Source organism: Amycolatopsis sp. NPDC049868 (genome assembly GCF_044461365.1).
In the GTDB taxonomy this organism is placed as follows: Bacteria; Actinomycetota; Actinomycetes; order Mycobacteriales; family Pseudonocardiaceae; genus Amycolatopsis.
The window spans coordinates 1,074,812-1,188,556 of record NZ_JBITKV010000001.1; the positions used below are offsets into that span (position 1 = coordinate 1,074,812).

Consider the following 113,745-nt stretch of genomic DNA (forward strand, 5'->3'; position numbering starts at 1 on the left):
TACGTGGGGCGGGGGGGGGGGGGGGGGGGGGGGGGGGGGTGTGGGGGCTGGGGGGGGGGGGGGGGGGGGGGCCCTATCCCCGTGTTTTTTCGCTGTTGGGGGGCGGGGGGGGGGGCCCCCCCCCCCACGCCACAACCGTTCAAGGAGAAGGTCAACCGCGGGTGATGAACGGAGGTTGCTGGGTTCGGAGCACGACCAGGATCGGATTCGACCCGGCCGTCCCGAATTTCACGCCACCCACCGAGGTCACGTTCACCGTGCGCGGGCCGACCAGGTCGTGGTGGAAGATCAAGAAGTACGCCTCGAATCTTCCGTCGGCGCCGACCCTGACCAGCCCCGGTGCGGAGATCCCGGCCGACCAGGCCAGCCGGACCATCGCACCCGGTGGGAAGTCCGTTCCCCGGACCCGCGGGACGAAGCCGAGGGTGCCGATCTTCGGATCCAGCTCGACCACCGGCTGCCGGACCACCACCCGCGCGTTCGCCGTGTTGTCCCCGGCGTTGTTGTCGGGACCGGTCGTGCTCACCGTGCCGGAAACCGGGCCCTCGAAGGCGGCCTTCGCGGCCAACGAGATCCGGACCGCCACAGTCTGCCCCGGCCCGAGCGTCCCGAGCGCGCAACTTCCGCCACCGGGCACACATCCGGGTGCGGCCGACGTCGCGGGGAGCCCGGGTGGCAGCTGGGTCACCAGCCGGACATCCGGCATCGCGGCCTGGGAACCGTTGTGCACCAAGTAGGTCAGCAGCACATCGTCGCCGCCGACGAACAACGGGACCGCCGAGACCGACATCCCGACCGACAAGGACCCGGGAGTCACCGGTGGCGCCGGCTTTTCGCCGACCGTCACGACCGCGGTCGCGGAGTCGTCCCGCGGGTCGGCGTCAGGGCCGGCCGTGGTGACCGTGCCGGTCGCCGCCTGCGCTCCGGCGATCAGGCCGGTCGCGCCGAACCGCACCCGTACCTCCTCGCCCGGCACCATCGTGCCGAACGCGCACACCAGCCCTGGGGTGCAGGTGCCCTTGGTGGGGAGGACCGCCCCCGGTCGCAGACCGGCGGTCAGCCGGACGAACAGCCCCACCGCGGGTGACGCGGTGACACCGCGGTTGGTGACGACGAACTCGAACGTGGTGAGTCCCTCGAACGGGATCGCGACGGGTACGGCGCTCGCGCTCACCGCGATGTCGGGAATCCGTTGGAACGTGGGCTGTGCCGCCCCGCCGGGGCTGTCGATCAGAACCCGGCCGTCGCCGCCGGTGAACGGCACGACCGCGACCCGTGGCGGGGACTCGCCGGGAGAGTTCGTGTAGGCGACGAGCCCGCCGTCCGGCGACCAGGCCGGATCGTCGACGAATCCCGCGCGCTGCACCAGGATCCGGGCCTGGCCACCGTCGGCGGGAGCCACGCAGATCAGCGCGTTGCCGCTCTGGAAGGCCAGGGTGGCCCCATCCGGCGCGACGTCCGCCGTTCCTTCCGCGCCGGCCCCGCACCCCGGCCCGAACAGCGACGAAAGGTCACGCTGGTCTCCCGGCACGACGGCGTCGGGCGAAGGCTGGGTCAGCGCTACCTGCCACAACTGCTTCCGCCGGTCTTCTCCCGGCGGTGCGACGGCCATGACCGCGGTCTCGACGGCGGTGCCGTTCTTCCCGGTCGCCGTGCACGTCACCGTGGTGGCACCGACCGGGAACAGGCTGCCGGACGACGGCGCGCAGCGCGGTTCGAGTGGGCTTCCGTCCACGTCCACCGCGGTCGCGGGGTACTCGATCACCGTGGGACCGGTCCCGGTCACCGTCCGGTCGTGCAGCGTGATCAACGGCAGAGCCGGATCCTTGACGCGCACGGTGACGTTTTCGGTGTAGCCCGGCCGCACGGTGGTTTCCCCGTTCAACCGGAACTCCACGCGGCAGCGCAGGAAAGAACCCGGTGCTGCCGTCGACGACACCGTCACCGTTTCGGTGAACCGCGCGTCCTTGCCGCCGGGAACCCGTTGCGGGCCCGCGGGATCGAACGTCATCGTGAGGCCCGGATCGCAGAAGCTCACCGGCTGGACGCTGACCGGGAGGTCGCCGATGCCCGCGATGATCGCGTCCGAGATCTGGCCGGCGTCGGTGCCGGGGGTGAGGACACCGTCGGTCGCCTTGGTGATCGCGGTCGCCTGTCCCCGCGCGTCGAGGCCGCGGTCGCGATCCGTGCTCGACCCGCCGGTGACCGCGGGCACGGCCACCACGCTGATCTTCGCCGCGTTCAGTGCGGCGATCACCGCGGCCCGGACCGCCGACCCCTTGTCCGGTGGGTCTTCATGGCTCGCCGCGTCGCCGACCAGGACGAGGATGCGGCTGCTGTCCGGGCGGAAGGTGATGGCACCGGTCGCGATCTTCTGCAAGGCAAGGAGCCAGTCCTCGGCGGTGTCTCCGCCCCAGTCCGCCCTGATCCGCGCGAACGCGTCGGACAGCAGCTTCCGCTCGGCGTCGGTGCCCGCCGGGGTCAGCGGCTGCTGCACGAAGAACGACCGCGGGATGGGTTTGCCGTCCGCGCCCACGTCGTCCGGGTCGCGCACGTCTCCGAACGCCGCGACGGCGAACCGTGCTTCCTTCTCCCGGTCGCGCACGCTGTCGATGACCTTGCCGAGGTTCGTCTTGACCTGTTCGAGCACCCCGTTCTCACCGCCCATGGAGCCGGTCTGGTCCATCAGCAGGACGACATCCGGCAGGGAGCGGATCCGGTCGGTCTGCACCGTCTTGCCGATCCGCGCCGAACCGCCGCGCCCGACCGGGACGTCCACCACCGGAGGGTCCACTCTGGACGGTCCCGGCGGCCCGATCCGGGTGGCGGCACGGGTGAGCGTGATCTTCGTCCCGTCCGCCGACCACACCGGCTGCGAGTCGTCGCCGCGCAGGTGCGCCGGGATCGGGATGTCGCCGAGCGGACGGCCGTCGGCGACACGCACGATCCGCACGAAGCTGTCGGAACCCTCGCCGCTCGACACGGTCCGGGTGAACGCGATCTTCGTCGCGTCCGGCGACCATGCCGGGTGGCGCTCCCGTTCGCCGGCCCCGCCGGTCAGCGATCGCGGCGCGCCGCCGTCGGAGTTCGCCACGACGACCTGGCTGTTCCGGCTCTCGCCGGTGCCGAATTCCGTGTAGGCCAGCGAAGTCCCGTCCGGGGAGAAGGCGGGATCGGCTTCGTCGGCGTCCGGCCGGTTCGTGAGGTCGCGGCGGTCGCCGCCACGCGCGTCCGCGCTCCAGATGTCGGTGGTGGCGCCACCGCGCAGCTGGGTGAACACCGGCTGCCCATCGGCGCGGAAGGTCGGCTCGGTCTCGCCGACCGCGGGCAGCGCGGAGATCACCGAGACCTGACCGCCGGGCAAGGCGACCTGTTTGACGTCACCGAGCGGATCCGGTTGCCGGGTGGTGAAGGCCAGCCGCGCGCCGTCCGGCGACCACGCGGGCTCGGACGAGTCACCGGGCTCCGGTACCGCTCTCGTGACCGCGCCGCCGGTGTCGGCCATGACCACGACATCCCCGGTGGGGTCGAATCTGGTGGTGGTGAACGCGATCCGCGAACCGGTGGGAGCCCAGGCGGGCTGGGTGTCGGCGCCGGGGTCGTTGGTCAGACGCGTCGGCGCTCCACCGCCCGACGGCACGGTGTAGAGGTCACCGGCCGGATCCTCGCCGGTACCGCTGAACACGAGACGGCCGCCGTCGGGCGACCAGCTCGGTGAATCGTCCGCCGCCGGTCCGGCGGTCACCTGGCGCAGCCCGCGGCCGTCGACGCCGATCACGAAGATGTCCTTGCTGCCCGTGCGTTCCGAGACGAACGCGACCGACGAACCGTCGGGCGACAACGCCGGATGCGTGTCGGCGGTCGCGTCGTCGGTCAGGCGCACCGGGACCCGGGTGCCGTCCCGCAGGTACCAGATCTCGCCGTCGCGCTCGGCACCGTCGCGGGCGGCCCGTTTGCTCACCCACACCAGGCCGCCTTTGCCCGCGGACGCGTCGGAATCGACGCTGCCGGCGCCCGGAGGCAGTGCCGCGCCGGAGGGCTGGAACAAGCCGGTGGTCGCGGCGCTGACATATCCGACGCGGTAGGGCGCGGCGGGAGGTGCGGGCTGCTGCGCCGCGGTCGGCGCGAGCATCCCGGTGATCGCCGCTCCGCCCAGCACCGCGACGAGCGCGATCGCCGCCACCGCTCGGTTCGGGCGCATGGTCATCCAGTCCTTCCTCGGTGGTCGCCGCCGGATCGTGTCCTTCGGAGGTATTCGGCGGACTTCCGGCGGTGGCCACTTGTTGCGGGGTAAGCCTCATTCGGTGCCCCCAATGCCACATTGGGGGCACCGAGCGCTCCGATGAGCAGCAGTGTCCCTTGTGGACAGTCGGTGTCGAATGCGCCAACAGCGTCGTGTGATGTCCCGAAAGTGGCTTTCGCGACACACGCCCAAGCCGTGGAGCACGTCGAAGATGTAGCGAAGGGCCCCTTCCCTACCTTCAGGGTAGGCAAGGAGACCTTCACCACCACGTGGGCCGACTGACGTTGCGAAAGCCACATTTGCCTTACCCCACTCAACCGGCCTCGAACAGCTCGATCTCGGAGATCGCGACGTCCATGCCGTCCAGCGAGCGATGCAGCCCGACCACATGCAGCTCGACACTGGTCGCACCGGCGCTGTTCTCGATCGGGACCTCCTGGAGGTCCGGGGTGTCGGCCAGCACCATGTCGTAGGTCTTGCCGGTGGAGAACACGAGATGCAGGGTCTTCGGCCGGTGCGCGGCCTGGAAGTTCGCGCCGTTACCGGAATGCACGATCGCCTTCCGCAGGTCCACCGGACGGTCGAAGGTGAACACCAGTACGGGCTCGCCCTGAGCGGACGCCGCCCAGAACGTGTTCTTGGCGTTGTCGCTGACCAGGTTCCCCGGATGGCTTGGCGACTGCGCGCTCGCGGTCACCTTGCTCGGGCGTACCGGATTCAGCTTCGTCTCGAAGATCCCCGTCACCTGACTCCACAGGCCGATCGCGGCGGTGTTGATCGCGCCGCGGAACGGCTGGTACAGCGCGTAGATCAGCGCCGAGAGCAACAGCATCACCGCGATCACCCGGCGGACGGCCTTGCCGACACGGCGGCGCGCGGCACCGGCGCGGCCGACGCGACGGCGGACACCGTCCTTACCCGGCCGCTCCCCCGCCTTGTGCTCGCGGGCGCCGCGGCGGAACAGCCGCCGCCACCATGAGGTCTTCACGACCTCCGACTCGGCAAGCGACGCGCCGCAGCGGCCGCAGAAGTTGCGGGTGGGCACATTGCCCTTGCCGCATCTGCCGCAGATCAGGTCGCCCGGATTGAGCACCTGCTCCTCGACCGTCCGCTGCTGCGGCTGCCGGACCGGAGCGAGCGGCTCGGCGGGCTGTACGACCTGATGCTGGGCGGCCGGTTGGCTCACCGCGACGGGTTCCTCGTCGTCCCATTTCAGATACCGCCCGCATTCGCCGCAGAACTCGACGTCGGCGGGACCCTGATGCCCGCATTCCCGGTAGATGACCATCGCTACCCCTCCACCACTTCCACCGTGACGCGCACGTGGGCGGGCACCGCGTCCACGACCGTCGCCGTCAGCCGCCGTTCGTCGATCCGGCCCCGATCGGGCACCCGCACGCGCACGTGGACCCACGGCGGCCCCGGATCCGGGAGCGGCGCTCCGGGCTCCGGCGACGCCACGACACCGCCGCTGTCGGTCACCTCGACCGCGCCACCGGTCAGCAGCCGCACATGCTCGGCGAGCCCGCGCTGCGTACCGCGCCACCGATGCAGCTCGACCGACCGGGTCACGAGTTCGCGCAGCCGGGCCGGGCTCCAGCCTTCGTCGACGCGCAACGCCACCCAATGCGCCAGCCAGCCGACGAAATCCTCCGGCGCCAGGTTCGGGTCGAGGTAACCCGAAAAGTTGTCCAGCGTGGCGAAGACCGGTGCGAGCACTTCGTCGAGCGCACCGGTGAAGCCCTGGACGAACCGGTCCTCGGCGTAGACCGAGGGCAGTTGCTCGCCGATCGGGTGCGGGCTCGGCAGCCCGGGCACGGCCGCTCTCATCGGTCACTCTCCCGGACCCGGACCTGGTGCCCGAAGGAGAACGCGAGCGCGTGGGGCGGCAGGTCGAGCCGGTCGACCTGCTCGCCGCGTTCCCGCGTGATCGGATTGGCCGCGAACAGGCGCACGTCCTCCACCATCTCGACGCCGGGAAGCCGTTGCAGCACCGCGAAGACCTCGCCCGACTGCACGGGCCGCCCGAACGGCCAGCCATCGCCGTCCGGCCCGCCGGTGAGCGGGTTGAAGTAGTCGTAGAGCGCCTGCGTCGCCCGCGGGCCGAGGATGCCGGGGCTGGTCCGGCGGCGCGACCTCAGCCGGGCGACGACCGTGACCCCGTGGTAGAACGGCGCTTCCACGGACACGAGGGCGCCGACACAACGGCGTTCGTCCAGGTACCGCTCGATCCGGGTCCGCATCCCGGGATCGAGCATCAGCGTCGCGAACTTCAGCTCGCCGGTGTCGGGGACGGCGGGCACGACGAGGACACGGATCGCACCGGTCTCGCGGCCGTCGGGGCCGTGCGCCGGTACACAGCGCACCCTCGCCGCCTCGGGCGCCGCTTCGCGCGCGAGCTGCTCGTAGTCCTCGGCGGTGACGGCGCGGTCGCGAGTGCGCAGCAGCAGCGGGCCGCGGACCGCCGCGTCCCGTACCGACTCGCCGTCCACCCCGCCGGTCGCCGGCCGCCGGTTCACCACGGTGCTGACGAACGGGATCGGATCCCGTTGTACTTCGAGTACTTCACGGGCGACGTTCCCGCGCCGCCCGCCACCGGCCCGGTAGACGGGCACCCGGATCGCGGCGGCCTTGGCCGGAACGGCGCCGTAGTACCGGATGCCGCCCTCGGGCTGGCGCACGGCCGGGCCGAACGCGATCTCCCCGGCGACCCGGTCGAGCTGGACGTGCCGGTCGTCCGGGCCCGACTCCGCGAACGAGGACACCTCGGTCCATTCCTGCCAGCCGTCCGGACCGGACACCTCCACGATCAGCTCCTCGCCGCCGGCGACCACCGGCCGCCTGCCGAGCGGGAACCGCTGTCCTGGCAACCCGTCCGAGGTGCCGACGACCTCGCCGCGCACGACCTCGGCGTGCACCGCGCCGACCGTGCCGCCGATGGTCGACGCCTCGACCGAGCGCAGCCGCGGCGACCGCTGGAAGAAGGGCTGGTTCCGCTTCGGTTCCGTCAACCGGCATCGGATCCAGCCCGCGTGCCGCCCGGCGAGCACCGACACCGTGTGCCCCGGCGGCACGTGCAGCACGACGTCCCCGGACCGGTTGAACGCGCCGGTGCTGTCCCGGTCGATCTCACCGACGGCCCAGCCGTGCCCGTCCCATGCCTCCCAGACCCACGGCGGGTCGTGCGGATCGACACCCTGCCCCTCGACCTCGCAGTCCATCCGCAGCAGTACCGCGCAGCCGGGCACGGCGTCCGACAGTCCGAAGTAGACGGCGTCGCCGGACGCGGGGCTTTCGGCGAAACACGCGGGTTCGCCGCCGACCAGCAGCTCGTCGGTACGGTCGACCGGCGGCACACCGGGGTCGGCGTCGCCGGTCGCCAGACCCGCGAGCGAACACGGCACGATCGTCAGCGTGCGCTCCACGGTGAACACGACGGGGTCCTCGACCTCGTCGCGCACACTCGCGACCTGTTTCCCCGCGGAGACGACCACCGGGACGTCACGCGCCGCCGAGAGCCAGAACGTCACGTCGGTGCGCGCCGCGGTCGGTGCGAACAACCGCACGCCGATGAGGTCGAGGAACCGCAGATAGTGCAGGTCCGGTACCCGGTTGAGCCGGTAGAGCACCTGGTCGACCATCTGCGCGAACGTCTCGATCAACGTCACGCCGGGGTCGGAGACGTTGTGGTCCGTCCATTCCGGACAGTTGCGCTGGACGAGGTACTTGGCTTCGTCGACCAGGTCCTGGAACCGGCGGTCGTCGAGGTTGGGCATGGGCAGCGACATCACGCACCGTCCTGAGTGGACTCGTGCGGCGGGATGACATAGAACGGGAAGACCAGGTTGCGCGGGTCGTTGGTCCCGCGCAGCTGGTACTTGATGTCGATCAGCAGCGTGCCACGCTCGGCCTCGGAGAACCCGACCACGACGTCGGTGAGCGTGATCCGCGGCTCCCACCGCTCCAGCGCGGTGCGCACCTCGTAGGCGATCTGCCCGGCGGTGGCCGAGTCGGCAGGCGCGAACACGAGATCGTGCACCGCGCAACCGAACTCCGGGCGCATCGGCCGTTCGCCGGGAGCGGTGGCCAGTATCAGCCGGATACTCTCGACGACCTCGCGTTCGCCGCCGACCAAGGCGATCGAACCCGTCGCGTCGGTGCGCACCGGGAACGCCAGTCCCCGACCGAGGAAGTCTTTCATCGGCACAGCCACGTCAGCCTCCGATCAGGACGGTCGGGCAGCCCATGACGATCGGCGCGCCGCAGGCGGCCAGGTCGCCCATACGCGCCGCGGGCAGGCCGCCGATCAGCACCGTCGGGCAGCCCGGCGGCGCTATCGGCGTCGGCGGATGCACCGCGGGCGGCGGGAACGAGCAGATGTGCATCGTGCCGACCGTGGCGGCGGGTTTCCCGCCGATGAGCACGGTCGGCACCCCGGGCACGGAGATGACGCCCGGATGCCCGGTCGGGTCGCCGACCCTCGCGGCTGGTGGCATGCCCACTCCTCGGTTCTGTGTCTGTCGGCGGTTCAAGACCGGGCGGGTCCCGGTTGCCGGTCTGGCTGGTGTGCGGAGCGGCCGGCGTGTCGCGAAAGCCACTTTCGGGACGTCAGATGTCGCGAAAGTGGCTTTCGCGACATGCCACAGCCGTTCACGCACATGGCCGGTTTCCGCATTCGTCCCCCTCCTCAGTTGATCTTGACCACGCTGCCGCGCACGGTCACGACACCGCTCGCGGTCAGCTCCGCCTGGCCCTGTCCCTTGACCGACACCGTCGCGCCTTCGACGTTCACGCCCGCCGTGCCCGACAGCTTCAGGCTGCTGCCCGCCTCGACGGTCGCCTCGGCCGCCGACTTCACGGAAACCTTCTGGCCCTTGAGCTCCAGCGAACCGCTGCCCGCGTCGATGCTCACGCCGTTCCGCGCCTTCACCGTGACGCCCTTGCCGCTGGTCACTTCGATCATCTGGTTCTTCTGGTCGAGTTTGACCACCAGCTTCCCGTCCCCGGAGGCGACGACGATGCCGTCCTGTTCGGCGAACTCGAGCTTGTGCCCCTTGCGGGAGACGAAACCCCGTACGGCGATCTCGCCGCTGTTGCCGTCGATCGGCGACGCGGTGAACTTCGGGACCGCGTCGGCGCCGTTGTAGAGCCCGCCGAGGACGTACGGGGCCTCGAAGTCGCCTTGCTCGAAGCCCACGAGCACCTCGTCGCCGACCTCGGACATGACCATCGCGCCCCGCCCGTTCCCGGCTCCGGGTTGCACCGTACGCGCCCAGTTGCTGGTGAAGTCCTGATCCAGCCACGGAAAGGTCAGCTTGACCCGGCCGAGCCCGGCGGGATCCTTCGCGTCACTGACCACCGCGGGCACCACCCCGGGCCACGCCGACGTTCTGGAGCCACCGGCGACCAGCCCGTAGAGCGAGCGTTCCTGCCTGCCGGAGACGGCGAACTCGGTGGTGTAGCCGACTTCCGCGTTGAACAGGTGCCGGGTACTGGTGAGCGTGTACTTGCCCGCGAACGGTTTGCCGACACCGGTCAGCGTCACCGCCGCGCCCGCCCGGAGCTTCGGGTTGCCCTTGGCCACCCCGTCGAGTTCGGTACACGCGCCGCCGAGCCGTTCGGACAGCGCGACCGCCGCCGCCTTGGTCTCGGCCTGGGTCCGCCGCGGCGTATCCGCCGAGACGTACTTGGGGCTGGAGAACTTCTTCGCGAGCGCGACCGGGTCGACGCCCTCGACCTCGGTTCCCGCGTTCTTCGGCTTTTCGACGGCCACCACGGGTTTCTTCGTCGTGATGTCCCAGCCACGGGCCTCGACCTCGGGCACCTGCTCGGCCGCGGTGACACTGGCGCGCAGGCTGACCAGCGTCCGGTGCGCCTCGAGCACCAGCGGGTCGGTGTTGGCCTTCGCGGTGGTGGCGGGTGCGGACGACGGCTTCTCCGCGAGGCGGAAGTTCAGGGCACCACCACGCACGGCGATCTGGGCGCCTACCGATTCCGCCAGCCGGGAGAGGAAATCCCAGTCGCTGACGTTGTCCTGGCTGAACTGCGTATGCGGACGGCCGCCGACACCGGGGACCGGATCGATCTTGCCGACCTTCAACCCGGCGCGCTGAGTCACCTTGGTGACGACGTCCGCGAGGCTCATCCCCGGGTAGACCGCGACCCGGCGGCCACGGAACAGCCGGTGCGCGTGGTCGTAGCCACGCACCTCGGTGAAGGTACCGATCCGGTCCAGGTCGATCGCGACCGCGGTGACCTCGCCGGAAAGCAGCTCCTGCGGTGCCTCGGGATCGGAGGTCTGCACCTTCAGCTTGATCTCCGCGCCGACCGTGAACTTCCCCTTGTCCAGCACCACGTGCCCGGAATCGCGGAACCGCAGGACGAACATGTCCGGGAGGTTCCGGCTGTCGTCGACGTAGGCGTAGGAGAGCAGCGTCTTCACGTCGTCGGGCAGCGGACCCCCGGCGACCTCGACGATGAGGTTGTTCGCGAAGCTCTCGTTAGCCATCGAGTTCCTCCAGCGCCGGCACGAGCAACCGGGTGCCGGGCCGCAGCCGCATCGGGTCGTCGATGTCGTTGGCGTCGGCGATCTCGCGCCACTTCCCCGCGTCGCCATAGGCACGGAACGCCACCGCCTGCAGGGAATCACCGGCGACGAACACATGGGTGTCCCGTGCCGCCAGCGCACCCGAGGTCGGGTTCTGCCCGCTCAGCTCGCCGGCGATCTCCTCCAGGTTCACCGTGCAGACCGCGCGCACCGGAGTGCCCGACGGGGTGAACAGCGTGTACTTCGCGGTCACATTGGCGACATACGCGGGGAAGCCGGTCATACCGCCCCATTTGAAGATCACCCACGGCGGCGAACCCTTGCCGTGCTGGCGGCTTTCCTCGGTGGCGACACAGCAGGTGAAGAGCTGCTCGACCTTCTTGACGACGGCGTCGTCCATCTTGTCGGTGGCATCGAGGAACATCTCCAGCGCGAGCTTGCACGGGTCCGAGCCCTTGAACTCGGGAGGTCCGCTCTTCTTCGCGTTGCGCTGCGGGTCACGTCCCCATTTGGCGTTCTTGGTGAGCGAGAGTTCCTTGGGGTTGAACTGGAACTTGATCTCGAACAGCTTGGCGCCGGGCTGCCCGGTGCCACCGGACTGCGGGGGTTTGCGGACCTCCAGCAGTGCGCGCTGGAGGTTGTTCGGCGCCGGTTCGCCGGAGCCGTACGCCGCGGGCGGCTGGGATCCGGCGGAGGTGAACGTGACGGGTGAGGACATGGCTAGCCCTTCTTCGCCGGGCTGAGAAAGCCGTGGTGGGCCAGTTCGAGGGTCTCGGTGGCGACCTTCGGCGAGTCGGGCGAAAGTTGCGGCCCGCTCCAGCGCACGGGCACGACCCCCTCCAGCGACCAGCTGGCGATCACGGTGCCTTCGAGGGTGCGCGCTTCGATGGTCGCGGTCTTGCGCTCGATGCCGCCCGCCATGCCGGCGAACCACTTCGTGATCTGCGAGCTGGCTTCGGTGACCGGGCGGGAGAGCTTGATGTTGGAGTACTTGATCCGCGTCGGGAGCTGCCAGACCATGCCGTTGTTGCCGCCCTCCTCCCGCTGCTCCATGACGAACTCGCACCCCAGCCCGTCGCAACTGCTGAATGCGCCGAGGTTGCCGAGGTTCTTGTCGTCGAGCTTGACGACGTAACAAACGGCGACGGCTTCTTCCGCGTCCGGCATCGGCTTCTCCTTCAGTGCGGGCGATCGGTGAGCGCGCCACGGCGCTCACGGTCGAGGCGGAGTTCGGTCTTCAGCCGCCGCAGCAGCGGATCGAAGAGCTTCTTGACGAGTTCCTCGGTCTCCGGCTGCGCGGCCGGTGCCGCCGGAGCCGCCGAACCGGCCGCCGCGGGCACCGGCACCTCGGCCGGCGGTGCGACGGGCGCCGGCGGTGGTGCTTCCGGATCGCGCTGGACGGCCGGGGTCTCCACCTGTCGCGACACGGCGACGGGTGGCAGGTTGAGCACGAGGCCCGTGCCGTGATCGACGGTCTCGCCCGGCACAGTGCGTCGCACGGTCCGCAGAACGTCCATTGTGGATCGTGGACTGTGCGCGGCTTCGGCGATCCTCGCCACCGGCAACGGCCCGGTTCGCTCACCGCTCGGCTCGACGTTTTCCGCCACTGGGAGAACCATCGTCGGCTGCTCGGAGGATCCGGTGTCTTTCCGTTGAACGACCGGCGTGACCGCGAGCGTCTGTGAGACGAGCGGGCTCGGCTCGTGGACGCGCTGGATCGTCGGTGGTGTCGAGCCGTGCACGACACGGGCGGACGGCAGGGGGTTCGTGATCCGCGGCGCCTCGATCACGCGGGACACGGGCAGTCCCGGTAGCGGTGTGGCGGCACCACCTTCGCTCATCAAAGCGGTGAGGGTCGGCAGCCGGGGAACCGCCGCCGGCGTGCCGTCGACGACTCGAGCCACCGGCAGTGGTGACGTCGAGATCGTCACTGCCGGTGGCGCGTTCACCGAGCCGCCCGGCGCTCCGGGCGGCTCTGGGATTTCCGGTGTCCCGGACCGGATCCGCGGTGGTTCGGGCGGGTGGAAAGTGGTGCCGGGCGAAGATCGCGACGAGGTGACCGCCGTCAGGCTCGGCGGTGGTTCGACCGCCCGGGAGACCAAGATCGGCGCGTTCTCGAGGGTGCTCGCCGGCTCCCCCGGCGATTCGTCGCGCAGGCGCTGCACCGGGCGCTCAACCGATACCGGCTCCTTCGGCGATTCGTCGCGCAAGCGCTGCACCGGCGGCTGAACCGCTGTCTGCTCCCCCGGCGAATCGTCACGCAACCGCTGCACCGGCCGCTGAACCGTTGTCTGCTCCCCTGGTGATTCGTCGCGCAGACGCTGCACCGGTCCCTGAACCGATGCCTGCTCCCCTGGCGATTCGTCACGCAAGCGCTGCACCGGCCGTCGAACCGACGCCCCGGACAGTGGCACGTCCCGGTGTTTCGGCGCTGGAAGATCCGGAGCCGGTTCGACGACCGAACGCTGAACGGCCGCCGGTATGGAGGTCCGAGACTCTGACGTCGGCGTCTCCACCGGCGTGGCCGGAGGGATCCGTTCCTCCCCCGCCACCATCCGGGCCACTGGCCGCGGCGTTTCGTCCACCACCGGCGCCGAGGTCTCGTCGGGCGGCGTCGTGGGAAGCACCGAGGTCTCCACGGCGCCCCCCAGCGGCGCGCCCACCTCGGCGATATCGTCTTCGCGCACTGGTACGGGAGCGTCGGCAACCGGTGCCTCGACAGGGCCCGAATCCGGCAAGATCGGCGCGCCGAGTCCCAGCCGCCGCGGGGCCGCCTCGACCTGTTCCGTCCGCTGGACGACCGGTAGCGCGGGCCGCGACGGCTCGACCGGCCGCGAGGTCACCACCTCCGAGGCGGGCGGCTCCACGGGGAGCGGGTCCGGCGCCTGGACCGGCACGGTCTCGAACGGCTCGGCATCAGCCGGTTCGGGCTCCGGCGCCATCGGGGTGGGTGCCGAAGCGATCGGGCCAGGGTCAGGCTGGGAGAGCTCGGGCGGCGGCGGAGTGGAGTCGACCGCGGGCTCCGGCGTGTGGAGCGGAGGGCTCGGGGTTTCCGACCGGATCGCCTGAACCGTCCTCACCGGCGGGCGCGCCGGGACCACCGACGGACCGGCGGACGTCAACGGCATCGATGGCCGGCCGGCTTCACGCGACGAGGCCGCGACGGCCGGTAGCACGAGCGCGGCCGTCGGCTCCAGCATGGCCATCGGCTCCAGCATGGCCGTCGGCGCGTAAGCCGGCCCCGGCTCGTCCGGCAACGGCTCCTCGTGCGGCAACGGCTCCTCGTCCGGCTGCGCCGTCGCCGCCGGGGGCACGGATTCCGGTTCGGGCGCAAGGCTTTCGGACACCGGAGCGTCCGGTTCCGCGGCGCGCTGCACCGACATTCCCCAAAGACGTGACAGCACACCGCGTTTGCGGACCGACCGCTGCACCACAGGCATGTCCGGCGGTGTCCTCGGTGCTCGCGCGAGACCATCGATGACACCCGAGGGCTCCGCCGGACCGACCCGATGGCCCAGTGGCTCCAGGTAGGCCGGGCTCTGCCAGGACGTCAGCGAGGAACTGAACCGCTGCACCGGGTTGATCAGCGGATGCTCGGTGACGACGCGCTGGATCGGCGGCAGGCTTCGCCATTCGGCACGGGTCACCGGCAGCGTGGCCGGCGCTTCCTGGGGCGAGCCCGGCTCCTTCCTGCGCCACGTCCACATCGAAGCGTCACCGCCCCTCGCTCATCCGAGTGTTGATCCGGGCGATCTCGGCGACGTAGGTCAACCGGTCGTGGTGTTCGAGGTCGAGGATGTCGTCGAGCGACCAGTGCAGGTGGTAGGCGACGTACGCGACTTCCTCGTGCAGCCGTCCGGCCGCGTACGTCACGATTCCCCCAGGCGGCCACTGGCGACGTCGACGACGAACTCGTGGCCGCACTCCGGGCAGCCGACACCCGCCCGTGTATGGCCTTCGCTGTTGATCCGCCGGTACATGTCCTGCAGGAACGCCAGATCCGAAGCGAACAGGTTCTCGATCACTCCGGCGTGCACGTCGGTGACATCGCCGATCCGGGTGATCACCCTGGCCAGCAGCACCACCGTGAGGAACGCCGAGTTCTCGCGGACCCGGTCGTCCCGCAGCGGGACGAGCTCGTCCCGAGCGGTCGCCAGCCGCATCACCCCGGAGTGATGCACCTTCCCCGCGTCGTCGACGTATCCGCGCGGCAGTTCGAACGCGAACTCGGTCCGCAGCTTCGGCCGGGCCCGCTCCTCCGGGACGACGGGGGCTTCTTCGGCCGGCGCCGACGTCATCACCCTGCGCATGGGCTCACTCGACTTCCATCTGCTCGTAAGTGATCACGAGCTTCTCGGTGAGCACACTGGTGTCGCCCGCCTTCAGCGCCCCGATCTCCAGGCTCTTCGGCCACGCGTTGGTGAGCTTGTAGCGCTTGAGCGCGGTGCCTTCGTAGTCGTAGACGATGATCGCGCCGCCTTTACGGGCGGAACCCATCTTGCCGAAGTGCGCGTCCTTGACCCACTTCTCGAAGCTGCTGTCGTCGGTCAGGCCACGGGTCAGCGTGACCTCGCCCGCCTTCGGGCGGCCGGGGAGCTTCTTGATGACGTACTTGCCGTCCACGGTGTTCTGCTTGAGCTCGATGACGTCCTGCTCCATCTTCAGCCCGGAGACCTCGGAGATCTGCTTGATCTGGACGCCATCGATCTCGAGCCCGAAGGAGTGGCCGACGGCCTTGTCAAGATCGGGAAGTGCCATTTCGGAGCCCTTTCACTATTCGTTGACCAGGCTGGTGCCGCCGGACATCTGGGCCAGCCGGAAGATCACGAACTCCGCCGGTTTCACCGGCGCGATGCCCACTTCGCAGATCACCTGGCCGAGATCGATCCCCTCGGCCGGGTTGGTCTCCCGGTCGCACTTCACGAAGAAGGCCTCGTCGGGAGTGAGTCCGAACAGCGCGCCCTTCCGCCACTCCATCACCAGGAATGCACTGATCGTGCGCCGGATGCGGGCCCACAGCGCGTCGTCGTTCGGCTCGAACACGACCCACTGGGTGCCGTTGAGGATCGATTCCTCCAGGTAGTTGAACAGCCGCCGGACGTTGAGGTAGCGCCACGCCGGGTCGCTCGACAACGTGCGCGCGCCCCAGATCCGGATCCCCTTGCCCGCGAAGGAGCGCACGCAGTTCACCCCGATCGGGTTGAGCAGCTCCTGCTCCGCCTTGGTCAGATGCGTCTCGAGCGCCAGCACGCCGCGGACGACCTCGTTCGCCGGTGCCTTGTGGACACCGCGGGTCGCGTCGGTGCGCGCCCACACCCCCGCCATGTATCCGCTCGGCGGCACGTAGGTGTTGGTCCCGCTGGCGGCGTCGAGCACCTGCACCCACGGGTAGTACAACGCCGCGTACTTCGAGTCGTACCCGGCCTGGTCCATGCGCCAGGAGCGGACCTCCTGCGGGTTGAGCCCCGGCGGCGGGTCGACGATCGCCATCCGGTCGCCCATCAGCTCGCAGTGCGCGATCATCGCCAGCTGCACGGCCTTGACCCCGTCGAGGTCGATCAGGTCGCGCTGGTGGGCGGCCATCAGATCCGGCACCGCGACCATGGTGATCTCGTCGATCGCCTCCAGGCCACCGAAACCGGTGCGATCGGCGACGTCACCGACGTAGTCGTCGGCCGCGATGCGACGCGGGACGGGCGGTGGCTGCGGCGGCTCGGTGAGCACCGCGGTGCCACGGTCCGGCTTCGCCACCGCGCCACCGGTCGCGAGCTCTTCGATCGTGATGAAGCTGGACTTCTCGCGCACCAGCGTGACGACGTTCTCCTTGGTGCGCTTGGTGGTCACGTTATGGGTCTCGACGACCTTGCCGTCCTTCTTGACGAGCACGGTGAACCGGTCGTCGCCGGGGTTCTCGCCTGCCGGTTCGGCGACCTCGACGGTGAGCTCTCCGGCCTGCCCGCCGCCCGTGAGCTCTTTCGCCACGAAACGGTAGCCACCGAGTACGGCCTGGCGCGTCGCCGCCTGGGGTGCCGCACCGTTCTCCTGTCCTCGCGGACCGCCGATGCGGACGATGTAGCAGTTGGCGCCGCCGTTGAGAAAGTAGCCGTAGACCGACTGGGCCAGGTAGCAGCCTTCGACGAAGTCGCCGAAGGTCTGCGTGAACTGGGTCCAGTTGGACACCAGGGTGGGTGTGTTGAAGGGGCCCTCCGCCGCGAAACCGACGAAGGCGGCGACGGCGGTGCCCACACCCTCGATCGGCCGGGCACCCGCCTCGATCTCCTCGACGTACACACCCGGCGTGAGATAGGTGGGCATGCGTGCCTCCCCTTTTCGGCGCACTCGCTGACATCGGCGATGCTCCTGCGTGAGCGTTCGCGATGGAACGACCGAGCGGATAGGTCGGCGGGAACCAATCTCTGCCCGAAAAGGCAACTGCCCGTTCGGGCAGCCTGGCCCGCCCCTCCGGCTGTTGGCAATCGGCCCGGCGAAGCCGAAAGTGAAGGCATGCCGGCGGGCCGGGACAAGGTGGCACAGGCCCCGGCCGCGCAACCCGCGCGGCCGGTCAAACCCGCGCGCCGTGCCACCCCGCCCACGCTGCTGCGGCTGCAGGCCGCCGCGGGCAACGCGGCGGTGACCCGCCTCGTCGGTTTGCAGCGCAGCTGCCCCGCTCCCCCGGTCGCGCCCACCGGCGTGACCCCCGCGTCGGACCCGAAGTTCGGGTCGCTCAAGAAGGACGTCAGCGGTCAGGCGAAGGCGGCCAAGGCGCATCCGCCCGCCGCCGCGGAGGTCAAGAAGGCGCAGGACGCCGCGGTCGCGCCCGCCGACGACAAGGAAGCCCAAGCGAAGGCGGCGCAGGCGGACAAGATGGCCGCCGCCAAACCGGCCGGGTTCGACAAGGCCGCCTTCGTCGCCGCGGTCAACGCCGCCGTCGCCAAGCAGGCGCCGAAGAATCTCGACGAAGCCGACAAGTTCGCCTCCTCCGGCAAGGCGGACCAGATCAAGTCCGAAGTGATGGGCAAGGTCACCAGCGGCAAGGACGCTTCCGCCAAGGACGTCACCGACCGCACCAAGGAAGCGCCGGACACCAGCAAGGCCACGGAAAAACCGGTGAAACCCCTGCCGGAAACCCCGCCGCCGCCCGCGTTGTCCCCGCCGGACGCCCGCAAGGCCACCCCGGACAAGGCCCCGCCCGGCCAAACCGACCTGCGCGCCGACCAGTGCGAAACCCACGGCAAAATGGCCGAGGCCGGAGTCACCGACCAGCAGCTCGCGCAGTCCAACGAGCCCGAGTTCACCGGCGCGCTCGCGGCCAAACAAGAAGGCGAACAGCACACGGCGTCGGCACCCGCGGCGGTTCGTGAGTCGGAGGCGGGCCGGCTGGCCGCCGTCACGGGCGCGGCGCAGGCGTCCGGACAGGCCGCGATGGCGGGTATGACCGGCGCGCGGACGTCGTCCGGGCAACGCGGGCAGGCGGCGAAGTCGGCCACGAAGGCCAAGGACGAGCAGGACCGGGCCCGCATCACCGCCGAGATCAAGGCGATCTTCGAGGAGACCAAGACGAAGGTCGAGGGGGTCCTCGGCGCGCTCGACGACGAGGTGGCCAAACGGTTCGAGACCGGCGAAGCGGCGGCGAAGGCCGCGTTCACCGCCGACCACCAGGCCCGGATGAAGAAGTACAAGGACGAACGCTACGACGGCGTCACCGGCGCGGCCCGCTGGACCTACGACCTGTTCGCCGGCCTGCCCGCCGAGGCGAACAACCTCTTCCTCGAAGCCAAGAAGGTCTACGAGTCGAAGATGCAGGGCGTCATCGGCGAGATCGCCGATTTCGTCGGCCGGCAGCTGACCGAAGCGAAACGGCTGATCGCCGAAGGCCGCGAGCGAGTGCGGCAGAAGGTCGACTCGCAATCCCCCGCCCTGCGCAAGATCGCGGGCGAGGCCGCCAAGGAACTCGGCAGCCAGTTCGACGAACTCGAGAACTCCGTCGACGAGAAACAGCAGTCGCTGGTCGAGGATCTGGCACAGAAGTACAGCGAAGCCCGCAACGCCGTCGACGAGGAGATCAAGGCGCTGCAGGCGGAGAACAAAGGCCTGTGGGACAAGGCGAAGGAGGCGATCGGCGGCGCGATCGACACGATCCTCAAGCTGAAGGACATGCTGCTGAGCGTGCTGTCGCGGGCGGCGAACGCGGTCGGCCTGATCATCGCCAAACCGATCGAGTTCCTCGGCAACCTGGTCAACGCGGTCAAGACCGGCGTCATGAACTTCGGCGCGAACATCGTGCAGCACCTCAAGGACGGCCTGAAGGCCTGGCTGCTCGGCAACCTGGCCAGCGCGGGCATCGAGATCCCGGAGACGCTGGACGCCAAGGGCATCCTGAAGATGATCATGTCGCTCCTCGGACTCACCTGGGCGAGTGTCCGCGCACGGATCCTCCGCTTCATCCCGGAACCCGTGCTCGCCAAGCTGGAGCAGACGTTCGAGGTGGTCAAGATCCTGATCACCGAAGGCGTACCGGGGCTCTGGCGCTGGGTGGTCGAGAAACTCGGCGACCTCAAGGAACTGGTGCTCGGCCAGATCAAGGAATTCGTGATCGAGAAGATCGTCAAGGCGGGGATCACCTGGATCATCTCGATGCTCAACCCGGCGGCCGCGTTCATCAAGGCCTGCAAGGCGATCTACGACATCGTCATGTTCTTCGTCGACAAGGCCGCCCAGATCAAGGAGTTCGTCTCGTCGGTGCTGGACTCGGTCGAGTCGATCGCCCGCGGCGGGGCGGGCGCGGTGGCCGGGCTGATCGAGCGCACGCTGGCGAAGGCGCTGCCGATGGTGCTCGGGTTCCTGGCGAGCCTGCTCGGGCTCGGCGGGATTTCGGAGAAGATCAAGTCGATCCTGGAGAAGGTCCAGGCCCCGGTCGGCAAGGTGATCGACACGGTGGTCGGGACGATCGTCAAGGCAGGCAAGAAGATCTTCAAGAAGCTCGTTCGCGCCGGGGGCGACCTGAAGGACAAGGTCGTCAAGCTGCTCAGGCCCGAGCAGGACAGCCTGAGCATGAACGGCGACGGACACACGCTGATCGCCACTCCGACGCCGGACGGTGGCGTCGTCGAGATGGCCAGTACGCGGGGCAAGGTCTCGACCAAGGCGAAGAACGCGATCGCGGATTTCACGAAGAAGAAAATCACGCCCAAGCCGGGGCAAATCGACGCGCTCAACGAAATCGCCGCCTCCGCCGAAGTCGTCGAGAACCTGCTCAAGAAGGCAGGCAAGGAGGGCAAGGCGAAGACTCTGCTCGAATACAACGGATTTCCCGGCGCGTTCCGCAGCTTGAAGAGTCTCATCGTCGCATACGCCAGGAAATACAAAGCCACAGATATCACGGTCGAGGTGCTGGAGGGCGAAAGACGCAAACTCGCCGCGGAGGTGGGAGTCGACCTGCAGACGATGGCGCACGCGGTGCGCGATCACCTCGTCGCCACTCCGGTCGACGTCGACGCCGTCCTGACCGCCGCGGAGAAGAAAATACTCGAGAGAAAGCCGTTCCTGTGGCGCGCGAACTTCGGCAAAGCCATGGAGCGCGTCATGGCCGCCCGGATCGTCGCCTCGCCGAAGCTGCGCAAGTACCTGACCCACGTCGGCACCTCGGGCACGCCGGACTGGACGGGCAAGGACATCATCAAGGGCGCGAAGTACGACGTCACCACCGACAATGAAGCAACGATCAAGAAACACGAGGGCCGCTGGTGGTGGGACAAGAAGGTTGACATACTGATCAAGTACACCGCGCCCCCGGAGCCGAAGTGACCACATTCAGCCGGCAGACGTTCGCCGACCTCTATGACGAGGACTCCGGCGAAACCTATGAGGATCTCGAGTTCGTGAGATGCAAGTTCCGGAGTTGCGCCCTGTCGATGGCGCACACCCCGGATACCAGGACCACCGTCCGCCGCACCACGCTCCGCGACTGCGAATCTTCATGGTGTTTCGTCATGAGCCCGATCCTCGAGGAGGTGACGATCGACGGCCTCAAGTCGGGATCGCAACCCCTGTTCACCCAAGGGGCACTGTTTCACCGGACGACGCTGACCGGAAAGTTCGACAGTGTCGTCATCTCGCCACGCGCCGACCCCGTGACCTACCCCGACGCGAACGGGTCCCTGTTCGACGAAGCACGCAAAGAGTTCTACTCGCGGATCGACTGGGCTCTCGACATCCGCCACGTCGAAGCCCGCAGCTTGGAGATCTACGACGTGCCTGCCGCCCTCGTGCGCCGTGATCCCGAGACCCAAGCGGTGGTCCTACGCGAATCAGCCGCGCGCGAAGATTCCTGGCGTGTACTGGATCTTGGAGAGACGTGGTGGCCTGAAGTTCTTGAGACCATGCTCGAACAGGATTATGAACAAGCGATTCTGGTGACCCCGCTGAGAAACCGTCACGCGGCCGCGTTCATCGAAGGAATCCGCAAACTCCGAGCGGCAGGCGTCGCAGAGCCCACCTGATGTGGGCCACGAACCTACGACGCCTCTTCCTCGGTCTCTTCCTCGCGCTGCACGTAGGTCTGGGCCATCTTCTCCTCTTCGCCTTCTTCGGCTTCAGGAGCTTCTTCGCGCTGAACGGCCGTCGAATCTTCCGAGGAGTGCCCACCGTCCTCACAACGCTGGACGGCGGAGGACGGCGCAGGAGCCGACATCAGCCGGTCGGCGTTCGCGACGGCCTCGCGCTCGAACCGATCCGAGGGATCCGAAACCTTCACCCCGCCACCGGCGTCGGTCCCGTCCACCGGCCCGCTGCGTTGCTGGACGACATGGGTCAGCTCGTGCGCGAGCATATGCTTGCCCGAATCCGAACCGGGGTCGTACTTGTCCCGCTGGAACACGATATTCGAACCCACCGTGTAGGCCTGCGCGTTCACGGATTTCGCCGAATCGTGCGCGGCGCCGTCGGTGTGCACCCGGACGTCGCCGAAGTCGTGCCCGAAGCGACCCTCCATGTCCGCACGCGTCGCGGCGTCCAACGGCGCGCCGCCGCCTGAGCCGACGACGTCGTGCACCGGCGACCGTTCTTCGTCGATCAGGGTGCTCACTCCGGCGTTTCCCACCGCACGCTGCAGGTCGAGCAGGCCGGCGGGGCCGAGGACGTCGGTGCGGCCAGCCGCGGCGGCGCGGCCCAGCAGACCGCCCTCGGCCCGGTCTACCCGGTCACCCTTCGGCCGCAGGCTCGGTTCAAGGTCGTTGTCGTGACTGTGCCCGCGCATGGTCCGCTCCCTCGGTCGCTACGCCGCCCGTCCAGCTTGCGCCGTCGCCGCGCCGCACGCCAGGCTGTGGTGCGCGGCCGGAAGGGCGGCATCGGCTGCCCGAACGGGCAGCTCAGCCATCGGTCACCATCGCCAGGTACGGGCCGAACTCGCGATCCAGGCAGAGTCTGCCCAGCTTGCGGTACTCCCGCGCGACCGCGCCGACCAGATCCGTCATCGCCACCGGGCGGCCTGCTTCCGCGGCCAGGTACGCGCCGGTCACCGCGGCCGAGCGGATATGCCCGCCCGCCAACTCGAAGGCCTCGGCGAGGAACCCGAGGTCCAGGTCGTCGGCGCGGGGCATTCGAGCGCCGAGGCAGCGATCCCACAGCTGACGCCGCAACTCGACGTCCGGCAACGGGAAGTCCACGATCACGTCCAGCCGCCGGGTGAACGCCTCGTCGAGGTTCGCCCGCAGGTTGGTGGCCAGCACGGCGATGCCGTCGAAGGTTTCCATCCGCTGCAACAGGTAGGCGCTTTCGATGTTCGCGTACCGGTCGTGTGCGTCGCGGACCTCGGACCGTTTGCCGAAGATCGCGTCCGCCTCGTCGAACAGCAGCACTCCGTTGACGCCGGCGGCCTCGGTGAAGATGCGTTCCAGGTTCTTCTCCGTCTCGCCGACGTACTTGTCGACCACCGTCGCCAGGTTCACGGTGTAGAGATCCAGCCCCAGCGAGGCGGCGATGACCTCGGCGGACATCGTCTTGCCCGTCCCCGAATCCCCGGCGAAGAGCCCCGTCACGCCCCGGCCGCGGCCGCCGCCCGGCCGCATCCGCCACTCGTCGAGCACCTGGTCCCGGTACCGTGCCCGCGCGGCCAGTTCGTCCAAAAGGGACAGTACGCCCGCGGGCAGCACGAGGTCGGTCCAGCCGACCGCGGGTTCGATCCGCCGGGCGAGCCGCTGCAGACCGGCCGCGTTCTGGCTCCGCGCGCCCGCGCGCAGGTGGGACGTCCGCACCAGCCCGCCGTCGGCGAGCGCCGTCACCGACGCCGCCTTCGCCGCACGGGCGATCTGCCCCGGCCCCAGCACGAAATGCGCGGTCGCCTCCCCCGGGTCGACATCCGGGGCGAGCCCACCGTCGAGATGGCCGCGCCAAAGATCCACCCTGCTCGCCACGGACAGCGGAAGAGCGTCGAGCTGCAACGGCGGGACGGCGCTCCACCGCGGGTCCCACACCCCGGTGCCGTGCACGACGAACGGGACCGCCGGATGCGCGAGCTTCTCCAGGCGCGGGGAGTCGTCGACCGGGCCCAGCACCAGCCCCGCACCGCGCAGCAACGCCTCCCGCACCAGTGAACCGGTGAGCTCGCCCTGCCGGGATTCCGCCTGCCATCGTGCCGCGTCGACCACCAGCGCGGGAAAGCCCGCATCGGTCAGCGCCGCGACACCGAGTTCTTCGGCGCCTCCGCCGGGATGCTCCCGCAGATAGACCAGCCCGACCTGGCCGCTGATCGCCCGGGCGAGCCGATCCGCACCGGCCACGTCGGTGAACTTCGTGCCGAGGTGTGCGCACCCGGCGAGTTCCGGGGCGAGCCGATCATCGCCCAGCAGGTGGTTCACCACCCGGTCGGGGACACGAAGCGTGCGTGACAGGAAGGGGCGCTCCTCCTCTTCCATGGTGAGCAGGCCACAGGTGATGAGGGGCGCGTCGGCGTCGAGCCGCGCCCGGCCGGCGGCCGAGGCTTCAGGGACGCCGCACAGGCGCAAGGCCAAGCCTGCCGTCGCCCGGCGGCGGGTCACGTCGTCGTTGAGGTAGCCGTAGAACTGCTCGAACCGGCTGTCGAGGTCGGGCGCGAGCGCGACGAGCAGCAGTTCGACGTCGACACCGGTGAGTCCCGCGCGCTCCGCCAACGGGTACAGGCGGCCGCCCGGCGCGGAGTCCGTGAACGGCGGGAACGGCTCACGGTGGCCCTCCAGCAGCGCGTCGATCGTCTCGTTCGACAGGTACAGCCCGCGGAAGGGGTCGTCGGGGTTCGGGTCGGCGGCCCGGCGGCTCTCGACCGCGTCGCGGATCCGCTGTTCGAGCCGGGCCAGCCGCTCGAACAGGTACTCCAGGCTCATCGGGACTTCCGGTGGGTGCGCGCCATCGCGACCCGGCGCTGACCATCGACCGCCCCGCTCTCCGCCACGTGGTGCCCGATCAGCTCACCATCGCCGGTGTCGAGCTTCAGGCCTTCCTTCGGCGGCTGTTCGGCCGGATACACCCGTCCGCTGTGGACCGGCGCGGAGATGACGACGTCCAGCGACGGTTTCAGTTCGCCGCCCAAAGCGGTCCAGACGTCGGCGAACGCGCGGTCCTCGGGCGGCGGCAACGCGACCGTCATCGGCACCGGCAGGCCCATCTCGGCCAGCGACCCGGTGAGCGCCGACTCCGGGACGGCGTCGTGGGCGAGCAGGCCGAGCAACAGGTCGGACAGCACACGGTGCTCGTCCTCCGGACGCTGCGTCCACGCGGTGACCAGATAGGACAGCTTGATGTGCCGGGGCGGAAGGTGCCGCGCCGAGACCTTGCCGAGCTGGTCGTACTCGTTGAGCAGGCCCCGCGAGCGGCGTCGCAGATCCTCACGTACGTCGTAGAGATAGACGTTCACCGTGGGGGCGTTGCGCCGCGCCGCCCATTCCTTGTTGGGCGCGTCGAACGCGACCTCGATCTCGCTGCCACGCCGGGTCTCGCCCCGCACGAGCCGCCGCAGCGCCTCGTCGACCTCATGGATCACTGCGGACCTCCTCGGACGGCGGTCTTCCCACGATGATCGTGGCGGCGCCGACCGGCCAGCCGCGCAGCGGCAGACCTTCGGGTACGCCGGGCTGCCCGTACGGGCAACAGAGCCACCGTCGGTTACGCTGCCGGTCGTGCCCCAACAGACATGGTCACCCACTCCAGGGACACCCGTGGTCGAGTACCGGTCCAGTCGATGGTTGTTCATCGGCGGACTGGCCATGCTGGTCTTCTTCGGGTTGGCGGCCCTCTTCCCGGAAGCCGGGGGCTCCTCGTCGTCGCGCAGAGTCAAGATGCCCGAGGAACCCGCGGCCTTCATCTTCGGCGCGCTCGCGGTGGGCGGTCTGCTGACGGCGATCGGCTCCGTCCCCCACATGATTCGCTTCGCGGCCGACGAACGTGGTCTGTGGTGGCGAGCCGGTCGCAAATCCGACCTGATCGAGTGGGACGAGGTGCGTGCGGTGCGCGCCCAGGAACCGCGCCCGCGGCCCCAGGGCGACCCGAACGCGAAGGTCATCGTGTCGGCCCTGGTGTTCACTACCAAGGACCCGTTCTTCGAAAGCCGCCACGCGAAGCTGTTCACGCGACCGTCCACTCCCGGTCCCGAAGTGGAGCTGAGACTGCCGAACAGCACCCTCGTCCGGCAGCTGACCCAGGAGATCGAGAGAGTCCGGCCGGACCTGGTCCCCTAGCGCCCCAAGTCCGGGCAGGGGGCGAGAATGCCGAATGGGGTCGTGCCCTAGCACCTTGAGTACCTGAAGGTCCCCTTCCTGGCGTCTGGGTCAGGGTCCCGGCAAAGTCGCCTGGCCACCGGTCAGCGTCGCTCTTGGCATTTCGTGCCGAGTATCGACGGGGCCTGGCTGACATGCCGCGAAAGCCACTTTCGGGACGCCAGGTGTCGCGAAAGTGGCTTTCGCGACACGTCACAACCCCCTCGACCTCGCGAAGGACGACTTTCGCCGAGACCTTGCGCCTGGCGCGAGGAAGGGGCCTTCATGTACTCGGCAAGGCGGCTGCTGGTGCTTGTGGGGCGCATGTGGCGATCATCCGGCCAGGGCTGAAGGCTCCTTTCGCCGCATCAGACTCGACGAAGGAAGCCTTCAGCCCACCACTGGCTCCCGCGTCACTGAGGCCCTGCGAACGTGACCGGACGGCCCGCGACCGGAGCCGGGTCGAGGGCGCCGGTGCGGGCGAAGGTCGCCCAGACCGCGCGGAGGGCCGTGCCGAAAGCGTCGACCTCGGCCCACGGAACCTTGCCGAGCATCGGGCTGTCCTGCCAGGCGTGCCGGGTGCCGAGCAGCAACGGCAGTTCCACGCAGTGGGTGGCGCCGAACTCGGCCCCGTCGGGCCGCCAGTCCAGGCGATACGACCAGACGCCGGCTCCCGCCGCGCACAGCCGGTCGCCGAACTCGGCCAGCGGGCCGGCGTAGACCTCGTCGGTCCCGGCGGCGCCGGGGAACGCGGTCATGTCGTCGGCGTTCCAGCCGTACAACACATCGAGGTCGCGCACGTTGTCCGCGAAGGACGTCCGGTCCGTGGTGTCCACCGGAACGAACGCGGGAGCCATCGGGTCGCCGCTGAGCCTCAGGTTCGTCAGCGCGGTTTCCCTTTGCGCGGCAAGGATTTCCGTGATCCCGGCGGTACGCGGGTCGGCGCCGAGCGCGTCGGCGAACACCTGGCCGAGCCTGGCCGCCTGTTCGGGTGGCCGGGTGGCGAGGCCGAGCGGCGCACTCTGCAGGATCGCCCGCCGGAACAGGCCGCGCGCCTCGGGAAGGTCCATCAGCAGCCGGATGGAGATACCGCCCGCCGACTGCCCGGCGACCGTCACGTTGGCCGGATCCCCGCCGTAGGCCGCGATGTTGGCCCGCACCCAGCGCAGCGCCTCCAGCTGGTCGGCCAGCCCGAGGTTGCCGGGGCTGACGCCGTCCAGGTACAGGTAGCCGAGCGCGCCGAGCCGGTAGTTGACGCTTACCACCACCAAGTCGCCCTCGGCGGCCAGCGCGCCGCCGTCGTACCAGTCCAGCAACCCGCCACCGCTGGAGAATCCGCCGCCGTGCAACCACACCAGCACGGGCCTGCGCCCGGCATCCAGGCCCGGGGTGCTGATCGTCAGGTTGAGACAGTCTTCGCCCTGTGGAAGCCGGTCGCGCGGTGGTCCCATCACGCGGTCCAGCCGGGACGGCGGTTGCGGGCTGATCTCCCCGCTCGACGGCCGCTGCCCCGAAACGGCGACCGGCGGCGCGAACCGGGCCGCCGTGGCGTAGCGAATCGGTCCGGTTCGGACAATCGTGGTCATACGCACCTCACGGGTAGGATCGGCCGGTGATCTTGCCTCGTCTGCTGGACGGCCGACTGAAGTTCCGCCATCTTGTCCTGCTCGACGCGCTGGCCAGGCAGGGCACCGTGGTCGGGGCCGCCGCCGAATTGCACGTGACGCAGCCGGTGGCGACCCGAAGTCTGCACGAACTCGAAGAGATCCTCGACGTGCGGTTGTTCGAACGCGGCCCGCGCGGCGTCACCCCGACCGTGTTCGGCGAGGCGTTCACCGGGCACGCCCGCGCGGTGCTCGCCCAGCTCGAGCAGGCCGGACGGCATGTCGCCGAGCTGGCCGACGCGGAGCGCGGCACGGTCGTGGTCGGCACCCATCTCGCGGGGTCGAACATGTTGCTGCCGCGCGCGATCGCGGCGATCAAGACCGAGCGGCCGTACCTGACCGTCGTGGTCCGGGAGGGTTCTCCGGAAGCGCTGCTCGTGGAGCTGGAGGCCGGCCGGGTCGACCTGATCATCGGCAGGCTGACGGCGCCGTCGGACGAGCGGATCGAGCGGCGCAAGCTGTACGACGAGTCGGTGGATCTGGTGATGCGCACCGCGCATCCGCTGGCGGGCGCGACCGATGTCGCCTTGGCCGACCTCGCGGAGTTCCCGTGGATCCTGCCCGGCGCGGAGACCGCGCTGCGCCGCGAGCTGGAACAGTTGTTCACCCGCAACGATTTCCCGCTGCCCGCGAACAGGGTGGAGACCACGTCGTTCCTCACCGTGCGGCAGCTGCTGCTGGAGACCGATGTCATCGCCGCGCTGCCGAGCCTGATCACCAAGGACGATCCGAGGATCACCAGGGTCGCGCTGGCGCTGGAACCCATCGGGCACAGCGTCGGGCTCACCCTGCCCGCCCAGCGCACGCTCAGCCCGTCGGTGGACGCGCTGATCCGCAGCCTGACCGATGTCGCCGCCGGAATGTCGCATTAGGACTGTCCGATCACGACAGTGAAAGGAAACGTTCGGCGTTCCCGCTGGTGATCAGCCGCCGCTCCGGCTCGGTCAGGAAACCGCTCTTGCGCACCACCTCGCCGACCGGGCGTTCGCCGAGCGGGTACGGGTAGTCACTGCCGACCATCACCCGCTCGGCGCCGAGGGTGTCCACGAGCAGCCGCAGCGCCCGCTCGTCGAAGACCACCGAATCGACGTGGAACCGGTCGAGGTAGTGCGACGGCGGGAACTCCGAGGTGCCGATAACGTCGTTCCGCCGATGCCAGGCGTTCTCCATCCGGCCCAGCCAGAACGCGAACGACCCGCCGCCGTGCGCGAAGCAGATCTTCAGGCTCGCGTCGATCCGGTCGAAGACCCCGCCGAGCACCAGCGCCAGAATCGACAGATGCGTTTCGGCGGGCATCGCGGTCAGCCATCGCGCCATCCACCGGTCCAGCCGCGGCGAATCGGCCATGTCCCACGGGTGCACGAACACCGGAACCCCGAGCGACGCGCAGTGCTGCAGGAAGGTCTCCACCCCGGCGCTGTCCAGATCGTGGTCGCCGACGTGGTTGCCGATCTCCACTCCTCGATGTCCCGCGGCCAGGCAACGTTCCAGCTCACGGCACGCCGCGTCGGTGTCCTGCAACGGAACCTGGCAGAACGGGATCAGCCGGTCCGGCGCCGGTGCGACGATCTCCAGCGCCAGGTCGTTGAAGATCCGGGCGATCCGGCCCGCCTGCTCGGCGGTGCGGCCGTAGTTGAAGAACGCGGGTGTCGGGGAGACCACCTGGGTGCGCACACCGTCGGCGTCCATGTCCAGCAGCCTGGTCTCCGCGTTCCAGCAGTCCGCGCCGATCCGGCGGAACTCCTTGTCCCCCATCATGATCATCGCCTCGCACTCGGTCTCCGCGCGCAACCACGGCGCGTCCGGCCCGGCGTCCGCGCGCAGATCCGGCCAGCCTTTCGGCACGTAATGCGTGTGGATGTCGATCAGGCCGGTCATCTCAGCCCTTCCCGGGGTGGAGCGCGCCACAGCCGCCGCAGGTGCGGGCCCGCTCGTCGCCGTAGAACGCGGTGAAGACCGGCGGCAGGTCCTCGACGATGTCGCGCACCTGGAGTTCCACCTCGTGCACCAGCGCGGCGCAGTCGAGGCAGTACCACTGGAACTTCTCCAGCGTGCCCTCCTCGCGGACGCGCTCGATGACCAGGCCGATCGAGTCCGCCTCCGGGCGCTGCGGCGAGTGCGGGATGTCGCCCGGCAGCAGCCAGGTGTCGCCTTCGGAGATGCGGACGGTCTTCTGGCCTTCGCCGGTCATGATGTTCACGTGCATGTCGCCCTTGAGCTGGTAGAACCATTCCTCGTAAGGGTCGACGTGGAAATCGGTGCGCTGGTTCGGCCCGCCGACGATCTGCACGATGAAATCGTTGCCGAGCGCCATGGTCCGGTTGTTCACCGGCGGCTTGAGCAGATGCTCGTGCTCGGCGATCCAGGCCTGGAAATTGACGACCTCGGGAATGCCGGTCATCGTGGGACCTCCGTGTCTTCCGGTAGATGAGCGATTGCCTGGATTTCGATCAGCAGATGCGGATGCGGCAGCTGATGCACCGCGACCGTGGTACGGGCCGGGCCGGTTTCGTCGAAGTATTCGCCGTAGATCTCGTTGTAGCCGCCGAAATCGTTCATCGAAACCAGGAAGGTGGTGATCTGCGTGATGTCGGCGAGGCCGGCGCCGACCTCGTGCAGGATGCCGCGGATGTTCTCGATCACCGCGCGGGTCTGCACCCGGATGTCCAGGTTCGTGGTGCCGAGTTCGTCCACCTCGACACCCTCGAACGTGTTGTCCGGGCGCCGGGAACTCGTCCCGGACACGAAGATCAGATCTCCCGCGACCTTCACGTGCGGGAACCGGCCCCTCGGCTTGGCCAGCCCGGAGATCACCCGCCCGTTCATGCCAGCCCCCGCACCGAAACCCGGCCGAGTCCGGCGATGTCCGCCTCGGCGACGCCGGGTGCGAACGGCACCGCTTCGGTCGCCGCCCCGGCCAGCACCACCTGACCGGCCCGCAACGGGATGTCCCGTTTCCGGCACAGCTCGACCAGCGCGTGCAGCGCGCGCACCGGATCGCCGAGGATCGCCGCCGTCGAGCCGACCACCTCCCGGTCACCGGAGCGCAGCCGCACCGCCCGGTTCGCGGCCTCGCCGAACGCGCTCCATGGGCCGAGCACGTACCCGGCGGCCGAGGTGTTGTCCGCGACCACATCGGTATGGGTGAACCGGAAATCCCGGTACCGGGAGTCGATGATCTCGATCGCCGGGGCCATCGCGTCCACGGCGGACTCCACGTCGAACGCGGGGTCGGCGAGGTCGACATCGCGGGCCAGCCGGTAAGCGACCTCCGGCTCCACCTTCGGATGGATGAAGCGCGCCAGCGAGACCTCGCCGCCGTCGGCGACCCGCATCGCGTCGGTGAGCCTGCCGGCGATCACCTCGGACACGCCCATCTGCGCCATCTTCGCCTTGCTGGTCAGCCCCAGCTTGACCCCGAGCACCCGCTCGCCACGAGTCTCCCGCCGGGCCACCAGCGCGGCCTGGATCGCGTACGCGTCGGCGATGTCCAGCTCGTGGTCGTCGGCGAGACTCGGCGTGTCCGCGCCTGTGGTCTGCGCGGTGTCCAGCCGATCGGCGAGCGCCGAAATCTCCGCGGTGGCCATCATGCGTTGCTCCGTCCCAGGTCGAGTGCGATGTCCGGCGCGGTCACAGCCGCACGCACACATTCGTCGGCTCGGTGTAGAAATGCAGCGAAGACGCGCCGCCCTCCCGGCCGATCCCGGAGAGCCCCATCCCGCCGAACGGCGAGCGCAGGTCGCGCAGGAACCAGGTGTTCACCCACGACATGCCGACGTGCATCGCCTGCGCGACCCGATGTCCCCGGCGGAGGTCTTCGGTCCACACCGAGGACGCCAGCCCGTATTCGGTGTCGTTGGCCAGCGCGATCGCCTCGTCCTCGGTGCCGAACGGGATCAGCGCGGCCACCGGGCCGAAGATCTCCTCCCGCACCGGCCGGTCCTTGTTGGTCAAACCGGTCCACAGGGTCGGCTCCAGCCACGAGCCGCCGTCGAGTTCCGGCCCGAGCTCGGGGATTCCGCCGCCGGTCAGGGTTTCGGCCCCGGCCCGCTCGGCCAGCGCGAGGTAGTCCAGCACCTTGCGCCGGTGCTCCGGCGAGATCAGCGGGCCGGTGGTGGTCCGCTCCGCCGCCGGGTCGCCGAGCCGCAGCCCGCGTGCCCGCTCCACGAGCCCGGCCGCCACGTCCTCGAACACCGAGCGCTGCACGTACACCCGCTCGGTGCACAGGCACACCTGCCCGGTGTTCGCGAACACCGACCGGGTCAGCCCGGCCAGCGTCTCGTCGAGATCGGCGTCCTCGAACACGATGGCGGCGTTCTTCCCGCCGAGTTCGAACGACACCGGCCGGACCCGGGGCGCGACCGTACGCATCACCTGGGTTCCGGTGGCCGACGAGCCGGTGAACGTCACCCCGTCGATACCGGGATGCTCGGTCAGATACTGCCCCGCCGAATCGCCGCCGAACCCGTGCACCACGTTGTAGGCGCCCGCGGGCAACCCAGCCTCGGCCAGCACCTCGGCCAGCAGGGTCGCGGTGGACGGGGTCTGGTCGCTCGGCTTGACCACGACCGCATTGCCGCAGCCGAGCGCGGGCGCGACCTTCCAGGTCAGCAACAGCAGCGGCAGGTTCCACGGCACGATCACCGCGACCACACCGAGCGGCTTGCGCACCGCGTAGTTCAGCGCCTGTGCCCCGCCCGGCAGATCGGTGACGAACGATTCCTGGCCGGCGGCCGCGATCACGTCGGCGAACGTGCGGAAGTTCGCCACCGCGCGGGCCACGTCCAGCTCGCGAGCCTGGGTGACCGGCTTTCCGGTGTCCGCGACCTCGGCCGCGACGAACTCCTCGAACCGGGCCTCGATCCGGTCGGCCGCCCGGCGCAGCAACGCCGTCCGCTCCCGCACCGGAATGTCCGCCCAGCCGTCGTGCAACGCCGCGCGGGCGCCGGTGACCGCGCGGTGCACCAGCTCACGGTCCGCCTCGTGCACCCGGGCGAACTCCGCGCCGGTCGCCGGATCGACCGCCGGGAACCATGGCCCGTCCGGCTCGGCGAACGCACCGTCCACGAAGTTACGGATCCACCGCACTGACTGCGTCATGCCGTCCACAGTGGCCCGCCTGGCCATGCGGAACAAATGCGTATCCGCTTCTCTGCTATACCGGAATCAACATATCGCAGGGTCAGGCATTCGCTCGCCGAAGACGTTCGGCCGCCTGCACGCGAAGTGCGTCATCAGCCTTCGGCGCCTTGCCGTGCAGGGCTTCCCAGCGGACGTCGTGCGCCGCCGTCCACAGGCTGGCCGCCCACGCGACCTCCTGCTCTTCCTCGGTGAACCGGCGCCCACGGTGCTCCTGATAGGCCGCCAGAAACGCGGCGGAACTCTCGATCGGCGGCAGCAGGGCAGGCCCGGTCTTGGGGAACACGCCGCTCGCCGTGCCCACCAGCGCCGCCTCCGGCTGCCACGCCAGGCTGTCCCAGTCGTGCACCGACCACACCTCCGTGCCCTGCCAGCAGAGGTTCTGCGCTTCGAAGTCGGCGTGACCCAGCACGCACGGCAGGTCCGCGGCGAGCAGCCGCTCGCGCACCCGGCGCGCCGTGTCGACGACATACGCGGGCACCGCGCTCTGATCCAGTTCGTCGAGAGACCCGATCGACGGCCACACCCCGGGATCCCGGTGGTCCCACCGCGACCAGCGCGGATTCGGCAACGGCGGCGGGACGGCCGAACCGGCCAGCCCGGCCGTCAGCCGGGCGAACACCTCCGCGTAACGCACGGCGATGTCCGGCGAGTCGCCGGGCAGCGGCTCACCGCCGGGCCGGAATTCCTCGGCGTGCACGGCCAGCACACCGACGCCTGCCACGGACGTGAGCGGCCGCGGACAAGGAAACCCCTTGTCCGCCAACCAGGTCTGCGCGGCGACGCAAGAGGCGGCCCGCCCGTCGTCCTCGCGCGCCTTCACCACGACGTCCTGTCCGTCCGCCAGCCGCAGCCCGAACACCGCCGACATCGACCGCAGCTCGAACCGGACGCCGATCGGCTCGGCTCCCAAGTGTTCCGCACACCAGACCGGCAGCCAGTCCGGCAGATCGTCCAACGCCACAGGGAAAACTGTGCCAGGTTCGCCCGCCTGCGGCGGCCCGATGTCCCCAGGGCGACCTCGAAGCACGCTCGCCGGCTATACCCGAATGGACATGGCAAGCCGACGATTCGGCATTTGTGGCCTATGCCTCACGATGTCAGGCTTCTGCCCAATCGTCCACAGCCGCGCTCGGCTGTCGCCCGACTCGATTGGGTTATCGCTGATGAACGCACCCGCGCCCCGCAAGATCGCCGCCGCCACCCTCGCCGGAACCACCCTGGAGTGGTACGACTTCTTCCTCTACGGCACCGCGTCCGCGCTGATCTTCAACAAGCAGTTCTTCCCCTCGCTCAGCCCCGCGGTCGGCACCCTCGCCGCCTTCAGCACCTTCGCCGTCGGCTTCATCGCCCGCCCGCTCGGCGGTCTGGTGTTCGGCCACTTCGGCGACCGGATCGGCCGCAAGTCCACGCTGGTGGTCTCGCTGATGCTGATGGGCGTCGGCTCCACGTTGATCGGGTTGATCCCGAACTACCAGGCGATCGGTATCTGGGCGCCGATCCTGCTGGTCGCGATGCGGATCGTGCAGGGCATCGGGCTCGGCGGCGAAGGCGCGGGAGCGACCCTGATGTCGATGGAGCACGCGCCCACCGGTCAGCGGAACCGGTACGCCGGGTTCCCGCAGATGGGCACGCCCGCCGGACTGGTGCTGGCGAATCTGCTGTTCCTCGGCAGCAGCGCGGTGATGCCCGCGAGCGCGTTCGCGACCTGGGGCTGGCGGATCCCGTTCCTCCTGAGCTTCGTACTGGTCGCGATCGGCCTGATGATCAGGCTGCGGATCACCGAATCACCGTCGTTCGCCCGGGTGGCACAGAACGACAAGGTGGTCCGGTTCCCGCTCGGCGCGGCGTTCAAGGTCGGCTTCGGCAGGCTCGCGCTGACCCTGCTGGTCGGTGTGGCGAACTCGGCGGTCGCCTATGTGTTCATGGTCTTCACCCTGTCCTACGGGACCCAGAGCCTCCACTACGACCGGCAGTTCCTGATCCTCTCCGTGACCGGGTCGGCGGCGCTGTGGTTCGCCACCATCCCGCTCTGGACGCGGATCGCCGACCGCCACGGCAGGCGCACCATGTTCGTCGCCGGGTCGGCCGCGCTCCTGCTGTGGTGCCTCGCCTTCTTCCCGTTGCTGAACACCGGGAACGCCGGGCTCGCGATGCTCGCGCTGGCCGGCATGGGCCTGGTCGTCCCGATCACCCACTGCGTACAGGGCGCGATCATCGCGGACACCTTCCCGGTCAACGTCCGGTTCTCCGGGATGTCGCTGCTGCTGCAGGGCGGCGCGATCCTCGGCGGCGGGCTCGCCCCGATGATCGCCACCGCGGTGCTCAACGCCACCGGCTCGACCATCGGCATCACCTGGTATCTGGCCGCGATCTGCGGCGTCAGCATGATCAGTGCGATGGCGCTGTTCCGCCTGATCCCGTCCCAAGCCGCGGAATCCACAATGGACGGACCGCGTGGCGGCGACGCTGTTCCGCTGTCCGTGAACACCGGCCCGGCCGGGCTCGGCGATCATTAGAGTCCGGTTCATGCCGGTCACGACACGCACGGTCGAATACCCCGCCGATGGACTGACGATGATCGGGCACCTCGCGCTCCCGGCCGGGACCGGCCGAAGGCCCGCGGTCCTGATCGGCCCCGAGGGGCCGGGGCTGAACGATTTCCAGCGTCGCCGGGCCGACGCCCTTGCCGAGCTGGGATACGTGGCGCTGGCCTTCGACATCAACGGCGGGCGCTGGTTCTCCGACCCCGAAGAGATGCTGGCGAACGTGATGCCCCTGCTCGCCGACCCCGGCCGGATGCGGGAGATCGGCCACGCGGCCCTCGACGTACTGCGCGCCGAGCCGCGGACCGACCCGGACCGGATCGGCGCCATCGGATACGGCACCGGAGGCGCGATCGCGCTGGAGCTCGGACGGGACGGCGTCGACCTGCGCGTGATCGGCACGATCAACGCGCTGACCACCGGCCGTCCGGGCGAAGCGGCGCACATCCGCTGCCCGGTCTGGGCCGGGGTCGGCTCGGAAGACCCGATCATGCCGCCCGCGCAACGAGAAGCGTTCACCGCCGAAATGCAGGCGGCGGGCGTCGACTGGCGCCTCGTCGTCTACGGCGGCGCGCAGCACGCCTTCCACCACCCGACGGTCGACCACACCGTGCTCCCCGGCGTCGCCTATCACGCGCGGCACGCGGAGCGGGCTTGGCACGACATCGTCGGCCTGCTCGCCGAATGCCTGCCCCTGCCGGAGTAGTCCGTCCCGCGGCGGGCACACGGATCAGCCGTCAGCCGAGCGGCACACGCCAGGCCACGATCGTGTCCCCGCCGGGTCCGCCGGTGCGTTCGATCGTCCCGCCACGGCGCTCGGCGGGTCCGGCCGGGGCACCGGTTCCGTTGCCGGCGACCGTGATGACGAGTTCGTCCGAATCGGCTTCGATGTCGACATCGATCCGGTCGGCTCCCGGAGATCCGACCGCGTCGCCCAGTATTTCCCGCAGCATCGCCTCGGCGTGCTCGTGCAACCGGCCGGGTACGAGGGTGTCCACCGGGCCGGCGATCCGTATCGACGGTGTCACGGCGGCTTCGACACCGATCTCGGCCACGGCGTCGAGCAGCCGTCGCCGCAGGCTGACCGCCGGATCCACGGAGGAGCCGTGCAGGTCGAAGATCGAGGTCCGGATTTCCCGCACCGTACGATCCAGCTGCTCCACCCCCGCGGCCACCTTGGCCTTGGCGTGCTCGTCTCCGACCTTGGACAGGAGGCTCTGGAGACTCATCCCGGTCGCGAACAGCCGCTGGATGACGTGGTCGTGCAGATCCCGCGCGATCCGGGCCCGGTCCGCGAGCACGTCGACCAGTCGCTGGTCGCGCTGTTTCTCGGCGAACTCCAGCGCCACCGCCGCCTGATCGGCGAAGGCGGCCAGCATCGGGACCTGTTCCGCCTTGAACGGCGGGGCACCTTTGTCCCGTAGCGCCATCAGGACACCGCCGACCCCGCCGGATCCGGTCAGCGGGACGACGATCGCCGGGCCGGAGCCGATGACCATCGACTCCGGTTCCGTGCGGGTCATCGCGGCGAAGTGCCCGCTGCGCAACGGCTCCGCCGAATCCAGCACCTCTCCGATCACCGTGTCGGCCACCGAGATCCTGGCGCCGAGCAGCGCCTCGGCCAGGTCACCGGACGCCGCGCTCACCGACATGGTCTCCCGTCCGCCGTCGTCGGCGAGCACGACCACCACCCGGTCCGCCGCCGCGAGTTCCCGGACCCGGTCGACGACCAGGTCCAGTGTGTCGGTCACCGTCGTCCCGCCCAGCAGTCCGCCGTTGATCTCGGCGACGGCTTCCAACCATCGCTCGCGGGCCTTCGCCCGCTTGAAGAGCCCGGCGTTCTCGACGGCCACCCCGGCCGCGGCCGCCAGCGCCCTCAGCACGATCTCGTCGTCGGCGGTGAATTCCGGTGCGCCCCGTTTCTCGGTGAGATACAGGTTGCCGAACACCTGGCCGCGCACCAGGATCGGCGCACCGAGGAAGCTGCGCATCGGTGGATGATTGGCCGGGAAACCCACCGAGGCCGGATGCCTGGTCAAATCGGGGATCCGCACTGGATGTGGCTGCTGGAGCAGCAGGCCGAGCAGCCCCTTCCCTCGCGGGTGCTCACCCATGGTCGCCCGGGTCTCTTCGTCGATCCCGACGGACACGAAGTCGCTGAGTCCCCCGTTTTCGCCGAGTACACCCAAGGCGCCGTAGCGGGCATCGACAAGATCCGCCGCGGCCTGCACGATCCGCTGGAGCGTCCAGTCCAGCTCCAACCCGGTCGCCACGGCGAGTACCGCGTCGAGCAGCCCCTGCAACCGGTCACGCGTTCCGATGATCTCGCCGAGCCGCTCCTGGACCTCACGCAGCAACTCGTCGAGCCGGAGACCGGTCAGCGCACCGCCGGTCGTGACCTCCGGCCGGACAGGCCCGGCCCATGACGAGGTCCCCGCAGGTCCATCGCCATCCACGACTTCGTCACTCATCACAGGCGATCTTCTGGACCGGCCGTCGACGCGGGTAGCGACGAAGGTCCCTCCCTGCGGCGTCCTTCGTCCCGGCCCATGACCCCTTCAGAGCCGAATAGTCTTTTTAGACTATACTGATCGGACTAGATCGGAGAAGTCGTCCATGCGAACCCTCACCATCCTCGGACTGGCCGTGCTGCGACTGCTCAGCCGGCAGCCCCAGCACCCCTACGAAGTCCGGCAGCGCCTGCGAGAACAAGGACTCGATCACTTGATCAAGGTCACCCACGGCGCGCTCTATCACACGTTCGACGTGCTCGCGAAGGCCGAGCTGATCGAAATGGTCGAGACCACCCGGGAAGGCAAGCGCCCGGAGCGGACGGTCTACGCGATCACGGACGAAGGGCGCGAAGTCGCCCTCGAACGGCTACGGGAACTGCTTTCCACGCTCCAGCCCGAGTACCCGACCTACTGCGCCGCGCTCGCTTTCATGTCGCTGCTCCCCAAGGAGGACGCGGTCGCGCAACTGGAGCGGCGGGCCGTGCTCCTGGAGGCGTCGCTGGCGTCGGCGACGGCGGGGAGCGACGCACTCGTCAAACGGGGCGTGGCGGCGATCGACATCGTCGAAATCCGGCACCTGCAAGCACATCTGCGCGCCGACCTGGACCTGACGCGCGCGATCGTCGAGGACATCCACGAGGGACGCCTCGACTGGCGAACCGGCGAACAAGCAACCGAAGAGAAAGCGGACGGATGAGTAAACTGCGGGGGAATCCCTGGGCCGTGCTGGTGGCCCTCTGTCTCGGGTTCTTCATGACCTTGCTCGACACGACGGTCGTCGGCGTCGCGATTCCGAACATCGTCGAACGGCTGGGCACCTCCTACAACGAGGTGCTCTGGGTCAGCAACTCCTATGTCCTGGTGCTGGCGGTCTTCCTGATCACCGGCGGCAGGCTCGGCGACCTGTTCGGGAAACGCGGCGTCTACCTCGCCGGGGTCGCGGTGTTCACGCTGGCGTCCCTGCTGTGCGCGCTGGCGCAGGACCCCGGCCAGCTCATCGCGGCCCGCACGCTGCAGGGTCTCGGCGCCGCTTTGCTGATCCCCCAGACGATGTCGATCATCATGGGTGTCTTCCCGCCGGAGCGGCGCGGAACCGCGCTGGGCGTCTGGGGCGCGGTGGCCGGCGTCGCCACCATCACCGGGCCGCCGCTGGGCGGCTTCCTCGTCGGCGCGCTCGACTGGCGCTGGATCTTCACCATCAACGTGCCGCTGGGGATCCTGATCCTCGTGTTCGCGCCGATGATCATCCCGGCGGGGGCCAAGCCGCCGAAGACCGGCCGCTTCGACGTGCCCGGCACGGTACTGGTGATTCTCGGCCTGTCCTGTCTGGCTTTCGGCCTGCAGGAGGGCCAGCGCTACCACTGGGGAACGATCTGGTCGTTCGTGAGTATCCCGCTGTTGCTGGTGCTGGGCGTGGTACTGCTGGTCGCCTTCGGCTTCAGCCAGCGCCGGCCCGGCAAACGCGCGCCCATGGTGCCGTTCGCGCTGCTGACCGACCGCAACTTCGGCTTGATGAACGCCAGTGCCATCGGATTGTCGGTCGGCATCATGAGCATGGCGATCGGCTTCCAGCTCTACGCGCAATCGGTGCTGGGGTTCTCGGCGCTGGCCGCGGGCATGATCAGCCTGCCGATGTCGGCGATCTCCGTGGTGCTCGGCCCGTACGCGGGCAGGCTCAGCGACAAGGTGGGCGGCAAGCCGATCGTCGTCACCGGCCTGCTGCTGTTCGGTCTCGGCCTGCTGATCTTCTCCGTGACCTCCACTGTGGACAGTACGGTGTGGACACTGCTGCCCGCGATGATCGTGATGGGACTGGGGCTCGGCGCGACATTCGCACCGCTGACCACCGTGGCCATGTACGACGTGCAGCCGATGATGGCGGGCTCGGCGGCCGGCGTGCTGAACGCGACGAGGCAGATCGGCGCGGTGCTCGGCACCGCCGGTTTCGGTGTGCTGCTGCAGAACCAGCTGGTCGGCAATCTGGTGACCCGCGCCGAGTCGGTCGCCGCGACGCTGCCCCTTGAAGTGCGCGGAGAATTCGTCGACGGAGTGCGGCGTGCCACCGGCAGCGGCCTGGACTTCGCCGATCTGCAGGCGGGCACCGCTGTTCCGGTCCCGAGCGGGACCTCCCCCGCCGTCGCCCAGCAGATCTCGGCGGCGGCGAACGAGGTGTTCTCCGGCGGCTACGTCGCGGCCATGCACGGCGCGATGGCCCTGCCGATCGCCGCCGTGCTCCTCGGCGCGGTCTGCGGACTGCTGGCCAAACGCAGGCGGCCACCGGTGACGGCCGCACCGGACAGCCCGGCGGAACAGCTCTCCGCCCCGGCGCGCTAGGGCAAAAAACCCCTCTTGACCAGGGGCGAGCGGCGAGACGATCCTGGGAGTCTTGTCTGCTTTCCGGAGGGGAACAATGCGACGACTCTTCGTACTTCTCTGCGCCCTTTTCCTGATCGCGACGGCCGTCCCCGCGGCGGCCGATACGCCGTCCGATCCGGTTCCCGGCGAAAGACCCCCGCTGGGAATCACCTGGGCGACTGGGGATCCCTACTGCGTCTACCAATACAGCGAGAACGCCGTGAAGGCCGCGGCGGACCAACTGGTCAGCACGGGGCTGCGTGACGCCGGGTACGAGTACGTCATGCTCGGCGACTGCTGGCAGGCGGCTCAGCGTGACGCCGATGGCAAGCTCACCGCCCGTGCCAGTTTCCCGTCGGGCATCCCGGCGCTGGTGGACTACGTGCACTCGCGCGGGCTCAAGATCGGTTTCTACAGCGGCACGGGCGCGACGACCTGCAGCCGCCAGGCGGCGGGCTCGCTCGACCACGAAGACCTCGACGCCCAGACCTTCGCCGGCTGGGGCGCGGATTACCTGCGCTACGACACCTGCCACAGCGTCAACGGCGACGCGCCCGCGCGGGTCAAGAAGATGGCGGACGCGATCAAGCGCACCGGCCGTCCGATCACGCTCGAAGTCGACGATTACGACCGCGACCAGAAGCCGTGGCTGTGGGCGCGGGCGGCAGGCGCGCAGGTCTGGCGTACCTACAAGAACGCGACCTTCACCTTCGGCTACTCGACGGGCAGCCTCGACAAGCAGTACGGGCTCGACGGCTACAAAGGCCCGGGTGGCTGGAACATGCCGGGCTCGTTCACCTTCAGCTACCTCGACACCGCGGAGCGCCAGGCGAAACTCGGGTTGTGGGCGGTGCTCAACGCGCCGCTGGTCGCCGACATGGCACTGACGGCCGACACCACGCTCCCGGCAGCCGAGATGAGCAACCGCGACATCATCGCCGTCCAGCAGGACTGGGCGGGCGTCGCCGGGCACAAGGTCCGCGACACGGGCTGGACCGAAGTGTGGACGAAACCGATGTCCGACGGCTCGGCCGTCCTGGTGCTGTTCAACCGCGGCGAGCTGGCCGCGCCGATCACCACCTCCGTGGCCGACGCCGGACTTCCCGCCGCGTCCGGATATCGCGTGCGCGATCTGTGGACGGGCGACGAGACCGTGACGACCGGCGCGCTCGGCGGCACCGTCGGGCGGCACGCCGCCACCGTGCTGCGGGTGTGGCCGTCGAACGCGACCGCCGCACCGCGGACGTCGCTGACCGTCGACCTGCCCGACTCCGTGCCGCCGTCCCAGCCGGTGACCACCACCGTCAAGTTCACCAACTCCGGCTCGACGCCGATCACCGGAGCCCACCTGCGCTTGACCGCGCCCGCGCAGTGGCAGTTCGACGGCCCCGCCGAAGCGGCCACCGATACCGTCGAACCGGGGGAAACCTGGGAGACCGCGGTGACACTGCGTCCGGTTTCGACCGCCACCGAGCCGTTCAAGATGCCGGCCACGGTGACGTACACGACCGCACAAGGCCCGCGGACCGCGACCGCGTCGGCCGAGTCGCCGCTCATGCTGGCACCGAATCCGCCGTACTCCAACGGATTGCTGAGTACCCAACCGTGGATCTCCACGGAGAACGGCCTCGGCCCGGTCGAGCGGGACAGCATCGACAACGGCCACCCGTTCACGATCAACGGCAAGGTCGAAACGCGCGGCGGCCTTGGCGCGCACGCGCCGTCGGTCGTGCGGTACTACCTCGGCGGCAAATGCAAGCAGTTCACCGCGACCGTGGGTGTCGACGATCGCGGGCCGAACGGGACGCTCGGGTTCCGGGTGCTCGGCGACGGCGTCGAGCTGGAGGCCACGGGGAACATGCGGCACGGGGATGCCGCGCAGCGTCTCGTCGTGCCGCTGACGGGCGTGCAGGTGCTCGCGCTCGCCGTCGACGACGCGAGCGACGGCTCCGCCGGGGACTGGGGAGACTGGGTGTCCCCGTACATCAGCTGCTGAAGCCTCGGGGCAGCTGAGGTACATGAAGGCCCCCTTCCTGTACTTAGGCGCAAGGATGGGGGCCTTCATGTACTGCACCTGGGGCAAGCGTGGCGATCATTGCGTCCCTCAAGGAAGCCTTCAGGCGCCAGGTGTTTGGCCCGGACGCAGGCTGTCGCCACAGGACCGCAGATGCGCGACCGAGTTGACCTCGACGACCTTCTCGGTCTCGGTGGTGACGTAGTTCCGCGCCTCGGCGAGAAGTGCGGGGTCCCGCACGAGATCCTTGCGCACCCAGACCCCGACGTCACCGAACGCCGCCGGGCTCCGCGGGCTCCGGTAGAGCACCTCGTACTCCTGCTCGAACCGCGGGTCCTGGGCGAAGCCGAGTGTGGTGTCCCAGGTGCCGACGAGCGAAATCAGCTCCGGCCGCGCCTCGTCGAAGACATAGCGGCGCTCTCCGGCGAAATCGGCGGTGCGGAGGAAGTCGGCGATCACCCGGTCGGCGAGACCGGCGAGGTCGATCACCTGGAGCCTGCTGACCAAGGCCATCCCGCCGAGGTCGATTACACCGATCTTCGCGGAATCGGGCAGCTTCAACAGATCCGCCACGCCATTGGTCACCCTGGCGTCGCGCTCGACGACGCTGCAGAACGGCGTTTTCGGTGTGTCGCGGTAGTTCTTGCCCTGCGTGTAGAAACCGGTGACCGACGACGTCGCCGCGACGACGAGCGTGATCGCCAGCAGGACACGGCCCCGGACACGTGCCCGGCGCAGGGTTTCGACGATCACGATCGTGCCGCCGAGCGTCCCGAGCGACCAGATCGGGGTGGCGAACCGAAGCTGCCCCATCCAGTCGGCCTGCAGGACGCAAAAGGCGATCACCGACAAGGCGAACGGGACCAGCAGTGCGACCATCGCCGCGCGGAGCTTGGACGGCTTCTGCATCACCAGCGCGAGGCAGACGACCGCCACCGCGACCAGCAACCAGCCCGCGTACTGGAGGACCGTTCCGGCCTTGGCGATGTCGTCGACGGTCGGGAGCGGCTGCGCCTTGGCGACCGCGGTGTTGGGCAGCAGGCGCCCGTACTCGATCCAGCGGAAGAGCAGGTAGCCGCCGAAGGGAACGACGAACCCTGCCGCGGACAGCAGCACCGCGCGTACGGCGGCGAGCACACCACCGCGGCGGGTGAACAGCGCGACCACGATCGGGAACGCGGCCGCGTAGATGACCCCGTCCGGGCGGCTCAGCCCGGCGAGGGCGGCGAGTACTCCGGCCGGAACGGCGATCTTCGCGGTCAGGAGCGTGCCGGAATCGACGCCGCACAGGATGATCACGGCGAGGGCGGTGGCCGTGAGCGCGTAGACGGAGTTCTCCAGACCGGAGAAACACCAGATGACGAACGAGGGGTTCGCCGCGAGCGCCGCGCCGGCGATCAGCGTGACCATGGCCGGCCGCGATGTCACGCGCCTCGCCGCGACGTACACCAGCACCAGGATGGCCGCGCAACAGAGCAGCGCCAGCCCCTTGGGGAACAGGACGTAATCGGGGATGCCGAAGATCGTGCCGCTGTCGAAGAGGCCGAGCAGTTTGCCGAGGGCCAGCAGCAGCATCCAAACCGGGTTCGAGAAGCCCTCGACGGGTTCCACTCCGGGCTGCAGCACCGGTCCGAAGCCGTCGGCGAGGTTCCGGGAATACGCGAAGGTGATGGCCGCGTCGTCGATCATCCAGTTGCCGTAGAAACTCGCGTGGACGGCGATCAACACCGTGCCGACGACGACCGAGGCGAATGCTCCCGCGAATGACGGGAAACCCCCGCGAGCGGACGCCGCGCCGCCGTATCGCGGCCGGTTCCCGTCACGGCCCGGATCCGCCACCGTCGGCGGTCCTGCCAGTTCCACACTGCTCAATCGAGGAACCCCCATCGTTCCCGGTTCGAGAATCCGGCGAACGCGCCACGGAAGACATCACACGGATTGCTCGAGAAACCCCATCGTTCTCAACAGATGATCCGGCCGGCAGAAGCCGCGCCGAAGATCACCACCCCGAATGGTCATACTACAGGACGGAAAGATGATCTTTCATTCCGGAAGACGGCACTCGTGAAATCATTTCCGTCGGACGTCGACGGGTAATGGGAAAATCACTGAATCGCGTCGCGCCGGAAGGCGGCGCGATAGTCCCTGGGCCGCCTTCCCGTGTGCTTCGCGAAAAGAGCGGCGAACGTCCCCGGATCCCGGTAGCCGACGGCGGCACAGATCCCGGCGACCGTGCGGTCCGTCGTCTCCAGGAGATGGCGGGCGCGCCGGACCCGTGAGGAATGCAGGTATTCGAGCGGGCTCTGCCCGGCTTCCTCCGCGAACCGCCGCAACATCGTCCGGGTGCTGACGTTGAACCGTCCGGCCAGTGCGGCGAGGTCGTATCGGGCGGCCAGGTTCTGGTCGAGCCAGCGCATGACCGGGCGAGCGAACCCGTTGCCAGGCCGTGGAAGCAGCCGCGCATCGACGTAAGGCGTCTGCGAGGACCGAGCGTCGTCGACCAGCGCCACCCGCGCCGTCGTCCGTGCCACCTCGGCGCCGCTGTGTTCTCGGATCAGCCCGAGCGCGAAGTCGTACATGGCGCTGAAGGCCGCCGTCGTCGTGACTCCCCTGTCGGTGACGACGAGATGCTCAGGCCGGACTCGGGCTTCAGGACGACGTCGAGCCAGCTCGTCCGCGAAGAGCCACGAGGTGGTGACTCGGCGATGGTCGAGGAGCCCGGCCTCGGCGAGCAGGAACGCTCCGACGCAGATCGAGACGACGACGTTGCCCGCGGCCGCGTGGGACCGGATCGCCTCGACCTCTCCCGCGAGCTTGGTCAGCTTCGCGTCGAGATCCTGGCCAGGCATGTGTTCGAATCCCGGCACGACGAGGACGTCGACCTCACGCAGCGGCGAGACGGTCAACGTGACACCGCCCGACGCGACGACCCGGCGACGGGGCGAGACGACGGAAACCTCGTAGCCGGCATGGTCCGGACCGGCGACGTACGTGGCCATGGTGAGCAGGTCGGGCACACCGAACACTTCGGACGCGAAGCAGCCCGGGTACGCCAGGACACCGACTCGCAGCACGTGGCGAGATTACCCCGATATCCGGCGATCCGGCCCATTCCCCCGGCGGCCGCGCTGATCGAAGCTGCGGTCATGTGCGAACACTCCGACGATGCGATCGCCGATTTCTCCCACCGCCGGCTGGAGGTGGACGGCGTGACGAAGACGGTTCACGTCGCGGGTTTCGGGCCCGGCGTGGTGCTGATGCCGGAAATGCCCGGCATCAGTCCCGACGTCCTTCGGTTCGCGCGGTGGGTGCGCGACGCCGGGTTCACCGTCTACGTCCCCTCACTCTTCGGGGTCGACGGCGCCTATCCCGCCGCCGAAGCCGGTGAGGAAGTGGTCCGACGCGCCTGCGTCAGCGCCGAGTTCCGGGCGTTCGCCGGAGGTGGCACCAGCCCGGTCACCCGGTGGCTGCGGGGGCTCGCGCGGATCGCCCACGCGGAATGCGGCGGTCCCGGCGTAGGCGCGATCGGCCTGTGCTTCACCGGCAACTTCGCCCTCACGATGGCACTCGAACCCGCCGTCATCGCCCCCGTGGTCAACCACCCGTCACTGCCGCTGGACGACCCGGGCGGCCTCGAACTCGGCGACGAGGACGCGGCCGCGCTCCGCGACCGGATCTCGCGCGACGGCCTGAAGGTGCTCGCCTACCGCTTCGAGGGCGACCGCTGGTGCACCGGACAGCGGTTCGCCGCCTACCGGGCCCTCCTCGGTGACGCCTTCGACGGGCGTGTCCTGCCGGACACCGCCGCGAACACCGACCCGCCACCGTTCTTCCGCGACGTCGTCGGCACACCGCACAGCGTCGTCACCGCCCACCTCGTCGACTCCGAAGGCCATCCGACGCTGCGGGCCAGGGACGAGATCCTCGCCTTCCTCACCGAGCGCCTGTAGAAAGGAGAACGACATGCGCCGAGCCGACGTCTCCGACCACAGTGCGATCGTCGACCGTGTCCAGCGGTGGTGGGGCGACTCGCGCACCCCCGCCGAGGCCCGTGAACTCTCGCTGCTGCTCCCCAAGCTGTTCCTGCAGTTCTTCTCCAGTACGAGCCTGGTCCTGGAAGACGAAGCCGGCATCAGGGCCTTCCTCATCGGCTTCCACGCCCCTGACAACGACACCGAGGCCTACATCCACTTCGTCGGTGTGGACCCGGAACTCCGCGGGCGGGGGACGGCACGCGGCCTGTACACGGCCTTCTTCCGGCGCGCAGCCGAGGCGGGCCGCACGGAGGTCCGCGCGATCACCTCCCCGGGGAACACCGGATCCATCGCCTTCCATCGCGCCATGGGGTTCACGCTCGAACCCGGCGACCGGATGCTCGACGGCCTTCCCGTGCACGGTGACTACGACGGCCCCGGCCAGGACCGGGTGTGCTTCTTCCGGAAGATCACCCGCTAGCCGTAGATGGAGGCCGCCCATTCCGGATGGTCGATGAACGGGTTGCGGTTGTGCTGGAACTGGTCGTAGATGACCTGGTTCCGCCGCTGCTCGGTGGCGTCGGGCGGGTCCTGGGTGTTCCAGGTCAGCAGTACCGACAGCCGGCCGATGTTGGGCTTGGAGCCGTTGTCGACGGCGTCATTGGGTTCGAGATCGGGGAAACCGTCGGTGCCGTCGTAGCGGACGGCCATGTACAGGATCATGCGCGCCACGTCGCCCTTGACCGCGTCCCGCGGCTCGAACGAGTCGTCGTCGGTCAGGCTCCCGGGCGCCTCCTCGACCGGAGAGCCACCGGCGTCGAAGTCCTTGTTCCCACGGGTGCTGTTGACCGACGCGTCCTCCGCGCGCAAGTGATGCAAGTCGGTCCCCGGCCCGACGGCCGTGCCGAAGTCGCCGTGCGACTTGGCCCAGACGTGTTCCCGGTTCCAGTCGTCGACTCCCCCGCCGTTGGCGGTCTTCGCCTGCGAGCGACCGCTGTAGAGCAGCACGACGTTCGCCTTGTCGGCCGGATCCTCGTCGGTGGCCCTGATCCCGTCCCACACCTGTTCGTAGGTCAGTTTGGTGTTGGTGCTGATGATCTTGTGCAACGCGGCCTTGAGTTCGGGGCCGGTCTTGCCCAGCGCGTCCTGGTAGTAGTCGTCACCGGACGCCGGCCCCGCGAGGGTCGGTGGCGCGAACGCGAGCCCCGCCGCGGCGCCGAGCGCGAGGACGAACGAGAGACGGCGGGTCGGCTGCATGCACAGTTCCTCTCCCCAGAGGCGCCGGCCCGGATCGTCGTCCACTCGACCACGACCAGGCAACGCACTAGTCATCTAGTTGGAAAAATACTGTCATGGCTGTCAATAGCCGATGACATCCGCGGCCGGTCACGCGACAATCGTCGTCCTGACCGTGACTCACTGGAGGGCCGCGTGGCCGAGCTGAGCGAGCAGATCCGCGACTGGATCGTGGCACCGAACTTCTGGCATCTGGCCACGGTGAACGAGGACGGTTCACCCCAGGTCTCCGCCATGTGGATCGACGTCGAAGGCGACCTCATCGTGTTCAACACCGCCGTCGGCCGGGTGAAGGAGGAGAACCTGCGCCGAGATCCTCGCGTCTCGTTGTCGTGTCTGGACACAACCGATCCCTATGACAGGGTGGTGATCCAGGGCCGGGCCGTCGAGTTCGTCGAAGGCGACGAGGCGGATCGCTGCATGGACCGGTTAGCGAAGAAATACGTCGGCACCGACCGGTTCGAATGGCGAATCCCGGGAGAACGGCGGGTGAAGGTTCTCGTCGAACCGACCCGCGTCCGCCATGTCGTCGGCGTCGAGCCCTTCCGGCGCGGACGCCTCGGCCCCGGGCACGGCTGAGCGGACGCCACTCAGCCTGATCCATTAGGGCGGCGCAACCGAATGACCCATCCACTACGTCCTCGGCGCATGAGATGGATCGCAGTGTGTCTTCTCCTGGTCCTGGCGGGATGTGGTGCGGGCGCGGGTCAGGCGAGGCTGGAGGCCTTCGTGGGACTCGGCTCGGCCGTCCTGTCGGCGGGCTTGGAGCCCGCGGAACTGGGAACGGCCGACGGTCAGGAGTTCCAGCGCACGCTGGAACGCGCCAAGATCGCGAACCTGGACAAGGTCCGTGCCCCTTTGTCGTTCGCACCGCCGGCCGATCGGCGCGCTTTCGCCTTCGTCGTGCCCGGTTGCGCCGAGGACGACGCCGAGCTGACCGTGGAGCGAGACACACTGACCGCGGACCTCACCGGCGGGGAGAACGTCAACTGCGCTACGGCGAACTACTTTCTCACCGTCTTTTCCGTCGACCGTGGCTCGGTCCCGGCGGCACCGACGTTGCTGACGATGCCGCGCTAGGCAAGTCTGTTCGATGGGCTTCGTCACCCTTGAGAGCTACCCGCAGGTGTCCTCCGCATGGTGACGATTCCGGGCGGCCGGATCCGTAGCGTGCCGGGTGAATCGTTCCCCGGTACCAGGAGTTCATCATGTCCCGTAAGGCATCCGCTCTCATCGCGCTGTGCTGCGCAGTGGCAGGCGTCGCGCTGTCGGCCTGCGACGAAGCCACGGAAGCGGAACCGGAGTCGTCCGCGAGCAGCAGTGCCGCGGAGAATCGAGCCGCGTTCACCGGAACACGGAAGGTCAAGGTCGGCGAGCGTTCGGTGAACGTGTCGTGCGCGGGGAACGCGGTCGCGGGGAGGCCGGTCGTCGTCCTGCTGCACGGCGGGGGCGACGATCTCGGGAAACTGAGCGGGCTCCAGAACACCCTTGCCGCACAAGGCCAGGTCTGTTCCTACGACCGGCTCGGCGCGGGCGCCAGCGACCAGCCCGACGGGCCGCAGAGTTTCGAAAGCACCGGGAAGATCCTCACCGGAGTGCTCGACCAGGTCGCCGGCGGCAAACCGGTCGTCCTCGCCGGGCATTCGCTCGGCGGGCTGATCGCCGCCAGGTACTCCCCCGACCACCAGGACCGGGTCAAGGGTCTGGTGCTGATGGACGCCACCTCGCCGACCCAGGAAGCCGATCTGCGGCAGCGGATTCCGGATTCGGCGACCGGGATGGCGGCCGAACTGCGGGCGCAGACCTTGGCGGTTTTCGCGGGACAGGGTCCCGAAAAGCTGGTGGTCACCGACGGCGAGGTCCGCTCGGCCGGCGACATCCCGGTCGAGGTGATCCAGCACGGCAAGCAGTACCTCGCGGCCGTCCCCGAGTACGGCCCGGGCCTGGAGCAGGCGTGGTCGGAGGGGCAGCGGAAGTGGCTCGCGCTGTCCGGCCGGAGCAATCTGAGCGTCGCGGCGAACAGTGAGCACTACATCTACGTCGACCAGCCGGACCTCGCCGTCAGGGCGATCCAGCGCGTCGCGGACGAAGCCCGGTCCAAATAGGACTTCAGGTGACGAGGCCGTGCCGGAAGGCGTAGATGACCGCCTGGACCCGGTCGCGGAGCCCGAGTTTGGCGAGCATGCGCGAAACGAACGTCTTGACGGTCTCCTGGCTGATCATGAGTGTCGCGGCGATCTCGCTGTTGGAACGGCCGTCCGCGATGAGCCGGAGGACCTCCAATTCCCGGGGTGTCAGCGGGTTTTCCACCGGGTCTTCGTCTTCGGCGGGCCGGATCCGGGCGGCGTAGCGGCCCACCAGCTGCCGCGTCACCTCGGGATCCAGCAGGGCGGCGCCGGCGGCCACGGTGCGGATCCCGTGCAGCAGCCGGTCGGGCGGGGTGTCCTTGAGCAGGAACCCGCTCGCACCGGCGCGCAGCGCCCGGTAGACGTACTCGTCGAGGTTGAACGTGGTCACCACCAGGACCTTGCCGGGTTCGGCCACGCCGGCGCCCGCCAGCAGGCGGGTGGCTTCGATGCCGTCGAGCACCGGCATGCGCACATCCATCACCACGACGTCCGGGCGCAGGCGAGCGGCGAGTTCGACCGCGGTCCGGCCGTCTCCGCATTCGCCCGCCACTTCGAGGTCGGGCTGGGCGTCGATGATCGTCACCAGCCCGGTGCGCACCAGCAGCTGGTCGTCGCAGACCAGCACCCGGATCGGCGCGGTCACGACGGGTTCCCCGCGGGAATGCGGGCACGGACGGAGAACCCGCCGTCTCGTCTGCGGCCCGCGCTGAATTCGCCGTCCAGGACGGCTATCCGTTCGCGCAGCCCGGCGAGGCCCCGTCCGCCACCCGTGGCTTCCGGAGCGGACTCGGACTCGTCCGTGTCCACCGCGACGGTGATCTCCCCGTCTCCGTGCCGCACCAGCACCGAGGTGCGGCTGCCGCGCGCGTGTTTCAGCGCGTTGGTCAACGCCTCCTGCACGACGCGGTAAGCCACCGGACCGGCATCACCTGCGGTGGGCTCGCCCTGCTCGGAGAACTCCACCGGTTGCCCCGCCTGGCGCGTGCGCTCCACGAGGGTCGGGATCGCTTCGGCGCCCCGGCCGGGATCGATCACGTCGAGCAGGTGCCGCAGATCGGTGATGGCCAGCCGTCCGCTGTCGGCCACGGCGGTCAAGCTCTGCTCGAGCCGCGCGTCGGTCAGATACCGGGCCGCTTCGGCCTGCACGACCATCGCCGTGACGTGATGGGTCACGACGTCGTGGAGTTCGGCGGCGATGCGGGCGCGTTCGGCGGTCCGCGTCTCCTCGGCGACGCGGCGCCGTCGTTCCGCCTCCGCGACCCGGTTGGACCGCAGCGCCGTCCCGATCCCCCATGCCAGCACCAGCGCCAGATAGAAGGTCACGTAGCCGGTGAGGGGCTCCGTGCCGCCGAGCGAAGCGAACGCGATCGCCGACGCGAGGAACATCGCGGTGAACACGATCGCCACCACGCGACGGTGCCGTTCCAGGCGAAGGCCCACGGTCAGCAAGGCGATCGGCAGCGCCGTGCCGGCGAACGAGTGATAACCCCCGAACTGGTCGATGGTGAATCCGAGCGACACCACGGCGAAACCGGCGACCGGCCACCGGTGGCACACGACGAGCGGGACGCATTGCAGGGCGATCCCCACGACGGCCAGCGCGTCGTACGGGCGGTTCGGCAGCCCGCCGAACTGCGTTCCGTGGCTCTGCAACGCCGGGATCAGCGATCCTGCGAAGAGGGTCAAGGCGACCGGGAGGTACCAGGCCGGGCCACACCGCCACTGCTTCGAGACCCACCGAAGGTTGACCACGAAGCGGATCTTATTCCGAACGGGTGAATCGTCCGTATGCCGCTCGGCGATGTTACGGGCGTAACATGGCATTGTGACCGACGAATCCGACGGGCGGAACTGGCTGGTGATCAGCGTGTCCACGGCAGGCGCGCCGGACTCGCTGCGGGTTCAGGTCTGGCGCAAACTCCGCTCCCTCGGCGCGCTCTACCTGCAGCAATCGGTATGTCTGCTGCCCGCGCGGGCGGAGGTCGTGCGGGAGATCCGCCGTCTGCTCGACCGGGTCCGTCATCAGGGCGGGACGGCTCGTGCGCTGCCGATGGCGTTCACCGACCCTGCCGAGGAGCAGGCGGTGATCGCCGAACTGAACGAGGCCCGCGACGCCGAGTACGCCGAAGTCCTGGAGCGGCTGCCCGAACTTCGGCGGGAACTCGCGGACGAGCAGGCCCGCGGCAACGCCACCTACGCGGAAGTCGAGGAATCCGAAGCCGATTTGCACCGGTTCCGCAGTTGGCTGGCCAAGATCGCCGCCCGCGACTATTTCGCCGCGTCGCTCGGCCAGGAGGCCCGCGACGCCGTCGAGCTGGCCGCGGCCGAGCTCGCCGCCTTCGAGGACGCCGCCCTGCGCGCCGAAGCCCCCGAACACCCCGCACCTCGGCCCGGAGCGGGGAAGACGCGATGACCGGGTCGTTCTGGTGGGATCTGCTGCTCGGCCTCGCCGGTGCGCTGCTCGTGGCCTGGCTCGTGCTCGTCGTGACACTCGTCCTCGCCCGGCCGCGTGGCGGGCTGCTCCGGGAAGCGCTCCGGCTGCTGCCCGATGTGCTGCGGCTCATCCGCCGTCTGGCCGCGGACGGAACGCTGCCCCGCGGCGTCCGGATCAGGCTCGCACTGCTGCTGGTCTATCTCGCCCTGCCCATCGATCTCGTCCCCGATTTCATCCCCGTTCTGGGCTATGCCGACGACGCCATCATCGTCACCCTCGTCCTGCGTGGCGTCGTCCGCCGCGCCGGGCTCGACGCCGTCCGCGCGCACTGGCCCGGTACCGACGACGGGTTCGGCGCGCTCGCCCGCCTGACCGGTTTCCCCGCAGCCACATCCTGATCGCGAAAGCTGCCCGTTTGGCGAGTTGTGCGCATTTTCGGCAGACGCGTAACAACTTTCGGCCTTCTCGCGGCATACCGGAGAGCTGTCTTGTTCCATCCGGTCCCCGCCGCTGGAGGAGTTCGCGTGGTGAGTCCCCGTCGTTTCCCGTTCCCCCGAAGATCGCGACGCGCGCTGGCGGTGGGTGTGGTCGGCCCACTGGTCGCCGCGCTCGCGGCCGGGCTCGTCACCACGGCACCAGCCGAAGCCTCGGTGCCCACCGGTTTCACCGACACGGTGGCGATCGGCGGGCTCAGCTCACCGACCGCAACCGCCTTCGCGCCGGACGGCCGGGTGTTCGTCGCCGAGAAGAGCGGTCTGGTCAAGGTCTTCGACTCGCTCGCCGACCCGACGGCGACGGTGTTCGCCGACCTCCGCCCGCAGACACAGGACTTCTGGGACCGCGGCCTGCTCGGGCTCACCGTCGACCCCGCTTTTCCCGCCAGGCCGTACGTCTACGTCTCGTACACCCTCGACGCGGAGCCCGGCGGCACCGCGCCGCGCTGGGGCGACACCTGCCCGACCCCGCCGGGCGCCACCGACAAGGGTTGCGTCGTGACCGGCCGCGTCTCCCAGCTGACGATGGGCTCGGCCGGCACGGCCGTGAGCGAGAAGCCGCTGGTCACGGGCTGGTGCCAGCAATTCCCCAGCCACTCGGTCGGCGCCCTCGCCTTCGGTCCGGACGGCGCGCTCTACGCGGGTGGCGGCGACGGCGCCAGCTTCACCTTCGCGGACTACGGCCAGGCCGGGAACCCCTGTGCCGATCCGCCCTCTCCCGCCGGGACGAACCTCACGCCGCCGGCGGCCGAAGGCGGCGCGCTGCGTTCACAGTCGCCGCGACGCGCCGCCGGGCAACCGGTCCTGCTCAACGGCACGCTCCTGCGCATCGACCCGGACACCGGCGAAGGTGTCCCTGGCAACCCCTTCGCGAACAGCTCCGACGCCAACGCCCGGCGCGTGATCGCCTATGGCGCGCGAAACCAGTTCCGGTTCGGCTTCCGGCCGGGCACCGGCGAACTCTGGGCGGGCGACGTCGGCTGGGACACCTGGGAGGAGATCAACCGCGTCGCCGACGTCGGTGACGGCGTGGCGGAGAACTTCGGCTGGCCCTGTTTCGAAGGCAACGCCAGGCAGGCCGGTTACGACGGCGCGAACCTCGACCGGTGCGAATCCCTGTACTCCTCCGGTGGGCACTCCGCGCCGTACTACGCCTACAACCACAATGCCAAGGTGGTCGCGAGCGACCCGTGCCCCACGGGCGGCTCTTCGATCAGCGGCATCGCGTTCGAATCCGGCAGCAACTACCCCGCCGAGTATTCCGGCGCGCTGTTCTTCGCCGACTCCTCCCGTGGCTGTATCTGGGCCATGCAGACCGTCGGCGGCCAGCCGAGCGCGAGCCGTCTCGTGCCCTTCGTGACCGGTGTCAACGTCCCGGTGCAGGTGCTCACCGGACCGGGCGGCGACCTGTTCTACATCGCGCTCGGCAGCGGCGAACTCCGTCGCGTCAGCCATCCCGGCGGAACCAACCGGCCGCCCACCGCGGTGGCCACGGCGAACCCGGCGAACGGTCCGGCGCCGCTGACGGTGCGGTTCGACGGCACCGCGTCCACCGACCCGGACGCCGGGGACACCCTGTCCTACGCCTGGGACCTCGACGCCGACGGCGCGTACGACGATTCGTCGGCCGCCGACCCCACCTGGACCTACACCGCGGCCGCCACCGTCGACGCCAGGCTGCGGGTGACGGACTCCCACGGCGCGAGCGCGACCACGACGGTGCGGGTGACCGTCGGGAACCCGGAGGGCCTCGACCCGGTGCCGGTGATCGACGGCCCGGCGAGCACGCTGACCTGGTCGGTCGGCCAGACCGTGTCCTTCTCCGGCCGCGCCGTCGACGCCCAGGACGGGGAGCTCCCGGCATCGGCGCTGTCGTGGCGGCTCGCGATCCGGCACTGCGCGACCAACGGCACCTGCCATACGCACAACGTCCAGGACTTCCCCGGCGTCGCGTCCGGCTCGTTCGTCGCACCGGACCACGACTACCCGTCGTACCTGCAGCTGACCCTCACCGCGACCGACTCGACCGGCCGGACCGGCAGCAAAACCGTCGACCTCCAGCCGAAGACGGTGTCGTTGAACTTCGCCTCCAGTCCCAGCCAGGCGACGCTCACCGTCGGCGGCACGCAGCAACGCACGCCGTTCTCGCGGACGGTGATCGCCGGATCCACCAACTCGATCAGCGCGGACAGCCCGCAGAAGCTGCCCCCGCTCAACCTGAAGTACGCCTTCACCGACTGGGCGCACGGCGGCGCTCGGACGCAGAACATCATCGCGCCGGGCACGTCCACGACCTACCAGGCGAACTATCGGCTCTGCTGGCTGTTGAACCCCTGCTGAGCCGTCGCGACAGCGGGTCGTGAGGTTCAGCGGTTGCGCGTGTTCGAGGGGACGGCGCGTGTGATCAGGTGGACGACACGCGTGACTGGACGGACGACACAAGCGTCGCCGGGGCCGGTAGCCGAGCCGTCCGCCTGGACACGCGTGTCGTCCGGCTGATCACGCGTGTCGGCCATCCAGTCACGCGACACCGCCACCCCCGCATCAGCTGTAGGGCCGAAGGCTCCTTTCGTCGCATCAGACTCGGCGAAGGGAGCCTTCAGCCCGTCACCGACCCCGCCCGGCGCGGCACCGAAACCGTCCATAATGGAGTACTCCAGCACGCCTTTCGTGAAGCCGTAAGAACCCCGAAAGGATCGGAACCCCCACCGGAGAACCCCCGTCGGATCGCCCATCCAGATCCCGCACGGAAGGTGCCTCCGATGACCTACCCAGGCCTGCCCGACCAGCAGAACACCCGCCCCGCGACCGTCAAGCCCGGCGTGGCCGTCGGGATCCTCGTCGCGGTGATCGCACTGGTCGCCTTTTGCATCACCGGCTTCGCCGCTCCCGGTTTCCTGCTCCGCAAGGGACCCGGGCTCTCGTTGCCCGTCCCCACCTCCAGCCCGGCGACGACGACCTCCTCGCCAACGAGCACCACGGAAAGCCCGACCAGCACCAGGGTCAGCCGTCCGAGGATCACCTCCAGCAGGCGCCCGGCCACGCCGCCGGCGCTGGGCGTTCAGGTGATCGTGGACTTCCTCGCCAAGATCGCCGGGAGTGACAAGCCGGGGGCGATCGCGTTGGCCTGCGAGGCGCAGAAGAGGTTCATGGACGACAAGATCGACTCCCTGATCCCGCTGGGGTCACGTGTTCAGGTGACCTCGGTCAACGGGACGTCCCGATTCGTCCTCGCCGACGTCGCCGGAGTCGCCAAAGGACGGTCGGCGAAGGGCATCGTGATCTCGGATCTCAAGGCGGACGGCGGTTTCTGCATCACGAACTTCAGCATCCGCACCGCATGACCGTCAGTCCAAACAGAACTCGTTGCCCTCGATGTCCTGCATCACGATGCAGGACTCGTTCTCCTCGTCGGCGAGCAGGACACGCTGCTGCACCGCTCCGAGTGCCGTCAATCGGTCGGATTCGGCCTGGAGCACGGCGAGGCGCTCGTCGCCGACGAGCCCGGTGCCCGCCCGCACACAGAGATGCACCCGGTTCTTGACGACCTTGCCTTCGGGAACGCGCTGGAAGTACAGCCGCGGCCCCACGCCGGTGGGATCACTGCACACGAAGCCGGCGTCCTGCTTCTCGGGCGGCAGCGTGCGGGTGTAGTCGTCCCAGGTGGCGAACCCCTCCGGTGGCGCGGGCACGACGTAGCCCAATATCTCGCACCAGAACCGGGCGAGGCGCTCGGGTTTCGCGCAATCGAACGTGACCTGTACCTGTTTGACCGACACCATCAGACCACCCTAATCGCTGTCGAACGGATCAAGCCCGCGGCCCGCAGATCGACCCAGACCTGTGCGGGCACCTTCACATCGAAGGATTCCAAGTTGCTTCGCACCTCTTCGAGGGACCGCATCCCGACCGCGATACCGGCGACCGCCGGATGCTGGAGCGGGAAGGCCATGGCCGCCTGGGGAAGCGTCACGCCGTGCGCCTCGCACACGTCGGCGATCCGGTTCGCCCGCTCCACGACCTCCGGTGTGGCGGCCGCGTAGTCGAAGTACGCGCCCTCGGCCGGCCGCGGCACGGCGAGCAGCCCGGAGTTGAAGATCGACGCCGCGATCACCGAGACACCGTGTTCCTCGCACGCGGGCAGGAAGGTGTCGAGCGCGCTGTGGTCGAGCAGCGTGTGCCGACCGGACTGCATGACCACGTCGACATCGGTCTCCCTGACCAAAGTGGTCAGCATGGCCGTGTCGTACATACCGGCGCCGATCGCGCGGACGATCCCCTCCGACCGCAGCTGGTCGAGGGCCGGATAGCCGTCGCGCAGCGCGTCGTCGAAGTACTCCTCGGCGTCGTGCAGATACAGCACGTCGATCCGGTCCAGGCCCATCCGCTCCAGCGAATCCTCGACACTGCGCCGGATCCCGTCACGGGTGAAGTCGCGTACCCGGTAGTGCGCCGCGGGGACGTGGAAGCCTGCCGGATCCTGCTTCCCGTCCGGGTCCTGGGGAATCAGCAGGCGGCCGACCTTCGTCGACAGGACGAAGGAATCACGCGGCCGCGAGCGCAGGAACTCGCCGATGCGGCGCTCGGAATGCCCGATCCCGTAGTGCGGTGACGTGTCGAAGTACCGGATCCCGCCGTCCCAGGCCGCGGCCAGCGCCCCCGCCGCGGTGTCGTCGTCCAGCGGCGCGAACAGGCCACCGAGCGGTCCACCGCCGAAACCCAGCTTCGTCACCTCGACATCGGTGCGCCCGAGCCGGTTCGTCTCCATCCGTGGCCCCCTTGATCAGTCGCCGATCACGGTGCCACATCCGGGCGCTTCGCTCGCGCGATTTATTCGCCGGGCCAGTCCGCGCACGTCACGACGCCGAACCCTCGGCTCGGGAAGACCGCGTCCACGAAGAAGTCGTGCATCGCCTGATCTCCGTCGGCGCAACCGTCGCGCAGCACGGTCACGTGATAGCCGCGGTCCGCCGCGTCGTAGGCCGTCGCGGCCACCATCGCACTGGTCGCGACTCCGGCGATCGCGACGGTGTCGACGCCCCTGGCACGGAGCACCAGATCGAGATCGGTGCCGGCGAACGCGCTGGCGCGGCGTTTCAGCACGACCACGTCCTCGTCGGCGACCGGCAGATCGATCTCGGTTCCGGGCGAGCCCTCATGGAAGGTGTCCCCCGCTTCGTGGAACGACTTGAACAGCGCGTTCCCGGGCGGCAGGTCGGCCCCGTTGCCGCGGAGTGCGAAGTGGACGAACACGACGAGCGCGCCGGCCGCCCGCGCACGCGGCAACAGACTCTTGATCGGCGGCAGGACTGTTCCGGTGAACGGGTAATTGCCTGTGATACCTCGTTGCAGGTCACCGATGATCAACGCGGTGGTCATACGGGCAAGCTACCCGATCGTCCGTATACAACCGGCCGCGCGAGTGGCTAGCCTCCGGCGGGTGAGGATCAAGAGTGTGCTGCTCGCCGTCCTGGTGACCGCCGGAATCGTGATTCCCGTGCCCGCCGCCGCCGCGGCGGATCCGTCGGGCTGGGTGGCGCCGCTCAGCACGCGCGGCCGCTACATCGTCGACGCGGCGGGCGACCGGTTCAAGCTGAAGGCCGCCAACTGGCACGGCGCGAGCGGGACATGGACCGGTTCGGGCGACGTGACCGATCCGGCCGCACACCACGCCGGCGAGATCGCCTACCAGACCCCGCTCGGGCTGGACCGGGCGTCGATCGACACCGTCATCGACGGGCTCGCGGAGCTGGGCCTGAACAGTGTCCGGCTGCCCTTCTCCAACGCGATGATCCACGACACCAGGCCGGTGCCCGACCTCTCGGCGAACCCGGAACTGCGCGGACTGACCCCGTTGCAGGTCTACGATCGCGTCGTCGCGAGGCTGACCGCACGCGGGTTCGCGGTGATCCTCAACAACCACACCACGACCTCCCGCTGGTGTTGCGGTCTCGACGGCAACGAGCGCTGGAACACCGCGCAGACCGAGCAGCGGTGGCAGGACGACTGGCTGTTCATGGCCCGCCGCTACGCCGCGAACAAGCGGGTCGTCGGCGCCGATCTGTACAACGAAGTCCGCCGTAACGTCTTCGACGATCCCAACTGGGGCTGGGGAAACGGCACGGACTGGCAACGCGCGAGCCAGCGGGTGGCCGACCGTATCCTGACCGAGGCCAATCCCGACCTGCTGCTCATCGTCGAGGGCATCAACTGGACCGGCCTGCCCGTCGACGGCCTTCCCCACGGGCGGCCGACGCTGGAGCCTGCCCGTACGCTCTCGCATACGCTCGTGGACTCCGGGAAACTGGTCTACGCCGCGCATTTCTACTCCTACACCGGCCCGAACCATTCCGGGGCGACCGGCACCGGCGAGACCCACGACCCGCGCTACCGTGACCTGTCACCCCAGCAACTACGCGATGTCCTTTACCGGCAAGCGTTCTTCGTCTCGGCGGAGACCGGCAAGCACTACACCGCCCCGCTCTGGATCAGCGAGTTCGGCGAAGGCCGGCACACCACCGACGCGGCGAGCCGCGCCTGGTTCGAGAACTTCGTCGGCTATCTCGCCGAGACCGACACGGATTTCGCCTACTGGCCCGCGGTCGGTTTTCACGAAGGCGGCACGGGCAACGGATGGTCGTTGCTCTCGTGGGACACCGGCGGCCGGCGCGTCGACGTGCTCGACGGCACGGACTGGCGTGGCCCGGCTTGGCGACGGCTGGTGGACGCGCCGTCCCGCACCGGCCGGATCCCCGACGCCGAACGCTGGTCGATGCTGAACCTCGACTACGCCGATTTCCAGGCCTCGCGAGGGGTTCGTGCCATGGCGGACTGGAATCCGGGCGCCCGCAAGGGTGCCTGCCCCGACGGCCAGCGGCTCAGCGGCCTTTCCCATACCGGGAACCGGGGTCTGTGCACCGGCACGCTCGCCGCGCCGACAGGATACGCCGTGGTCCGCGACGAGTCCTATGTAGACACTGACTGGGCGTCCGGCTACACCAAGGCGCAATGCCCGCCGGATCACGCCGCCGTCGGCTACAGCGTCACCGGCGCGGCGTTCTCCGCCCTCCTGTGCGGCCGGTCCGCCACCCCGCTGGGCCGCACCGGCCGCACGGTCTGGTTCGACCGCGGCGACAACCGGCCGTCCGGGAACCCCGGCGGCGACTTCGCCTCGGGCCACTACAAGGGTCAATGCGCACCGGGCGAATACGTCGCCGGTGTCGCGTATACCGGCCGTGTCGGCTCGAATCGCACTCCGGACGCGGTGCTCTGCCGTGCCTGAGCGCGTTCAGGCGACGAAGACGCAGAACGGATGTCCCGCCGGATCCGCGTAGACGCGCAAGGGTTCTTCTGGGTCTTCGCTGCGGTCGTACCGGAGCCGCCCGCCTAGTTCGAGGACACGGCTGTGCTGCTCTTCGAGTTCCTCGACCGAATCCACGGTCAGGTCCAAGTGCACTTGCTGGGGTACGGGTTCGGGATCCGGCCAGCTCGCCTCTTCCAGCCGATCGACCTGCTGGAAGGCGAGTTGCGCCCCGCCGTCCGGGTTCCTGAGCACCAGCCAGTCCTTGTCGCCGGCGCCGGACGGGGGCGCTTCGTCGCCAGGGCGGTAGTCCCAGACCAGCAGACGCCGGTAGAACTCCGCCAGCGCGCGGGCGTCGGTGCAGTCCAGCACCACCTGGCGGAACTTCGGCCCCTTCTCCCGCTCAGCCAAGCCGATCACCTCCGGTGGCGCGCCGATCGAGCACCGCGAGAACATGCTCGCACCAGCGAATGTTCTCCTGCTCGAAGATGATCCCACGGGCAAGGGTCAGATACGGCCCGACGCGAGGCGCGGTGGCGAGGAACTCCGCCTCGACGGAGTCGCCGAGCAACCGCTCCCGAAGACGCTCGAACCGTTTGAGCTTCTTTTCGGCGACGGCCATCCTGTCCGCGACCGCGCGCCGGATCTCCTCGTCGTCGCCCGCCTCGACCGCCTGGACCTGCACCAGCAGCTCGTCGCGGATCGCGGTCGGCTTCGGCGCCCGCGTCGTGAAGCCGGCGAGTTCGGCCGCGCCGGCGTCGGTCAAGGAGAAGAGCCGCTTGTTGGGACGCCGTTCCTGTTCGACGACCCGGGCCGCCACCAGGCCCTGCGATTCCATCTTGTCCAGCTCGCGATAGAGCTGCTGCGGTGTCGCGGTCCAGAAGTTGGCGACCGACGCGTTGAAGCTCTTCGCCAGGTCGTAGCCCGAGGACTCACCGTCCAGGAGCGTCGCGAGGATCGCGTTCCGCAGCGCCATGGCGCGATGATAAGCACGGCACGGATTAGTGGCAAAGTTGAATAGACACTTTGATGGACACCGGGGGCGGTGATCACCTACGCTCGGCGGCATCTACTCAACAAGTTGACTATGAGGAGATCGCCATGCCCACGTTCCGTGAAGCAGTCGAAGCGAAGGACGCCGCCGCGATCGAGGCGTTGCTCGCCGACGACGTGGTCTTCACCAGCCCGGTGGCGTTCAAGCCCTACCAGGGGAAGGCGATCACGGCGGCGATCCTGCGCGGGGTCATGCGGGTGTTCGAGGACTTCCGCTACGTCCGCGAGATCCACGACGGCGCGCACCACGTGTACGAGTTCGAAGCGACCGTCGACGGGCTCCAGATCAACGGCTGCGACCTCCTGACCTTCGACGCCGACGGCAAGATCACCGACTTCAAGGTGATGGTCCGGCCGTTGCGGGCGGCGGAAGCGCTCGCGGCGCGCATGGGTGCCCAGTTCGAGGCCATCAAGGCGGACGCGCTCGGCTGAGCGACGCTCCAGACCCGCAGGTCCGTGAAGGACCCAAGTACATGAAGGCCCCCATCCTTGCGCCTGAGTACAGGAAGGGGGCCTTCATGTACTTCAAGAAACCCGGGATCGCGACTCACGAACGCGCGGCGTCCTGCCTTCGCACCATCTCGGCGATCCAGACGGGCGCGAACGGCGACGTGCAGTTCGGCGGGGTCGGATAGTCCTTGAGCACTTCCAGCCGCTCCCCGATGCCGATCGCCCTGGCACGGTGCTCGGCGTGCTCGATGCCGATCTGCGCCAGGCAGTGGTTCATCGCCCACTGCAGGCGATCCGGTGCGGTCTTCAGCTCCGCTTCGATGACGTCGAGCAGCGCGACGAGGTCGAGGCCCTCGGGTTTCTTCGCCACGCGTTCGGTGGTCAGCGCCCAGCCGGCGCTCGCGACCACGGGGTCCGGATCTGCCGACCACGCCAGGCGCAGCTCTTCGGCGTGCGGATTCTTCTTGACCACGTAGTTCACGAGCCAGTCGTGCACCTTCGGGGTGCGGGCCTCGCGCACCATGCGGTCCAGGTCGTCGCGCCCGAACGCCTTCGGGCGGCAGATGAGGAGTGCGAGCAGTTTCGCGGCGGTGTCGTCCGTTTCCCAGAGCTCCAGCGCGAGCTCCTGCTGGGTCTTCAGCCGCTTCGCGAGCGCACGCAGCTTGCCGAGGTTCACCCCGTGGTCGTCGCCGTGCTTCTCGTTCACCTGGCGTGCGCGCGGGTCATCGAGCGCGGCCAGTTCGGCCAGCACCTCGGCCGTCGTCGTCCCGGTCACCCGTCCAGCCTACGAGGCGCTCCGGGTGGAGGAGCCACCCGGAGCGCCTTGACCGCTAGCCGCGTCGTGCCAGGTCGTCGGCGTGCTCACGCAGGAGTGCGGCGACCCGCGGCCAGCCGACGTTGATCCGCCGGGCCCAGCCGCGATGACGCTGCGCGAGATCCCCCGCGTCGCCGTCCTGGACGGTCAATCCGGTGGCGAAGCCTTCCCTGAGGTACCCGCCGTCGGCGACGTCCAGGACGTCCCGGACCGCCTCCGGCGGCCACCCGTCGTCGGGAAGAGAGGAACCGCTAGCCAGCAGGGTGCCGATCGCCCGGTCACCGAACTCGGCCCGCCCCCGTTCGGCGAACTCCGTGCGGGCGCGCGAAACCCAGGCTTTGAGGGCAGCGCCGTCGGTCCCCGGCATGGTGCGCGTCTCGAAGATCGTCAGCCACGCACCGACCAGTTCCACGCTCGGAGCGCCGTCGTCCGCGGGCTGGATCCGGGTGCAGAGATCGACGAACGCGCCGGGGTTCTCGGCGAGGATCCGCTGGAGGCTCCGCGGTTTCCGGTGATGTTTGAGCGCCGCGTGGAACCGCAGCTCCAACCGGGCGACCGCGACGTCCGAACCGCCGGCCTCGGCCAGCTGGTCCAGCAGCGGGCCCACGTTCGCGACGGCCTTGCGGTCGGGGGCCTCGACACCGTCGGCGGACGCCTGGAGCAGCACTTCCTCGATCAGGGACGCGGGCAGGGACGCCGCGGCGCGCACACCCGCCGCGAGCGCTTCGACCGCGGCCCACGGCCGATGCCGCGCGAGCTGCGTGACGAAGAACGATTCCTGTCCTTCGGGAAGCGGCCACGGACCGACGTGCGTCCAGTATCCCTCGCGAACCGCTTCGTCGGCGGAATCGAAAAGCGCCAGCGCGTGGTCCACCGGAATGGCCAGGAGATAGTCGACCAGCCGGTCCTGCTCCTTGAGCTGGGTCGCGACCTCCTGCCGCCATTCTTCGCCTTGGGACCGGGCCATCTCGCCCGCCCAGCCCGCGGCCCAGTCCTCGCGCCCCAGCTCCGCGAGCGCGTCTTCACGGAGGTCGTCCGCGGCCACCTGGGCCGCGACCACACCGACCAGCCTGGGCAGGGCGCTCTCGGCGGCGAGCGCGCTCAGCCCGGCGGCACCGTGTTCACGCAGGACACCGCTGACGGCGTCGCGGCGAAGGCGCTCGATCTCCGCCTCACGCGCCTCCGGTTCGAGGGATTCGCCGCCGTCCAGGTACGGATTCCGGCCGAACAACAGGCCGTGCCGCCCGGGATTGACCGCGGGCTCGATCAGCTCGGCACAGGATTCCAGCCATTGCAGCAACTCCTCCGGCAGCGTCCAGCCGGCGCCGGCGTGATGCCGGTGCTCGGCGGTCACCCCGGTGAGCAGGCCCCACAGGCGAAGACGTTCGTCCGCCGAGAGCCGTTCGGTGTCCAGCCGCGTGAAGGCTTCCACGACGCGGTCCCACTGCGCGGCGTTCAGCTCGGGCAGCCGTTCGAAGAACTCGCACCACCGATACGGCCGTTCCGCCAGCGCCGACAACGCCGAGGCGACCAGCTCGTCCTCGAATTCCGGTCCGTCGGCGACGGCCACCGGCGCCGCCGGGACCGTCCATTCGAGACGGACCTGGGGGCGCCTCGGGCTCGCGAGGAGATGTCCTCGCGGACCGCGCAGCAGCGCGAGAGCCAGCCGCCAGCCCGCTTCCGGCGAGCGACGGCCGATCGCCTTGACCAGCTCCGTCCGCTGCCCACCGGGCAGGTCGAGGTACGGGTACCACGGCTGCACGAGAGTGATCAGGGATTCGAGCGGCTGGTCGCCCGCCTCCCGGCCCGGCCGCGTCAGCTCGGCCAGCAGGGAGACCACCATCGGCAACGCGTCGTCGGACCAGCCGACCGTTTCCAGCGCCGCGATCAGGCCGTCGGAAGTGCCGCTCAGCGGCGACGGATCGCTGGTCAGCGCCTGATCGACGGCACCGAGGAACTCGTGCGGAGCGGCTTCGGCGAGCAAGGGCAGCACATCGGCGAGCGACCGCCAGAGCATCCCGTCCCCGTCATTGTTGGCCAGCCCGAACACTTCGCGGACGAACCGCGTGGCGTGGTCGGCGCCCGAGACGCCGCCGGACAGCGCCGTCCCTCCCTCGGCGGCCAGGAGTGCCGCGCTCCGCGCCAGCCCGTGTCGCATTTCCGCCGACCACTTCCGCCCTGGCTCCCGCTCGGTGAGCACCTTGACGGCTTCCTCGTGCCAGCGCCGCAGATCCTGCGCGCTCAACCTGCCGTGGAGAAGCGCCCAGGCGTCGTGCGGATCCGCCAGCCGCACGACGTCGCCCGAGCGGGCGAGCAGGGGATCGTCCCCGGTCTCGGCCCTGGCGAAGAAGCGCGTGAGCTCGTCGGTCTCCCGGCCGGCGATCGCGGCGATCTCGTCCAGATCGTGCCGCGATCCCGCCGACCACCGGCCGATCAGCAGCAGCGGCGCGGCGAGATCGCGTTCCAGCGGGTTCACCCACTTCGGGAGGTCGGCGGCGACGGCGAGCTTGCGGCGCAGGGCGCCGAGACTCCGCCGGGCGAGGTCCGCGTAGGCGGTCGCGTCGGCGGGCGGGACGCCGGCCGCCGCGAACGCCTCCGCCGCCTCGTCGCGCGGAATCCCGGGCAGCACCAGGAGATCGGCGCCGTCACGGTCCGGCGTGCTCCGCACCACGACGACGTGACCGCCGATGGTCTCCTCCCCCATCTCGACGCCGTCCACCACGGCGACGAATGACCCGTCCAGGTCGCGGCATTGACGCCAGGCCTCCTGGCTGGAAACCCGGACCGCCCGCAGCCCCGGACGGTGGACCACCAACGCGGTCGCGACGAACGCCGCCGCCTCGGTACGGCTGCCCGCGTACACCGGCAGGACCGACGGCTCGGCGTCCAGCCAGTCGCACAGCCGGTCCGTTTCACGGGTCCGGCCGAGCACCGGGAGGGTCTCGGGCAGGACGGGACGCGTCTCGTCCCGCCAGGACTCAAGCCACTCAGCCAAGTCTTCGAGGCCTGGGACGACACCGATGCCCAGCTCCGGGGCGACCCGGGTCAGTTCGGTGATCAGGCCCGCGATGTCCTGTTCCGCCGTGCGCTTGCCGAGCCGCCGGTAGGAGTCGGCGGTGATTTCCCCGGGCATGACGGCGTCGTCCACCAGGACCGCGACGATTTTCTTCCCGAGCCGCAATGCCTCGGCGATCTCCTCCTGGGCCGCCTCGTCGACCCCCTCGGCGCCGATCGGCACCACCAGGACGGACGCGGCGCCGCCGGACCGGACGATCCGGTCCCTTCCGAACACGTGACCAAGACTCCGGTCGAGACCCCGGAGCCGGTCCGGGCCGTCACCGGCCCGGACGGTGATGAAGATTCCTGCCATGGTGCGAAATCCTTTCCAGCGAGCACAGTTGTTGCGGTGTACGGGCTGTGGTTTCACTCGGCTTCGCCGCGGGCGCGGGCGAGCACCTCCTCGACGCTGAGCGGGCTGGCCGGATGGTGGGTGAGGCACAGCGGGGTGGTCACCCGCTGGAAGCCGAACGCCTCCCCCGACACGTAGAACTGGGCGCGCTCCAGCCGCGAGATGTCGTCGACGGGGCTGCCCTTGGCCCTGGCGAGTTCGTTCGCGGCGGCGATCTGGGCCGGGCTGTTGAGCCTGCCGAAGAACTGTGTCATCGCGTTCCCGACGACCTGGTTGTGCAGCCCCTTCGGCGCCTGCGTCGCGAACAGCAGTCCCAGGCCGTACTTCCGGGCCTGCGAGGCGAGCACGATCGTGCTGCGGGTGCTCGCCGTGAGCGTCCCCGACGCGGCGAGCATCTGCGCCTCGTCCATGACGAAGAGGGCGCCGAGCGGCCGGTCACCCGCCGGATTCCGCTTGGCCCAGGCGAAAAGTTCCATCTGGAGCTGGTTGACGAAGTTCTGCCGTTGTTTCTCCGAGGGCAGCCCGACGAAGCTGATCACCGAAACCCTTGCCCGCTTGCCTTCCCCGGGAGCGAGCAGGAGCGCCGGGTCGACGGGCTCGCCGCCGCCCGCCAGGAGGGGGTCGTTGACCATGGAGGCCTTCAGCAGCTCGGCCAGCTCGGCCGCCAGCTTTCGCCCGTCGTTCAACGTGCTCACCCCGTCGGGCAGGTCTTCGAGCACCTCGATGAGTTCGGGCAGGCTCCGTGATCCGGTCCGGGCGTGGTGCACGACGGCCTGCCGCAGCACCGCGAGCCCGACGCTGGCCTTCCCCGTACTGCCGGTCAGTTTCACCTGCGGCGCCAGTGTCGCCACCGCGACCTCGACGGCCGCGTTGAACTCGTCCTCGTCGTCGAGGACACCGGCGAAATCGGGCAACGGCTGGAACGCGAGCGGCCTGCCGCCCGCCCGGCCCGGCGTCCACACGACGACGTCGGTCTCGGCCAGATAGCGCTTGGCGAGCCCGGCGTCGTCCGCTCCCCAGGCCTCGGGCGGCTCCGGCCAGGCGTCGCCGAGGCGGGCGAGGTCGTTGTTCGGATCCAGCACGATCGCGGAAACGCCCTGCAGCGCGCATTCCTCCACGATCCGCCGCAGCAGCACCGTTTTCCCGGAACCCGAACCGGCGAACACCGCGGCGTGCTTGCGCAGGGCCGCCAGTTCGATCCGGACCGGTTTCCCGCTGCCCGGCACGGCACCGAGGGTGATCTCCCCTTCCGCCGTCGGGTGTGTCTCGGTGGACACCGCCCGGGGCAACGGTTCCGGCAGGACCTCAGACAGGAGTTCCGACCGGCCGGCGGGCCGCCGGTCGACGAGCCACTCGTGCAGTTCCCGGCTTCCCTCGGCGAACATCTTGTCCAGCGCCCAGAACGTGCGGATGTCCGCATCGGACATTCCCCGGGACTTGCCACCCTCCTTCAGGAACGCCTTGAGCTCCGCCTGGGTCTTGGCTCCTCCCGACCACGCCGGGTTGCGGAGCAGCACCAGATGCCGGTTCTCCGCTCCCTTCCGCACTCCGGCCGCCGACCGCGCCTTGCGGAACCGGTGCAACGCGGCGATCGGATGCGACGCCGCGATCGCCCGGAACGCCCAGTGCTCTTCGAGGTCGGACGTCTCGTCCACCGTGCGGGTGAGCCAGGCGTGCAGCTCGTTACGGTCGCTCTTCGCCCCGTAGGCCCACTCCAGGTTGTCGTCACCGACCTCGGTGATCCAGCCCCGGATCGCGGCGGACAGCAGCCGGGGCATCACCTTGTCCTCGACCTTCGGATCCAGCAAGGCCGACGGTTCGGCCTCCGAGCGGTGCTCCTCGAACCGCTTGTCCAGTTCCGCGAACCGATCGGCGGCCATCGCCGGACGCGGCGGCGCGGCCGACCGCACGCCACCTTCGTCGAACGTGGTCAGCTCGATGACCCGGCCCGCCCGGACGCAGGTGTCGATATGCGCGCCGATCCGTTTCAGGACGTCTCGCGGCGACATCTCCTCCCATTCCCCGTCGAAGGCCGACGGCGACACCGGCCAGGTGGGATAGGGAGGCACGAACTTCATCGCCTCGTACGCGACTCCGAGGCGTTTCTCGACCAAGGCCCTGCCGACTTCGGCATCGGTGACCCGGCCGAGGATCATGGCTTCACGGAAGCGATCCGGGACGGTGTCGGTGGCCTTCTCCTTGAGCAGTTCCCACGTGCCGGGGAGGCACGCGAGGACAGTCATGGTCCTTCTGGTCACTTCCCGCAGGCCCATCAGCCCGTCCGCGATCTGGGCGACGAGCAGGCCCTGTTCGTCGCTGTCCCGCACTTGCCGATGGCCGACGGCGGACCGGGCCACCAGGGTGTCGAGCTGATCGACGGCGATCACGATCGGACCGGTGAGCGCGAGCAGCCGCGTGATGTTCCTGACCTGCGTCTTCGCGGATTTGGGATCCGACCGGATCCCCCATTTGCGGCGGTCCCCGGATTTGGACTCCGCGAACACGCCGAGGTAGTCGTCCCCGACGTAGTTCTTGCTCGGGTCTTCGCTCGCGTAGAGCACCAGCGCCCGTGCCGTGTCGGCGCATTCCCTGGCGACGTCTCGATCGAGGGCTCGCAGGCCGTCGACGAACGCGTCGACGTCACCCCTCGACAGGCCACGCCCGTCCAGGATCTTCTTGGTGACATTCGCGTCGATGCTCGCGCGGAGGCAGACCCGACGGAGGAAGCTGGTGAGCTGGGGGACGCCGGAGCCGTCGAGCCGCGAGAGCCCCCGGCGCGTCGCCTCCGCTGTGTTCTCCCAGAACGCGTCGCCCGCCGTGAGGTCGTTGAGGAAGAAGTAGCCGCGGGCATCGTGGGCCTGTCTCCGGACGAGGCCGAGCAGGTGGGTCTTGCCCACGCCCTTCTTTCCTTGGAGGACCAGCCCGATCGGACTCGGGCCGTCGCTGGCGACGGCGACCTTGATCCCCGCGCTGACCTCCTTCAGAACGCCGGTGTGCAGGCCGTCGACGTGATACGGCGAATCACGCCACACGTGATCGGGTGTGTCGGCCCAGTCGAAACGCAGGGCCGCGAGCGCGCTCAGCTCGTCCATCACGGCGCCTCGATCGAGATCAGATGGTTGTCCTCACCGCCGATGCGGATCGCCGCCGCGTGATCGGCGGCGGTGAGCGCCTTGCGATTCGATTCCGGCACCAGATGCGCCTGTCCCGATCGGCTGAGCTCCTTCAAGACCGCGTCGACGTCCACAGTGGACGCTTCTCCGAGCATCGGCCGCAGCTCCACCAGTGCGACCCAGTCACGCGGCGAACGGGCGAGTTTGCGGTAGGCGATCCGGATCCGGGTCTCGATCTCCTCGATCGTCAGGTCCACCTCGGGCATGAAGAGGTCGGCGAGCCGCAGCTTCTCCCGCCGGAGGTGTCGGCCGAGCCCGCCGAGCACGACGTACAGGGCACTGCCCAGGCTGCTCCGGGGCTGCGGCGCCTCTTCCTGGCTCAATTCCTCCTCGCACCAGGCCCAGCCGCGCTCGGTCAGCTCGTGGTAGAAGGGACGGCCGCGCTGTTCGCTGGCGACCAGATCGAGGCCGTTGAGCTGACGGCGTTCCTTACCGTCGAGGGCGAAGCCGACGATCTCCCGCAGCTCCGGGTTCGACACCTCGCGGGCGACCACCATCAGCGCGAGCATCGCCGCGGTCTGCTTCTGTCCCAATCGATCCGTCATCCGTGATCCTTCCCGTACCTGATTAGCGCTGATCGAGAAATCCGCTGAATCCATGGCGTGTCACCCTGGCCTCCGAGGTGCGCACGGCCCATTCGATCGCCTCCCGCGTCTCCGGCGGGGCGAGCACCCGGTGCCCCGGCGCCGCGTCGGTCGCCCGGACCCGCGCGGCCGACAGGAGCTCCTCGGCGAGATCCTGGACTCGTTCCCGGTCCCCCGCACCGATCGCGATCTGCAGTTCGGCGACGATCTCGTCCACGAATCCCCACATGAGCGGCCGCAGCCGGGCGTGCGCGGTTTGCCGGAGCACGCCGGCGACGTCGAGGTCACCCGGTTCGACGAGTGCCGTCGTCCCGGTGAGCTGGTCCACCAGGTTCCGGGCGATCTCCACCGGTCCGCGCGACGGGCCGAACTGGAGGTGCCGCAGATTGCCGACGTACCCCGGCAAGCTGTTCGGGTCGGTGTCCTTGGTGAGCACCGGGACGACGCGGCGATCCTGGCCGAGGGTCCGGTGCAGGAACAGCTCGACCTCGGCCGACTGCCACCGGCTCACCTCCCGGTCGACGATCAGGCACAGGTGTTTCGCGTCGTCCTCGGTCTTTTCGAGCATCGACCGTTCGCCCGAGAGGGACAGCACCGGCCGGATACCGAGCTCCACCAGGTACTTCATGAGTTCGTCGGCGAGTCGCATCGTCGGTCTGGTCGTACTGACCCGGACGTCCTTGGTGAAGGTCTGCTTCTCCGCGCGGACCGCGGCGACGTAGGCGTCCCGGTTCTCGGCGAGCAGATCCGTCCGGTCGAAGTCGTGCGCGACGACCGCCGCCACCGTTTCCAGCGCGAAGCTGATCTGGTCGGCGGTCGGACTGATCTCCGTCATCACCGGGAGCTGTTCACCGAAGGTCCAGAAGGAGACGTACGGCAGCGTCAGATGACGTGACATCACGTCTGGCGAGACGTCGCTGTCGAGCCAGCTGCGGAACAGGTCCTTGGTCTCTTCGAGACAGATGCGCCGCCACTCCTCCGAGCGCGCGTACTCCTCGCGGGCGTCGAATCTGGACAGCACCGGGAGGACGGTGAGCTGTGGACGGTCGTAGGGCATGCGGTCGCGAGCGGTGTTGGCGCGTTCGACGATGTCGACCGCGCCCCGCATGCTCTGCACGTTCGCGGTGAAGAGGACGACGAGCCGGTCCGGAAGATGGGCGGTGCAGATACCCCCGATGTCGGAGATCCCCGTGCGGCTGTCGATGAGGACGTAGTCGTACGCCGCCGTCCACTGTTCCCGGCACTGTTCGAGATAGTCGCCGAAACCTTGTTCGTAGAGGGCTTCCCAGTCGAGATCCTGCACTCGCCGGACGTAGGCGTCGCCCGTCCGGCCGGCGGTGATGACGTCGAGCTTCACCTTCCCGGTCAGCCGGGTCGTATGCGCGCCGGGGCGAAGCCTGCCGTCGCGGAAGTCGTCGATCAGGTCCACGACGCCGCCCGACGGGGGCGCGCTCATCATCGGCCGGAAGTAGGTGTCCAGGCCTGGCGCTTCGAGGTCCCAGTCCAAACACAACACCCGATATCCCCAGCGTGCCAGGAGAACGGCGATATTGGCCAGGGTGAAGCTCCGCCCGACGCCGCCCTTGTAGGAGTAGAAGGTGACCACGGTTCCCGGCATGGGTCAGAACCTCGGCAGCTTCGACGGCCTGGGCGGTTCGGGTGCCGGTGTCTCGACCGGCCACTCGGGAGACCACGGCGGTGCCTGCGCGATGATCTCCACCAGTTCCTCCACCATCCGCCCCATCTCACGATCGAAGTCGAGGTACTCGGGGGCGTTCTGATAATGCGGATACGGCTTGTTCCAGTTCCGGAAACTGTGCATTCGGCGTTCGTGGGCCCAGTCTGGAAAGTTTTCCGAGTCACTGAAGATCACCGGATAGATCAACCGGCCCGCCTTCGCCACGCTGTCCCGCGCGACGATTTCCTCCCGTTTCGCCATCGTGTGCCATTCAGCGAGGCACCACTCGTCGCGAAAGTACTTCGGGGAGCAGACCGGGATCAGGATCCGGGCGCGCTGCAACGCGTCACGGATCTCTTGCGGCCACCTTCCGCCCACGGGAATGCCGTCCTCCAGAAATATCTTGACGTCATAGTCGACATTGTCGTCCAGAAGTCTCTGCAGCCGAGGGTGGAAGTGATTCCGCACCCAGTCCGGGGCGTCGCCTCCACCTCGGCGATAGCTGATGAACAGGTGGTACTCGTACACGAGCGCCATCGCCCCTTCGCACCCCGAACCGTTTGACAGCCCCGATCGTAGGGGTCGACGACACTTTCGAAAAAGGTACAAAAACACGACAAAAACTGGACACGACAGCGCATACGAAGCCGTAAAAGACAGAAAGATGACAAGCGGGGGACAATGAGTGTCCCGCGGCCGGGTGATCGTCGAGAATGCGACCACCCGGCCCACCGGGCACCCTTCACCCGACAGGAGTTTCGATGGCCGACAACGAGCCGCCGCATGTGTTCGTCACTTACGCACATGATTCACCGGAGCACAAGGAGCGGGTCCGCCACTTCGCGGATTTCCTGCACGGCCGGATCGGCCTCGAAGTGCACCTTGATCAATGGGACGACGGTGAACGTCGCGACTGGTCGTTGTGGGCGTTGAAGCACCTCGACACGGCGAATTTCGTGGTCGTCATCGCCTCGCCGGACTACAAACGCCGTGCCGAGGGAAACGCGGCGTTCGACGAAGGACGCGGCTCCCAGTTCGAAGCGGCGCGGATCCGCGATCGCCTGACGAGGGATCTCGGCGGTGAGATCAAACGGATCCTTCCGGTCGTGTTCCCCCAGCAGTCCGTCGACGACATCCCGAACTTCCTCAACCCGCACTCCACCACCAGATATCCGGTCGACGTGTTCACCGAGGAGGGTGTGGAGGATCTTCTGGCCGCGATCACCGGCAGGGCCCGCCACCAGCGTCCCGAACGCGGCCAGTGGCGCGGCGGCACGGCGAACGCGGCAGGCCCTGGCAAGACGTCGCTGGCGACCGGCCTGGAATGGCGGGCGTGCAGCGACGGCATCCGCACGGAAGGCGCGCGGATCAACGACGTGCACTATGCGGACAGCATCGTCTTGCGGGCGGCGGAGCGGCTCGCCTTCGTCGAAGTGGACCTCGGGATGGCCTACCGAAGGCTGACCGCGGTGGCCGGTGTCCTCGACGACGCGACCGAGCCGTTCCAGGTCGGACACTTCCGCGTCCTGCTCGACGGCAGGCCGTCGCCGGAGGTCAAGGTGGCGCTGGGGAAACCGGCGAAGATCGACATCGGACTCACCGGTGTGCTGCGGCTCCGGCTGGAATTCCACCGTCCGGGTACGAAGGAGAGCAAGTGGCTCCCGGAACTGGCCTGGGGCGATCCCGTTCTGGAGTAGGGCGGCCGCTCACCGGCGCGCCGGGCCACGTCGCGAAAGCCACTTTCGGGACATCAGACGTCCCGAAAGTGGCTTTCGCGACACCCCGCGGCGGCCTTGCCCGTCAAGAGAAGTCGTCCTCCTCCCGCACCAGTTCGCGCAGCTTCACCAGCCCCCGGTGCTGTTTGACCCGGACGTTCCCCGGCGTCAGCCCGAGCGCGGCCGCGGTCTCGGTGGCGGTCAGCCCGACGACGATCCGCAGGGTGAGCACCTCCCGCTGCAGCTTCGGGAGCCGGGCGACGAGCCTGCCCAGCCTCGCGCCGAGGTCGACGTCGAGCATGCGGCTTTCCGGCTCGTTGCGGAGCGATCCGGCCTCCGGCAGCTCGGGCACGGGGTCGGACCGGTCACGGGACACCGCGCGGAAGGCGTCGGCGACCTTGTTGGCCGCGATCGCCCGCACGAGGTAGAGGAACGAACCACCACGATCTTCGTACACCGGCAACATTTTGAAGACCGCCAGGCACACCTCCTGTGCGACATCGTCGGCCGACAGGTAGGAGAGGTCGCGCCCGCCCATCCGGGCCCGGCAATAGCGCACCAGCATCGGTTTGACGACGGCCAGCAATCTGCCGACCGCGTCCTCGTCACCGGCCTTCGCCGCCATGACGAGCGGATCGACCATCTCTTTGGTCAGCCGGCCCGACGGGCGCGGGAGGGTGTCGATGGCCGGCATCGGATCAGCCCAGCACTTTCGCGGTGGAATCGAGCCGCCGGACCTGCGCGATGAAGGCGTTCATCCGCCACCGCAGGCTGTACGCCTTCGCCGTGTCGCTGAAGACCGCCTTCTTGTGGACGATCGCGGCCAGTTCGCCGACGGTGCGTCCGTCCGCCTCGGAGATCTTGAGGGAAATCCCCTGCCGGATCCCGCCGAATTCCGCGGACCTGGCGATCATCGGGTTGCCGTCGTCCGCGAGGGACCAGCCCTTCCTCGCGATCTTCTTCTTGAAGACCTGTCGCAGCTGCTGCCCGGTCAGCGTGGTTTCCACGCGCCGCGGCCGGAATCCGTGTCTCTTGAAGGCGATATGGCCCAGGTAAACGACGGCGATCACGACGAGGATCAGCACACCGGACGTGCCGTTTCCCTCGGCCGTGGTGTCAATGGCGATTCCCATGCTCCGTAATCGAGGAGAACGAAGAAGGCGTTGCGGCCCGACGTTTCTTGTCCTGATTTTGTCCGTTGCCGTTCGCCGGAAAGCGGGCAGATCAAGGACAGCTTCCGGCACGGCGCGATCGCGGGTAGCGAAACCGTCCCCGGGATCGATCCCTGCGCTGTCGAATCGCCACGATCACGGGGAGAGCGCGGATGACGGATCGTTTCGATGTCTTGTTGTGTTTCCCACCGGCCCTTCCGGACGGCGTCGTGCCGATGGACGAGTGGGAAACGGCTCTTCGCGACGCGGGGCTTCGTGTTCTCCGGGACACCGTCATCGACGAATTCGCCGACGCGCTCGCGAACTCACGTGTCGTCCTGGTCCTTTGCTCGCGTGCCGACCGGGTCCTGGTCGTCGATCCGGGGGCGGACGGCGAACACGCGGTCGATCCACGGAATCTGCCCGCCCTCGTCGGGCTCGTCCTGCGCAAGGTGGCCGACGCCCGCCGCGGACGCCCGGCCCGGCTGGTCGGGCGGTATCGCGAACTCCGGGCGATCCATCGTGGCCTGCACGCCCACCCGGTCCTGATGGTGCGAGGCCTGCCGGGTGTGGGCAAGACCGTGTTGGCCGAACAGTACGCCCGCCTCTTCCAGGACACCTTCGACGGCGGTGTCCTGCGGCTGGGCCCGTTCGGGCAGCACGCGCCGGAAGAGGTCCTGTCCCAGTTCCACCTCGCGCTGGCCCGCGCGGCCGGGGATCGGCTGGGCGCCGACCTGGCAGGCATCGACTTCGACCGGCTGCGCGCCCACGTCGCCGAACGGATCGGCGCCGACGGGCGCCGCGTTCTCGTTCTCATCGACGACGTACCGCCAGGGCTCCCTCCGGACGTCCTCAGGCGGCTGCTCCTCCCCACTCCCGCGGTGTCCACGGTGCTCGTCAGCCGGATGGAGGGTGCTCCGCCGGGCGTCGCGACGCTGGAGCTCGGCGGGTTGTCACCGGCCGAGGGGCTCAGGCTGTTCAGCGACCACCACGCACCGGCCGACGCCGCCGGACGAGAAGCGGTGCTCCGTCTCGTCGAGCACTGCGGCGGACATCCGATCACGCTGCGCGCCAACGCTTTGGCCACGCCACGCCAAGGCACTGAGCCGCCCGCCTCCTGTCCGGACACGGCGCCACCGGCGATCCGCGGCCTGCTCGCCGGCTGCGGTCCGGTCGCCGCCGGGATCGTCCGGCTGGGCGGGCTGCTGGCGCCGGTCCCGTTTCCGCTCGGCATCGCCCGTGACGTTCTCGGCGGCGAAGACGGCTTCGCCGAAGCCGTCGGCGAGCTGGAAGAACGAGGTGTCGCCTCGCTTGTGGACGGCGGGTTACGGCTGCAACCACTCGTGGCGGAAGTGGCCGAGGCCGGGCTCGATCCGGGCGACTTTCCCGAGGCCGCCGCGAAGTCCTTGCTACGGCTGCTTTCCGACGATCGCGCCGGATACCGGGACTTCCTCCTCCAGCATGCCCGCGCCCTCGCCGAGCGCACGTCCGCGGAGCTCCGGATCCGGCTGCTGCGCTCGGTCGCGGCCGCGCACGAACGGCATCAGGACTTCTTCGCCGCCGGTGAGATCCACGCCGTGATCTTGTCCACCGAAGGCGCCAAGAGCACCGACTTCGCGACGGCCGCGCGGGTGGAGATCGCCTGCGGGTTGTACCCGGAGGCCGTGCGGCACGCCCGGCACGCGATGCTGTCCGCGACCGATGACCACGAGCGATGCACCGCCAGGTTGGTCGCCGCACAGGCATTCGACTGTCAAGGCGACTACGACGCCGGTGAGCGGACGTTCTGGCACGAGCTGCCCTGCCGGGGTGAAGCCGGGTTGCCCGCGGTCGTGGCGAGCGCGCAGGCCCTGCGGCTCCGAGGCCGAGCCGGGGAGGCCATCGCCGCGCTCGACGCGATCCTGCCGGAGCTTCACGACTCGCCGTCCGCGGACCTCCTGCCGTCGGCCCTGCTGGAATACGCCCGCGCTCTGCTGCTCGACGACCGTCCGCACCGGGCACGCGAAGTCGCGGCGGAGGTGATCGCGGTGTTCCACGCCTCCGGCAGGAGGTGGCATTTCCGCTGCGCCGAAGCCGAATTGCTGTGGGCGGAGGCGACGATCACCCTCGACCTCCGAGACGTGCACCCGGACCGCTCGTCCGCCGTACTGCGCGAGCTCGAAGCCAGGTATGGACGACGTCACGGCACGGAGAGCCCGCCGGCCTTGACCGCGTCGGCCATGGCAGGCCGCGCGCTCCTGCTACTGGGGCGGCCGGAGCGGGCCTTGCCCGCGCTGAGCGCGACCGAGCGGACCGTGCTCCGCGTCTTCGGCGGCGAAAACCGTTTGCGGTACCGGATCAAGCACGGCATGGCCCTGGCGCACGGACAGTTGCGCGACTTCGGCCGCCAGGCCGAAATCCTCGAAGAGATCCTCCAGCCACAGATCCGGCTGCTGGGCTCGACCCATCCGGAAACCCTCGAAACCAGGCTCGACCTCGGCCTCGCGCTGGCCTTCGGCGGACGCGGCCAGTACCGGCGTGCCACCCACCTGGTCGACGGCGCCGCGGACGACATCGTCGCGACGCTCGGCCATGCGACCGAACTGTCCGAGAAGGCGGTCGCGGCGAAACGGGTACTGAGGGGTAAGGCGATGCCGTCATGAAGTTCCGTGAAGGACGTCAGGCTCCGAGGGCCTCCAGCGCACCCCGTAGGCGAAACCCGGTGTCAACCGCCGGAACTGGACGTGGATCTCGCCCGACGCGTCCGGCGTCAAGGAGAACCCGCGCGCCGCCTCGTCACTCGCGTCGTCCTGGAAGACCCGCTCCAGCAGTACGACTTCGGCCGGGATGGGCAGGGCGAACCGGACGTGCAGATCGAACAGGTCGACCGGATGCCGCGGGACGCAGACGAAATGCGGATGCCTGAACTCCGCCCTGAACCGTAACGCGATTTCATGCTTGCTCTGCCGTTTGAGCGGCCTGGGCAACCGTAACGCCAGCCCGACGCGATCGGTGGACTCCATCACCCGCCCGGTCAGCCGTCCACCGTGGAACACGTCCACGCGGAGATCCTCACTGCCGATGGCTTCGCCACGGTAAGCCGAGTCGGTCAGGGTGAGGGCGAGGTCGAGTTCGGCGATGTCGTCGGCATCGGCGACGATCCGACGGGTTTCGAGGACCTCTGGCACCGGCTGGTCGAGCGCCACCGCCACGCGCAGCTCCTCCGTGTGCCACCTTTTGCTGGGCTGAGCCGCTTCGTCCTCGTCGGATTCGCTTGTGGACGCGACGGCGACCTCGGCGAGCCGATCGATGCCTTCGTCGATACGACGGCGGGCGGTCCGGTCGTCGCGCTGCAGATGCTTGGCCAGCCAGCGCACTCGATCCTGATAGAAGGGATGCACCGCCTCCGGGTGCAGCCCGAGCGCGGCCAGCACGGCGGTGCACAGATCCTCGGGCAGCGAACGCGCCCATCCGGACAGGCATTCGCCCAGCGTCCGCCGGATCGCCGCGTTCCCGTCGCTTCCGGACGTCCCGCAGACCGCGCGTAACGCGGGGCCCGCCCGTTCGGCCAGCTGAGGTGCCGCAATTCCCCTTCCTCGCCGAAGCATCTTCAATTCGCCGGCCAGATCCGCAGCGCTGACGGTCACCAGTCCTCCCCTAGTGGTTCAAGCACGGTCGTCAATAGTCGCCAGCTCGGCGGCCCCTGTCCAGCCGGTCGCGGCCGTGTATCGCCGATCGTTATTTTGGGTTTTCCTTTCCCGCTGATACGGGAAACAGGAAACTCCTTGTCGCTCCCGGACCGGCGACACATTCTTGGTGAGCCGCTCCAATTCGCGGCGATAACACCCCAACCAGCGGTTTTCCCGCGTTGCCGAGTGCTGCCCTCATGCGTTCACCGAAGGAGTCGGAATGACCGTCAAGTGCTCGTTTTCGCTGCTCTTACGGCTCGCTTTCTGGCTGTGGGTGGTCGCGCTCTTCATCGGGGTGGCGCTCGGCAGCGCACAGGGAACCGCGCCCGCGAACCCGGTCTCTCCCGTGGTCGCCACACAGGGAAAGGAGGTGGACTGACCATGCAGACCCACGCCATCGGCCTGATCCTGGCCCTGCTCGGCTTCGTGTTCGGCTGAGGACACGGCATGAAACACGCACACCTCCGCCGGCCGGGTCCGCGGATCCGGCCGGCGGACGGAAGCCACTGCCGGAACATCGTCCGCACGGCCATACTGATCCTCCGACGAGGATGGGTGCCGATGAACGAGAGAGCCACGTTCGGAGCGGAGTTACGCCGCCGCCGCAAAGCGGCAGGCCTTTCGCTCACCGAACTCGCCGCTCGCACTCACTACAGCAAGGGTTACCTCAGCAAAGTCGAGACCGGGCTTTCCGCGCCGAACCCGGCACTCGCCGCGTTGTGCGAAACAGAACTCGGCGCGGAAGGCGAACTGAAACCGCTGCTGCCCGGCGAACCCGTGCGGCGCAGGACACGGCCGGACGTGAGGCCGTCCGGTTTGCCACCGGCGACCTCCTCCTTCACCGGCCGGACGGCCGAACTGCGGGCGATCCGCACGGCGCTCGAAGCCGACGGTGGTGTCTGCGTCGTGTCCGGCATGGGCGGTGTCGGCAAGACGGAACTCGCGGTGCGGTGCGCGTATCGGCTGGAATCGGGGTTCGCCGACGGCTGCCTGTTCATCGACTTGCGCGATGAAGCCGGTGAAGCCGCCGCCGTACACGACAGGTTGCTTCGCGTGCTCGGTGTCCCGGCGGACGTCATCCCGGCCGAACCGGCCGATCGCGCGGCGCTGTACCGGTCCCGGCTTCGCGGCCGCAGTCTGCTGCTGGTGCTCGACAACGCGGTCAGTGCGGCGCAGGTACGCCCGTTGCTTCCCGCCGAACCGAAATGCCGCGTGCTGATCACGTCCAGGTCCAGGCTGAGCGCGCTCGACGACGCCACGCACGTCTCCTTGGACATGCTCCCGCTCGACGCGGCGGTGGACCTCTTCACCACGGTCACCGGCGTTCCCTCCGGCCCCGCCGTCACCAGGGTGGTCCGGCGATGCGGCAGGCTCCCCCTCGCGATCCGGATCGCCGCGGCGCGGCTCCGGGCGCATTCCGCTTGGGACGTCGGGGAACTCGATCGGCGCCTGGCGGACGAAACGGCCCGCCTCGGTGAACTGGACGACGGCGAACGCTCGCTCGCCGCCGCATTCCGGCTGTCCGTTCAGCAGTTGAGCGCCGCCGAGTCACGACTTTTCGGCCTGCTGACCGTCCACCCTGGAACCGACGTCGACGTCCATACCGCGAGCGCGTTGAGCGCGCTTCCGTTCCGTGAGGCCGATCGGCTGCTGGATCGTTTGCACGAAGCCCATCTGCTCACCCAACCGGAACCCGACCGATACGGATTCCATGACCTGTTGCGCGCGTTCGCCACCGAATTCGTGCTCACCGAGGCGGAGGACGGGATGAAGGCCTTCAGCAGGCTCGCCGATTTCGCGGTCCGGACCGCCGCGCGGGCCGACCGGGAACTCACGCCGCACCGCTACGTCCCGGAGATCGTCTTCGGCCCGGGTGTCCCGGAACCGGCCAGACTGGACGACAGCGAGATGGCGATGTCCTGGTTTCGCACCGAATGGCCCGGCCTGGTGGCCCTGTGCAGGACGGCGCGCGACCGCGGCGAACACGAGAGATGCTGGCAGCTCGCCTTCTTCCTGCGCGATTTCTTCTTCGTGGCCAAACTCTGGGATCCGTGGCTGGAGACCCATCGGTGGGCGCGTTCGTCCGCCGAAGCGATCGGGGACACGTGGGCGCTGGCCACCACCACCGCCAACCTCGGGGTCGCGCACGTCGATCGCGGCGACCTGGACGAAGCTTCGGCGCACTACGGCGAAGCGCTCGCACTGTTCCGGCGGATCGGTGACGGGCACGGGGAGACCACCACTCTCGCGCACAACGGCTGGGCCGAGCACTATCGGGGCGACCACGACGACGCCTTGCGGGATCTCCGGCAGGCGCACGCGTTCTACGTCCGTGACGGCAATCGCCGCAACGCCGCGATCACCGACCGCGGGATCGCACTGGTGCTGACCGCGCTGGGGCGGTCCGCCGACGCCGCCGCGATCGCCACCCGGACGTTGGCCGTCTTCGACGAACTGGGGCTGGATCTCGACGCCGCCATGGCGCTCAATTGCCTGGGCTGGGCCTGGTACCACGCGGAGCGCCACGACCTGGCCGCCTCGGCCTACCGGGCCGCCGCAGGCCGGGCGGAGGCCTGCGGAAGCCGGTACGAAACCGCGCGCGCCTACACCGGCCTCGGCAATGTCGCGGCCGCTGAAGGCGCCGCTGAGCTGGCCGCCGACCTGTGGGATCAAGCCGACGAGATCCATCGCGGTCTGGATCAGGTCATGGTCGGCGAAGCCCGGGTGCGGAGGGCATGACGGCCGGCGTCGGCGATGCCCATGCATCGCTCATCCGGCGTAACCGGCCGCAAGGCTGCTACGGTTGGCCAGTCGCGGTTCAGACACCAGCCGCCGGGTCCCCTCTTCCGGGTCCGGCATGTCTCTGGGCAGCAGCCGGCCCCCCGTACCGGCAAGGAGTCAATTTGACCGACTACCGCGCTCCCGCTTCCGATCCGCCCCAGTCCACCCGGAGATTCGTGTCCCCCCTCGACATCTCGATCACGGCTTCCGCCACCGACACGGTGGTCACCGTATCCGGCGAAATCGATCTCAGCGTCTCCGACGACCTGCGGAAGGCGCTGGACGAGGAGCTTCGGTTCAAGCCGGCGGCGCTGATCGCCGACCTGTCCGCGGTCACCTTCTGTGATTCGTCCGGCTTCACCGCGTTCGTGCGGATCCGCGCGAACGCCGAAGAAGCGGGCGTTCCGTTCGTCCTGGTCACCCAGGAGCGGGCCCTGCTGCGACCGATGTCGCTGCTCGGCCTCGACGCGGTCCTCACCGTGCACCCGACCCTCGATTCGGCACGGGACGTGCTCACGCGCTGACCAGCTGTCATGATGAGCGGTTGTGACGGGTGACAAGGATCCAGGCTTCCGTATCGGCGGCCGTCCACTGGCGGAACGGCTGACCGAAGTCCTGCCGTCCCTCGCGAAGACGGTGCTCGCCGAGATCGTGCTCCGGATCCCGGAGTACGGCCTGCTGCCCGCCGAGGAGCTCAGCGGCGACATCACGCACGTGATCGAGCAGAACCTGCGTTCCTTCATCGACACTCTGCGCACCGGGGCCACGCCGACGCGGCGAGAGCTCGACTTCCTCCGCGAATCGGCGGCCCGGCGCGCGGAGGAGGGCATCCCGATCGACATCGTGCTCACCGCGTACCACATCGGCATCCAGGTGGTCTGGGCGTCGCTGACGCCGGACGCGCGACCGGACGAGGTCGCCGACGTCCTGGCCGTCAACGCGCTGACCCTGCGTTATCTGGAGGTGGTCACGCCCGCGGTCGGCGCCGGCTATCTCGACGAACGCCGCACGATGTTCGACGACGAGCGTTCGGCGCGGCACACGGTGCTCTCCGCCCTGCTCGACGGCGACCCGGCGGAAGTCGCGGCGGGGCAGGCAGGCCTGCGGCTGCCGCCCTGCTACATCGTCCTCGCGGCGGCGGTCGGGGCGCATCCGGACGAGGAGGTCGACGGGGTCGACCCGCTGGTCGCCGGGCGCCGGAAGCTCCGGCGGCTGCGGGTCGAACTGGAGCGTCAGATCCGGGGCACCGTCCTGACTTCGCTTACGCCGGACGGTGGTCTCGCCTTGCTACCGCACGAAACCGCGGCCGAGGAACTGTCCACACAGGACTGGGAGCGACTGGAACGGGTCCTCGCCGACGTCGCCCGTACGGCGGGCGCCGAGGTCATCGCCGGGACCGCCGCGGCCGAGCCGTCCGGCGTGCCCGCCGCGGCGAGGCTCGCGCAGGACGTGCTCGCGGTCGCCATCGGATCGGGGCGGCCTCCCGGGCTGTACCGGCTCGACGACGTCCTGCTCGAATACCAGCTTTCGCGCCCGGGCCCGGCACTCGACCGGCTGGCCACCCGGCTGACCCCGCTGGACGGTAACGAGGAACTCCTGCAGACGCTGGAGACCTTCCTCGATCGGGGAGGGCGCCGTCAGACCGCCGCGGCGTTGCACGTCCACCCCAACACCGTCGACTACCGGCTGCGCCGGATCGCCGATCTCACCGGCCTGGATCCCACCCGGCTCGAACATATCGCCCTGCTGAACGCGGCCCTTGCGGCTCGGGCCGCGACACGCCCCAAGCCCTTGTGACACGTCACAGCACGTGGAGGGTTCCGCTCTCGCAAAGACCGAGCAGGCGGCAGGCAGAACGGCATTCACCCGCGAAGATGAACAAGTCCGTCCCGGTTTCGTCGGCGAGCAACTGCGCGCGTTCGAGCGCCCGGATGCCCGTCACCCCGAAGAACTCGAGCTCGGAGAGGTTGACGATCACCGTGGTGCCGCTGCCGTGGAGCCGCTGATCGAGCATCTCCCACAGGCGCGGCGCGGTTCCGAGGTCGACCGCCCCGTTCATCTTGACGACGGTGGTCCCCCTGGTCGGCCTGCTCACGTGCAGCCGCAGACGTCCCCGTGGTTCTTCGAGCGCCCGCCGTTCGGAGGACACTGAGAAGGCGCGCTTCTTGTCAAGCGCGCGGGGCGTCGACAGGAAAGTCATAGGTGAGAGGTACCCAGCCATCCGGTCCGGCGAAACCGGCCGTCCGCTTGAAGACCGCGGAAAGCGGGTACCACCAGCAGGTCGGAGGTGATGTCCCATGTCCGCTGCACAGACCGGCCGCGGGCCGGTGGTGATCGGTTTCGACGGATCGCCCGAAGCCCGGCGTGCCGTCCGCTGGGCGGTCGCCGAGGCGAAGACCCGCGACCTCGGCGTGGTCCTCGCGTACTGCACCCGCGACCGGCTTCCCCCACCCGGATCGGACCCGGTCGCGACACCGCTGAACGAGGCGGTCCCTCAGGCCGCCGACGAAGCCGCGGAAGTGGAACCCGCCCAGCGGCAGCTCGCCTCGATGGCCGAAGCACTGAAACGCTCCGACCCGGACCTCGACGTCCGCACGGTCGTCCGCGGAGGCATTCCGGAGCAGGTCCTGACCTCGGTCGCCGACGAGGAGGACGCGGCGATGATCGTGCTGGGCGAGTCGCACACGGGGCTGTTCACCAGGGCCGTCCTCGGCTCGACGGAATCCGGCGTGACCAAGACCGCCGGACGTCCCGTCGTGGTCGTGCGCGGGGACGAGCCACCCCTGGGCGGGCCGGTGATCCTCGGTACCGACGGCTCGGCGCAGAGCGCGCAGGCGGCCGGTTTCGCGTTCGACTTCGCCGCTCGGCACGGGCTCACCGTGCACGCGGTCCACGTCGCGCGGATGCCGCTCTGGGGTCCCGCGAGCGAACCACTGCTCGGTGGGCCGGTGCTGGACCCGGCACCAGGCATTCCCCAGGAGGTCGCCGACGAACTCGTCGCCCGGCAGCTCGAGCCGTGGCGGGAGCGCTATCCGGACGTCATCGTGGAGACGGTGCACGGGGTGGGGCCCGCCGCGCAGGCCTTGACCGTGCAATCCAGCGAGGCCGCGTTGCTCGTGCTCGGCCGGAGCGATCACGGCGATCTCCGGCGTCTCCTGCTGGGCTCGGTCAGCGACGACGCGCTGCACCACGCGCATTGCCCGGTGGCGGTGGTCCGTGCTCAGCCGGTCGGCTGAACACGGTGTGTCACAAAGAAGCGAGTTCTCCCAGCGTGCGCCGCGAAACGCGCAGTTCCGCGGCCAGCAGGAGACCACCGGTGCGGGCCTGGGCGAGCGAGTAACCGACGTCGGCGACCTTGTCCCAGGCCTCACCCGTCGTGTCACCCGCCCCGATCTGGCCGTCCAGCAGGCTTTCTTCGAGCTGCGCCTGCAGGCCGGGCAGGACCTGGGTGAGGTCGTCGGCGAGCTGCTGCAACGCCCCGATGGTCCGGCACAGGTCGGCGGCCGTGGCCGGTTCACCGGCCCGCAGCCTGCTGTACAGGTGGCGTACGACTGAGCCGGCCTGTGCGGCCAGCAGATACGGCGGCTCCTCCGACTTCGTGTTCATTGCCCTGAGATACCCCGTGCTCGACCTGCGAAAACAAGTTTGTGCCGAGCAGGCCGCGGGTATCAGCGGTTGTGAACAACGCCGTACTCACCTTCGGGATCGAGGAAGAGTTCTTCGTGGTGGACCGGGCCGGTCACCTTTCCCCGGCGGGCGACGCCGTCGTGGACGCCACGGACGAGGAAGAGGGCGAACTCCAGCACGAACTCACCCGCTCCCAGGCCGAATCGGCCACCGGTATCTGCACGACCCGCGACGAGGCCGAGCGGCAGCTGACGATTATGCGGGCCGACCTGGCGGGAGCCGCCGCACGGCGGGGTTGCCGCCTGTTGCCCAGCGGCAGCGCACCGCTCGCGGAAACGGCTTTGCCCGCCATCACCCCGAATCCGCGCTACGAGCGGATGTCCGAACATTTCGGGGCGACCGCGCGGACGTCGCACACCTGCGGCTGCCACGTCCACATCGCCGTCCCCGACCGGGAAACCGGTATCAGGGTGATCGACCACGTGCGGCCCTTCCTGCCCGCGCTGCTGACCGTGACCGCCAATTCCGCGATCTGCGACGGCTACGACACCGGCTACGCCAGCTGGCGTTACCAGCAATGGAACCGCTGGCCCTCGGCGGGCGCGCCGCCGCTGTTCGGCTCGCTGGACCACTACGAGAGCGTCGTCGACGCCTGGCTCCGGGCGGGCGCCATCCTCGATCGCGCGATGGTCTATTGGGACGTAAGGCTTTCCGAGAAACAACCGACGGTGGAGTTCCGGCTCGGCGACGTCGCGGCCACCGTCGGCGAAGCGGTGCTTTACGGGGTGTTGATCCGAGGCCTGGTCGGCACGATCCTCGCCTCGGAGGAAGACCCCTCGAAGCTGTCCAACGAGGTTCTGCGGGCGCAGATCTGGCGCGCGTCACGGGAGGGTCTCTCCGGCCGCTGTCCGCATTTCCGGACCGGCGATCTCGCCCCGGCGAGCGAGGTGCTCGACGACGTCGTCGCGTTCGCCGCCGGCGCGCTGGCGGAAACCGGTGATCTCGATTTCGTCCGCGACGGCTGCGCCAGGCTGGCCGCCGAGGGCGGCGGGGCGGACCGGCAACGGGCGCGATTCGAGAAGCGGGGTGTCGCGGAGGACGTGGTGGACCTCCTCGCGGTCCGCCCGAGCTGACCCACCCGTGCTTGAAGACCGAACTCGCGTGCTGGAAAGCGGAACTCGCGTGCTTGGAGCCGTATCTCGCGAGTTCCGGCTCCAAGCACGCGTGTTCGGTCTTCAAGCACGCGTGTTCGGTCTTCAAAGCACGGCCGTGTTCCGGCGGGCGGCGCAAACGGACCCCAATCTTGTGCCGCGCCCGAAGGTGGACGCGGTGACCGGCGCGCCGGCGTCCCTGCTCCGCCGGGGCTGCCCACGCCGGTCCACCTCACGGACGGTGGACGTACAACCTCGCTTCGCCGTCCGTTGCCTTCCGGTTACCCACTCGTCACGCGGCTACACCGATTTCACGAGCGATCTGTCCACGAGATGCGCGATCTCCTCCAGCGCCAGCCTGGCTTCCGGGATCGAGGCCAGCATCCACGCGTGGATCATGCCCTCGTATTCGTGATAGCCCAACTGCACTCCTTGTTCGGTGCACAGCGTGCGGAGGCGCCGGGCGTCGGCGAGGAGGACATCCTTGGTCCCGATGTAGACGGTCAGCGCCCCGAGCCCGGAAAGGTCGCCGAACAGCGGGCTCAGCCTGGGATCCGTGCGGGGCAACCGTCCACTGTAGAGCCTCGCCGCCTCGTTCAGCCCGGTGAGCGCGAGGTAGGGATCACGCCGGTCCAGCACGGGCTGCGCCGGGTGGCTCATCGTCAGATCCAGCCACGGCGACAGCAGGACGGTCTCCTTCGGCACTGGCCTGCCTTCGTCCCGCAACGCCTTGGTGAGCACCAGCGCGATCCCCGCGCCGGCGGAATCCCCCATCACGATCCGGTCCTCCGGGGCGACATCCGCGGCGAACTCGTCGTAGGCGCGGCGGACGAACGCGGTGGTCTCCGGGCATTGATGCGCCGGGGCCAGCGGGTAGATCGGCACGGTGACCGCGCATCCGGTGCGGTCGATCAGCCGTCCGAAGAACCGCCAGTGGTCGTGCTGGATTTGGTGCACGTAAGCACCGCCGTGGAAGTACAGCACATGCTTGCCGACCCCGCCGCGGCGCGGGCGGATCGTGTAGCAAGGCCGTCCGTCCACTTCGGACCTCGTGACGTCGAACCGGCGCCGGATCGAGCGGATCGGCCCTCGGTCCCCCTTCGCCTGACTGCTTTCGATGCTCCGGCGGAACCGGTCGAGCTCGGCGTAGGTGCGCTTCCGGTCGGTGAGGCGCAGCCACGCGAGCAGCGACCTCGCCGTGAGACTCGTCTTAGACCTGATCACGGGGAACCGTCCGATGCCAGTTGCGGGAGAACGTCCTTCGCTCGCCCTCGAAAGCGTCGAGTTGCGCGTCGATCACGAACTCGGTGGGAGTGCACGAAACCCGGGTCCGGGTCTCGGACCTCGCGGACCAGTCCCCGCGGGCGAACGTCATCGACCACGCCGTCTCCGCCACCGGGGAGCAGAAGTCGTCGGCCACCCACGAGTACCGCTCGAACACGTTCCTCGTGACGTCGAGGTCGATGTCCTCGAAGCGCACCTTGCCCTCGTTCTTCACGATGTCGAGCGCGGAGCGGTAGTCGATCAGGTCGCGGGAGACGGTCCAGCGCTGCTCGCCTGGTTCGACCTGGGTCGCCGGAAGTGGTTCCGTGCCTTCGGGTTCACCGAACGGCCGCGCCGGGACCTCGTCCGCTTCCGCCATCGGCCGCACCGGCAGCGTGAGCATGCTCTGTCCGGTGTGGACGGTCACCCTCGCCGGTTCCGGCGGCGGCCACGCGAGCGGCCAGTACGACGACGAGATCGACAGCCGGATCCGGTGCCCGGCGGGAAAAGCCTGCGCGACGGCGTTCAGCTCGACGCGCACCCGGTATCGCCTGCCCGGTTCGAGCGGCTCCGGGTCGTCGTGCCCGTCCCGGTGGGTCAGGTTCAGTAGACCGTAGGTCACTCGCGTGGCCCTGCCGTCCGGCGCGACATCGGACAGCCGGACGGCGACCTGCGCCACCGGTTCGTCCGCCGAGACCTCCAGGTCCACCACCGGCGAGCCGAGGATCTCGCACGGCTCGGCGAGTTCGTCGGTGTCGAAGACGAGCGAGCCGCCGTCCTCCTCCCGCTGGTCGTACGGCAGATCGGGCGGAGCGCTGTAGGAGGCCCATTTGCCCGCGAACTGGCCGACCGAAAGCGGTGATTCCACCGGCAGGTCCTCCGCCGGGACCTCTTCACCGGGCCGTGCGATCCGGTGCCGGGCGAGCCGATGCCCGGACGGGCGCACATGCGGCGACGGCCACGACGGCTCCCCCACCCAGCGGCCGGGGCGGTCCTCGTACGAGGTCGACGGCGGCACGCTGTCCTGCATCCAGGTCTGCAGCATCGGCCCGTCCATGACGCCGTTTTCGGCGTCCTTCAGCCAGTGGTCCCACCAGCGGACCAGTTCCTGCAGATACCCGATGGCGGGCCCTGGCCGTCCGAGATGCGGGTACTTGTGGGACCACGGCCCGATCAGCCCGCGCCGCGGCACGTCGAGATTGGCCAGCAGCCGCGAGACCGCGTTCGAGTACCCGTCCGCCCAGCCACTGGAGGCGAGGACCGGCACCTGGACGTCGCTGTAGTTCTCGCAGACCGACGCGTGCCGCCAGTACTCGTCGCGTCGCTGGTGGCTCAGCCATTCGCCCACCCAGAGACCGCAGTTCTCCAGCCGTTCGTGCCACAGGTCGCGCCAGCGCTCCCCCGCCAGCGCGGGGTCGGGCGGCAACGTGGCGTAGGCGAACATCGTGGAGGCTTCGGCGACGTTGTCCGACAGCAGGCAGCCGCCCATGTAGTGCATGTCGTCGGCGTACCTGTCGTCGGTGAACGACGAGATCGCGATCGCGGTCAGGCTCGGCGGTTTGCGCGCCGCCACCTGCAGGGCGGCGAACCCGCCCCAGGAGATGCCCATCATGCCGGTCCGGCCGGAACACCATGGCTGCGCGGCGATCCATTCGAGGACGTCCTCGGCGTCGAGTTGCTCCCGTTCGAGGTATTCGTCGGCGAGGATCCCCTCCGACTCCCCCGAACCGCGGATGTCGACGCGGACGCAGGCGTAGCCGTGCCCCGCGAGGTACGGATGGTGCACCGAGTCCCGCACCGAGGTCAGGTCGCGGTGCCGGTACGGGATGTACTCCAAGATCGCCGGGACCGGCTCGCCGTCCGAAGCGACCGGCCGCCAGATCCGGGCCGACAAGCGCACGCCGTCGGAAACCGGGATCCAGACATGGTCCTCTTCGGTGATCTCGTACGGCAGCGAAGCCACCGTCCGCATGGGCTATCCCTCCTCGAAGTCGAACCGCAGCGCCTCGACGCACCGGCGGTACTTGCTCTCCATCTCCCGTTCGGTCTGCGCCGCGACGAAGAGGTGCGCGAGTTCGTAGCTGTAGCTGTCCTGTTCGGGCAGATCGGACAGCCGGATCCCCTTCTCGGCCACCGGTTCGATCTTCACGCCGGGGATCTCCGCCTCCAGGTCGGCGATCTCGGCGCGGGTGGGCACCCGGGTGACCAGCCCGTCGCGGAACCGGCGGTGGTACCACTTGCCCGCGATCCGGTAGTCGCCCCGGTTCCGGCGCGCTCCGGGATCCTGGCCGAGACCCAGCCGGACCATGATCTGGTGGTTCGCCACCCCGTCGACGTACTCGAACAGCTCCGCGTGGGACTGCGAATGCCGCGGGTTGATCTCCAGCAGGCAGGCCTGCCCGGATTCGGGATGACAGAAGAACTCGATGCTGAACGTCGCGTTGTCGAAGCCGATCTGCTCCATCACACGGACGGAGATCTCCTTCATCCGCTCGACGGCGTCCTCGGGCAGCTGCGACGGGTACTGATGCCGCAGGAAGGACGTCGAATCGGGGTAGTTGATCGAATCGAGCACACCGTAGACCGTGACGTGTCCTTTGTAGACATATCCTTCGGTCGCGGCCTGCACCCCGTTGAGCTCTCCTTCGGCGAGGCACGCGGCTCCACCGGCGTTCGCCACCTCCGCGGGGAGGTCGACCGTGGCGAGGACGCGTTCGAAGGGTTTGCCGACCCGGTCGACCCCCGCCCGGATCTCGGCGACCGCCTTGTCGAACTCGTCGTCGTCGGCGACGTGGAAGGCCAGCTCCGAAGAAAACGACTTCACCGGCTTGAGCCACATGGGGTAGCCGACACCCTCGGGCGGGCGGGGGTCGTCCTGGTCCAGATCGACGATGCCGAACGACGGTACCTCGTCGATCACCTTCGCCTGTTCGAGGCGGCTCCAGTACTTGTGCTCGCATTTCAGCACCGCCTCCAGGGAAACTCCCGGGAGACCGTACTTCTCGCACAGCATCGCCACCATCGTCGAGGATGGGAAGTCCCAGTAGCTGACGATCGCGTCGATCGGTTCGGAAAAGGCGTCCAGATACGCCTCCGCCTTCTTCACGAGTTCGACGATCGGGATCTCGCCGTGCTGGAGCTCGTCCGGTGAGAGCAAGGCATGGAAGCGGTACCGGTCGGCACCGGGGGTTCGTCTCAGCACTTCGTCGTTGGCGTCGTCGAGACCGATGACGAAGATGTTCTTTTCCCCTGGAGGCCTGGAGGATATGGTCATAGGCCAGTGCTACCCGCTCGGGTGGGCCGGAAAACCAGGACGGCCGTGGTTTGCCCGCCCCGCCCCGAGGGAAACCGGCTCTCATGACGGAGTTGCCCGGAACGCGTTCATTGTGGCTCGACACGGCGCCCGCTCCCGATCGCACCGGCACGCCATTGCCGCCGAACGTCGACGTCGCCGTCCTCGGCGGCGGTATCGCCGGGCTCACCACGGCGTACCGGCTGGCGAGGGCCGGGCGCTCGGTCCTGGTGCTGGAGGCCGGCCGTCTCGCGGCGGGGGTCTCCGGCCACACCACCGCGAAGATCAGCACCCAGCACGGGCTCAAGTACGCCACGCTGGCCAAGACCAAGGGCACCGAAGCCGCCGCGATGTACGCGTACACGCAGGCCGCCGCCCTGGACTGGATCGCGGCGGCCGCGGCCGAACTCGGCATCGACTGCGGATTCACCCGCGCCGACGGCTTCGTCTACACGACCAGGCCCGAAACCGTCGAAAGCCTCGAACGAGAGGCGGAAGCGGCCGCGGAGGCGGGTCTTCCGGCCTCCTACGTCACCGAGGTCGACCTCGACGTGCCCGCCCTCGGCGCGGTCAAATTCGCGTCGCAGGCGCATTTCCACCCGCGCCGCTGGCTGCTCACGCTGGCCGGCGAGATCGAACGCGCGGGCGGGACGATCGTCGAGGGTGTCCGCGCGGAAGGTCTCGACGAACTCGGCGGGACCAAGGTGCGCACCAGTTCGGGTGACGTGCGCGCCGAGGAGGTCGTGGTGGCGACCCACTACCCCGTGTTCGACCGCGGCCTGTTCTTCGCCCGGCTCGATCCGGTCCGCGATCTGGTGGTCGCCGGGCCGGTCGCGGGAAATCACCCGCCCGAGGGGATGTACCTGGACGCCGACACCCACCACTCCGTGCGGAGCTACCTCAACGACGGCGTCCCGTACGCGGTCGTGGGCGGCGAGCACTACCGGGTCGGTGACTCCGTCGACGTCGAGAGCCGATACGAACGGCTGGCCACCTGGGCGAGCGAGCACGCCGGTCTGCACCGGATCACCCACCGGTGGTCCGCGCACGATCTATCCACTTTGGACTCCGTACCGTACGTCGGGCGTTATCACCCGGCGAGCCGTCACGTCTGGGTCGCGACCGGCTTCGGCCAGTGGGGCATGACCGGCGGCACCGCGGCCGGGCTACTGCTCGCGGATCTGCTGACCGGACGCGACAACCCGTCGGCGGGCCTGTACGACCCGAACCGTTTCGACCTCCGGTCGGCGATCTCGACCGTGGAGAACAACGCCACCGTGGCGAAATTCCTGGTGGGCGATCATCTCAGCGCGTTGCGCAAACCGGCTTCCCTGGACGAACTCACGCCCGGCGAGGCGAAGGTGACCCGTGACGGCGGCGAACTCGTCGCCGCCTACCGCGATCCGGGCGGTGAACTGCACGCCGTCGGCGCCCACTGCACCCATCTCGGCTGTCTCGTCGCGTTCAACAACGCGGAGAAGACGTGGGATTGCCCTTGCCACGGTTCGAGGTTCGGGCTGGACGGGTCGGTGATCCAGGGACCGGCCGTGCGAGCGCTGCCCGAGAAGCGGGAGCGGTGATGACCGGTATCGGCATCGAAGAGGAGTTCCTGCTGGTCGATCCCAGGACCGGGGTGAGCTGCCCCCGGGCCGAAGCCGTGCTCGAACGGCACCGGATCTGCTGTCCGCTGCCGGACGGCGCGGCGGTCCACCGGGAGCTGCGGCCGACCCAGATCGAGGCCGCCACCGGCGTCTGCGACACCGCCGACGAGCTGTACGAGCAACTGACCGCGGGTCGCCGCACACTCGCCGAAGCGGCCGCGGGCGAGGATTGCGCCATCATCGCCGCCGGCACTCCCCCGCGCCGATCGCCCGATCGCGACTACGACGCCGTCGACCGCTTCGGCAAGGTCGACGCGCTGTACGCCGGTGTGGTCAAGGCTTACGAGGCCTGCGGATGCCACGTGCACGTCGGCGTGCCCGATCGGGAGACCGCGGTCGCTGTGGTGAACCATCTGGGTGAATGGCTGCCCACGTTGCTGGCGTTGTCGGGTAATTCGCCCTTCGAGGGCGGCCGCGACACCGGCTACGAGAGCTGGCGCATGGTGGAGCAGAGCCGTTTCCCCGGCTCGGGTATCGCCCCGTACTTCGTGGACGCCGCCGCTTACGAGGAACAGGTCGGGAAGCTGGTGGACTGCGGGGTCCTGGTTGACGAGAACCAGACCTTCTGGCTCGCGAGGCCGTCCGCGCGGTGGCCGACCGTCGAGGTCCGCGCCGCCGACACCGCGTCCACAGTGGACGAAGCCGTCCTGCAGGGACTGCTGACCCGTGCGCTGGTGCGCACCGCTCTCACCGAACTGGACCACGGGGTGGAGGCCGCGCCGCTGGATCCGCAGATCGCCGCCGCGGCCGTGTGGTCCGCCGCGCGTCACGGGCTTTCGGGGCAGGCCGTCGACCCGGTCGCGGGAAAGCCGGTCCCGGTGGGCGACCGGGTCGCCGCGCTGCTGGCACATACCGCACGAGCGCTGGAGGACACGGGAGACGCGGACCTCGTCCGCACCCTTCTCGGCCGTCTGGAACGGGAGGGCACCGGCGCCGAACGGCAGCGGCGGGCCGCCGCCGACGGAGAGATCGCGGTGTTGCGGATGCTGACCGAAGAGACGGTTCCGCACGCCTAGATCGGGTACTCACGCGGCATGACGACGATCGACCATGACGTGGCCGCGAGGCTGCCCGAGATCCGTGGCCCGCTTTCGGCCGCGGTGGTGGACACCCTGGCGGGTGGCCGCCGGGATGATTTCGATCCCGAAGTGGCGACCGGCGCCGATCCCTTCGGTGAAGACCTTCAGCTGGCGCTGCACGTCTGCTACGAACTCCACTACCAGGGCTTCGACGGTGTCGACTCGGAGTGGGAGTGGGATGCCCGCCTGCTCGCCTTCCGGTCCGTTCTGGAGCACGTGTTCCTCGACGGCATCCGCGCCGCCGTGCCCGGCGGGGACGACGTCGGCGGGCTGCTGGACGAGTTGCTCGTCGAACCGGTCGAAGGCGGCGGCGTTTCCCATTTCCTCCGTGACGAGGGCGAATGGTGGCACGTCGAGGAATACTTCGCGCATCGGTCGATCTACCACCTCAAGGAGGCCGATCCCCACGCGTGGGTGATCCCTCGGCTGCGGGGCAGGGCCAAGGCCGCGCTGGTCGCCGTGGAGTTCGACGAGTTCGGCGGCGGGCGGGCCGATCAGGCGCACTCCCGGCTGTTCGGGGATCTGCTGACCGCGGCCGGCCTGTCGGACGGCTACCTCGCCTACGTCGATCACGTCCCCGCGTGCATGCTCGCGACGGTGAACATGATGTCGCTGTTCGGCCTGCACCGGGGCCTGCGCGGGGCGCTCGTCGGGCATTTCGCCGCCGCCGAGATCACCACCGCGCCCGCCGCCAGGCGCCTGGACCAGGCGTTGGAACGCCTTGGTGCGGCACCGGAATGCCGCTACTTCTATACCGAGCACATCGAGGCCGACGCGGTACACGAGCAGGTGCTGCGGCACGACGTCGTCGGCGATCTGCTCGACCGGGAACCGGAACTGGCGGCGGACGTCGCACTGGGCATCCAGGCCACCGACCTGCTGGAAACCCGGCTGACCGAGCATCTGCTCGGCGCTTGGCGGGCCGGGGAGAGTTCACTGATCAGGCCGCTGCATCCCTTGCCGTGACCGGCGGCGGTGGCTGGTGTCGCAGAACGGGTGGCGTTTGCTGCGGCGGCACGTGCAGAGGGCGACCACGAAACGATCCGAGGTCACCGTCTCGCCGTCGTCGGTGACGACCTCGACCGGCCCCTCCACCAGGAGGGGCCCGCCGGGTTCGAGCCGGACCCTGGTCCTACGGCCGGTCGGCACGGATCACCACCAGTTCCTCATCGCACTGGCCGGCCTCGATCAGGCCCGCCGCTTCGAGAAAGGCCGCCCTTGCCCGCATGACGGGTCCGAAGGGGATCGATCGGATGGCGACCACCGACGGCGTCAATCCCGCCGCCCGCAACTGCGCCAACGACGTGCCGGGGCCGGAGACCACGGAGTGGACCATCATCAGGTACCCGCCCGGCGCCACCAACGTGGCCGCCTGGGCACAGACCTGATCGAGCACGATCCGGCCGTCCGGTCCGGCGTCCCACGCCCGCGCGGCCCCGGTGGCGGGCACCGGCGAGGGTACGTACGGCGGGTTCGCCAGCACGACGTCGAACGGTCCACCGCGAGCCGCTTCGGCCAGGCCGCCACGAAGCGGCCGGACCGGAAGGCCACGCAGCCGCGAATTCACCCACACCGCGGCCAGCGCTCGCCGCGAGACGTCCACGGCGGTCACCGATCTCGCGCCGTGCGCCGCGGCCGTCAGCGCGAGGGCGCCGGTGCCGGTGCAGAGGTCGAGGACTCTCGCTCCGCGGGACATTCCCGAAGCGCTCAACGCGCTCGCCAGCAACCAGGTGTCGTGTTGCGGACGGTAGACCCCCGGCGGCCGCAGCAGCCATGGCCGCGCCGGGACGAGTGGAATCGTTGCCGCCTGGGAGATCGCGGTCATTTTCCCTCCGGTTCGCCGTAGTTGCTCCCGGCTACCCCGGCCGTGCGGCGCCAAACGTCCACAGTGGTCCGCGCCGGGTTAGGGCGGGAGAAAACGGGTAACCGCAGGGAAAGCGAGCGAAGGAGAGTCTCATGGACACCGGCCCCGTCAAGGGCGATTCCACCGACGGCGAGAAACTGGACGAGGAAGACCGCGAAGAGACCCGAGGTGAGCAGGGCACGTCGTCCGGCGACCCTCACGACGACACCGACCCGCAGTCCGGCGATTGAGGCGTGTCGCGGGACGCACCCGTTTCACAACGGCTCCATGGGGTACCCGAGGAGCTCGCGGCGAAACGGAGGCTTTCCGATGAACCTACGTACGACTGGCTTCCTTCTGCGACCGGTGGTGCTGGTCATCGCGCTGGTCCATCTCGTGCTGGGTGTGCTCGGCTTCTTCTTCCTCCCCGAGGCGAACGAGGTCGGCGAAAACACGCTCTGGATCTTCAGCGCGACAGGCATGCTCGACGTCATCCGCACCGTGATCGGCGTCCTCGGTCTGGTCGCGGTGGTCAAACCGTCCGCGATCCCGGCCTACAGCTGGCTGGTTTTCGTCGCGTTCACGGGTTTGACCGCATTCGGCGTCCTCTCGGCGGGAACCGATTCCGGCGGTGACGCGGTCAACCTCAACTGGGCCGACAACGTCCTCCACGCGGCGACCGCCTTCATGGCACTCGTGGTGGGCGTCACCGCCACTCGCGTTTCCCAGCGGAAGCAAAGCAAGACAACGGAAAACGTTTAGTCCGTCCACAACGGGCAACCTGGCGGGTATGACGAAAACGGCCCCACTCCGGATTCTCCTGTGGCACGTGCACGGTTCGTGGACCGAATCCTTCGTCCGAGGCGGACATCGGTGTTACCTGCCGGTGCTCGCCGAAGGTGGGCCGTGGGGCCGAGGACTCAGTGGCCGTGACTGGCCGTCCGCCCACGAGGTCCCGGTAGACGATCTGGAGGATCTCGACGTCGACGCCGTGATCCTCCAGCGGCCCGAGGAGATCCACCTGGCCGCGCGGTGGCTGCGCCGCCGCCCCGGCAAGGAGGTGCCCGCCGTCTACGTCGAGCACAACACGCCCCGGGAGCACGCGGCCACCTCCCGGCACCCGCTGGCCGATCGTGACGACATCCCGCTGGTCCACGTGACCCATTTCAACGAATTGATGTGGGACTCCGGCCTCGCGCCCACGGTGGTCGTCCCGCACGGGATCCCCGATCCCGGCGAGCGGTACACCGGGGAACTGCCCCACGGCGCGGCCATGATCAACGAACCCGCGCGGCGCGGCCGGATCACCGGAACCGATCTGCTCCCCGCCTTCGCCGAGATCGCGCCGGTCGACGTGTACGGGATCGGCGCCGGAGAACTCGACGGCCGTCACCCCGCGGTCTGTCCCGCGGGCGACCTGCGGAGCCGGGAGCTGCACGCCGAAGTGGCCAGGAGACGCGTCTACCTGCACACCGCGCGGTGGACGTCGCTGGGGCTTTCGCTGCTCGAAGCGATGCATCTGGGCATGCCGGTCGTGGCACTGGCGACCACCGAAGCGGTACTCGCGGTCCCGCCGGACGCCGGCGCCGTCTCGACGGACATCAAGACGCTGGCGAAGGCGTACCGCGAACTCGTCCACGAACCCGATTTCGCCGTGCTGGCAGGGAAAGCCGCGCGGGAGTTCGCGGTGAGCCACTACGGGCTCGACGCGTTCCTCACGCGCTGGGACGCCCTGCTGGCCGAAGTGACCGCTTGATTCCGCCGGAGGCGGAGGGAGGGAGCCCGATGAGGATCGCGATGGTTTCCGAGCACGCGAGCCCGCTCGCCGCCATGGGCGGAGCGGACGCCGGGGGTCAGAATGTCCACGTCGCAGCGCTTTCCGCGGCGCTGAGCAGGCAGGGACACGACGTCACCGTCTACACGCGTCGCGACAACCGCCGTGTCCCCGCGACCGTCGGGACACCGGACGGCTACCGCGTCGTCCACGTTCCGGCGGGACCGGCGAAAAAGCTTCCGAAGGACGAGCTGCTGCCGCATATGGGCGAGTTCGGCCGGGTGCTGCGGTCCCGCTGGGCCAAGGACCGGCCGGACGTCGTCCACGCGCATTTCTGGATGTCCGGCCTGGCGTCGATTCTCGCGGCGAAGGATCTCGGCATCCCGGTGGCCCAGACCTTTCACGCGCTGGGCGTGGTGAAACGCCGCTATCAGGGCAAGGCCGACACGAGCCCGCCCGAGCGGATCCGGCTGGAGCGGATGATCGCCAAACAGGCGGGCCGCGTGATCGCGACGTGCTCGGACGAGGTCTTCGAACTCGTCCGGATGGGGCTGCCGCGTTCACGTGCTTCCGTCGTCCCTTGTGGAGTCGACCTGACCACGTTCACCCCGGATGGCGAGGTCGCCCGCCGGACGGCTCGGCGCCGGATCGTCAGCGTCGGCAGGCTGGTCCCGCGCAAGGGTTTCGACCTCGCCATCGCCGCGCTGCCTTCGCTCCCGGACACGGAACTGGTCATCGTGGGAGGCCCGGACCAGGGGCCGCTCGCCAAGGCGCCGGAGGTCCGGCGGTTGCGGGCGATCGCCGACCGGGCCGGCGTCGGTGACCGCGTACACCTGCCCGGGCTCGTGTCGCGCGAACAGATGCCCGCCCTCCTGCGCTCCGCCGACGCGGTGGTCTGCACCCCTTGGTACGAGCCGTTCGGCATCGTGCCGCTGGAGGCGATGGCCTGTGGCGTCCCGGTCGTGGCGACCGCTGTCGGCGGGCTGATCGACACCGTCGTCGACGGGGTCACCGGGATGCTGGTCCCTCCGCGCAACCCCGCGGAGCTGGCGGCCGCGCTGCGACGCCTCCTCGGTGACGCTTCGTCGCGTGAGTCGTTCGGGCTGGCCGGGGCCGACCGGGTGCGGGCCCGGTATTCCTGGGACAGGGTCGCTTCGGATTGCTTGCGCGCTTATGGGCGCGTTCTGACCGGGAAGACGGAAGTGGCGGCCGCCGTTTCACCTTCCTGAGGTCCGGAAAGCGCCCGGCGTCACCCCACGTACCGCCGCGCGACCGAGTTCCGCTGCGACTCCTCCAGCAGTACCAGCCCCCGCTCGACCGCCGCCGGGACGACCGCCCGTTCCCGCACCACCCACGGAATCCCCCGTACCGCTTCGGCCACGGCCGCGAACGTCGCCCGGTCGAAGGGCGCCGAACGCAGCACCGTGACCATCCGGCGCAGGACGCTGCCGAGCGGGCGCCGCAGCCACAACGTCCACAGTGTGTTCCGGATACCGAGCTGACGGCGCCGTCGCAGATCGCGGACGGGCGAGGGAGCGTGATGGATCACCATCTCCTCGTCCCAGCACATCCACCATCCCTTGCTCGCGAGGTCGAGGGCGAACAGCTCCTCCTCTCCCCCGAGCCACATCCGGTCGGAGAACCCGCCGACGTCGTGGAACGCGCGGACGCGGACGGCCGACAGTCCCGCCATGACGCCCAGCAGAGCGGGACCGGGCAGCCATTCCGGGCCGGGGACCGGTGAATGGCGCAGTTCCGGGGTGATCGGGTCCTCGGTCAGCGCCGGCTCCACCAGGCACCGGCCGGTCACCACGCCCAGCCCCGGAAACGCGTCGAGCCGGTCGGCGGCGCGGCGCAGGGATCCGGGCTGCCATCGGGTGTCGTCGTCGCAAAAGGCCACATACGGTGTCTCCACTTCGCGCACGGCGAGATTGCGCGCGACGGCGCCGAGGTTCCGCGGCGCGCGGATCAGCCGGATCGCGGGGAACCGTTCTTCGACGGCGTCCGCGGTGCCATCGGTGGAAGCGTTGTCCACCACCACGATCGGCGCCGCGTCGGGTAACGCGGTCATCGAGGCGAGCGTCTCCAACAGCTGCGCGCGACGGTCGTGCGTGATCACCACGACCGTGATCCGGTCCTTCACTTCATCCTCCATGGGCGTGCTCCAGAACCCGGATCCGGTGCTCCACCGAAGCGGGCAGCCGTCGTCTGTTGGCGAGCGCCCACGGCAGGCGGCGCAGGGCCCCGGCGAGCGCGCCGAGCACCCGTGGCTCCCTCGGCACCCTGGCCAGTGCGCGGAACGCCTCGGCGAGGCACCGGCGTACGGGCCGTCTCATCACCGTGATCAGCATGCGGTTGCGGAGTTCGGCGCGCTCCCGCCAAGACGGCGACGGCCGCACCGGAGACGGATGATGGTGCGCGCGCACCGCCTCCACGTAACAGAGCCACCACCCGCGCGCCGCCAGGTCATAGGACAGCAAGCGCTCCTCCGCACCGAAACGCAGCAGCGGGTGGAAGCCGGCGGCCTGCAGGTACGCGGACCGCCGGACGATCGCGGAACAGGCGAGGAACCCGAGCACGGCCGGTCCGGGAAGCCCCTCGGGCCTGCCGAGCGGGCTCGCGGCCATCATCGAGACGACCGGATCCTCCCGTTCTTCCTCGCCCACCAGGGTTTTCGCGGCCACCAGGCCGATGTCGTCGTGGGTATCGAGAATCCGTTCGGCCTCGGCGAGCGCGTCTTCGGCCCACCAGGAATCGTCGTCACTGAAGGCGACATACGGCGTCCGGGCCACCGCGACGCCGAGATTCCGCGCCGCCACACCGATGTTGCGCGGCAACCGGACCACCCGGACACCGTGGAACGCGGCGGCCCTTGCCGCCGTGCCGTCGGACGACCCGTTGTCCACCACCACGATCGGCGGTGGCGGCCGCAACGCCGTCAGCTCTCGCAATGTCCGTTCCAGTTCCGGTGCCCGGTCGCGGGTGGCGATCACCACCGTCGTCGCGGCGGCGCTCATCGCACCGGCCTGGTTTTCAGCGCCTTCACCATGTCCCGCATGAGCCCATTGTCGGCGGGCAGCGCGCGGAGCGCGGCCACCGCCCGGCCCTGCACCGAAGAACACCAGCACCACCAGGAGTCGAGCATGTCCCGATCACCCGCTTCTTCGGCCGGGACGAGCGCGGGCCAGCCGAGCGCGTCGGCCTGGGCGGTGACCTTGCCGCCGCCATCGACCGGGTCGATGGCCAGTGCCGGCACCCCCGCCTGAAGGCTCAGCACCAGGCCGTGCAGCCGCGTCGTGACCACGACATCCAGATGCGACAGGATCGACATGAACTGGTCCGGTGTCTCGCAGCGTTCCCAATCCGACGACGCCAGCCGCGTGTCGAGCGGCACCCGGGCGCAGTCCACCCCGGCGATCCACTTCCGCACCGACGCGTGCACCTCCGCATGGCGGCCGGAATCGCCGTACTCCCGTTGCGGGGGCGCCAGGATCACACCGGTCACCAGCACCTCGTCGGTCGGCACACCGAGGGAGAGATCCGGCGTGCCGATCTTGTCCCGATCCCGCGCGAACACCTCGTCGAAGCCGGTGACCGTGTCGTCCTCCGGATCGATCACCGAAACCCCGACCGCGATCCGCCGGCAATGGGCGAACCTCCGGTGCACCTCCCGGACCTGCCATCCGTGCGCCGGTCCGCAGACGAAGACCACGTGGCTGTACCGGGCCGGATCCACCTGTTCGTAGTCGATGTCCCCCGGCCGGTAGACCGGGCTCCACGCGAGATCGTGCGGCAAGCCCATGGTGGACAACGCCTCGTCGACCCTGCGCAGGCTGAGCACGTCCCCCGCGGTCGCCTCGCCGTGGCGGAAACTGGCCCAGCCGATAACCAATGCACGCATATCGGAGGCTTACCCGGCATGTCCGGGTTCACACGGTTTTTCCCGGGCCCGCACCGGGTAGCCCGTCGCCATGGACAGAGCGCTGGTGACCGGGGGTGCGGGTTTCGTCGGTTCGCATCTGTGCGAACGCCTGCTGGAGGCAGGCACGGAGGTCGTCGCGGCCGACAATTTCGCCACCGCCGTCACGGCCAACGTGGCGCATCTCCTCGACCGTCCGGGATTCCGCCTCCTCCCCCGTGACGTCACCGCGCCGATGACCGCGCCAGGCCCCTTCGACGTCGTCTTCCACCTGGCGTCCGCCGCCTCGCCCCGTGACTACCTCCGCCTGCCGCTGGAGACGCTGCGCGCGGGCTCCTACGGCACCGAACGGGCGCTGGACATCGCCGAACGCGACGGCGCCCGATTCGTCCTCGCGTCGACGAGCGAGGTCTACGGCGATCCGCGGGAGCATCCGCAGCGCGAGGAATACTGGGGGAATGTGAACCCGATCGGTCCGCGCAGCGTCTACGACGAAGCCAAGCGGTACGCCGAGGCGCTCACTTCGGCCATGCGCCGGGAGCGGGACGTGAACACCGGCATAGCGCGGATCTTCAACACCTACGGTCCCCGCATGCGTCCCGACGACGGCCGCATGATCCCGACCTTCATCGGGCAGGCGCTGGCGGGCGTACCGCTCACCGTGAGCGGCACCGGAAACCAGACCCGTTCCCTCTGCTACGTCGACGACACCGTCCGCGGCTTGATCGCGCTGGCCGCTTCCGACGTGCCCGGCCCGGTGAATCTCGGCAGCCCGCACGAGCTCACCGTGCTGCGGATCGCGGAGGAGATCCTGGCCGTCACCGGCAGTGCGTCCACGATCGAACACGTCGACGCCGCCGTCGACGATCCGGCCCGCCGGTGCCCGGACATCTCCCGCGCCCGCCGCGAACTCGGCTGGGAGCCGGAGATCGGGCTGGCGGAAGGACTTCCGCGCACCGTCGCCTGGTTCACGCGGGAGAGGTCGGGCCCGTACCCGGCCGCCGGCGCGTGACTGGATGGCCGACACGCGTGACTGGACGGACGACACGCGTGTCCAGGCGGACGGCTCGGGCAGGTTCCGGGCTATACCCCGAGAGACGCTTCGCTCAGTAGCGACGTCCTGGGCTTTTCCGCCGGATCGTTTATCCCCGACCGCACCGGGTAGCGCTACGGAGGTAAGCGCGGGTCACGGCCCGCGGCCCCGACCGGAGAGGTGGCCCGGTGCGCATACTCGGTGTCAACGCCGTCTTCCACGACCCGGCCGCGGCCCTGGTCGTCGATGGCGAAATCGTGGCGGCGGCGGAGGAAGAACGGTTCAGCCGCCGCAAACACGGCAAACGGCCGGTGCCGTTCTCCGCTTGGGAACAGCCGGCCGAGGCCGCCGCGTGGTGCCTGGCCGAGGCGGGGATCTCCGCGCAGGATCTCGACGCGGTCGGCTATTCGTACGATCCGGCGCTCGTCGAACCGGGCATGGCGGGACACGACGGGAAGAACGAATGTCTCCGCACCGACTTCGCCCGCCGGGCTCCCGCGTTCCTCAAGGCCGCCTTGCCGGGGCTGGATCCCGCGATCGTCCGCTTCGTCCGGCACCACGTCGCGCACGCCGCCTCGGCCGCGCTCGCCGCGCCGTTCGGGGACTGCGCGGTGCTGGTCGCCGACGGCCGCGGCGAGAGCACGTCCTATCTCGCCGGCGAGTATCGCGACGGCAAGTTCGAGGAGCTCGCCGAGCAACGGCTTCCCCATTCGCTCGGGCTGATGTACGAGGACCTGACCGAGCACCTCGGTTTCGCCCGGTCCAGTGACGAGTACAAGGTGATGGCCCTCGCCTCGTACGGGAAACCCCGCTTCCTCGGCCGGATCGCGGAAAGCGTGCACACCAACGGGACGGGGTTCCGCACCGACGAGATCGACTGGACCTCGTTCGCCCCCGCCGTCGAGCCGGGGCAGGAACCGAAGCAGGTCCACGCCGATCTGACCGCGAGCGTGCAGCGGTGCCTGGAAGACGTGCTGCTCGATCTGGCGGCCAAACTCCACCAGCACACCGGGCACACCGACCTCGCGCTGGCGGGCGGGATCGCGCTCAACTGCGTCGCGAACACCCGGCTCCACGCCGAAGGACCGTTCGACCGGATCTGGGTCCAGCCCGCCGCCGGTGACGCCGGCACCGCGCTCGGCGCGGCTTTGGAACTCGCCGCCGAATTCGGCGACCGCGGTGGCCCGATGACCGGCGCGGATCTCGGCCGCGGCTGGACCGACGACCAGCTGGAGAACGCGCTCAAGACCGCGAACTTGCGCTACGAGCGGCCGGACGACCTCGCCGAGACCGTCGCCGGAGCACTGGCCGAAGACCGGATCGTGGCCTGGTTCCAGGGCCGGTCCGAGTTCGGTCCGCGCGCGCTGGGCCACCGGTCGCTGCTCGCGCATCCCGGACACGAAGCCAATCTGGAACGGCTGAACGACGTGAAGGGCCGCGAGCAGTTCCGTCCGGTCGCCCCGATGGTGCTCGCCGACCGGGCGGGCGAGATCTTCTCCCGCGGCCCGCTTCCCAGTCCCTACATGCTTTTCGTACACGACGTCTCTCCACAATGGAGAGACCGTATCCCCGCCGTCACCCATGTCGACGGTACGGCCCGCGTGCAGACGGTCGACGCGGGCGAGGAACCGCTCGTGGCGCGGATGATCGGCGCGTTCGAACGGCGCACCGGCGTGCCCGCCGTGGTCAACACCAGCCTCAACACCGCGGGCAGGCCGATGGTCGATTCACCCAGGGACGCCCTGGAGTGCTTCGGTTCGGCCCCCATCGACCTGCTCGCCCTCGGACCGTTCGTGGTCCGCCGTCCCTGACCTTCGGAGGTGTGTCGTGATCGAAGAACACTTCGCAGCATTGAGCGAGGCAGCCGGGAAGTCCGCTTCATGGTCGCCCAAGATCCGCGACTGGGGTGACCAGCTGGCGGCCGTGCTGTCCGACGGCGGACGGCTGCTCGCGTGCGGCAACGGCGGGAGCGCCGCCGAAACGCAGCATCTCACCGGGGAGCTGGTGGGCCGGTTCCGCAATGACCGGCCGCCGCTCTCGGCGATCGCGCTGCACGCGGACACCTCCGCCGTGACGGCCATCGTCAACGACTACGGCGAGCACGAGGTGTTCGCACGGCAGGTGCGGGCGCACGGCCGCCCCGGCGACATCCTCGTCTGTCTTTCCACCAGCGGGGGCAGCCAGAACGTCGTCGCGGCCGCGAAGGCCGCTCATGAACTCGGCGTCACCACCTGGGCGATCACCGGTCCCTCCCCCAATCCGCTCGCCGCGCTGTGCTCCGACGCGATCCCAGTGGAGGCGCGGTCGATGGCGACCGTGCAGGAGGTCCACCTCGCGCTGGTGCACGCCCTGTGCACCGCGCTGGACGACGCGCTCGGGGTGCCCACGTGAGGCCGCTGGTCGTGCTGGGCGACGCCTTGCTGGACATCGACGTCGACGGCACGTCGGACCGGCTCTGCCCGGACGCGCCGGTGCCCGTCGTCGACCTGGTCCGGGAATGGCGGCGGCCGGGCGGTGCCGGGCTGGCCGCGTTGCTCGCGGCCCGGTCCACCGCCGAGGTCGTGCTGGTCACCCCGCTGGGTGACGATCAGGCGGGACGGACCCTGACCGGGCTGCTGGACCGCGAGGTCCGGATGGTGCCGATGCCGTTGCTCGGCACCACCGTCACCAAGAAGCGGGTGCGCGCGGCGGGGCAGTCACTGATCCGTCTCGACAGCGGTGACGGCAGGGCGGAGTTCTCGCCGCTCACCTCCGGCGTCCGGGAGGCGCTGCGGTCGGCGGGCGCGATCCTCGTCGCCGACTACGGCCGCGGTGTGACCGGTCATCCGGAGATCCGCGCGCTGCTCGCCGAACTGGCTGGCACCATCCCCGTCGTCTGGGACCCGCATCCCCGCGGGAGCGAGCCCGTCGCGGGCGTCCGGTTGGCCACCCCGAATCTCGCCGAAGCCGAGCAGTACACCGAAACCCGCGCCGACGCCGGTGACCTGGCGAAGCAGGTGCACGCGCTGTGGAAGGCCGACGCGGTCAGCGTCACCACGGGCGCGCACGGCGCGGTGCTGACCGCGGGCGGACCGTGCACGACGTTCCGGCCGCCGTCGGGGATCGTCGCCAAGGACACTTGCGGCGCGGGTGATCGGTTCGCGTCCGCGGTCACCGCGGCGTTGCTCGGCGGCGCGTCCACCGCCGACGCCGTGGCGGCCGGCGTCGAGACGGCGGCCCGGTTCGTCGCGACCGGCGGTGCCGCCACACTGTCCACAGTGGACTCTTTGCCCGAACCGGAATCCCACCACCACGGCACTTCGGCGTTCGACGTCGCGGCACGGATCCGCGCGCGAGGAGGCAGGCTCGTGGCCACGGGTGGTTGTTTCGATCTGCTGCACCCCGGCCACGCCGCCCTGCTCCGGCAGGCGCGTGCCCTGGGCGACGCCCTCGTCGTCTGCCTCAATTCCGATGCCTCGGTGCGCGGCCTGAAAGGGCTGGGCAGGCCGATCGTGACCGCCCGCGACCGCGCCCGGCTGCTCACCGAACTCACTTCGGTCGACGCCGTCGTGGTGTTCGACGAACCCGATCCGGCCGCGGTGCTGGACCGCCTGCGCCCGGACGTCTGGGTCAAGGGCGGCGACTACGCCGACACCGAACTCCCCGAAAGCGCCGTGGTACGGCGGCACGGTGGCGAAATCGTCCTGATCCCGACCATCCGCGGCTATTCCACCTCCCGGCTGGTGGCCGCGGCGGAAGGAGCATGATGCGCCCTCTCGGCAACATCCTGATCACCGGCGGCGCGTCCGGCCTCGGCGCCGCGACCGTCGAAGCCGTCCGCGAGGCCGGCGGCACCCCTCTGGTCGTCGATCGAGCCGAACCGGCGGCCGATGTCGCCTTCGTCCGAGCCGATCTGGCCGATTCCGGCGCGGCCGCGAACGCCGTCGACGCGCTCGCCGAACGGGCGGGCGGGCTCGACGGTGTCTTCACCGCGGCGGGGACCGACGCGTGCGGCCCGCTCGACGAAGTGTCCACCGCGGACTGGGAGCGCGTCGTCCGCGTCAATCTGCTCGGCACCGCGGCGGTCGTCCGCGCGGCGCTGCCGCACCTGCGCCGGAGCAGCGGCACGGTGGTGACCTGCGCGTCGACGCTGGGGCTGCGGGTCGCCGGGGACGCGAGTGCCTACTGCGCGTCGAAATTCGGCGTCGTCGGCTTCACCAGGGCACTCGCCATGGAGCTCGCGGGCCGGGTCGGGGTGACCTTGCTCGTCCCCGGCGGCATGCACACGGCGTTCTTCGACGACCGGGCCGAGCGGTACAAGCCGCCACCGAACGCCAAACTCAACCGGCCCGAGCACGTCGCGGCGTCGGTGGTGTTCGCCCTGTCCCAGCCGGCCGGTTGCGAGGTCCGTGAACTCGTGGTGTGCGCTTCGGAAGAGGGGTCCTGGCCGTGACCGGTGGCATCCTCGTGTTGCGCGCCCTCGGCCTGGGGGATCTGCTCACCGCGATCCCCGCCCTGCGGGCCCTGCGCCGCGCCTTCGACGGCGAACGGCTGGTCCTCGCCGCTCCAGAGGGTTTGCGCGACCTCGTCGAACTGATCGACGCCGTGGACGAGCTGCTCCCGACGGCCGGGCTCGGCGAACTGTCCTGGCCAGGCGAGCCGCCGCGGCTGGCGGTGAACCTGCACGGCCGCGGCCCGGAGAGCATCCACGACCTGCTCGCCCAGGATCCGCTCGAACTCATCACCCACCGGCATCCGGACTTCCCCGGCGTCGACGGCCCCGACTGGCCCGCCGAGGCGCACGAAGTCGACCGCTGGTGCCGTCTGCTCGAAGCCGCGCGTATCCCGGCCGACCGGGACGACCTCTCGCTGCCCCCGCCGCCCGGCCCCAGCCCGGCGCCGGACGCGGTGGTGATCCACCCGGGTGCCGCCTTCGCAGCCCGGCGCTGGCCGCCGGACCGGTACGCGCGGGTGGCGCGGGAACTCTCCACCCGGCATCGGGTGATCGTCACGGGAAGCGCGCCGGAAGCGCCCCTCGTCCGCGCGGTCGTCGAGGCGGCCGGGCTTCCCGACGACGCGGTGCTCGTGGGCGGCGGTCTCGCCGAACTGGCCGCGACCGTGGCCGGGGCGCGGTTGGTGATCTGCGGCGACACCGGGGTCGGCCACCTCGCCACCGCGTACGGGACGCCGTCGGTGCTGCTGTTCGGGCCGACCCCGCCGCGGCTCTGGGGCCCGCCCGCCGGAGACCGGCGGCATACGGTCCTCTGGGTGGGGGACGTCGGCGACCCGCACGGCGGCGCTCCGGATCCGGGACTGCTGCTGTTGCGTGAGGAGCGCGTCCTCACCGCGGCCGAGGACCTGCTCCGGGCGGGGGCTTCCCGTGGTTGAGCGGGTGGGGGTGATCGGCGCCGGGTACGTCGGGCTCACCAGCGCGGCGTGCTTCGCCCATCTGGGGCACCAGGTGGTCTGCGTCGACAACGATCTGTCCAAAGTGGACAACCTGAACCGGGGCGAGGTCACCATCGCCGAACCCGGGCTCACGGAACTGGTCCGAGACGGGCTGGGCCGCGGACGGCTCCGCTTCACCGGCGCGCCGCGAGAACTGTCCGATGTGGACTTCGTGCTGCTGTGCCTGCCCACTCCGAAAGGAAAGGACGGGGACGCCGACGTCCGGATGCTGGACGAGGTCGTGGCCACGCTGCCCGGGCTGCTCACGCCCGGCCGCGTGGTCGTCACGAAGTCGACCGTCCCGGTCGGCACCGGAACCCGGCTCGCGGAGTCACTCGGGCCGGACCTGCCCGTGGTGAGCAATCCCGAGTTCCTCCGTGAGGGACACGCCGTCGAAGACTTCCTGAAGCCCGACCGGGTCGTCCTCGGCTCGCTCCCCGGGAACAGGACGGCCGCGGAGCGGGTGGCCGCGTTGTACGGGGAGACGAACGCGCCGGTGTGGTTCACCGATCCGGCGAGCGCCGAGCTCGCGAAGTACGCCAGCAACGCTTTCCTGGCGCTGAAAGTGTCCTATGTGAACGTCCTCGCCGAACTCTGCGAGCACTACGGCGCCGACATCCGCGACGTCGGGCGGCTCATGGGGCTCGATTCCCGGATCGGGCCCGCCTTCCTCGTTCCCGGCCCCGGCTGGGGCGGCTCGTGCCTGCCCAAGGACACCGCCGCGCTACTGCGGACCGCGGAACACGCGGGCGTCGACTTCGGCATCCTCCGTGACGCCATGAAGGCCAACGCCCGTCAGCGGGCGGCCGTGGTGCGGAAGATCCGCCGCGCGATCACCGGGGTTTCGGACGGCTCGCTCTCGGGCATCCGTATCGGGTTGCTCGGACTGGCGTTCAAGGCGGGAACCGGGGATCTGCGGGATTCCCCCGCGCTCGCGGTCGCGCGGGAGCTCGCCAGGAGCGGCGCGGTGCTGACCGCGTACGACCCCGGCGTCGAAGCCGTCGAACCGGACACCGTCCAGGTCGTCGACGACCCGTACCTGGTGGCGAAGGACGCCGCGGCGCTGGTCGTGCTCACCGAGTGGCCCGAGTTCCGTGAGCTCGACTGGGACCGGCTCGCCGCCGCCACCGAACGCGCCGTCGTCGTCGACGCCAGGAATCTCCTGGATCCGGCGACCGTCGGCGAAGCGGGCTTCGTCCATACGGGACTCGGCACCGATCCGAACAGGAGGACAGGATGACCCAGCCGTTGAAGGCCCTCGCACTGGTGTGCTCGCTCAAACCGTCCCCCGCCCCGTCGAGCAGCGCGCTGATCGCGCAGCAGCTTCTGGACGAGCTGGCCGGGCACGGCGCCACCGGGGAACTCGTGCGCGTGGTCGACCACGACGTCAAACCGGGCGTGGAGGCCGACATGGGCGACGGCGACGCCTGGCCGGTGATCCGCCGCAAGATCGCCGCCGCCGACATCCTGTTGATTTCGACGCCGACCTGGGTCGGCCACATGTCCAGTGTGGCGCAGCGGGTACTGGAGCGGCTCGACGCCGAACTGTCCGAAACGGACGACGACGGCAGGCCCTCGATGTTCGGCAAGGTCGGCGTCACCGCCGTCGTCGGCAACGAGGACGGTGCGCACAAGATCACCGCCGACCTCTTCCAGGCCCTCAACGACGTCGGCTTCACGGTGCCCGCACAGGGCGGGACCTACTGGAACGGCGAGGCGATGAAGGGCGGGGACTACAACGACCTCGACGAAACACCGGAAGCGGTCGAATCGACCAACTCGACCCTGGCACGCAACGCGATCCACCTGGCGGGCCTGCTGCGCGAGCGCCAATACCCCGCGTCCTGACCCGAGGTGTAACCGCCGGCCGGGCCGGGTACCCCTGACCCGTGACCGTCAAAACGCTGGCGTTCGGTACGTGCCTGCTGCTCGCCGGCTGTGCCGGAGCGAGCGGGCAAGAGCCGGTGAAAGAGGCCGCCGGGCGGTTCCTCGGCGCGCTCGCGTCGGGTGATCACCGCTCGGCGTGCGAGCTGCTCGCGCCCCGGGCGCGGGAGTCCTGGGCACCGGAAAGCTGCGAACGCGGCCTGGCAGGCGCGAACGTCCCGGACGGCGCGCCGGAATCGGTCTCGATCTGGAGCGAAGAAGCCCAGGTGAAGACCGCCCGCGACACGCTCTTCCTCCACGAGTCGTCCACCGGCTGGGTGATCACGGGAGCAGGCTGCCGCCACCGCAACGAACAGGTCTACGACTGCGCGGTGGGTGGCCCATGAAAGCACGTCCGGTGTTCACCGTCTATCTCGTCTTCGTGGTGGCCGTCCTCGGCTATTGCGTCCTGCTCGGCCTGCTGCACCGGTGAAGGAGGCGGATGATGCGAGGCTTTCTTCGTGACAACGCCCTTTCACTGGGCTTCGGGCTGCTGTTCCTGCTGAGTCTCGCGGGACAGGCGTTCGCCGGTCTCGCGAACTACAACGACGGGCGGCTCAGCCACGCCGCCGAGCCGGTCGGCCTGCTCGACTATCTGGCATCCGCGGACTTCGCCGTCGACGTCGCCGAAAACTGGCAATCGGAGTACCTGCAGTTCTTCCTCTACGTGTTCGCGACCGTGTGGCTGCTGCAACGAGGTTCCCCCGAATCGAAACCGGCCGGCCGCGTCGGGCTGGAAACGGACGAGGATCAGCAGGTCGGACGACACGCGACGGCCGATTCACCGAAATGGGCAAGGGCGGGCGGCTGGCGCACGGGAATCTTCTCGATGTCACTCGGACTGGTGATGCTGGGACTGTTCCTGCTGTCCTGGCTCGCCCAGTCCGTGGCCGGGATGAGCGCCTACAACGCCGAACAGCTCACCGAATTCGGCGATCCGGTGTCGTGGTCCGGCTATCTGGCGTCGTCGGACTTCTGGAACCGCACCCTGCAGAACTGGCAGTCGGAATTCCTCGCCATCGGCTCGATGGCGGTGTTCAGCGTGTACCTGCGCCAGCGCGGCTCCCCGGAATCCAAACCCGTCGGCGCGCCGCACCGGGCCACCGACGAATCCGGGTGATTGAAGCGCGGAGAACGGGTATCCGCCGGGCGTCGGACTGACGACCACGGACAGGAGTGTCCATGACCACCACCACGGAACACGACCTCGTCACGGTGATCACCGAGGATCACCGTGCCTTCGAACGGATCTTCAAGGAACTGGAATCCGGCAAGGGCGGTGACCGGCACCGCAAGGACCTCGCGGACCACGTGATCGCCGAACTCGTGCGTCATTCGATCGCCGAGGAACAGCACATGTACCCCGCCGCGCGGAAGCACCTCTCCGACGGCGACAAGGTCGCCGACCACGAGATCGAGGAGCACGCCGAAGCCGAACGGGTGATGAACGACCTCATCGGCCTGGAACCGGCGGACAACCGGTTCGACGAACTGGTCGGCAAGCTGATCGAGGACGTCCGGCATCACATCGAAGAGGAGGAACGCGACCTGCTGCCAAGGCTCCAGGCCGCCTGCGCTCCGGAAGACCTGCGGGAACTGGGCGAAAAGGTGTTGCGGGCCAAGGAGATCGCCCCGACCAGGCCGCATCCCGCCGCTCCGGACCGCCCGCCGGCAAACCGGATCCTGGCGCCGGGGACGGCGTTCATCGACAAGATCCGGGACGCGCTGGCGGACCGCGCGACCTGATCGTTCGCCCAGCGCGTGAAGGCCCCCTTCCCTCGGCTGAGCCGAGGGAAGGGGGCCTTCACGCGCAAAACCCAACCTACCTCAGAGTTCAGCAGGCGCATCCCGCACGGAAGATTCGGGCAACTCCCCGGTGAGCGCGAAATCCACCCGCCGTGCCACGGAGACGACCTGGTCCGCGAACCGCTCGTAGAACCGCGCCAGCAGCGCCACCGAGATCGCGGGGGCGACGCCATCGGCCCAGTCCGGCTCGGTGACCAGGGTCATCAGCTCCTCGTACAGGGCGTCGACACGCTCATCGGACCGGGCCAGCGAATGGAACACCTCCGCCGTCGGCCCTTCGATCGCGGCGCCGAGGTCTTCCGCCATCGAGCAGACGAGTCCGGCCATCTCGCCGAAACGTCCGGTGAGCGACTCGGGGACGGCGAATTCCGGCGCTCGCATGGCCTGTTCGGCAATGTGCTGCGCGAGGTCGCCCATCCGCTCCAGCCGGTCGGCGCAGTACACCGCCGCGAGCACGGTCCGCAGATCGCCCGCCACCGGCGCCTGCAGGGCGAGCAGCGTCTGCGCGGACTCCTCGCATCGGGTCCGTGCCGCGTTCAGTCTCGCCTCGACCGCCGCCAGCTCGGCGACGGCGTCGGCGTCCCGGTCGAGGAAGACCCGGTTCGCCAGGTGCAGTTCTTCGCAGGCCATGCCGCACATACTCGACAGGAGCTCGCCGAGAACGCTCAGCTGGCCGTGGAATCGTTCCCTCATGTCAACACTTTCGCAGGTTCGAGGACATACGTCGCGTACGCCGCGCGGATCACCGGCTGGGCGACGTTGCGCACCGGGACCCCGCCGGGGCTGACCCCTTGTTCGCTGCCGTAGTGCGCGTGCCCGTGCACGGCGAGGGCCGCCTGGGCGTCGTCGATCGGCTCGCACAGCAGATACGACCCCAGGAACGGGTGGATCTCCGGCGGTTCGCCGTGCAGGGTGCCGGGGATCGGCGAGTAGTGGGTCAGCGCGACGGTCACGTCGGGTTGCTCGTGTTCGAGCCCTTCCAGCGCGGTGCGCAGCCGCCTGGCCGCCGCCATGGTGTGCTCGACGAAATCCTTCATCTCGCGTTCGCCGAACCGGCTCGCGCATTTGCCCGCGAACCCGCCACCGAAGCCTTTGACCCCGGCGACGCCGAGCTTCCCGCCGTCCAGTTCCACCGTGGTCGCCGAACCTTCAAGGACGGTGATGCCGCTTTCCTCCAGCAGCCCGCTGACCGCTTCGGCCGCGTCCGAGTGGTAGTCGTGGTTGCCCAGCACCGAAATCACGGGGACGTCGAGCCCGGCGAACTCGTCGGCCACCACCCTGGCCTCTTCGACGCTGCCGTGCCGGGTGAGGTCGCCCGCGAGCAGCAGCACGTCGGCGTGTTCGGCGATATTGTCCAGCGCCGGCCGCAGCAGGCCTCGGTTGTCCTCCCCGAGGTGGACGTCCCCGACCGCGGCGACCCGGATCACCGGATCTCCTCGGCGTGCGACGGCTCCCGAACGTCGGCCAGCCGGACGTCGTTGTGCACCAGTTCGGCCGCGACGTGTTCGCAGACGACCGCCTCGATGTCGGCCTTGCGATTGGCGCACGGGACCTCGCCGCTGAGCCGGACCTGGTCGCCGCGCACGGTGACGTGCACGCCGAGTTCGGCGGTCCTCGGGTCTTCCGCCAGCGCCTTGGTCAGCCTGGCGACCAGGTACTGGGGCGCTTCCTCGGGCATCGGAAGCTCCTTTCCGTCGATGATGGACAGTGCCGCGAGCAGGGTCAGGAACGACCACGCGTACGGCGATTCGGCGGTCTCCTCGGCCACCCGGTGCCAGTCGACCTGCTCACGGAGGTCGCGGGCGATCCGCAGCAGCGGCGCGAAGTCGCACCGGTGCGCGCTGAGCACGAGGATCTTGTCGACGAGCAGGTCGGTCCCGTTGAGCACGGGGGCGGCGGTCGCCCCGACCCGCATCAGCGAAGCGCGGTCGAGCATCTCGTCGGTGACCGGCCGATGGTTGGGCCGGAAGATCAGGTCGACCAGGCAGGCGCCGTCGTAGACCTTGGTGAGCCAGTCCTCCGGCGGGTGCTCCCGTCTCAGCCCCGCCGCTTCCAAGGCTTCCGCCGCTTCCTCGATGTCCTCCTCCTTGAGGAAGAGGTCGACGTCGTGATCGGACGGCGGCCCGCCCCGCGCGTAGACGGCCAGGCCGCCCGCGACGGCGAACCGCACGGCGGTGTGGTCCAAAGTGGACACCACCCTGGTCAGCGTGCGCAGCAGTTCCTTCTCGTTCACGGCCGCTCCCCCACCCCGGTGGCCAGTTCGTGCGCCCTGCCCACGTCCGGTTTCAGCGGTTCGGTCGGGAATCCGTCGCCTTCTCGCAGGCCCTTGAGGAAGGCTTCGATCGCGTCCTCCGACGAGTATCGCGGCGTCCAGCCCAGTTCTTCCCTGGCCCGCGTGCAGTCCATCACCGGCAGGTGCAGAACGGCGTCGAAAAGCCCCGGTGTCGCCGGGATCAGATGCAGCGACCAGGCCACGGCCAGCGCTCGCCGGACGAAGAGCGCCGGGACCTTCACGGGCTTGGCACCGAAGATCCGGGCCAGCGCGCGGGTGTCCAGCACCGGGTCCGCGGCGATGTTGAAGGCTCCCTTGACGTCCTGGAGCGCGCAGCGGCGATAGGCGTCGGCCACGTCCTCGGTGTGCGCGGTCTGGATCCTCAGTTGAGGAATGTCCGGGAACACCGGGATCAGCGACGGCCGCACGAGCTTGCCCGGTACGAACGGGCCGCCGAAGAGCCGGCGCTGCTCGGGCGCCGCGGCCTTCTGGAAGAGGAAACCCGGCCGCACCCGCACCACCCGCAGCCGCGGATGACTCCGGTCGAATGCTTCGAGAACCCGTTCCACATAAGCCTTTTCGCGGGTGTACGCCGCCTTCGGTGACCCGTGGGTCGGCCACTCCTCGGTCACCGGGTGGTCGTCGTCCCTCGGCGAGTACGCCCCGATCGACGACGCGTACACCAGCGACGGCACCCGCATCGCCTGCGCGGTTTCGAACACCCGGATCGAACCCAGCACGTTGGAACGCCAGGTGACCTCGGGCCGGTGCGTGGGCTGGAAGAGCCAGGCCAGGTGAATCACCACGTCGGCGCCGTCGAACACGGCACGGAGGTCGTCGCGGGCGACGTCGGCGGTGACGAACTCGGTCTTCGGGCTCTCCCAGCGGCTGGGGCGCCTGGCCACACCGACGATCGAGCCGACCTCGGGGTCCGCGCCCAGCGCGCGGACCACCGCCGTCCCGACGTTGCCGGTGGCGCCGGTGACCACGATCCGCTTACCGCTCATGGGTACGGTTACCCACCGTCGCGTCGCCTTAATCGGCGCGGAGCCGCTGGACGAGACGCCGGGCGGGCAGCGCCATCGCCCCCAGCCCGATCGACGTGGCGACCTCGTCCGTGGGCGTCACGAGTAGGTGATCGATCTCGTCGAGCAGGCCGTGGCATCGATCTAGTTTGTCCGGACCACCCGAACGGGCCACCTCGGCGAGTGCTTCGAGCAGGTCGCCGACCACCCCGCGCGCGTGTTCGCCGGGATACCGGAACGGCTGCTCGCTCCGGGCGGCCTCGCTCACGGCGTCGATCAGCTGGGCGAGCGGGTGCCACAGGGAGACGAGGTTCGCCAACGGCTCCTCCCGGGTCTCGCGCCGCCCACGGAGGTTCAGGTACCGGCCCTCCCGGGTCCAGCCGATCGCGTCCTCCGCCTCCGCGACCAGGCTGCGGACGTCCTCCATGCGGTCGTCCAGGCCATCGGTCGCCTCGCCGCCGCGAACCAGTTCCGCGGTCCTGTCGAGAACGTCGGCGATCGCCGAAGCCAGCCGGGAGGTCGCCGCCCGCAGGCGCTCGCCGTGCAGCGGCGGCAGGATCACCGCGTTGAGCACCGCGCCGATCGCCGCCCCCAGCGCGGTTTCCAGCAGCCTGTCGGCGAGCAGGACTGGTTCGGTCGCGTTGCCGTAGGAGATCAGCAGCATGCCGGTGATCCCGACCCACACCCCCGAATCGCCGAACCCCCGCCACGAGCCGATCAGCAAGCCGATGAAGATGACCAGCCCGAGCGCCACCGTCACAGAGGGGATGAGCTGACCGGCGCCCGCCGCGAGCAGCACTCCC

At 69.5% G+C, this 113,745-nt stretch carries 106 protein-coding genes (1 of these 106 running past the window's edge); 46 read left to right on the forward strand and 60 right to left on the reverse strand.

Going from position 1 to position 113,745, the window contains the following annotated elements; genetic code table 11:
* Positions 1–151 precede the first annotated feature (151 nt).
* The 14 genes from ACIBTM_RS05200 to ACIBTM_RS05265 all read right to left on the reverse strand — a co-directional run bounded on the left by ACIBTM_RS05200 (position 152) and on the right by ACIBTM_RS05265 (position 17,105).
* Positions 152–4,207, reverse strand: a complete 4,056-nt coding sequence (locus ACIBTM_RS05200; protein WP_395875274.1) for a VWA domain-containing protein — start codon at positions 4,205–4,207, stop codon at positions 152–154.
* Positions 4,208–4,556: 349 nt separating this feature from the next.
* Positions 4,557–5,531, reverse strand: a complete 975-nt coding sequence (locus ACIBTM_RS05205) for a zinc ribbon domain-containing protein (RefSeq protein WP_395875275.1) — start codon at positions 5,529–5,531, stop codon at positions 4,557–4,559.
* Between the two features lie 2 nt (positions 5,532–5,533).
* A complete protein-coding gene (locus ACIBTM_RS05210) occupies positions 5,534–6,073 on the reverse strand; it encodes a phage tail protein (protein WP_395875276.1) in 540 nt (179 codons plus the stop codon).
* Positions 6,070–8,031, reverse strand: a complete 1,962-nt coding sequence (locus ACIBTM_RS05215) for a putative baseplate assembly protein (protein WP_395875796.1) — start codon at positions 8,029–8,031, stop codon at positions 6,070–6,072. The genes ACIBTM_RS05210 and ACIBTM_RS05215 overlap by 4 nt, the downstream gene beginning before the upstream one ends.
* A complete protein-coding gene (locus tag ACIBTM_RS05220; protein ID WP_395875797.1) occupies positions 8,031–8,444 on the reverse strand; it encodes a GPW/gp25 family protein in 414 nt (137 codons plus the stop codon). Before ACIBTM_RS05220 ends, ACIBTM_RS05215 begins: the two co-directional genes overlap by 1 nt.
* A 13-nt stretch (positions 8,445–8,457) precedes the next feature.
* Entirely contained in the window at positions 8,458–8,739 is a 282-nt protein-coding gene (locus tag ACIBTM_RS05225; RefSeq protein WP_395875277.1) for a PAAR domain-containing protein, read from the reverse strand.
* Positions 8,740–8,930: 191 nt separating this feature from the next.
* Positions 8,931–10,751, reverse strand: coding sequence for a VgrG-related protein (locus ACIBTM_RS05230; protein WP_395875278.1), 1,821 nt, complete (start codon positions 10,749–10,751; stop codon positions 8,931–8,933).
* Positions 10,744–11,508: a LysM peptidoglycan-binding domain-containing protein gene (locus ACIBTM_RS05235; RefSeq protein WP_395875279.1), complete on the reverse strand. Its 765-nt coding sequence runs from the start codon at positions 11,506–11,508 to the stop codon at positions 10,744–10,746. Before ACIBTM_RS05235 ends, ACIBTM_RS05230 begins: the two co-directional genes overlap by 8 nt.
* A 2-nt stretch (positions 11,509–11,510) precedes the next feature.
* Complete coding sequence (locus ACIBTM_RS05240) at positions 11,511–11,957, reverse strand: phage tail protein (protein ID WP_063274550.1); 447 nt, start codon at positions 11,955–11,957, stop codon at positions 11,511–11,513.
* 11 nt (positions 11,958–11,968) lie between these two features.
* Positions 11,969–14,497, reverse strand: a complete 2,529-nt coding sequence (locus ACIBTM_RS05245; RefSeq protein ID WP_395875280.1) for a hypothetical protein — start codon at positions 14,495–14,497, stop codon at positions 11,969–11,971.
* A 7-nt stretch (positions 14,498–14,504) separates the two neighbouring features.
* Positions 14,505–14,663, reverse strand: coding sequence for a DUF6760 family protein (locus ACIBTM_RS05250; RefSeq protein ID WP_016333592.1), 159 nt, complete (start codon positions 14,661–14,663; stop codon positions 14,505–14,507).
* Positions 14,660–15,100 (reverse strand): hypothetical protein, encoded by a 441-nt coding sequence (locus tag ACIBTM_RS05255; RefSeq protein WP_395875281.1) that lies wholly within the window; start codon positions 15,098–15,100, stop codon positions 14,660–14,662. The genes ACIBTM_RS05250 and ACIBTM_RS05255 overlap by 4 nt, the downstream gene beginning before the upstream one ends.
* Positions 15,101–15,104: 4 nt before the next feature.
* Positions 15,105–15,548, reverse strand: coding sequence for a phage tail protein (locus tag ACIBTM_RS05260; RefSeq protein ID WP_395875282.1), 444 nt, complete (start codon positions 15,546–15,548; stop codon positions 15,105–15,107).
* Positions 15,549–15,563: 15 nt separating this feature from the next.
* Entirely contained in the window at positions 15,564–17,105 is a 1,542-nt protein-coding gene (locus ACIBTM_RS05265) for a phage tail sheath family protein (protein ID WP_395875283.1), read from the reverse strand.
* Positions 17,106–17,294: 189 nt separating this feature from the next.
* Between ACIBTM_RS05265 and ACIBTM_RS05270 the strand changes: the two genes are divergently transcribed.
* Positions 17,295–20,594 (forward strand): hypothetical protein, encoded by a 3,300-nt coding sequence (locus ACIBTM_RS05270; protein ID WP_395875284.1) that lies wholly within the window; start codon positions 17,295–17,297, stop codon positions 20,592–20,594.
* Positions 20,591–21,289, forward strand: a complete 699-nt coding sequence (locus ACIBTM_RS05275; protein ID WP_395875285.1) for a hypothetical protein — start codon at positions 20,591–20,593, stop codon at positions 21,287–21,289. Before ACIBTM_RS05270 ends, ACIBTM_RS05275 begins: the two co-directional genes overlap by 4 nt.
* Before the next feature lie 14 nt (positions 21,290–21,303).
* On the opposite strand, the gene ACIBTM_RS05280 is transcribed toward ACIBTM_RS05275, so the two are convergent.
* From ACIBTM_RS05280 to ACIBTM_RS05290, 3 genes are all read right to left on the reverse strand, one after another.
* A complete protein-coding gene (locus ACIBTM_RS05280) occupies positions 21,304–22,044 on the reverse strand; it encodes a DUF4157 domain-containing protein (RefSeq protein ID WP_395875286.1) in 741 nt (246 codons plus the stop codon).
* A gap of 112 nt (positions 22,045–22,156) precedes the next feature.
* A complete protein-coding gene (locus tag ACIBTM_RS05285; protein ID WP_395875287.1) occupies positions 22,157–24,145 on the reverse strand; it encodes an ATP-binding protein in 1,989 nt (662 codons plus the stop codon).
* On the reverse strand, positions 24,142–24,801 hold the full coding sequence (locus ACIBTM_RS05290) for a DUF4255 domain-containing protein (RefSeq protein ID WP_395875288.1): 660 nt from the start codon (positions 24,799–24,801) through the stop codon (positions 24,142–24,144). The genes ACIBTM_RS05285 and ACIBTM_RS05290 overlap by 4 nt, the downstream gene beginning before the upstream one ends.
* 136 nt (positions 24,802–24,937) lie before the next feature.
* Between ACIBTM_RS05290 and ACIBTM_RS05295 the strand changes: the two genes are divergently transcribed.
* Positions 24,938–25,495 carry a hypothetical protein gene (locus ACIBTM_RS05295; protein WP_395875289.1) on the forward strand — a complete coding sequence of 186 codons (558 nt, stop codon included), beginning with the start codon at positions 24,938–24,940 and terminating at the stop codon, positions 25,493–25,495.
* Between the two features lie 431 nt (positions 25,496–25,926).
* Here the strand turns inward: ACIBTM_RS05295 and ACIBTM_RS05300 are convergent, their stop codons facing one another.
* On the reverse strand, positions 25,927–27,099 hold the full coding sequence (locus tag ACIBTM_RS05300; RefSeq protein WP_395875291.1) for a carboxylesterase family protein: 1,173 nt from the start codon (positions 27,097–27,099) through the stop codon (positions 25,927–25,929).
* A 26-nt stretch (positions 27,100–27,125) separates the two neighbouring features.
* On the opposite strand from ACIBTM_RS05300, the gene ACIBTM_RS05305 reads away from it, so the two are divergent.
* Positions 27,126–28,049 carry a LysR substrate-binding domain-containing protein gene (locus ACIBTM_RS05305; RefSeq protein ID WP_395875292.1) on the forward strand — a complete coding sequence of 308 codons (924 nt, stop codon included), beginning with the start codon at positions 27,126–27,128 and terminating at the stop codon, positions 28,047–28,049.
* Between the two features lie 10 nt (positions 28,050–28,059).
* On the opposite strand, the gene ACIBTM_RS05310 is transcribed toward ACIBTM_RS05305, so the two are convergent.
* From ACIBTM_RS05310 to ACIBTM_RS05335, 6 genes are all read right to left on the reverse strand, one after another.
* On the reverse strand, positions 28,060–29,055 hold the full coding sequence (locus ACIBTM_RS05310; RefSeq protein WP_395875294.1) for an amidohydrolase family protein: 996 nt from the start codon (positions 29,053–29,055) through the stop codon (positions 28,060–28,062).
* A 1-nt stretch (position 29,056) separates the two neighbouring features.
* Complete coding sequence (locus tag ACIBTM_RS05315; protein ID WP_395875295.1) at positions 29,057–29,578, reverse strand: 3-hydroxyanthranilate 3,4-dioxygenase; 522 nt, start codon at positions 29,576–29,578, stop codon at positions 29,057–29,059.
* Positions 29,575–30,003 (reverse strand): RidA family protein, encoded by a 429-nt coding sequence (locus ACIBTM_RS05320; protein WP_395875296.1) that lies wholly within the window; start codon positions 30,001–30,003, stop codon positions 29,575–29,577. Before ACIBTM_RS05320 ends, ACIBTM_RS05315 begins: the two co-directional genes overlap by 4 nt.
* A complete protein-coding gene (locus tag ACIBTM_RS05325) occupies positions 30,000–30,767 on the reverse strand; it encodes a 2-keto-4-pentenoate hydratase (RefSeq protein WP_395875297.1) in 768 nt (255 codons plus the stop codon). The genes ACIBTM_RS05320 and ACIBTM_RS05325 overlap by 4 nt, the downstream gene beginning before the upstream one ends.
* 40 nt (positions 30,768–30,807) lie before the next feature.
* Entirely contained in the window at positions 30,808–32,277 is a 1,470-nt protein-coding gene (locus tag ACIBTM_RS05330; RefSeq protein WP_395875298.1) for a 2-hydroxymuconic semialdehyde dehydrogenase, read from the reverse strand.
* Between the two features lie 82 nt (positions 32,278–32,359).
* Positions 32,360–33,280 (reverse strand): phosphotransferase enzyme family protein, encoded by a 921-nt coding sequence (locus ACIBTM_RS05335; RefSeq protein WP_395875299.1) that lies wholly within the window; start codon positions 33,278–33,280, stop codon positions 32,360–32,362.
* 202 nt (positions 33,281–33,482) lie between these two features.
* On the opposite strand from ACIBTM_RS05335, the gene ACIBTM_RS05340 reads away from it, so the two are divergent.
* Positions 33,483–34,835: an MFS transporter gene (locus ACIBTM_RS05340; protein WP_395875300.1), complete on the forward strand. Its 1,353-nt coding sequence runs from the start codon at positions 33,483–33,485 to the stop codon at positions 34,833–34,835.
* A gap of 10 nt (positions 34,836–34,845) precedes the next feature.
* Positions 34,846–35,568, forward strand: a complete 723-nt coding sequence (locus ACIBTM_RS05345) for a dienelactone hydrolase family protein (protein ID WP_395875301.1) — start codon at positions 34,846–34,848, stop codon at positions 35,566–35,568.
* A gap of 31 nt (positions 35,569–35,599) precedes the next feature.
* On the opposite strand, the gene ACIBTM_RS05350 is transcribed toward ACIBTM_RS05345, so the two are convergent.
* Positions 35,600–37,333, reverse strand: coding sequence for a GAF domain-containing protein (locus ACIBTM_RS05350; RefSeq protein WP_395875302.1), 1,734 nt, complete (start codon positions 37,331–37,333; stop codon positions 35,600–35,602).
* Positions 37,334–37,478: 145 nt separating this feature from the next.
* Between ACIBTM_RS05350 and ACIBTM_RS05355 the strand changes: the two genes are divergently transcribed.
* The 3 genes from ACIBTM_RS05355 (at position 37,479) to ACIBTM_RS05365 (ending at position 41,726) form a co-directional block, all read left to right on the forward strand.
* Positions 37,479–38,072, forward strand: coding sequence for a PadR family transcriptional regulator (locus tag ACIBTM_RS05355; protein WP_395875303.1), 594 nt, complete (start codon positions 37,479–37,481; stop codon positions 38,070–38,072).
* Positions 38,069–39,709, forward strand: coding sequence for a DHA2 family efflux MFS transporter permease subunit (locus tag ACIBTM_RS05360; protein ID WP_395875304.1), 1,641 nt, complete (start codon positions 38,069–38,071; stop codon positions 39,707–39,709). Before ACIBTM_RS05355 ends, ACIBTM_RS05360 begins: the two co-directional genes overlap by 4 nt.
* Positions 39,710–39,785: 76 nt before the next feature.
* Positions 39,786–41,726, forward strand: coding sequence for an NPCBM/NEW2 domain-containing protein (locus ACIBTM_RS05365; protein ID WP_395875305.1), 1,941 nt, complete (start codon positions 39,786–39,788; stop codon positions 41,724–41,726).
* Between the two features lie 120 nt (positions 41,727–41,846).
* Here the strand turns inward: ACIBTM_RS05365 and ACIBTM_RS05370 are convergent, their stop codons facing one another.
* Together ACIBTM_RS05370 and ACIBTM_RS05375 are read right to left on the reverse strand one after the other, a co-directional pair.
* On the reverse strand, positions 41,847–43,607 hold the full coding sequence (locus tag ACIBTM_RS05370) for a hypothetical protein (protein WP_395875798.1): 1,761 nt from the start codon (positions 43,605–43,607) through the stop codon (positions 41,847–41,849).
* A 242-nt stretch (positions 43,608–43,849) separates the two neighbouring features.
* The gene (locus tag ACIBTM_RS05375; protein WP_395875306.1) at positions 43,850–44,818 is read right to left on the reverse strand and encodes a GlxA family transcriptional regulator; all 969 of its coding nucleotides are present in this window, start codon (positions 44,816–44,818) and stop codon (positions 43,850–43,852) included.
* A 135-nt stretch (positions 44,819–44,953) separates the two neighbouring features.
* Between ACIBTM_RS05375 and ACIBTM_RS05380 the strand changes: the two genes are divergently transcribed.
* Positions 44,954–45,694, forward strand: coding sequence for a dienelactone hydrolase family protein (locus ACIBTM_RS05380; protein ID WP_395875307.1), 741 nt, complete (start codon positions 44,954–44,956; stop codon positions 45,692–45,694).
* A 13-nt stretch (positions 45,695–45,707) separates the two neighbouring features.
* A complete protein-coding gene (locus tag ACIBTM_RS05385; protein ID WP_395875308.1) occupies positions 45,708–46,199 on the forward strand; it encodes a GNAT family N-acetyltransferase in 492 nt (163 codons plus the stop codon).
* On the opposite strand, the gene ACIBTM_RS05390 is transcribed toward ACIBTM_RS05385, so the two are convergent.
* Entirely contained in the window at positions 46,196–46,975 is a 780-nt protein-coding gene (locus tag ACIBTM_RS05390) for an endonuclease I family protein (RefSeq protein ID WP_395875309.1), read from the reverse strand. The genes ACIBTM_RS05385 and ACIBTM_RS05390 overlap by 4 nt on opposite strands.
* A 174-nt stretch (positions 46,976–47,149) precedes the next feature.
* Between ACIBTM_RS05390 and ACIBTM_RS05395 the strand changes: the two genes are divergently transcribed.
* From ACIBTM_RS05395 to ACIBTM_RS05405, 3 genes are all read left to right on the forward strand, one after another.
* Positions 47,150–47,593 (forward strand): PPOX class F420-dependent oxidoreductase, encoded by a 444-nt coding sequence (locus ACIBTM_RS05395; RefSeq protein WP_395875310.1) that lies wholly within the window; start codon positions 47,150–47,152, stop codon positions 47,591–47,593.
* Positions 47,594–47,662: 69 nt separating this feature from the next.
* Positions 47,663–48,094, forward strand: coding sequence for a hypothetical protein (locus ACIBTM_RS05400; RefSeq protein ID WP_395875311.1), 432 nt, complete (start codon positions 47,663–47,665; stop codon positions 48,092–48,094).
* A 128-nt stretch (positions 48,095–48,222) separates the two neighbouring features.
* Entirely contained in the window at positions 48,223–49,119 is an 897-nt protein-coding gene (locus tag ACIBTM_RS05405; RefSeq protein WP_395875312.1) for an alpha/beta fold hydrolase, read from the forward strand.
* A 4-nt stretch (positions 49,120–49,123) separates the two neighbouring features.
* Here the strand turns inward: ACIBTM_RS05405 and ACIBTM_RS05410 are convergent, their stop codons facing one another.
* A complete protein-coding gene (locus tag ACIBTM_RS05410; protein WP_395875313.1) occupies positions 49,124–49,786 on the reverse strand; it encodes a response regulator in 663 nt (220 codons plus the stop codon).
* Positions 49,783–50,895 (reverse strand): sensor histidine kinase, encoded by a 1,113-nt coding sequence (locus ACIBTM_RS05415; RefSeq protein ID WP_395875314.1) that lies wholly within the window; start codon positions 50,893–50,895, stop codon positions 49,783–49,785. The genes ACIBTM_RS05410 and ACIBTM_RS05415 overlap by 4 nt, the downstream gene beginning before the upstream one ends.
* Positions 50,896–50,968: 73 nt before the next feature.
* On the opposite strand from ACIBTM_RS05415, the gene ACIBTM_RS05420 reads away from it, so the two are divergent.
* From ACIBTM_RS05420 to ACIBTM_RS05430, 3 genes are all read left to right on the forward strand, one after another.
* A complete protein-coding gene (locus ACIBTM_RS05420) occupies positions 50,969–51,556 on the forward strand; it encodes a Chromate resistance protein ChrB (RefSeq protein WP_395875315.1) in 588 nt (195 codons plus the stop codon).
* Complete coding sequence (locus ACIBTM_RS05425) at positions 51,553–51,975, forward strand: YkvA family protein (RefSeq protein WP_395875316.1); 423 nt, start codon at positions 51,553–51,555, stop codon at positions 51,973–51,975. Before ACIBTM_RS05420 ends, ACIBTM_RS05425 begins: the two co-directional genes overlap by 4 nt.
* A gap of 126 nt (positions 51,976–52,101) precedes the next feature.
* Positions 52,102–54,411, forward strand: coding sequence for a PQQ-dependent sugar dehydrogenase (locus ACIBTM_RS05430; RefSeq protein ID WP_395875317.1), 2,310 nt, complete (start codon positions 52,102–52,104; stop codon positions 54,409–54,411).
* Between the two features lie 26 nt (positions 54,412–54,437).
* On the opposite strand, the gene ACIBTM_RS05435 is transcribed toward ACIBTM_RS05430, so the two are convergent.
* The gene (locus ACIBTM_RS05435; RefSeq protein ID WP_395875318.1) at positions 54,438–54,734 is read right to left on the reverse strand and encodes a hypothetical protein; all 297 of its coding nucleotides are present in this window, start codon (positions 54,732–54,734) and stop codon (positions 54,438–54,440) included.
* A gap of 99 nt (positions 54,735–54,833) precedes the next feature.
* Between ACIBTM_RS05435 and ACIBTM_RS05440 the strand changes: the two genes are divergently transcribed.
* On the forward strand, positions 54,834–55,415 hold the full coding sequence (locus ACIBTM_RS05440; RefSeq protein ID WP_350585585.1) for a hypothetical protein: 582 nt from the start codon (positions 54,834–54,836) through the stop codon (positions 55,413–55,415).
* Between the two features lie 3 nt (positions 55,416–55,418).
* On the opposite strand, the gene ACIBTM_RS05445 is transcribed toward ACIBTM_RS05440, so the two are convergent.
* From ACIBTM_RS05445 to ACIBTM_RS05455, 3 genes are all read right to left on the reverse strand, one after another.
* On the reverse strand, positions 55,419–55,853 hold the full coding sequence (locus ACIBTM_RS05445; RefSeq protein WP_395875319.1) for a VOC family protein: 435 nt from the start codon (positions 55,851–55,853) through the stop codon (positions 55,419–55,421).
* Entirely contained in the window at positions 55,853–56,839 is a 987-nt protein-coding gene (locus tag ACIBTM_RS05450) for an aldo/keto reductase (protein WP_395875320.1), read from the reverse strand. The genes ACIBTM_RS05445 and ACIBTM_RS05450 overlap by 1 nt, the downstream gene beginning before the upstream one ends.
* Before the next feature lie 62 nt (positions 56,840–56,901).
* Positions 56,902–57,450, reverse strand: coding sequence for a cysteine hydrolase family protein (locus ACIBTM_RS05455; RefSeq protein WP_395875321.1), 549 nt, complete (start codon positions 57,448–57,450; stop codon positions 56,902–56,904).
* Between the two features lie 76 nt (positions 57,451–57,526).
* Here ACIBTM_RS05455 and ACIBTM_RS05460 point away from each other — a divergent pair, with 76 nt between their 5' ends.
* Positions 57,527–59,353, forward strand: coding sequence for a glycoside hydrolase family 5 protein (locus tag ACIBTM_RS05460; RefSeq protein ID WP_395875799.1), 1,827 nt, complete (start codon positions 57,527–57,529; stop codon positions 59,351–59,353).
* Between the two features lie 6 nt (positions 59,354–59,359).
* Here the strand turns inward: ACIBTM_RS05460 and ACIBTM_RS05465 are convergent, their stop codons facing one another.
* Together ACIBTM_RS05465 and ACIBTM_RS05470 are read right to left on the reverse strand one after the other, a co-directional pair.
* Complete coding sequence (locus ACIBTM_RS05465; RefSeq protein ID WP_395875322.1) at positions 59,360–59,782, reverse strand: VOC family protein; 423 nt, start codon at positions 59,780–59,782, stop codon at positions 59,360–59,362.
* The gene (locus tag ACIBTM_RS05470; protein WP_395875323.1) at positions 59,775–60,347 is read right to left on the reverse strand and encodes a PadR family transcriptional regulator; all 573 of its coding nucleotides are present in this window, start codon (positions 60,345–60,347) and stop codon (positions 59,775–59,777) included. The genes ACIBTM_RS05465 and ACIBTM_RS05470 overlap by 8 nt, the downstream gene beginning before the upstream one ends.
* A gap of 125 nt (positions 60,348–60,472) precedes the next feature.
* Here ACIBTM_RS05470 and ACIBTM_RS05475 point away from each other — a divergent pair, with 125 nt between their 5' ends.
* Entirely contained in the window at positions 60,473–60,856 is a 384-nt protein-coding gene (locus ACIBTM_RS05475) for a nuclear transport factor 2 family protein (protein WP_395875324.1), read from the forward strand.
* Positions 60,857–60,971: 115 nt separating this feature from the next.
* Here the strand turns inward: ACIBTM_RS05475 and ACIBTM_RS05480 are convergent, their stop codons facing one another.
* Genes ACIBTM_RS05480 through ACIBTM_RS05505 form a run of 6 tightly spaced genes read right to left on the reverse strand, consistent with a single transcriptional unit; the run spans position 60,972 to position 71,069 of the window.
* Positions 60,972–61,649, reverse strand: a complete 678-nt coding sequence (locus tag ACIBTM_RS05480) for a DNA alkylation repair protein (protein WP_395875325.1) — start codon at positions 61,647–61,649, stop codon at positions 60,972–60,974.
* Positions 61,650–61,704: 55 nt separating this feature from the next.
* Positions 61,705–65,058 (reverse strand): hypothetical protein, encoded by a 3,354-nt coding sequence (locus ACIBTM_RS05485; RefSeq protein WP_395875326.1) that lies wholly within the window; start codon positions 65,056–65,058, stop codon positions 61,705–61,707.
* Between the two features lie 53 nt (positions 65,059–65,111).
* Complete coding sequence (locus ACIBTM_RS05490; protein ID WP_395875327.1) at positions 65,112–68,189, reverse strand: ATP-binding protein; 3,078 nt, start codon at positions 68,187–68,189, stop codon at positions 65,112–65,114.
* Complete coding sequence (locus ACIBTM_RS05495; protein ID WP_395875328.1) at positions 68,189–68,815, reverse strand: hypothetical protein; 627 nt, start codon at positions 68,813–68,815, stop codon at positions 68,189–68,191. Before ACIBTM_RS05495 ends, ACIBTM_RS05490 begins: the two co-directional genes overlap by 1 nt.
* 22 nt (positions 68,816–68,837) lie before the next feature.
* On the reverse strand, positions 68,838–70,472 hold the full coding sequence (locus ACIBTM_RS05500; RefSeq protein WP_395875329.1) for a CATRA system-associated protein: 1,635 nt from the start codon (positions 70,470–70,472) through the stop codon (positions 68,838–68,840).
* Between the two features lie 3 nt (positions 70,473–70,475).
* Positions 70,476–71,069: a TIR domain-containing protein gene (locus ACIBTM_RS05505; protein ID WP_395875330.1), complete on the reverse strand. Its 594-nt coding sequence runs from the start codon at positions 71,067–71,069 to the stop codon at positions 70,476–70,478.
* Between the two features lie 224 nt (positions 71,070–71,293).
* Here ACIBTM_RS05505 and ACIBTM_RS05510 point away from each other — a divergent pair, with 224 nt between their 5' ends.
* Complete coding sequence (locus tag ACIBTM_RS05510) at positions 71,294–72,229, forward strand: SEFIR domain-containing protein (protein ID WP_395875331.1); 936 nt, start codon at positions 71,294–71,296, stop codon at positions 72,227–72,229.
* Positions 72,230–72,332: 103 nt separating this feature from the next.
* Here ACIBTM_RS05510 and shbA read toward each other — a convergent pair whose 3' ends face one another.
* Positions 72,333–72,941 carry an RNA polymerase sigma factor ShbA gene (gene shbA / locus ACIBTM_RS05515; protein ID WP_395875332.1) on the reverse strand — a complete coding sequence of 203 codons (609 nt, stop codon included), beginning with the start codon at positions 72,939–72,941 and terminating at the stop codon, positions 72,333–72,335.
* Positions 72,942–72,945: 4 nt separating this feature from the next.
* Positions 72,946–73,380 carry a hypothetical protein gene (locus tag ACIBTM_RS05520; protein WP_395875333.1) on the reverse strand — a complete coding sequence of 145 codons (435 nt, stop codon included), beginning with the start codon at positions 73,378–73,380 and terminating at the stop codon, positions 72,946–72,948.
* 191 nt (positions 73,381–73,571) lie between these two features.
* On the opposite strand from ACIBTM_RS05520, the gene ACIBTM_RS05525 reads away from it, so the two are divergent.
* Positions 73,572–76,040, forward strand: a complete 2,469-nt coding sequence (locus ACIBTM_RS05525) for a hypothetical protein (RefSeq protein WP_395875335.1) — start codon at positions 73,572–73,574, stop codon at positions 76,038–76,040.
* Here ACIBTM_RS05525 and ACIBTM_RS05530 read toward each other — a convergent pair.
* Entirely contained in the window at positions 76,035–77,024 is a 990-nt protein-coding gene (locus ACIBTM_RS05530; RefSeq protein ID WP_395875336.1) for a hypothetical protein, read from the reverse strand. The genes ACIBTM_RS05525 and ACIBTM_RS05530 overlap by 6 nt on opposite strands.
* Before the next feature lie 262 nt (positions 77,025–77,286).
* On the opposite strand from ACIBTM_RS05530, the gene ACIBTM_RS05535 reads away from it, so the two are divergent.
* The 4 genes from ACIBTM_RS05535 to ACIBTM_RS05550 all read left to right on the forward strand — a co-directional run bounded on the left by ACIBTM_RS05535 (position 77,287) and on the right by ACIBTM_RS05550 (position 81,644).
* Positions 77,287–77,445 (forward strand): hypothetical protein, encoded by a 159-nt coding sequence (locus ACIBTM_RS05535; RefSeq protein ID WP_395875337.1) that lies wholly within the window; start codon positions 77,287–77,289, stop codon positions 77,443–77,445.
* Between the two features lie 182 nt (positions 77,446–77,627).
* Positions 77,628–79,805, forward strand: a complete 2,178-nt coding sequence (locus tag ACIBTM_RS05540; protein WP_395875338.1) for an ATP-binding protein — start codon at positions 77,628–77,630, stop codon at positions 79,803–79,805.
* Between the two features lie 164 nt (positions 79,806–79,969).
* Entirely contained in the window at positions 79,970–80,371 is a 402-nt protein-coding gene (locus ACIBTM_RS05545) for an STAS domain-containing protein (RefSeq protein WP_395875339.1), read from the forward strand.
* A gap of 22 nt (positions 80,372–80,393) precedes the next feature.
* A complete protein-coding gene (locus ACIBTM_RS05550) occupies positions 80,394–81,644 on the forward strand; it encodes a PucR family transcriptional regulator (protein WP_395875340.1) in 1,251 nt (416 codons plus the stop codon).
* Between the two features lie 4 nt (positions 81,645–81,648).
* Here the strand turns inward: ACIBTM_RS05550 and ACIBTM_RS05555 are convergent, their stop codons facing one another.
* Entirely contained in the window at positions 81,649–81,996 is a 348-nt protein-coding gene (locus ACIBTM_RS05555; RefSeq protein ID WP_395875341.1) for an STAS domain-containing protein, read from the reverse strand.
* 148 nt (positions 81,997–82,144) lie between these two features.
* On the opposite strand from ACIBTM_RS05555, the gene ACIBTM_RS05560 reads away from it, so the two are divergent.
* On the forward strand, positions 82,145–83,083 hold the full coding sequence (locus tag ACIBTM_RS05560) for a universal stress protein (RefSeq protein ID WP_395875342.1): 939 nt from the start codon (positions 82,145–82,147) through the stop codon (positions 83,081–83,083).
* A gap of 10 nt (positions 83,084–83,093) precedes the next feature.
* Here the strand turns inward: ACIBTM_RS05560 and ACIBTM_RS05565 are convergent, their stop codons facing one another.
* Positions 83,094–83,453, reverse strand: coding sequence for a hypothetical protein (locus ACIBTM_RS05565; protein ID WP_395875343.1), 360 nt, complete (start codon positions 83,451–83,453; stop codon positions 83,094–83,096).
* 71 nt (positions 83,454–83,524) lie between these two features.
* On the opposite strand from ACIBTM_RS05565, the gene ACIBTM_RS05570 reads away from it, so the two are divergent.
* Positions 83,525–84,607: a glutamate--cysteine ligase gene (locus tag ACIBTM_RS05570; protein WP_395875344.1), complete on the forward strand. Its 1,083-nt coding sequence runs from the start codon at positions 83,525–83,527 to the stop codon at positions 84,605–84,607.
* A 318-nt stretch (positions 84,608–84,925) separates the two neighbouring features.
* Here the strand turns inward: ACIBTM_RS05570 and ACIBTM_RS05575 are convergent, their stop codons facing one another.
* From ACIBTM_RS05575 to ACIBTM_RS05585, 3 genes are read right to left on the reverse strand one after another with little or no spacing between them, the layout of a single operon-like run.
* Complete coding sequence (locus tag ACIBTM_RS05575; RefSeq protein ID WP_395875345.1) at positions 84,926–85,849, reverse strand: alpha/beta hydrolase; 924 nt, start codon at positions 85,847–85,849, stop codon at positions 84,926–84,928.
* Positions 85,836–87,860 (reverse strand): CocE/NonD family hydrolase, encoded by a 2,025-nt coding sequence (locus tag ACIBTM_RS05580; protein WP_395875346.1) that lies wholly within the window; start codon positions 87,858–87,860, stop codon positions 85,836–85,838. The genes ACIBTM_RS05575 and ACIBTM_RS05580 overlap by 14 nt, the downstream gene beginning before the upstream one ends.
* Before the next feature lie 3 nt (positions 87,861–87,863).
* Positions 87,864–89,162 carry an acetyl-CoA carboxylase biotin carboxylase subunit family protein gene (locus ACIBTM_RS05585; protein WP_395875347.1) on the reverse strand — a complete coding sequence of 433 codons (1,299 nt, stop codon included), beginning with the start codon at positions 89,160–89,162 and terminating at the stop codon, positions 87,864–87,866.
* Between the two features lie 83 nt (positions 89,163–89,245).
* On the opposite strand from ACIBTM_RS05585, the gene ACIBTM_RS05590 reads away from it, so the two are divergent.
* The 3 genes from ACIBTM_RS05590 to ACIBTM_RS05600 are packed head-to-tail and all read left to right on the forward strand — an operon-like array spanning position 89,246 to position 92,886.
* Entirely contained in the window at positions 89,246–90,760 is a 1,515-nt protein-coding gene (locus ACIBTM_RS05590) for an FAD-dependent oxidoreductase (protein WP_395875348.1), read from the forward strand.
* Entirely contained in the window at positions 90,760–91,857 is a 1,098-nt protein-coding gene (locus ACIBTM_RS05595) for a glutamate--cysteine ligase (protein WP_395875349.1), read from the forward strand. Before ACIBTM_RS05590 ends, ACIBTM_RS05595 begins: the two co-directional genes overlap by 1 nt.
* An 18-nt stretch (positions 91,858–91,875) precedes the next feature.
* The gene (locus tag ACIBTM_RS05600) at positions 91,876–92,886 is read left to right on the forward strand and encodes an iron-containing redox enzyme family protein (RefSeq protein ID WP_395875350.1); all 1,011 of its coding nucleotides are present in this window, start codon (positions 91,876–91,878) and stop codon (positions 92,884–92,886) included.
* Here the strand turns inward: ACIBTM_RS05600 and ACIBTM_RS05605 are convergent.
* Both ACIBTM_RS05605 and ACIBTM_RS05610 read right to left on the reverse strand, forming a co-directional pair.
* Positions 92,854–93,069, reverse strand: a complete 216-nt coding sequence (locus ACIBTM_RS05605) for a CDGSH iron-sulfur domain-containing protein (protein WP_395875351.1) — start codon at positions 93,067–93,069, stop codon at positions 92,854–92,856. The genes ACIBTM_RS05600 and ACIBTM_RS05605 overlap by 33 nt on opposite strands.
* Positions 93,053–93,745, reverse strand: a complete 693-nt coding sequence (locus ACIBTM_RS05610) for a methyltransferase (protein ID WP_395875352.1) — start codon at positions 93,743–93,745, stop codon at positions 93,053–93,055. Before ACIBTM_RS05610 ends, ACIBTM_RS05605 begins: the two co-directional genes overlap by 17 nt.
* A 131-nt stretch (positions 93,746–93,876) precedes the next feature.
* Between ACIBTM_RS05610 and ACIBTM_RS05615 the strand changes: the two genes are divergently transcribed.
* The 4 genes from ACIBTM_RS05615 to ACIBTM_RS05630 all read left to right on the forward strand — a co-directional run bounded on the left by ACIBTM_RS05615 (position 93,877) and on the right by ACIBTM_RS05630 (position 96,766).
* Positions 93,877–94,014 (forward strand): hypothetical protein, encoded by a 138-nt coding sequence (locus ACIBTM_RS05615; RefSeq protein ID WP_395875353.1) that lies wholly within the window; start codon positions 93,877–93,879, stop codon positions 94,012–94,014.
* A 79-nt stretch (positions 94,015–94,093) separates the two neighbouring features.
* Complete coding sequence (locus tag ACIBTM_RS05620; protein WP_395875354.1) at positions 94,094–94,525, forward strand: DUF4383 domain-containing protein; 432 nt, start codon at positions 94,094–94,096, stop codon at positions 94,523–94,525.
* A 28-nt stretch (positions 94,526–94,553) separates the two neighbouring features.
* Complete coding sequence (locus ACIBTM_RS05625) at positions 94,554–95,519, forward strand: glycosyltransferase (protein WP_395875355.1); 966 nt, start codon at positions 94,554–94,556, stop codon at positions 95,517–95,519.
* Between the two features lie 29 nt (positions 95,520–95,548).
* Positions 95,549–96,766: a glycosyltransferase gene (locus tag ACIBTM_RS05630; RefSeq protein ID WP_395875356.1), complete on the forward strand. Its 1,218-nt coding sequence runs from the start codon at positions 95,549–95,551 to the stop codon at positions 96,764–96,766.
* Between the two features lie 20 nt (positions 96,767–96,786).
* On the opposite strand, the gene ACIBTM_RS05635 is transcribed toward ACIBTM_RS05630, so the two are convergent.
* From ACIBTM_RS05635 to ACIBTM_RS05645, 3 genes are read right to left on the reverse strand one after another with little or no spacing between them, the layout of a single operon-like run.
* Complete coding sequence (locus tag ACIBTM_RS05635; protein ID WP_395875357.1) at positions 96,787–97,692, reverse strand: glycosyltransferase family 2 protein; 906 nt, start codon at positions 97,690–97,692, stop codon at positions 96,787–96,789.
* On the reverse strand, positions 97,682–98,554 hold the full coding sequence (locus ACIBTM_RS05640; protein ID WP_395875358.1) for a glycosyltransferase family 2 protein: 873 nt from the start codon (positions 98,552–98,554) through the stop codon (positions 97,682–97,684). Before ACIBTM_RS05640 ends, ACIBTM_RS05635 begins: the two co-directional genes overlap by 11 nt.
* A complete protein-coding gene (locus tag ACIBTM_RS05645; RefSeq protein ID WP_395875359.1) occupies positions 98,551–99,438 on the reverse strand; it encodes a polysaccharide pyruvyl transferase family protein in 888 nt (295 codons plus the stop codon). Before ACIBTM_RS05645 ends, ACIBTM_RS05640 begins: the two co-directional genes overlap by 4 nt.
* Before the next feature lie 70 nt (positions 99,439–99,508).
* On the opposite strand from ACIBTM_RS05645, the gene ACIBTM_RS05650 reads away from it, so the two are divergent.
* The 11 genes from ACIBTM_RS05650 to ACIBTM_RS05700 all read left to right on the forward strand — a co-directional run bounded on the left by ACIBTM_RS05650 (position 99,509) and on the right by ACIBTM_RS05700 (position 109,585).
* On the forward strand, positions 99,509–100,468 hold the full coding sequence (locus ACIBTM_RS05650; protein WP_395875360.1) for an NAD-dependent epimerase/dehydratase family protein: 960 nt from the start codon (positions 99,509–99,511) through the stop codon (positions 100,466–100,468).
* 209 nt (positions 100,469–100,677) lie between these two features.
* A complete protein-coding gene (locus tag ACIBTM_RS05655) occupies positions 100,678–102,300 on the forward strand; it encodes a carbamoyltransferase (protein WP_395875362.1) in 1,623 nt (540 codons plus the stop codon).
* A gap of 16 nt (positions 102,301–102,316) precedes the next feature.
* Entirely contained in the window at positions 102,317–102,880 is a 564-nt protein-coding gene (locus ACIBTM_RS05660) for an SIS domain-containing protein (RefSeq protein ID WP_395875363.1), read from the forward strand.
* On the forward strand, positions 102,877–104,235 hold the full coding sequence (locus ACIBTM_RS05665) for a PfkB family carbohydrate kinase (RefSeq protein ID WP_395875364.1): 1,359 nt from the start codon (positions 102,877–102,879) through the stop codon (positions 104,233–104,235). Before ACIBTM_RS05660 ends, ACIBTM_RS05665 begins: the two co-directional genes overlap by 4 nt.
* On the forward strand, positions 104,235–104,921 hold the full coding sequence (locus tag ACIBTM_RS05670; protein ID WP_395875800.1) for an SDR family oxidoreductase: 687 nt from the start codon (positions 104,235–104,237) through the stop codon (positions 104,919–104,921). Before ACIBTM_RS05665 ends, ACIBTM_RS05670 begins: the two co-directional genes overlap by 1 nt.
* Positions 104,918–105,856 carry a glycosyltransferase family 9 protein gene (locus ACIBTM_RS05675; protein WP_395875365.1) on the forward strand — a complete coding sequence of 313 codons (939 nt, stop codon included), beginning with the start codon at positions 104,918–104,920 and terminating at the stop codon, positions 105,854–105,856. The genes ACIBTM_RS05670 and ACIBTM_RS05675 overlap by 4 nt, the downstream gene beginning before the upstream one ends.
* A complete protein-coding gene (locus tag ACIBTM_RS05680) occupies positions 105,849–107,156 on the forward strand; it encodes a UDP-glucose dehydrogenase family protein (RefSeq protein ID WP_395875366.1) in 1,308 nt (435 codons plus the stop codon). Before ACIBTM_RS05675 ends, ACIBTM_RS05680 begins: the two co-directional genes overlap by 8 nt.
* Positions 107,153–107,764, forward strand: coding sequence for a flavodoxin family protein (locus ACIBTM_RS05685; RefSeq protein WP_395875367.1), 612 nt, complete (start codon positions 107,153–107,155; stop codon positions 107,762–107,764). The genes ACIBTM_RS05680 and ACIBTM_RS05685 overlap by 4 nt, the downstream gene beginning before the upstream one ends.
* Before the next feature lie 41 nt (positions 107,765–107,805).
* On the forward strand, positions 107,806–108,186 hold the full coding sequence (locus ACIBTM_RS05690; RefSeq protein ID WP_395875368.1) for a hypothetical protein: 381 nt from the start codon (positions 107,806–107,808) through the stop codon (positions 108,184–108,186).
* 98 nt (positions 108,187–108,284) lie between these two features.
* Positions 108,285–108,959, forward strand: a complete 675-nt coding sequence (locus ACIBTM_RS05695; RefSeq protein ID WP_395875369.1) for a DUF6766 family protein — start codon at positions 108,285–108,287, stop codon at positions 108,957–108,959.
* Positions 108,960–109,021: 62 nt separating this feature from the next.
* A complete protein-coding gene (locus ACIBTM_RS05700; RefSeq protein WP_395875370.1) occupies positions 109,022–109,585 on the forward strand; it encodes a hemerythrin domain-containing protein in 564 nt (187 codons plus the stop codon).
* 81 nt (positions 109,586–109,666) lie between these two features.
* On the opposite strand, the gene ACIBTM_RS05705 is transcribed toward ACIBTM_RS05700, so the two are convergent.
* The 5 genes in view from ACIBTM_RS05705 to ACIBTM_RS05725 are tightly spaced (at most 28 nt apart) and all read right to left on the reverse strand, a layout consistent with a single transcriptional unit that may run on beyond the window.
* Complete coding sequence (locus tag ACIBTM_RS05705; protein WP_395875371.1) at positions 109,667–110,338, reverse strand: phosphate signaling complex PhoU family protein; 672 nt, start codon at positions 110,336–110,338, stop codon at positions 109,667–109,669.
* Entirely contained in the window at positions 110,335–111,072 is a 738-nt protein-coding gene (locus ACIBTM_RS05710; RefSeq protein WP_395875372.1) for a metallophosphoesterase, read from the reverse strand. The genes ACIBTM_RS05705 and ACIBTM_RS05710 overlap by 4 nt, the downstream gene beginning before the upstream one ends.
* Positions 111,069–111,878, reverse strand: coding sequence for a nucleotidyltransferase family protein (locus ACIBTM_RS05715; RefSeq protein WP_395875373.1), 810 nt, complete (start codon positions 111,876–111,878; stop codon positions 111,069–111,071). Before ACIBTM_RS05715 ends, ACIBTM_RS05710 begins: the two co-directional genes overlap by 4 nt.
* On the reverse strand, positions 111,875–112,924 hold the full coding sequence (locus tag ACIBTM_RS05720; RefSeq protein WP_395875374.1) for an NAD-dependent epimerase/dehydratase family protein: 1,050 nt from the start codon (positions 112,922–112,924) through the stop codon (positions 111,875–111,877). The genes ACIBTM_RS05715 and ACIBTM_RS05720 overlap by 4 nt, the downstream gene beginning before the upstream one ends.
* A gap of 28 nt (positions 112,925–112,952) precedes the next feature.
* Positions 112,953–113,745: the 3' portion of an aromatic acid exporter family protein gene (locus ACIBTM_RS05725; protein WP_395875375.1), read on the reverse strand. 242 nt of this gene lie beyond the right edge of the window; 793 of the gene's 1,035 nt are visible here — the last part of the coding sequence; the start codon falls outside the window, past its right edge — the gene reads right to left on this strand; its stop codon occupies positions 112,953–112,955.

Bases quoted from the DNA above. Each gene is read 5' to 3' on its own strand.
- ACIBTM_RS05210 (WP_395875276.1), bottom strand. From the start codon at position 6,073: ATGAGAGCGGCCGTGCCCGGGCTGCCGAGCCCGCACCCGATCGGCGAG.
- ACIBTM_RS05235 (WP_395875279.1), bottom strand. From the start codon at position 11,508: ATGTCCTCACCCGTCACGTTCACCTCCGCCGGATCCCAGCCGCCCGCG.
- ACIBTM_RS05670 (WP_395875800.1), top strand. From the start codon at position 104,235: ATGCGCCCTCTCGGCAACATCCTGATCACCGGCGGCGCGTCCGGCCTC.
- ACIBTM_RS05565 (WP_395875343.1), bottom strand. From the start codon at position 83,453: ATGAACACGAAGTCGGAGGAGCCGCCGTATCTGCTGGCCGCACAGGCC.
- ACIBTM_RS05505 (WP_395875330.1), bottom strand. From the start codon at position 71,069: ATGGCGCTCGTGTACGAGTACCACCTGTTCATCAGCTATCGCCGAGGT.
- ACIBTM_RS05495 (WP_395875328.1), bottom strand. From the start codon at position 68,815: ATGACGGATCGATTGGGACAGAAGCAGACCGCGGCGATGCTCGCGCTG.
- ACIBTM_RS05525 (WP_395875335.1), top strand. From the start codon at position 73,572: ATGACGGATCGTTTCGATGTCTTGTTGTGTTTCCCACCGGCCCTTCCG.
- ACIBTM_RS05355 (WP_395875303.1), top strand. From the start codon at position 37,479: ATGCGAACCCTCACCATCCTCGGACTGGCCGTGCTGCGACTGCTCAGC.
- ACIBTM_RS05340 (WP_395875300.1), top strand. From the start codon at position 33,483: ATGAACGCACCCGCGCCCCGCAAGATCGCCGCCGCCACCCTCGCCGGA.
- ACIBTM_RS05720 (WP_395875374.1), bottom strand. From the start codon at position 112,924: ATGAGCGGTAAGCGGATCGTGGTCACCGGCGCCACCGGCAACGTCGGG.
- ACIBTM_RS05260 (WP_395875282.1), bottom strand. From the start codon at position 15,548: ATGGCACTTCCCGATCTTGACAAGGCCGTCGGCCACTCCTTCGGGCTC.
- ACIBTM_RS05310 (WP_395875294.1), bottom strand. From the start codon at position 29,055: ATGACCGGCCTGATCGACATCCACACGCATTACGTGCCGAAAGGCTGG.
- ACIBTM_RS05695 (WP_395875369.1), top strand. From the start codon at position 108,285: ATGCGAGGCTTTCTTCGTGACAACGCCCTTTCACTGGGCTTCGGGCTG.
- ACIBTM_RS05455 (WP_395875321.1), bottom strand. From the start codon at position 57,450: ATGACCACCGCGTTGATCATCGGTGACCTGCAACGAGGTATCACAGGC.
- shbA (WP_395875332.1), bottom strand. From the start codon at position 72,941: ATGCCGGCCATCGACACCCTCCCGCGCCCGTCGGGCCGGCTGACCAAA.
- ACIBTM_RS05330 (WP_395875298.1), bottom strand. From the start codon at position 32,277: ATGACGCAGTCAGTGCGGTGGATCCGTAACTTCGTGGACGGTGCGTTC.
- ACIBTM_RS05630 (WP_395875356.1), top strand. From the start codon at position 95,549: ATGAGGATCGCGATGGTTTCCGAGCACGCGAGCCCGCTCGCCGCCATG.
- ACIBTM_RS05645 (WP_395875359.1), bottom strand. From the start codon at position 99,438: ATGCGTGCATTGGTTATCGGCTGGGCCAGTTTCCGCCACGGCGAGGCG.
- ACIBTM_RS05245 (WP_395875280.1), bottom strand. From the start codon at position 14,497: ATGTGGACGTGGCGCAGGAAGGAGCCGGGCTCGCCCCAGGAAGCGCCG.
- ACIBTM_RS05215 (WP_395875796.1), bottom strand. From the start codon at position 8,031: ATGTCGCTGCCCATGCCCAACCTCGACGACCGCCGGTTCCAGGACCTG.
- ACIBTM_RS05610 (WP_395875352.1), bottom strand. From the start codon at position 93,745: ATGACCGCGATCTCCCAGGCGGCAACGATTCCACTCGTCCCGGCGCGG.
- ACIBTM_RS05240 (WP_063274550.1), bottom strand. From the start codon at position 11,957: ATGCCGGACGCGGAAGAAGCCGTCGCCGTTTGTTACGTCGTCAAGCTC.
- ACIBTM_RS05590 (WP_395875348.1), top strand. From the start codon at position 89,246: ATGACGGAGTTGCCCGGAACGCGTTCATTGTGGCTCGACACGGCGCCC.
- ACIBTM_RS05315 (WP_395875295.1), bottom strand. From the start codon at position 29,578: ATGACCGGCATTCCCGAGGTCGTCAATTTCCAGGCCTGGATCGCCGAG.
- ACIBTM_RS05325 (WP_395875297.1), bottom strand. From the start codon at position 30,767: ATGATGGCCACCGCGGAGATTTCGGCGCTCGCCGATCGGCTGGACACC.
- ACIBTM_RS05540 (WP_395875338.1), top strand. From the start codon at position 77,628: ATGAACGAGAGAGCCACGTTCGGAGCGGAGTTACGCCGCCGCCGCAAA.
- ACIBTM_RS05635 (WP_395875357.1), bottom strand. From the start codon at position 97,692: ATGGAGGATGAAGTGAAGGACCGGATCACGGTCGTGGTGATCACGCAC.
- ACIBTM_RS05365 (WP_395875305.1), top strand. From the start codon at position 39,786: ATGCGACGACTCTTCGTACTTCTCTGCGCCCTTTTCCTGATCGCGACG.
- ACIBTM_RS05285 (WP_395875287.1), bottom strand. From the start codon at position 24,145: ATGAGCCTGGAGTACCTGTTCGAGCGGCTGGCCCGGCTCGAACAGCGG.
- ACIBTM_RS05360 (WP_395875304.1), top strand. From the start codon at position 38,069: ATGAGTAAACTGCGGGGGAATCCCTGGGCCGTGCTGGTGGCCCTCTGT.
- ACIBTM_RS05580 (WP_395875346.1), bottom strand. From the start codon at position 87,860: ATGCGGACGGTGGCTTCGCTGCCGTACGAGATCACCGAAGAGGACCAT.
- ACIBTM_RS05510 (WP_395875331.1), top strand. From the start codon at position 71,294: ATGGCCGACAACGAGCCGCCGCATGTGTTCGTCACTTACGCACATGAT.
- ACIBTM_RS05205 (WP_395875275.1), bottom strand. From the start codon at position 5,531: ATGGTCATCTACCGGGAATGCGGGCATCAGGGTCCCGCCGACGTCGAG.
- ACIBTM_RS05445 (WP_395875319.1), bottom strand. From the start codon at position 55,853: ATGGTGTCGGTCAAACAGGTACAGGTCACGTTCGATTGCGCGAAACCC.
- ACIBTM_RS05385 (WP_395875308.1), top strand. From the start codon at position 45,708: ATGCGCCGAGCCGACGTCTCCGACCACAGTGCGATCGTCGACCGTGTC.
- ACIBTM_RS05475 (WP_395875324.1), top strand. From the start codon at position 60,473: ATGCCCACGTTCCGTGAAGCAGTCGAAGCGAAGGACGCCGCCGCGATC.
- ACIBTM_RS05560 (WP_395875342.1), top strand. From the start codon at position 82,145: ATGTCCGCTGCACAGACCGGCCGCGGGCCGGTGGTGATCGGTTTCGAC.
- ACIBTM_RS05425 (WP_395875316.1), top strand. From the start codon at position 51,553: ATGACCGGGTCGTTCTGGTGGGATCTGCTGCTCGGCCTCGCCGGTGCG.
- ACIBTM_RS05400 (WP_395875311.1), top strand. From the start codon at position 47,663: ATGAGATGGATCGCAGTGTGTCTTCTCCTGGTCCTGGCGGGATGTGGT.
- ACIBTM_RS05440 (WP_350585585.1), top strand. From the start codon at position 54,834: ATGACCTACCCAGGCCTGCCCGACCAGCAGAACACCCGCCCCGCGACC.
- ACIBTM_RS05390 (WP_395875309.1), bottom strand. From the start codon at position 46,975: ATGCAGCCGACCCGCCGTCTCTCGTTCGTCCTCGCGCTCGGCGCCGCG.
- ACIBTM_RS05255 (WP_395875281.1), bottom strand. From the start codon at position 15,100: ATGCGCAGGGTGATGACGTCGGCGCCGGCCGAAGAAGCCCCCGTCGTC.
- ACIBTM_RS05490 (WP_395875327.1), bottom strand. From the start codon at position 68,189: ATGGACGAGCTGAGCGCGCTCGCGGCCCTGCGTTTCGACTGGGCCGAC.
- ACIBTM_RS05700 (WP_395875370.1), top strand. From the start codon at position 109,022: ATGACCACCACCACGGAACACGACCTCGTCACGGTGATCACCGAGGAT.
- ACIBTM_RS05230 (WP_395875278.1), bottom strand. From the start codon at position 10,751: ATGGCTAACGAGAGCTTCGCGAACAACCTCATCGTCGAGGTCGCCGGG.
- ACIBTM_RS05685 (WP_395875367.1), top strand. From the start codon at position 107,153: ATGACCCAGCCGTTGAAGGCCCTCGCACTGGTGTGCTCGCTCAAACCG.
- ACIBTM_RS05705 (WP_395875371.1), bottom strand. From the start codon at position 110,338: ATGAGGGAACGATTCCACGGCCAGCTGAGCGTTCTCGGCGAGCTCCTG.
- ACIBTM_RS05535 (WP_395875337.1), top strand. From the start codon at position 77,287: ATGACCGTCAAGTGCTCGTTTTCGCTGCTCTTACGGCTCGCTTTCTGG.
- ACIBTM_RS05470 (WP_395875323.1), bottom strand. From the start codon at position 60,347: ATGGCGCTGCGGAACGCGATCCTCGCGACGCTCCTGGACGGTGAGTCC.
- ACIBTM_RS05405 (WP_395875312.1), top strand. From the start codon at position 48,223: ATGTCCCGTAAGGCATCCGCTCTCATCGCGCTGTGCTGCGCAGTGGCA.
- ACIBTM_RS05270 (WP_395875284.1), top strand. From the start codon at position 17,295: ATGCCGGCGGGCCGGGACAAGGTGGCACAGGCCCCGGCCGCGCAACCC.
- ACIBTM_RS05500 (WP_395875329.1), bottom strand. From the start codon at position 70,472: ATGCCGGGAACCGTGGTCACCTTCTACTCCTACAAGGGCGGCGTCGGG.
- ACIBTM_RS05650 (WP_395875360.1), top strand. From the start codon at position 99,509: ATGGACAGAGCGCTGGTGACCGGGGGTGCGGGTTTCGTCGGTTCGCAT.
- ACIBTM_RS05625 (WP_395875355.1), top strand. From the start codon at position 94,554: ATGACGAAAACGGCCCCACTCCGGATTCTCCTGTGGCACGTGCACGGT.
- ACIBTM_RS05200 (WP_395875274.1), bottom strand. From the start codon at position 4,207: ATGACCATGCGCCCGAACCGAGCGGTGGCGGCGATCGCGCTCGTCGCG.
- ACIBTM_RS05640 (WP_395875358.1), bottom strand. From the start codon at position 98,554: ATGAGCGCCGCCGCGACGACGGTGGTGATCGCCACCCGCGACCGGGCA.
- ACIBTM_RS05220 (WP_395875797.1), bottom strand. From the start codon at position 8,444: ATGAAAGACTTCCTCGGTCGGGGACTGGCGTTCCCGGTGCGCACCGAC.
- ACIBTM_RS05300 (WP_395875291.1), bottom strand. From the start codon at position 27,099: ATGACCACGATTGTCCGAACCGGACCGATTCGCTACGCCACGGCGGCC.
- ACIBTM_RS05450 (WP_395875320.1), bottom strand. From the start codon at position 56,839: ATGGAGACGAACCGGCTCGGGCGCACCGATGTCGAGGTGACGAAGCTG.
- ACIBTM_RS05585 (WP_395875347.1), bottom strand. From the start codon at position 89,162: ATGACCATATCCTCCAGGCCTCCAGGGGAAAAGAACATCTTCGTCATC.
- ACIBTM_RS05620 (WP_395875354.1), top strand. From the start codon at position 94,094: ATGAACCTACGTACGACTGGCTTCCTTCTGCGACCGGTGGTGCTGGTC.
- ACIBTM_RS05265 (WP_395875283.1), bottom strand. From the start codon at position 17,105: ATGCCCACCTATCTCACGCCGGGTGTGTACGTCGAGGAGATCGAGGCG.
- ACIBTM_RS05225 (WP_395875277.1), bottom strand. From the start codon at position 8,739: ATGCCACCAGCCGCGAGGGTCGGCGACCCGACCGGGCATCCGGGCGTC.
- ACIBTM_RS05615 (WP_395875353.1), top strand. From the start codon at position 93,877: ATGGACACCGGCCCCGTCAAGGGCGATTCCACCGACGGCGAGAAACTG.
- ACIBTM_RS05280 (WP_395875286.1), bottom strand. From the start codon at position 22,044: ATGCGCGGGCACAGTCACGACAACGACCTTGAACCGAGCCTGCGGCCG.
- ACIBTM_RS05350 (WP_395875302.1), bottom strand. From the start codon at position 37,333: ATGAGTGACGAAGTCGTGGATGGCGATGGACCTGCGGGGACCTCGTCA.
- ACIBTM_RS05485 (WP_395875326.1), bottom strand. From the start codon at position 65,058: ATGGCAGGAATCTTCATCACCGTCCGGGCCGGTGACGGCCCGGACCGG.
- ACIBTM_RS05600 (WP_395875350.1), top strand. From the start codon at position 91,876: ATGACGACGATCGACCATGACGTGGCCGCGAGGCTGCCCGAGATCCGT.
- ACIBTM_RS05595 (WP_395875349.1), top strand. From the start codon at position 90,760: ATGACCGGTATCGGCATCGAAGAGGAGTTCCTGCTGGTCGATCCCAGG.
- ACIBTM_RS05345 (WP_395875301.1), top strand. From the start codon at position 34,846: ATGCCGGTCACGACACGCACGGTCGAATACCCCGCCGATGGACTGACG.
- ACIBTM_RS05520 (WP_395875333.1), bottom strand. From the start codon at position 73,380: ATGGGAATCGCCATTGACACCACGGCCGAGGGAAACGGCACGTCCGGT.
- ACIBTM_RS05320 (WP_395875296.1), bottom strand. From the start codon at position 30,003: ATGAACGGGCGGGTGATCTCCGGGCTGGCCAAGCCGAGGGGCCGGTTC.